This window comes from Streptomyces sp. NPDC087422 (genome assembly GCF_044744145.1).
Taxonomy (GTDB): domain Bacteria; phylum Actinomycetota; class Actinomycetes; order Streptomycetales; family Streptomycetaceae; genus Actinacidiphila.
This window is the reverse complement of record NZ_JBIUXT010000003.1, coordinates 802695-897817: the sequence shown is the minus strand read 5'-3', so window position 1 is coordinate 897817 and position 95123 is coordinate 802695. Positions and strand designations below refer to the sequence as shown.

The 95123-nt window shown below is 71.4% G+C and carries 74 protein-coding genes, 1 tRNA gene, 1 other RNA gene and 3 pseudogenes (1 of these 79 only partly in view); 35 read left to right on the top strand and 44 right to left on the bottom strand.

The features are described from left to right. From ACIO6U_RS13575 to ACIO6U_RS13565, 3 genes are all read right to left on the bottom strand, one after another. Positions 1–526, bottom strand: a 526-nt coding sequence (locus ACIO6U_RS13575; protein WP_401718476.1) for a helix-turn-helix domain-containing protein, incomplete at its 3' end; no start/stop codon positions are given. A gap of 131 nt (positions 527–657) precedes the next feature. Then, positions 658–1275, bottom strand: a complete 618-nt coding sequence (locus ACIO6U_RS13570; protein WP_401718473.1) for a DUF6879 family protein — start codon at positions 1273–1275, stop codon at positions 658–660. Further along, entirely contained in the window at positions 1268–1537 is a 270-nt protein-coding gene (locus ACIO6U_RS13565) for a hypothetical protein (RefSeq protein ID WP_355335978.1), read from the bottom strand. The genes ACIO6U_RS13570 and ACIO6U_RS13565 overlap by 8 nt, the downstream gene beginning before the upstream one ends. 505 nt (positions 1538–2042) lie before the next feature. Here ACIO6U_RS13565 and ACIO6U_RS13560 point away from each other — a divergent pair. Then, entirely contained in the window at positions 2043–4175 is a 2133-nt protein-coding gene (locus ACIO6U_RS13560; RefSeq protein ID WP_401718569.1) for a tetratricopeptide repeat protein, read from the top strand. A gap of 5 nt (positions 4176–4180) precedes the next feature. Here ACIO6U_RS13560 and ACIO6U_RS13555 read toward each other — a convergent pair whose 3' ends face one another. The 3 genes and pseudogenes from ACIO6U_RS13555 to ACIO6U_RS13545 form a co-directional block, all read right to left on the bottom strand. Beyond that, positions 4181–4549: a 3'-5' exonuclease gene (locus ACIO6U_RS13555; protein ID WP_401718575.1), complete on the bottom strand. Its 369-nt coding sequence runs from the start codon at positions 4547–4549 to the stop codon at positions 4181–4183. 25 nt (positions 4550–4574) lie between these two features. Beyond that, a pseudogene (locus ACIO6U_RS13550) lies at positions 4575–4793 on the bottom strand (NERD nuclease); the annotation flags it as partial. Between the two features lie 137 nt (positions 4794–4930). Then, positions 4931–6925 (bottom strand): ATP-binding cassette domain-containing protein, encoded by a 1995-nt coding sequence (locus ACIO6U_RS13545; protein ID WP_401718470.1) that lies wholly within the window; start codon positions 6923–6925, stop codon positions 4931–4933. Between the two features lie 333 nt (positions 6926–7258). Here ACIO6U_RS13545 and ACIO6U_RS13540 point away from each other — a divergent pair, with 333 nt between their 5' ends. Then, positions 7259–8185, top strand: a complete 927-nt coding sequence (locus ACIO6U_RS13540; protein WP_401718467.1) for a patatin-like phospholipase family protein — start codon at positions 7259–7261, stop codon at positions 8183–8185. Beyond that, positions 8182–9384 carry a hypothetical protein gene (locus tag ACIO6U_RS13535; protein WP_401718464.1) on the top strand — a complete coding sequence of 401 codons (1203 nt, stop codon included), beginning with the start codon at positions 8182–8184 and terminating at the stop codon, positions 9382–9384. Before ACIO6U_RS13540 ends, ACIO6U_RS13535 begins: the two co-directional genes overlap by 4 nt. A 163-nt stretch (positions 9385–9547) precedes the next feature. On the opposite strand, the gene htpG is transcribed toward ACIO6U_RS13535, so the two are convergent. Further along, on the bottom strand, positions 9548–11521 hold the full coding sequence (htpG, locus tag ACIO6U_RS13530; RefSeq protein WP_401718462.1) for a molecular chaperone HtpG: 1974 nt from the start codon (positions 11519–11521) through the stop codon (positions 9548–9550). A 196-nt stretch (positions 11522–11717) separates the two neighbouring features. Between htpG and ACIO6U_RS13525 the strand changes: the two genes are divergently transcribed. Further along, positions 11718–11987, top strand: a complete 270-nt coding sequence (locus tag ACIO6U_RS13525; RefSeq protein WP_401718459.1) for a DUF1905 domain-containing protein — start codon at positions 11718–11720, stop codon at positions 11985–11987. A 15-nt stretch (positions 11988–12002) separates the two neighbouring features. Here the strand turns inward: ACIO6U_RS13525 and ACIO6U_RS13520 are convergent. The 4 genes from ACIO6U_RS13520 to ACIO6U_RS13505 all read right to left on the bottom strand — a co-directional run bounded on the left by ACIO6U_RS13520 (position 12003) and on the right by ACIO6U_RS13505 (position 15803). Then, a protein-coding gene (locus ACIO6U_RS13520; RefSeq protein ID WP_401718566.1) for an IS5 family transposase occupies positions 12003–12862 on the bottom strand; the annotation gives its coding sequence in 2 pieces (ribosomal slippage) (positions 12003–12505 and positions 12505–12862; 861 coding nt in all). Between the two features lie 121 nt (positions 12863–12983). Beyond that, positions 12984–13577, bottom strand: a complete 594-nt coding sequence (locus ACIO6U_RS13515) for a hypothetical protein (protein WP_401718456.1) — start codon at positions 13575–13577, stop codon at positions 12984–12986. A gap of 128 nt (positions 13578–13705) precedes the next feature. Further along, positions 13706–14329: a GNAT family N-acetyltransferase gene (locus tag ACIO6U_RS13510; protein WP_355335962.1), complete on the bottom strand. Its 624-nt coding sequence runs from the start codon at positions 14327–14329 to the stop codon at positions 13706–13708. 184 nt (positions 14330–14513) lie between these two features. Beyond that, entirely contained in the window at positions 14514–15803 is a 1290-nt protein-coding gene (locus ACIO6U_RS13505) for a damage-control phosphatase ARMT1 family protein (protein ID WP_401718453.1), read from the bottom strand. A gap of 236 nt (positions 15804–16039) precedes the next feature. Between ACIO6U_RS13505 and ACIO6U_RS13500 the strand changes: the two genes are divergently transcribed. The 4 genes from ACIO6U_RS13500 to ACIO6U_RS13485 all read left to right on the top strand — a co-directional run bounded on the left by ACIO6U_RS13500 (position 16040) and on the right by ACIO6U_RS13485 (position 21216). Further along, positions 16040–16921: a sensor domain-containing protein gene (locus ACIO6U_RS13500; RefSeq protein WP_401718450.1), complete on the top strand. Its 882-nt coding sequence runs from the start codon at positions 16040–16042 to the stop codon at positions 16919–16921. Between the two features lie 100 nt (positions 16922–17021). After that, complete coding sequence (locus ACIO6U_RS13495) at positions 17022–18440, top strand: serine/threonine-protein kinase (RefSeq protein WP_401718447.1); 1419 nt, start codon at positions 17022–17024, stop codon at positions 18438–18440. A gap of 428 nt (positions 18441–18868) precedes the next feature. Next, a complete protein-coding gene (locus ACIO6U_RS13490; protein WP_401718563.1) occupies positions 18869–19315 on the top strand; it encodes a universal stress protein in 447 nt (148 codons plus the stop codon). A 98-nt stretch (positions 19316–19413) separates the two neighbouring features. Next, positions 19414–21216, top strand: coding sequence for a prolyl oligopeptidase family serine peptidase (locus ACIO6U_RS13485; RefSeq protein ID WP_401718444.1), 1803 nt, complete (start codon positions 19414–19416; stop codon positions 21214–21216). Between the two features lie 263 nt (positions 21217–21479). Here ACIO6U_RS13485 and ACIO6U_RS13480 read toward each other — a convergent pair whose 3' ends face one another. The 10 genes from ACIO6U_RS13480 to ffs form a co-directional block, all read right to left on the bottom strand. Then, complete coding sequence (locus ACIO6U_RS13480) at positions 21480–22385, bottom strand: SURF1 family protein (protein ID WP_401718442.1); 906 nt, start codon at positions 22383–22385, stop codon at positions 21480–21482. 208 nt (positions 22386–22593) lie between these two features. Then, a complete protein-coding gene (locus tag ACIO6U_RS13475; protein WP_401718439.1) occupies positions 22594–23997 on the bottom strand; it encodes a hypothetical protein in 1404 nt (467 codons plus the stop codon). After that, complete coding sequence (locus tag ACIO6U_RS13470; protein ID WP_355336423.1) at positions 23994–24623, bottom strand: SigE family RNA polymerase sigma factor; 630 nt, start codon at positions 24621–24623, stop codon at positions 23994–23996. Before ACIO6U_RS13470 ends, ACIO6U_RS13475 begins: the two co-directional genes overlap by 4 nt. 364 nt (positions 24624–24987) lie before the next feature. Then, positions 24988–26049 carry an aspartate-semialdehyde dehydrogenase gene (locus tag ACIO6U_RS13465; RefSeq protein ID WP_401718436.1) on the bottom strand — a complete coding sequence of 354 codons (1062 nt, stop codon included), beginning with the start codon at positions 26047–26049 and terminating at the stop codon, positions 24988–24990. Further along, positions 26046–27368: an aspartate kinase gene (locus ACIO6U_RS13460; RefSeq protein WP_355335948.1), complete on the bottom strand. Its 1323-nt coding sequence runs from the start codon at positions 27366–27368 to the stop codon at positions 26046–26048. Before ACIO6U_RS13460 ends, ACIO6U_RS13465 begins: the two co-directional genes overlap by 4 nt. Before the next feature lie 172 nt (positions 27369–27540). Continuing rightward, on the bottom strand, positions 27541–28206 hold the full coding sequence (locus ACIO6U_RS13455; RefSeq protein ID WP_391043543.1) for a DUF5063 domain-containing protein: 666 nt from the start codon (positions 28204–28206) through the stop codon (positions 27541–27543). A 91-nt stretch (positions 28207–28297) separates the two neighbouring features. Continuing rightward, a complete protein-coding gene (gene recR, locus ACIO6U_RS13450) occupies positions 28298–28897 on the bottom strand; it encodes a recombination mediator RecR (protein ID WP_355335946.1) in 600 nt (199 codons plus the stop codon). Between the two features lie 55 nt (positions 28898–28952). After that, positions 28953–29285 carry a YbaB/EbfC family nucleoid-associated protein gene (locus ACIO6U_RS13445; RefSeq protein ID WP_391042507.1) on the bottom strand — a complete coding sequence of 111 codons (333 nt, stop codon included), beginning with the start codon at positions 29283–29285 and terminating at the stop codon, positions 28953–28955. A gap of 307 nt (positions 29286–29592) precedes the next feature. After that, entirely contained in the window at positions 29593–31977 is a 2385-nt protein-coding gene (locus ACIO6U_RS13440) for a DNA polymerase III subunit gamma and tau (RefSeq protein WP_401718430.1), read from the bottom strand. A 29-nt stretch (positions 31978–32006) separates the two neighbouring features. Continuing rightward, positions 32007–32097: signal recognition particle sRNA small type (gene ffs, locus ACIO6U_RS13435), an RNA gene on the bottom strand. 75 nt (positions 32098–32172) lie between these two features. On the opposite strand from ffs, the gene ACIO6U_RS13430 reads away from it, so the two are divergent. Further along, a tRNA-Ser gene (locus ACIO6U_RS13430) sits at positions 32173–32257 on the top strand. Between the two features lie 84 nt (positions 32258–32341). Here the strand turns inward: ACIO6U_RS13430 and ACIO6U_RS13425 are convergent. The 4 genes and pseudogenes from ACIO6U_RS13425 to ACIO6U_RS13410 form a co-directional block, all read right to left on the bottom strand. After that, complete coding sequence (locus ACIO6U_RS13425; RefSeq protein ID WP_401718427.1) at positions 32342–32596, bottom strand: hypothetical protein; 255 nt, start codon at positions 32594–32596, stop codon at positions 32342–32344. 458 nt (positions 32597–33054) lie between these two features. Then, on the bottom strand, positions 33055–33663 hold the full coding sequence (locus ACIO6U_RS13420; RefSeq protein ID WP_401718424.1) for an SLATT domain-containing protein: 609 nt from the start codon (positions 33661–33663) through the stop codon (positions 33055–33057). 130 nt (positions 33664–33793) lie between these two features. Beyond that, positions 33794–37567, bottom strand: coding sequence for a metallophosphoesterase (locus ACIO6U_RS13415; protein WP_401718561.1), 3774 nt, complete (start codon positions 37565–37567; stop codon positions 33794–33796). 269 nt (positions 37568–37836) lie between these two features. After that, positions 37837–38059: pseudogene (locus ACIO6U_RS13410) on the bottom strand (site-specific integrase); the annotation flags it as partial. Between the two features lie 71 nt (positions 38060–38130). Here ACIO6U_RS13410 and ACIO6U_RS13405 point away from each other — a divergent pair. After that, positions 38131–38454: a hypothetical protein gene (locus ACIO6U_RS13405; protein WP_401718421.1), complete on the top strand. Its 324-nt coding sequence runs from the start codon at positions 38131–38133 to the stop codon at positions 38452–38454. 172 nt (positions 38455–38626) lie between these two features. Here ACIO6U_RS13405 and ACIO6U_RS13400 read toward each other — a convergent pair whose 3' ends face one another. After that, positions 38627–39118, bottom strand: a complete 492-nt coding sequence (locus ACIO6U_RS13400) for a hypothetical protein (protein WP_401718418.1) — start codon at positions 39116–39118, stop codon at positions 38627–38629. A gap of 345 nt (positions 39119–39463) precedes the next feature. Between ACIO6U_RS13400 and ACIO6U_RS13395 the strand changes: the two genes are divergently transcribed. Then, on the top strand, positions 39464–39862 hold the full coding sequence (locus ACIO6U_RS13395) for a hypothetical protein (protein ID WP_401718415.1): 399 nt from the start codon (positions 39464–39466) through the stop codon (positions 39860–39862). Between the two features lie 765 nt (positions 39863–40627). After that, entirely contained in the window at positions 40628–41026 is a 399-nt protein-coding gene (locus ACIO6U_RS13390; protein WP_401718559.1) for a nuclear transport factor 2 family protein, read from the top strand. Positions 41027–41328: 302 nt separating this feature from the next. Here the strand turns inward: ACIO6U_RS13390 and ACIO6U_RS13385 are convergent, their stop codons facing one another. Continuing rightward, positions 41329–41757: a MarR family winged helix-turn-helix transcriptional regulator gene (locus ACIO6U_RS13385; protein WP_355335884.1), complete on the bottom strand. Its 429-nt coding sequence runs from the start codon at positions 41755–41757 to the stop codon at positions 41329–41331. 119 nt (positions 41758–41876) lie between these two features. Between ACIO6U_RS13385 and ACIO6U_RS13380 the strand changes: the two genes are divergently transcribed. Then, positions 41877–42008, top strand: a complete 132-nt coding sequence (locus tag ACIO6U_RS13380) for a hypothetical protein (protein WP_401718412.1) — start codon at positions 41877–41879, stop codon at positions 42006–42008. Positions 42009–42198: 190 nt separating this feature from the next. On the opposite strand, the gene ACIO6U_RS13375 is transcribed toward ACIO6U_RS13380, so the two are convergent. Next, complete coding sequence (locus tag ACIO6U_RS13375; protein WP_401718409.1) at positions 42199–42735, bottom strand: hypothetical protein; 537 nt, start codon at positions 42733–42735, stop codon at positions 42199–42201. A 131-nt stretch (positions 42736–42866) separates the two neighbouring features. On the opposite strand from ACIO6U_RS13375, the gene ACIO6U_RS13370 reads away from it, so the two are divergent. Genes ACIO6U_RS13370 through ACIO6U_RS13355 form a run of 4 tightly spaced genes read left to right on the top strand, consistent with a single transcriptional unit; the run spans position 42867 to position 46235 of the window. Next, a complete protein-coding gene (locus ACIO6U_RS13370; RefSeq protein ID WP_401718406.1) occupies positions 42867–43292 on the top strand; it encodes a hypothetical protein in 426 nt (141 codons plus the stop codon). 23 nt (positions 43293–43315) lie between these two features. Beyond that, positions 43316–44737, top strand: coding sequence for a tetratricopeptide repeat protein (locus ACIO6U_RS13365; protein ID WP_401718403.1), 1422 nt, complete (start codon positions 43316–43318; stop codon positions 44735–44737). 43 nt (positions 44738–44780) lie between these two features. Then, entirely contained in the window at positions 44781–45125 is a 345-nt protein-coding gene (locus tag ACIO6U_RS13360; RefSeq protein WP_401718400.1) for a hypothetical protein, read from the top strand. Next, a complete protein-coding gene (locus ACIO6U_RS13355) occupies positions 45126–46235 on the top strand; it encodes a caspase family protein (RefSeq protein ID WP_401718397.1) in 1110 nt (369 codons plus the stop codon). It abuts the gene before it with no gap. Between the two features lie 261 nt (positions 46236–46496). Here ACIO6U_RS13355 and ACIO6U_RS13350 read toward each other — a convergent pair whose 3' ends face one another. From ACIO6U_RS13350 to ACIO6U_RS13340, 3 genes and pseudogenes are all read right to left on the bottom strand, one after another. Further along, positions 46497–46880, bottom strand: a complete 384-nt coding sequence (locus ACIO6U_RS13350; protein ID WP_401718394.1) for a RidA family protein — start codon at positions 46878–46880, stop codon at positions 46497–46499. Beyond that, the gene (locus tag ACIO6U_RS13345) at positions 46877–48004 is read right to left on the bottom strand and encodes a mandelate racemase/muconate lactonizing enzyme family protein (protein ID WP_401718391.1); all 1128 of its coding nucleotides are present in this window, start codon (positions 48002–48004) and stop codon (positions 46877–46879) included. Before ACIO6U_RS13345 ends, ACIO6U_RS13350 begins: the two co-directional genes overlap by 4 nt. Before the next feature lie 163 nt (positions 48005–48167). Beyond that, a pseudogene (locus ACIO6U_RS13340) lies at positions 48168–48926 on the bottom strand (creatininase family protein); the annotation flags it as partial. A gap of 41 nt (positions 48927–48967) precedes the next feature. On the opposite strand from ACIO6U_RS13340, the gene ACIO6U_RS13335 reads away from it, so the two are divergent. After that, positions 48968–49939, top strand: a complete 972-nt coding sequence (locus ACIO6U_RS13335; protein ID WP_355335832.1) for an ROK family protein — start codon at positions 48968–48970, stop codon at positions 49937–49939. Between the two features lie 74 nt (positions 49940–50013). Here the strand turns inward: ACIO6U_RS13335 and ACIO6U_RS13330 are convergent, their stop codons facing one another. The 5 genes from ACIO6U_RS13330 to ACIO6U_RS13310 are packed head-to-tail and all read right to left on the bottom strand — an operon-like array spanning position 50014 to position 55226. Next, positions 50014–50838 carry an ATP-binding cassette domain-containing protein gene (locus tag ACIO6U_RS13330; RefSeq protein WP_355335829.1) on the bottom strand — a complete coding sequence of 275 codons (825 nt, stop codon included), beginning with the start codon at positions 50836–50838 and terminating at the stop codon, positions 50014–50016. Then, positions 50835–51749 carry an ATP-binding cassette domain-containing protein gene (locus ACIO6U_RS13325; protein ID WP_401718386.1) on the bottom strand — a complete coding sequence of 305 codons (915 nt, stop codon included), beginning with the start codon at positions 51747–51749 and terminating at the stop codon, positions 50835–50837. The genes ACIO6U_RS13330 and ACIO6U_RS13325 overlap by 4 nt, the downstream gene beginning before the upstream one ends. Then, the gene (locus tag ACIO6U_RS13320; protein ID WP_401718383.1) at positions 51746–52654 is read right to left on the bottom strand and encodes an ABC transporter permease; all 909 of its coding nucleotides are present in this window, start codon (positions 52652–52654) and stop codon (positions 51746–51748) included. The genes ACIO6U_RS13325 and ACIO6U_RS13320 overlap by 4 nt, the downstream gene beginning before the upstream one ends. Continuing rightward, entirely contained in the window at positions 52651–53655 is a 1005-nt protein-coding gene (locus tag ACIO6U_RS13315) for an ABC transporter permease (protein WP_355335820.1), read from the bottom strand. The genes ACIO6U_RS13320 and ACIO6U_RS13315 overlap by 4 nt, the downstream gene beginning before the upstream one ends. Further along, positions 53652–55226, bottom strand: coding sequence for an ABC transporter substrate-binding protein (locus ACIO6U_RS13310; RefSeq protein WP_355335818.1), 1575 nt, complete (start codon positions 55224–55226; stop codon positions 53652–53654). Before ACIO6U_RS13310 ends, ACIO6U_RS13315 begins: the two co-directional genes overlap by 4 nt. Positions 55227–55280: 54 nt before the next feature. Here ACIO6U_RS13310 and ACIO6U_RS13305 point away from each other — a divergent pair, with 54 nt between their 5' ends. The 3 genes from ACIO6U_RS13305 to ACIO6U_RS13295 all read left to right on the top strand — a co-directional run bounded on the left by ACIO6U_RS13305 (position 55281) and on the right by ACIO6U_RS13295 (position 57995). After that, a complete protein-coding gene (locus ACIO6U_RS13305) occupies positions 55281–56201 on the top strand; it encodes an IclR family transcriptional regulator (RefSeq protein ID WP_401718379.1) in 921 nt (306 codons plus the stop codon). A gap of 98 nt (positions 56202–56299) precedes the next feature. Next, positions 56300–57310, top strand: a complete 1011-nt coding sequence (locus ACIO6U_RS13300) for a serine hydrolase domain-containing protein (RefSeq protein WP_401718558.1) — start codon at positions 56300–56302, stop codon at positions 57308–57310. Positions 57311–57431: 121 nt separating this feature from the next. Beyond that, positions 57432–57995, top strand: coding sequence for a hypothetical protein (locus ACIO6U_RS13295; RefSeq protein WP_401718376.1), 564 nt, complete (start codon positions 57432–57434; stop codon positions 57993–57995). Between the two features lie 72 nt (positions 57996–58067). On the opposite strand, the gene ACIO6U_RS13290 is transcribed toward ACIO6U_RS13295, so the two are convergent. Then, the gene (locus ACIO6U_RS13290) at positions 58068–58451 is read right to left on the bottom strand and encodes a hypothetical protein (RefSeq protein ID WP_401718373.1); all 384 of its coding nucleotides are present in this window, start codon (positions 58449–58451) and stop codon (positions 58068–58070) included. 177 nt (positions 58452–58628) lie between these two features. On the opposite strand from ACIO6U_RS13290, the gene ACIO6U_RS13285 reads away from it, so the two are divergent. The 11 genes from ACIO6U_RS13285 (at position 58629) to ACIO6U_RS13235 (ending at position 71533) form a co-directional block, all read left to right on the top strand. After that, on the top strand, positions 58629–59570 hold the full coding sequence (locus ACIO6U_RS13285; protein WP_401305142.1) for a LysR family transcriptional regulator: 942 nt from the start codon (positions 58629–58631) through the stop codon (positions 59568–59570). A 121-nt stretch (positions 59571–59691) separates the two neighbouring features. Further along, entirely contained in the window at positions 59692–60261 is a 570-nt protein-coding gene (locus ACIO6U_RS13280; RefSeq protein ID WP_401305979.1) for a SigE family RNA polymerase sigma factor, read from the top strand. Next, positions 60258–60761, top strand: a complete 504-nt coding sequence (locus ACIO6U_RS13275) for a hypothetical protein (RefSeq protein ID WP_401718370.1) — start codon at positions 60258–60260, stop codon at positions 60759–60761. Before ACIO6U_RS13280 ends, ACIO6U_RS13275 begins: the two co-directional genes overlap by 4 nt. A 236-nt stretch (positions 60762–60997) precedes the next feature. Continuing rightward, a complete protein-coding gene (locus ACIO6U_RS13270; RefSeq protein WP_401718367.1) occupies positions 60998–65587 on the top strand; it encodes a DUF6531 domain-containing protein in 4590 nt (1529 codons plus the stop codon). A gap of 13 nt (positions 65588–65600) precedes the next feature. Continuing rightward, entirely contained in the window at positions 65601–65948 is a 348-nt protein-coding gene (locus ACIO6U_RS13265) for a hypothetical protein (RefSeq protein ID WP_355336448.1), read from the top strand. A gap of 592 nt (positions 65949–66540) precedes the next feature. Beyond that, positions 66541–68211 (top strand): choice-of-anchor P family protein, encoded by a 1671-nt coding sequence (locus ACIO6U_RS13260; RefSeq protein WP_401718364.1) that lies wholly within the window; start codon positions 66541–66543, stop codon positions 68209–68211. 197 nt (positions 68212–68408) lie between these two features. Further along, positions 68409–69053: a dihydrofolate reductase family protein gene (locus ACIO6U_RS13255; RefSeq protein WP_355336450.1), complete on the top strand. Its 645-nt coding sequence runs from the start codon at positions 68409–68411 to the stop codon at positions 69051–69053. A gap of 123 nt (positions 69054–69176) precedes the next feature. Further along, positions 69177–69548, top strand: a complete 372-nt coding sequence (locus ACIO6U_RS13250) for a sortase-dependent protein (protein WP_355336451.1) — start codon at positions 69177–69179, stop codon at positions 69546–69548. A 161-nt stretch (positions 69549–69709) separates the two neighbouring features. After that, positions 69710–70321 carry a class F sortase gene (locus ACIO6U_RS13245; protein WP_401718557.1) on the top strand — a complete coding sequence of 204 codons (612 nt, stop codon included), beginning with the start codon at positions 69710–69712 and terminating at the stop codon, positions 70319–70321. Between the two features lie 245 nt (positions 70322–70566). Further along, complete coding sequence (locus ACIO6U_RS13240; protein ID WP_391042400.1) at positions 70567–71058, top strand: sigma-70 family RNA polymerase sigma factor; 492 nt, start codon at positions 70567–70569, stop codon at positions 71056–71058. Next, positions 71042–71533, top strand: a complete 492-nt coding sequence (locus tag ACIO6U_RS13235) for a hypothetical protein (RefSeq protein ID WP_401718360.1) — start codon at positions 71042–71044, stop codon at positions 71531–71533. Before ACIO6U_RS13240 ends, ACIO6U_RS13235 begins: the two co-directional genes overlap by 17 nt. 98 nt (positions 71534–71631) lie before the next feature. Here ACIO6U_RS13235 and ACIO6U_RS13230 read toward each other — a convergent pair whose 3' ends face one another. After that, positions 71632–78549 carry a glycoside hydrolase domain-containing protein gene (locus ACIO6U_RS13230; protein WP_401718357.1) on the bottom strand — a complete coding sequence of 2306 codons (6918 nt, stop codon included), beginning with the start codon at positions 78547–78549 and terminating at the stop codon, positions 71632–71634. 464 nt (positions 78550–79013) lie between these two features. Here ACIO6U_RS13230 and ACIO6U_RS13225 point away from each other — a divergent pair, with 464 nt between their 5' ends. Beyond that, entirely contained in the window at positions 79014–79904 is an 891-nt protein-coding gene (locus ACIO6U_RS13225; RefSeq protein ID WP_401718354.1) for a D-alanyl-D-alanine carboxypeptidase family protein, read from the top strand. Positions 79905–80042: 138 nt separating this feature from the next. Here ACIO6U_RS13225 and ACIO6U_RS13220 read toward each other — a convergent pair whose 3' ends face one another. Both ACIO6U_RS13220 and ACIO6U_RS13215 read right to left on the bottom strand, forming a co-directional pair. Further along, positions 80043–82316, bottom strand: a complete 2274-nt coding sequence (locus ACIO6U_RS13220; protein WP_401718351.1) for a YncE family protein — start codon at positions 82314–82316, stop codon at positions 80043–80045. A gap of 369 nt (positions 82317–82685) precedes the next feature. Continuing rightward, on the bottom strand, positions 82686–83279 hold the full coding sequence (locus ACIO6U_RS13215; protein WP_355336457.1) for a snapalysin family zinc-dependent metalloprotease: 594 nt from the start codon (positions 83277–83279) through the stop codon (positions 82686–82688). A gap of 414 nt (positions 83280–83693) precedes the next feature. Between ACIO6U_RS13215 and ACIO6U_RS13210 the strand changes: the two genes are divergently transcribed. Further along, positions 83694–85133 (top strand): DUF4041 domain-containing protein, encoded by a 1440-nt coding sequence (locus tag ACIO6U_RS13210; protein ID WP_401718348.1) that lies wholly within the window; start codon positions 83694–83696, stop codon positions 85131–85133. Between the two features lie 68 nt (positions 85134–85201). Next, positions 85202–85804 carry a nitroreductase family protein gene (locus tag ACIO6U_RS13205; protein ID WP_401718345.1) on the top strand — a complete coding sequence of 201 codons (603 nt, stop codon included), beginning with the start codon at positions 85202–85204 and terminating at the stop codon, positions 85802–85804. A gap of 87 nt (positions 85805–85891) precedes the next feature. On the opposite strand, the gene ACIO6U_RS13200 is transcribed toward ACIO6U_RS13205, so the two are convergent. The 4 genes from ACIO6U_RS13200 to ACIO6U_RS13185 form a co-directional block, all read right to left on the bottom strand. Next, the gene (locus ACIO6U_RS13200; protein ID WP_401718342.1) at positions 85892–88594 is read right to left on the bottom strand and encodes a PA14 domain-containing protein; all 2703 of its coding nucleotides are present in this window, start codon (positions 88592–88594) and stop codon (positions 85892–85894) included. A 434-nt stretch (positions 88595–89028) separates the two neighbouring features. Further along, positions 89029–91632 (bottom strand): aminopeptidase N, encoded by a 2604-nt coding sequence (pepN, locus tag ACIO6U_RS13195; protein ID WP_401718339.1) that lies wholly within the window; start codon positions 91630–91632, stop codon positions 89029–89031. 196 nt (positions 91633–91828) lie between these two features. Further along, complete coding sequence (locus ACIO6U_RS13190; RefSeq protein WP_401718555.1) at positions 91829–92398, bottom strand: DinB family protein; 570 nt, start codon at positions 92396–92398, stop codon at positions 91829–91831. A 143-nt stretch (positions 92399–92541) separates the two neighbouring features. After that, positions 92542–95123, bottom strand: partial view of a hypothetical protein gene (locus ACIO6U_RS13185; RefSeq protein WP_401718336.1) — the 3' portion only. The gene runs 1438 nt beyond the window's last position; the window shows 2582 of its 4020 coding nt (coding positions 1439–4020); the start codon falls outside the window, past its right edge — the gene reads right to left on this strand; it ends in the stop codon at positions 92542–92544.

Genomic DNA, 95123 nt, shown 5'->3' with positions numbered 1-95123 from the left:
CGGAGTGGATGTAGTCGAAGCCGGCACCCGGTTTCCCGGCCCGGGTGGCCTGGCGGCCGCGGGTGCGCCAGCCGCCGCCGTCGGGGATCCGGCCGGGTTTCTTGACGTCGATGTGGATCAGTTCGCCGGGGCGGTCGCGTTCGTAGCGGCGGATGATGTCGCCGGTGGGCCGGTCGATGTATGCCAGGCGGTTCAGGCCGTGGCGGACCAGGACCCGGTGCACGGTCGAGGCGGGCATGCCCAGGACCGGGCCGATCCGGGCCGGCCCGAGCTTGCGGGCCTGGCGCAGCTCGCACACGCGGGCCTCGACCGCGGCCGGGGTGCGGTGCGGTGTCCTGTGCGGCCGGCTGGAGCGGTCGTGCAGACCGGCTTCGCCCTCGGCCCGCCACCGCCTGACCCACTTATGGGCCGTGGTCCGCGAGATCCCCATCTCGGCTGCGACATGCGCCACCGGGCGGCCCGAGCGGACACGCTCGACAAGGATCCGTCTGCCGTGAACGGTCAGCCGGGCATTACGGTGGGACACGAAGACCTCCGTGCGGTGCAGTCCTAGACAGCTCCACCACACCGGAGGTCTTCGCCATGATCAAGCACCGGCACATGTCAACAACGCTCGTGATCAATACACCTAGGGCCCGCCCGGCGGTCGGTGGTCGGCTAGCCGACGCCGTCGATGACCGGCGGTGAGAGCGTGGCGATCTCGCGGTCGAAGAAGTCGCCGAAGGGCTCGCCCCGCGCGTAGAGCGACGCGAACCCCGCCCTGGTCTCCGCGATCAGGGCGGGTTCCGCGTACCGCCTGGCCCCGTCCGCGTTTCCCTCGTCGTCGTACTGCACCTCGTACATCACCACGTCACCGAGGATCACGACCTCCGGCACCGTGCGCTCGCGCTCGATGTCCGCGATCGTCCGCGCGTCCAGGACCCTGATCCGGTCGCCCACGGCCGCGCGCAGGCGCAGGACGTGCAATTCCCACTGCACGTACGGCGTCACGGGGAATTCGACGACTCGGAGCCGCCGCTGCGCGACGCCCAGATCCTCCGCCTCGGCGAACTGCCGGGCGTAGGCCGGACGCCTTTCCTCGATGAGCGCGAGTGCTTCTTCCCAGCGCCCGGCGGCGAATGCCTCCCAGCTCGCGAAACCGCGTTCCTGGAAATGCTGGCCGCGTTCCAGCTTGTCCTGGCTCCTGACGCCGCTTTTGAGGATCCGGAAGAATTCCTCGTGGTAGGCGGGCCGGGCGAGGCGTTCGAAGGTGCCGTTGGGAAAGGAGTCAAACACTGGGAATGTCCGGTTTCGCCGCGATCAGCATGTTTCTCGGGATGACGACGAGTCGCTCGTCGGAGCCGACCGAGACCCCGGCGGGCAGATTCCGCCCGAGGGAGGCCGTCAGATCCCGGCCGATGACGGCGATGTCGCCGTTCTCCAGCTCCCAGATGTCGGGGCAGTCGGGGGTGTCGGTCGTATTCCCCAGCTCCTGAGGTGATTTACCGAGGCGCTTTAAGAATGTGGTGTCGGGATTTGCTTCCCATGGTCTGGTCATGGTTGCCCCCAGGATCGGCTGCGTACTGTCGTACCGCGTGCGGATCGTACCCGCATCGGCGTCACTACAGCCGGAGCGTACCCGATAACCAGCCGTCTGGCATATGCCACGACGGCGGCGACCGCCTTCGGATGCCTATCGCAATTCGACTCCCGGTGCAATAATGATCCACGCCGGACGTGAACGGTCCTCGAATTGGCTCAAAGCCAATATGATCAGATTATTGAATGGTAGGGGGAGCTGTGGATCCGGAACTCGCGGTGCTCACGCGGACCGCCGGAGCCCCCGTGGTCGCCCCGATGGCGACCGACGCCTGGCGGACCACGCGTCACCGCGTCCTGACACAAGGGCGCCGCGCCCGGACCGGTCGCTTCCGGACCGGCCGTTTCCAGCCCGGCCGCTTCCAGCCCGCTCGCCTCCGGACCGGCCGCTTCCAGCCCGGCCGCGCCCAAACCCGCCGCGACCAGCGCGTCACCGAGCGGTGAGCGGTACGACCGGCGGGTCCATGGACGGCCGCGCCCAGGACGACGGCCGGGTCTACCAGGCGTCGGGAGATCAGCACATCAGCGAGCACCACCACTACGACGGCGGCCCGCAGGCCCCGGCCGGTCCCGACTCGGTGCGCCGCCCCGCTGTCGGCCGCCCGCCCCTGGTCCTGCGGGACCGCACCGAAGTCCTCGACCGGTTGAGGAGCGCCCTCACCGCGCAGAGCGGCGACGACATCTTCGTGCTGTACGGCATGGGTGGCTGCGGCAAGACCGCGGTCGCCCACGCCTTCTTCCAGACCGCCACCGCCGAGTACGGGCGGGTGGGGCTCTGGGTGAACGCCACGGACCGGGCGAGCCTGCGCTCCGGGATGCTCGCGGTCGCCGCGGACCGCGGCGCGGCCGACGGCGAACTGCTGGCCGCCCGCAACGGCTACCGGCCCGCGGCCGACCTCGTCTGGCGGTACCTCGCCGGCTCCCCCGATCCCTGGCTGCTGGTGCTCGACAACGCGGACGACCCCGCGATCCTCAGCGACGGCAGCTGGCTGCGCACCAGCCCGCGGGGCACGGTGCTGGTGACCACCCGCCGAGCCGCACCCCGCTGGTGGCCCGGCGCGGAACTCCAGCACATCGGCGTCCTGCCGCGCGAGGACGCGGCGCGCGTCCTGCGCGACCTCGCCCCGCACACCGGCACGCTCGCCCAGGCCGCCGAGATCGCCGACCGCCTGGGCCGCCTCCCGCTCGCGCTCACCCTCGCGGGCGGCTTCCTCTCCCACCAGGTCATAGAGCCCTGGACGATGGATGTGTACGGACGCCATCTGGAGGAAGAACTCCCAGTCCAGTTGCTCGACCGAGGGGCCGATGCCTTGAGTGATGCGGACCCCCGCCATCTGGTGGGACAGACCTGGCAGTTGACGCTCGACGCCTTCGCGGCGCGCGGACTGCCCGAAGCGGTCGACCTGTTGCGTCTGATCGCCCGGCTGGCCCCCGAGCCGCTGCCGCTGTCGGTCCTCAACGACGACGGCATCAGCGCCGTATTGCCCCGCGGTCGCGCCGAGTCGGCGCTGCGCGCCCTGCTCGACCACTCGCTCGTCGAACGGGTCGACGTCGGCGACAACGCGGGGCTGCGCTGCGTTCTCGGGCACGGCGTACTGCTCGACAGTGTCGTGGCCGCCACCCCGGCGGCGCAGGCCCCTGTGCTGGACGCGACGGCCGGCCGCCTGCTCGGCGCCGCGCTGCCGGAGGTGCCCGACGCGGGCCCGTACGATCCGCGGCTGCGGCTCCTGGCGCCCCACGTACGCGCACTGCTGCGGCGGACGGGCGAACCCGCCGTCGTCGCCGAGGTGTTGGAGGTGGCCACCCGGCTGGCCACCGCGATGCACCGCACCGGCGACTACCCGTCGGCGTGGGAGACCGTCGGCGCGGCGGCGGACATCGCGGCGCGGACGCTCGGCGACGGACACCGGGCCGTACTCGCGGCACGCTCACGCGCCGGACGGGTCCTGTTCCGGCTGGGCCGCTACACCGAGGCCGAGGAGTCGCTGCGGCGCACGCTCACCGCCCAGCGGCAGCGGTTCGGAGCCGACGACCCGGACAGCCTCGACAGCGCGCACGGACTCCAACTCGTCCTGCGCAATCTCGGCCACGCCGAGGAGTCGCTGACGCTCCTGTACGCCACGGCCGCGGGCCGCCAGGCCGCGCTGGGGCCGTGGCATCCGCTGACGCTGCGCTCCCGGTCCAGCATCCTGGCCGCGCTCGGCGCCGCGGAACTGACCGCGGAGGACGGACGCACGGGCCTGCTGTCGCTGCCGGGGCAGTGCGCGGAACACCTCGGCGTCGACCACACCGTCTCCGTGGGGGCCCGCCACAACCACGCTTGGGCGCTCTTCCAGTTGGGCCGCCTCGAGGAAGCCGACAGCGAGATCGGCGAGGTGACCGAGACCTATCTGCACCGCTTCGGACCCGACTACCCCATCGCCCTCGCCGCCCGCCAGCTCCAGGCCCGCACCCTCACCGCGCTCGGTCACACCGGCGAAGGCATCGCGCTCATGGACGACGTCGTCGCGCGCCGCGCCCAGAGCCTCGGCCAGGACCACCCCTTCACCGTCGCGAGCCGTGACCTCCTGCGGAGGCTGCGCGCCGAGCGTCCGTAGACGCGTCACGCCTGGGCGGCGGGAGTGACGCTGCCCAGCCAGAGGGTGTCGCGGGCGCGGGTCATGGCGACGAAGAGCTGGCTGCGGCCGAGTTCGCGGCGCTCGCGCTCGGTCTCGGAGAGCCCTTCGGCGCCGGTCAGCAGGGAGGTGTCGTACCGCGGAAGGTAGACGCGTTTGAACTCAAGTCCCTTGGCGCGCCGGTAGCTTCCGAGCTTGACGCCCTCGACGGCGTGACCGGCGTAGCGCTCCAGCGGGCAGACCGGGAGGCCGGAAGCCGTGAGGAGGTCCCGGTAGCGGCCGATGGCCCGTACGGAGCCGGCCGTCCTCGACCTCCGGGTCGGCGCGCCAGTTCTTGACGTCCACGACGAAGACACCGGCGGGCCCGACCAGCAGCATGTCCACGTTCGCGGACCGCGTACCCGGCCACCGCCGGTCCACCAGAAGCCGCCAGCCGCGCTCGGTCAGCACCAACAACTGTGCGCTGACGCGCTGTTCGCCCTCGCTCGCGCTCTCCCACTGCCGCGCCTGGCGCCGCGCCGCCTGCCACTGCTCCCGCAGCAACCGCTCCTGCCGACGCGCCTCTTGAGCCCGCCGCGAAGCCGATCCCCCCGCCGCCATGGCCCACCCCCTCCCACGTAGCGCGACGATCATAGGACGCTCCGCTACGAAGCGGCAGGGGGCGTCGGCCGGGGCGAAGTGCGGCCGGACCGGCGGCGTGTCGGCAATTCCGGCGCCTCCGTAGTCGTCTCTCGGCCTCAGAGGTCGGCCGTCTGCTGCTGCTCCACGGGGCCGGAGGGCTGGGCGGGGATACCGGGCGCGCGGTCGTTCTGGAGGAGCCAGAGGTCGTGGAAGAGGCCGGGGGTGTCGCGGAGTTGGGCGAAGGTACCGTACTGGACGAGGCGGCCCTGGTCGAGGACAGCGATCTTGTCGGCGACGGTGACATTGGTGAGGCGGTGGGTGACCAGGACGACGGCGCGGTCGGCGGCGAGGGTGCGCAGGCCGGTGAAGATGCGGTGTTCGGCGCGGGGGTCGAGGGCGGCGGTGGGTTCGTCGAGGACGAGGAGACCGGCGTCGCGGTGGAAGGCGCGGGCGAGGGCGACGCGTTGCCACTGGCCGCCGGAGAGTTCCTGGCCGCCCCACCACTCGCGGGCCAGGAGGGTGTCCAGGCCCGAGCGCAGGGACGTGACGACCTCGTCGGCGCCGGAGGCGTGAGCGGCCGTATCAACCGCCTTGTGCGGGTGGTCGGTTCGGGGCTGGCCCAGCGTGATGTTGTCGCGGGCGGTCAGCGGCCACTTCGCGTACTCCTGGGGTACGACGGCCACGCGTGACCAGGCGGCGTGCGCGTCCAGGGTGCGGGTGTCGGCGCCGTCCCAGACGACGGCGCCGCAGTCGGGGAGGTAGAGGGCGGACAGGAGTTTGCTGAGCGTGGTCTTGCCCGAGCCGTTCTCGCCGACCAGGGCGAGGACTTCGCCGCGCCGCACGTCGAGGCTGACATCGAGCAGGGCGGGCCGGTCCGCGTGCGGGTAGGTGTACATGAGGCGGTCGGCGCGTACGACGGCCGGGCCGGTCGGTACGGTCTCGCCGCGGGCGATCCGGTGGCCACCGGCCTCGTCCAGAAAATCTGACCAGTCGTCAAGGTACATCCCCGTACGGAAGATGATGGCGCCGTAGCCGATGACGCCGCGCAGTCCTGAAGCGACCGTGCGCAGCGCGAACGTCGCCGTGCCCGCGGACGCGACGGACACGCGGCCGGTGCTGATCAGGAAGAGCAGCGCCGCCCACACCGCTCCGGCCGCGACACCCCCGGCCAGGCTCCCGACGAGCGACATCTTCGCCGCGCGCCAGGCGGCCCGGTCGGTCGCGGCGTCCACCCGCGCCCCGGCCGCCCGGTACTTGCCGAGCAGGAAGTCGGCCATCGTGCCGGAACGGATCTGGTCGGCGTGCTGCTTGTCGACCAGATTCCACCGCAGGACGCCCAGCAGGCGGCGGTCCTTCATCGTCTCCAGCGACGCGAGGTAGTTCAGCCGCGCCCCCCGTACGCCCGCGATGGCCTGCGGCAGCGCGGCCAGGACGAGCAGCGGCAGCAACACCGGGTGGACGCTGGTCAGTACGGCCGCGGCGGCGATCAACGATGCGGCGGCGGCGAGGATGTTCTGGGACTGGTTGAGCATGTCCTGCGAGACCTCGACGCCCCGGTCGGCCGCGTCCCAGCGGTCGTTGTAGCCGGGGTGGTCGTACGCGGTCAGCTCCGCGTGGGTCGCCGCGTCCAGCAGCCGCAGCTCCGCCTCCCGCGAGATCCGCGGGGCCAGGCGCGTGGATAGACCGGTGACGGCGATGCCCAGCACCGCCCGTACGCCCGCAGCCGACGCCAACAGGGCCAGGGAGGGCGCGGCTTGGCGGAGCCGTTCGTCGATGTGGCCCGACGCGATGACGGCCGTGATCGTGCCGGTCACCGCCAGCAGGCCGAGCGCCTCCAGCACGCCGGACAGGACCTGGCAGGCGAGCAGCGCGGTGACCGCCTTGCGGTCCACGTGCCAGGCCATGCCGAGCGCCCGGCGCACCAGTTGGGGCAGTCGGCGGGCCATGGCGCGCAGCGTGATCGCGTAACCGGCCTCCTCGCTGCGGTCGCCCGGAAACGTCAGGCGCAACTCCTCGTCGGGCACGGCCTTTTCGTCGTCGCCGACAGCAGCGGTGCGCGCCGTGGATGTGGCCGTGGGGGGTTGGCCGGTCGTCGGAGGCTCTTCGGTCATCGGGGGTTCGGTCATCGGTGTACGCCCTTCGCCGTGACGTGGCGGTCGGCACCGGTCCGGCTCGGCGGAAGGAGGACGAAGGCACCGGCTCGGCCCGCCCGGCTCGCCCCGACGCGACGCGGCCCACCAGTCTGCTCCAACCGCCCCGCCGCCACCCCCCGCTCGCCAAGCCCCGGTCGGCGCAAGGACGCAGCCGCCGCCCCGACGGCGTACGCCGGTCCGCTACGGCCCGCGCCGTCCGCCGCGAAAGCGCCCGGCCGCCGAGGCGGCACCGCGCCTGTGGCGAGTTCGGGCGGCTGATTGGGGGGAAGGAGCGGGGGCACGCGTTCTGGCATGGACCACAGTGCGGGTGAATCGGGGGGACCGGCGTTCGTGCTGGGGGGCGGCGGGGCCCTCGGGGCGTACGAAGTGGGCATGCTCAAGGCCCTGTTCGCGCAGGGGGTGAAGCCGGGGATGGTGCTCGGGACCTCCGTCGGGGCGATCAACGGGGCCGCCGTGGCCGCCGAGCCGTCGCAGACCGCCGTCGGCCGGCTGATCGAGCTGTGGACGGGGCTGGGCAAGGCCGGGGTGTTCGCCGGTTCGCTGATGGGCCGCGTGAGCACCGCCGTGCGGAGCCGTACGCACCTCTACACCCCGGCACCGCTGGTCGACCTCCTGCGTGAGCACGTACAGGTCGCGCTCATCGAGGAGTTGGAGGTCCCCTTCCAGTGCGTGGCGGCGAGCATTGAGAACGCCGCCGAGCACTGGTTCGACCGCGGCCCGCTGATCGAGGCGGTGCTCGCCTCGTCGGCCGTGCCCGGACTGCTGCCGCCGGTCGACGTCGACGGCGAGCACTTCGTGGACGGCGGCCTCGTCAACAGCATCCCGGTGGGCAGGGCCGTCGCCCTGGGCGCGCGCGAGATCTACGTCCTCCAGGTCGGCCGCATCGAACGGCCGCTGACGCCACCGAAGTTGCCGTGGGACGTCGCCATGGTCGCCTTCGAGATCGCCCGCAGGCACCGGTTCGCCCGCGACATGGCCGACCTGCCGTCGGACGTGACCGTGCACGTACTGCCCAGCGGGGCGGCGTCCGGTGAAGCGGCCGGGGCGCTGGGCCAGTTGCGGCACCGGGCCTTCGGGCAGACGGCGGACCGTATCGAGCGGGCCTACGCCGCGTCGTCGCGGTATCTGGAGAGCGCGCTCGACGGGGCCGCCCCCAAGTCCCTTGTCCCGGAGGGCTCCGGCGCCGAGGAGCCGCACTCCGCCGAGGGTCCGGCGTGACGGGCCTCGACTCGGGCCTGAACGCGGGGCCGGGTCCGGCGGGTTCAGGCACGGGTCCAGCTACGGGTCCAGCGAGTACGGGCCCGGCGGGTGCAGGTACGGACGCGCTCGCGAGCGCCGACCCGGCCGCGCGGGTCCGGCCGTCGACCCGTACCCGTACCCGTACCGGCACCGCCGCCGCTGCCGCGGGCGCCGCGCTGGTCACGGCCGCCCGGCGTACGGTCACCACCGCGCTCGTGGTCGCGCTGATACCGATGGCCGCGGCGCTCCTCGTCACCGTGACCGTACTCAGCGCGCCCGTGTCGATCCCGTCGCGCGGCGCGTGGCGGCCGACGCGTATGGCCGGATTCCTGCTCGTCTACCTCGTCGTGGACCTCACGGGAGTGCTGGCGGCCTCCGCGCTCTTCCTGCACCACCCCCGGGCGGACCGGGACCGGCGGGCGGCCGAGGCGTTCGCGCTCCTCGCGCGGCTGCTGGCCGTACTGCGCAAGGTGGCGGACCGGCTGTTCCGGCTGGAGGTGGAGATGACGCCCGCGCTGCCCGTGGGCGACCGGCCGCCGGACGTACCGCTCGTGGTGTTCGTCCGGCACGCGGGTGTCGGCGATTCGTTCCTGCTCCTCCAGACGCTGCTCACCGACGTACGCCTGCTGCCGCACACCGTGCTGAAGGGCGTCCTGCGCGCCGATCCGTGCCTCGACGTCCTGCTCGGCCGGGTCCCGCACTGCTTCCTGCCCCCCGCGCACGGCACCGCCGAGGACGCGATCACCGAACTGGCGGCGGGGCTGCGGTCGCGCGACGCGCTCGTGATCTTCCCCGAGGGAGGCAACTTCACCCCGCGCCGCCACCGCCGCGCCATCGCCAGCCTGCGCCGCCTCGGCCAGTACCGGCGCGCGGCCCGCGCGGCCCGGCTGCGGTACGTGCTGCCGCCGCGGGACGCCGGAAGCCTCGCCGTCCTGGCCGCCGCGCCCACCGCCGAGGTGGTCTTCGTCGTGCACTCCGGCCTCGACGTCATCGCGTCCGCGCGCGCCGCCTGGGACTTCCTGCCGTTCCGCCGCCCGGTGCGGGTCCACTGGTGGCGGATACCGGCGGCCGAGGTCCCGGTCGGGGACGCGGCGCGCAGCGAGTGGCTGCTCGGGCAGTGGGAGCGGATGGACCGGTGGACGGCGGAGCAGGCGGTCGCGGCGACGCCGCACGTATAGAGGGCGCGCGTACGGCGGTTCGTGTACGGGGGTCGCGCGTGCGGCGGCTCTCGTACGGGGGTCGCGCGGTGCGGCGGCTCGCGCGCAGGGGCTCACGCGTCGAGCCGGGGGCCGTACGGCGATCCGTACGGCCCCCGGCCCCAACGCCCTCAAGAACCCCGTCTCACAGAGTGCGTTCGAGGCGGTCCGCCACCAGCTTCACGAAGCGGGAGGGGTCGGGGAGTTCGGCGCCCTCGGCCAACAGGGCGAGCTGGTGGACGAGTTCGGTGGTCTCTTCGAGGGCCGGGTCGTCGGGACGCTCGGCGTGGGTGCGGTTGAGGCCGACGACCAGCGGGTGCTTGGGGTTGAGTTCGAGAATCCGCTTGGCGTGCGGGATCTCCTGGCCCATGGCGCGGTAGATGTTCTCCAGCGCCGGTGACACGTCGTTGGTGTCCGAGACGACGCAGGCAGGCGAAACGGTGAGCCGCGAGGAGAGGCGTACGTCCTTGACCTGCTCGCTCAGCAGTTCCGTCATACGGGCGAGCAGGCCCGCGAACTCCTCCTGCTGCTTCTCCCGTTCGGTCCCCGCCTCCTGCTTCTCCTCCTCCGTGCCCAGGTCGACCTCGCCCTTGGCGACGGAGCGGAACTGCTTGCCGCCGAACTCCGGTGCCGTGTCGACCCAGACCTCGTCCACGGGGTCGGTCAGCAGCAGCACCTCGATGCCGCGGGCCTGGAACGCCTCCATGTGCGGGGAGTTCTCGACGGCCTGCCGCGATTCGCCGGTGACGTAGAAGATGTGCTCCTGGCCGTCCTTCATCCGCTCGACGTACTGCGCGAGCGTCGTCGGCGCGTCCTTGTCGTGCGTGCTGGCGAAGGAGCTGACGCCGAGGATCGCGTCACGGTTCTCGAAGTCGCCGAGCAGTCCCTCCTTCAGGACGCGGCCGAACTCCCGCCAGAATGTGGCGTATTGCTCGGGCCGCGCGGCCATCATGTCCTTGACCGTCGACAGCACCTTCTTCGCCAGCCGACGGTGCATCAGCTCGATCTGGCGGTCCTGCTGGAGGATCTCGCGCGACACGTTCAGCGAGAGGTCCTGCGCGTCGACGACTCCCTTGACGAAGCGGAGGTACGGCGGCATCAGCGCTTCGCAGTCGTCCATGATGAAGACGCGCTTCACGTAGAGCTGGACGCCGCGCTTGTAGTCGCGCATGAACAGGTCCTGCGGCGCGTGCGCCGGGATGAACAGCAGCGCCTGGTACTCGAAGGTGCCTTCCGCGTGGAGGCGGATGATCTCCAGCGGGTCGTTCCAGTCGTGGCTGATGTGCTTGTACAGCTCGTGGTAGTCGGCGTCGCTGACCTCCTCGCGGGAGCGGGCCCACAGGGCCTTCATGGAGTTCAGCGTTTCGAGCTGGGGCTCGGGCTTGGGAGCCGCCGCGTCAGTACCGTCCTCGGCGTCGCCTTCGGCGTCGGCGTGGGTGTCGGTGTCGGCGTCGCCTCCGGGCGCGGGCTCCGCGGCCATCCTGATCGGCCAGGTGATGAAGTCCGAGTACCGCTTGACGATTTCCTTGATCTTCCACGGCGAGGTGTAGTCGTACAGCCGGTCCTCGGCGTCCTCCGGCTTCAGCCGCAGCACGATCGCCGTCCCCTGCGGGGCGTCCTCGACGGTCTCCACGGTGTACGTCCCCTCACCGCTGGACGTCCACCGCGTGCCCTCGGTCTCCCCCGCGCGCCGCGTCAGCAGCGTGACCTCGTCCGCCACCATGAAGCTCGCGTAGAACCCGACCCCGAACTGCCCGATCAGGCCCTCGGCGGCGCCCGCGCCCTCGGCCTCCTTCAGCTCCCGCAGGAACTTCGCCGTCCCCGAGTTGGCGATCGTCCCGATGAGCTGAACCACTTCCTCCCGGGACATCCCGATCCCGTTGTCCCGCACGGTGAGCGTACGGGCCTCCCGGTCCACCTCCAGCCCGATGTGCAGGTCCGACACGTCCACGTCCAACTCGCTGTCCCGCAGCGCTTCGAGCCGCAGCTTGTCCAACGCGTCCGAGGCGTTGGACACCAACTCGCGCAGGAACACGTCCTTGTTGGAGTAGATCGAGTGGATCATCATCTGCAGAAGCTGACGCGCTTCCACCTGGAACTCGAACGTCTCGGTCGGCATGGTCCGCTGTTCCTTCTCACATCACCGGCTGACAGGCACTGACCGCAGCACTGTAGATGAGCCCCCGCCGCCCGCACGTCAGCCTTCGCGGCCCGCGATGAGTTTCCGCCTCGCCGCCGGTCCTACCTGGTGAACGCCCGCGGACGTCCCCGGCCGGGGCGCGCCACCGAAAGCTGCTGAACAGGCGGTATCCACGATGGACAAGCGATTCACCGCGACCCTGCGGAAAAGCCCGAACAAGGGCGGCTGGACCTACGTCGTCTGGCCCGAGTCCGCCGCCTTCTTCGGCACCCGCGGCCTCGTCAAGGTCCGCGGCACGATCGACGGCCACCCCTCCCAGAGCTCCTTCATGGCCCTCGGCGACGGCACCCACAAACTCCCCGTCACCGCCGAGCTGCGCAAAGCCATCGGCAAACAAGAGGGCGACACCGTCACGGTCCACCTCCAAGAGCGCCTCCCCTCCTAGGGCGTTTCGTTTGGATCATCGGGCGGACCAGATGAAGATGCCGGCGAGGTGGAGTCCGGCGAGGTAGATGGTCGCGGTCTTGTCGTATCTCGTGGCGAGGCCGCGCCACTGCTTCAAGCGGTTGATGCACCGCTCGACGGTGTTGCGCTGCTTGTAGGCGTCACGGTCGAAGCCCGGCGGTCTGCCGCCGCGGCTGTCCCGGCGGAGTCGGTGGCCGCGCTGGTCGGCCGGGACGGGGATGACTGCCCGGATGCCGCGTCTGCGGAGGTGGTCGCGGATGGCGCGGGAGGAGTACGCCTTGTCGGCCAGGACCACATCGGGTCGGGTGCGGGGCCGCCCGCGCGGGCGGGGGACGCGCAGGCGGGCCATGACGTCGGGGAAGGCGGGTGCGTCACCGGCTTGCCCGGCGGTCAGCACGAAGGCCATCGGCCTGCAGCGGTCGTCGGACGCCAGGTGGATCTTCGTGGTCAGTCCTCCGCGGGATCGGCCGATGGCATGGTCGTGCGGCTCGCCGGCCGGGACCCCTTTTTACGGGCCCCGGCCGCGTGCTGATGCGCGCGCACGATCGTGGAGTCCACCGAGACGGCCCAGGTCAGGTCCTCATCCGCGTCGGCCCGGGCCATCAGCGCGGTGAAGACCCGCTCCCAGGTGCCGTCCACCGCCCACATCCGCAGCCGGTTGTACACCCCGCGCCAGTTGCCGTACTTATCCGGCAGATGGACCCACTGAGACCCCGTCTGAAACTTGAAGGCGATCGCATCGATCACCTCACGGTGATCCCGCCACCGCCCACCCCGCCGAGGCGTCCGGTCCGGCAACAACGGCTCGATCCGCGCCCACTGCGCGTCGCTTAACGGCACACCCGGACCAACGATCAGATGATCCGAACGAAACGGCCTAGGCCCGCCCCGCCCCCTAAAAACCACAAGGCGGGTACCCGAACGGTGCTAGAGGGGTGCCGAGTTGACGGCCCTGCGCGCTCGCGGTCGCGCGCCGTTATGACGTATGCGCGCCGCCCGCGATCGCGGCTCTGACGACGGTGACGGTGTCGAAGGCGTCGCCCAGGGAGCACAGCACGTCGCCGTCTATCGCGTGCAGTTCGAGGCGGTGGACCTGACGCGTCGTGCCGCCCTGGCCGATGGCGACGGAGTCCTCGCGCTCGACGACGCGGATGTCCGGCCAGGGGTGGACGTCGATCCGGGCCGGGCGGGTGATGACGATGCCGCCGTCGAAGACGTGCAGCCGCGGGATGCGGTTGTCGCGGCGCTTCTCGTAACAGAACGCGGTGATCGGCAGCGCGAGGGCGAGGACGAGGAAGGTGACGCCGATCGAGGTGACCACCGGGTTGTACGGGTGGAGGACCAGGCCGATGCCGGGCGCGAGCAGGACGACCGCGAGGCCGAAGGCGACGCAGCCGACGTCACCGCCGCCGAGCGCGTGGACGGCGCGGGACTCGCCGAAGCCGTGCCGTTGGGCGAGTCGGGCGACTTCGCGCAGGGTGGCCGGGCCGTTCGTCCCCGCCGCGTCCCGCGAACCGCCGCCCGTATCCGTACCCGTACCCGTACCGGCTGCCGCTCCCGTGTCCGTCATCGCCCCGCCGCCTCTCCCCCGCGCGCGGCCGCGTACCAACGGCCGTGCCTCTCCTGCTCCTTACCCGCGGGCGGGGGTGCCGTACCTCCACCTAGGAGGTACGGCTGCCTGTACGGCTACGCGTACGCCTATACGGCCGCGGCGCGCGGCTCGCGCCACATCGGCCACATGTGAGGCCCGTCCGGGAGGTCGATCGTGCGGCCGGTGAAGACGAAGCCGAGCCGCTCGTACAGGCCGCGGCTGCGCTCGCTGCTGGCCTCCAGATACGCGGACAGGCCGTCGCGGTCGCAGCGTTCGAGGACGGCGGAGATCAGTTCGGTGCCGCGGCTCTGGCCCTGCAACTCCGCGTCCACGGCGATGAGCAGCAGGTATTCGTGGGCGGGGCCCGTGGGGTGGCCCTCGCCGAGGATGCGGGCGATCTGCTCGACGCGCTCGTTGTCCGGGTCGACCGCCTCGCGGAAGGCGGCGGGGTCGTCGTCGTCCGCGTGCGCCTGGGCGTCCTCGGGCGCGTCGGTGGTCGCGGGTATCGACATCCACAGGGCGACCGCCTTGCCGTCCTCCGTCATGTCGACGTAGCCGTCGGCGAGTACCTGGTCGGCGAAGGCGCCCATCAACGACGCGTGCTTGCGCAGCCGGTGCTCAGGGTCGGGGAAGACCCAGCTACTCACGGGGTCGTTCCTGAACACCTTGTCCAGCACCCCGACCACGACCTCCCGGTCGTCCGCCCCGGCCCTCCGGATCGCCACACCCATCGCCCTGTCCGCCCTTCACGTCGTCGTCCTGTGTCGTCTCACGTTGTCGGTGCGCGCTGCACCGCACGCGTCTGATCAACTGATCATGCGCGTACGGCGGTTGCAGCCTAGAGGGTGCGGCCCGGTGTGTCCGGGCGTGCCGGGGAAGAGGGCGGAGACGGTCCTTCCCCGCGGGGCCGGAGGTTCAGACCGTACGCACCTGGACGACGGCGTACGTCCCGCTCGTACGCCAAGCCCCGCCGTTCGCCGCGCTGTTGGCGTCGAGCGCGGTGACCGTACCGGCGTCGAGGCCGACGATGACATCGGACTTGAGGGTGCGCAGGGCGGCCAGCGGACTCGGGAAGTAGCCGGTGGGCAGGGAGAACTCGGTCGTCGGGGGCCACAGGCGGTCGCCCACCAGGCGGCGGTAGTTGAGGTCGCCCTTGAGCACCGTCAGTGTGGCGCGGCCCAGTTCGGCCCGCAGATCGGCGGGCATGTCGGCGTACGGCAGCGGCGCGCAGGCGAACGGGTGCGCGCGGACGGCGAGTCGGCCGGTGCCCAGCGCCGACCACAGCCGCGCGCCCGTCTCCCGCGCTCTGCGGCCCGGCGCCTGCCCGATCCGGCGCAGGCAGTCGACGACGTCCGAGGTCGTCGCGTCCGAGACGAAATACGGGTACGGCTTCACGTGCAGGACCGCGGTGGCGGCGCGGCCGGTGTGCAGGAGATGGTCGATCAGGATCAGGTCGGGGATCAGCTCGCGGCCCGCGTTGTCGGCGATCACGGTCACCGCCGCGGTGCCGGGCGGGGCGGCGGCGAGGTGCCGCCAGAGGGCGGCGCTGTCGTCGGCGAGGAGGTCGTCGGAGGGGGTGCTTGTGGGGGCGGGGGTGGGGGGCGTGTTCGTAGAGGACGTGTTCGTGGAGGACGCTTCCGCCGTAGACCCGTGCGCCGTAGACGCGTTCGCGGAGATGCGGAAGCCGAGGTCCGCGCGGTTGCCCCACAGGGCGCCTTGGAGGACGGCGCGGTCCCGGTCGTCGGGGGCGAGGTCGTCGAGCGCGTCGAGGGCGGCCAGTTCGTCGGCGACCTCGGGCCCGGTCAACTCGGCCCGCTTGAACGGCCCGAAGGGGTCGACGCCCTGCCACGGCCCCGGCCCGAAGTAGCCGACCGCGTCCAGCAGCCTGCGGTAGAAGTAGCTCTCGGCCCACAGGAAGGGCACCTCGTACCACGACGCACGGCCGACGTACGCCTCCGCGCCCCATTCCGCCCACCGTCGGACGTCGTCGGCGCGGGTGTCGGTGCCGGTGCGGGTCGACAGCGGGCCGATCGGCGGGCCCGAGGTCGCGTCGGCCGAGGCGGGCGCGGCCGTCTCCTCCGCGAGCGCGTCGAGTGCGCGGCGCTGCTCGGGCGGGTACGGGAAGGCGTCCGCTACCTGCCTGATCAGCGCCGGGTGGCGGTCGGCCAGCACGCTCCTGGCGAAGGAGCCGGGCGTACCGCTCATGACGACGGGGGCGGCGGGGGCTGCGGGGGCTGACAGGCCGGCGGGGTCTGACGGGCCGGACGGGCCGGATTCGGGCGGGACGTCTCCTGTTTCGCGCACCGTTCAAGAATGGCAGGGGGTGGGGCTGGCCCCACCCCCGACCGGCCGGGCTGCCGGATGCCGCGAGAGGGGTGCCGAGCGGGATCGTCTAGGTATCAGGACGGAACGGTCCCCACCGCGATGATTCGAGGCCAGCGATGACCGCCAGCACATTCCCCCACGCCACTCAGAGCGCCGCCGCTCAGACCGCCGCCACTCAGGCGTCCGCCGCGCAGGCATCCGCCACTCAGGCCGCCGCCACTCAGGCGTCCACCGCGCAGCCGCACTCCTCTCCTCCCGCCGCCGCGTCGCAGGCCCGGCCCGGCCTGCTGGCGGCTCCGGACGCCGGGCATCCCGCGTACGGTTCGCCCGCGAAGGGTCCAGGACCCGGCCGCGTCCCGCCCGGCTTCTGGCGCGCGCCCTTCTCCGCCGTCACCTTCCGCGAGGTCGGTTACGCGCTCACGTCGCTGCCGATCGCCATCGCCGGATTCGTCTTCGCCGTCACGATGTTCGCCCTCGGCACCAGCCTCGTCCTCACCGCGATCGGGGTGCCCGTCCTGGCCGCGATGCTGACCGGGGCCCGCGCGCTCGGCGGCGCCGAACGCGCCCGCGCCAGGAGCCTGCTCTCCCTCCGCGTCGGCGAGCCCGTCCCCGTACCCGCGCCCCGTACCCCCGGCCGCTGGGCCGCCATGACCGCCAGGCTCCGCGACGCCTCGGCCTGGAAGGCCCTCCTCTTCCAGGTCCTCATGTTCCCCTGGCGCATCGCGAGTTTCGTCCTCACCCTGACCTTCCTCATCACCGGCTGGACCGTCGCCCTCTACCCCGCCTACGCCTGGGTCTTCCCCCGTTACGTCGACTGGCCCGGCTACCGCCTCTTCGAGTACACCTCCGGCGGCGTCCACCACGCCTACTACCTCTCCTCCCCCCTCCAGATCGCCGGCGCCTCCCTCCTCGGCCTCCTCCTCGTCTTCCTCACCCCGCCCCTCGTCCGCGCCCTCACCACCGTCGACCGCGCCGCAATCCGCTCCCTGCTGTCGTAGGGCAGGGCCCGCGCCCGCGCGAAATGAGGGACCGCACCCCGCAGAGGGACCGTCATACTGGGCGCCTGGCCAGACGGGGGACGCGAGGAGGCGGCTGGGCGTGCACGGCCCGAACGACACGAGCGGCACGAGCGATACGAGCGCCTCGAACGGCTCCAACGGCTCCAACGGCACAGCGACAGGCGCCGACGCGAAAGCGACCCGCATCGGAAGCTACGTCGTCGTACGCAAGCTCGGCGAAGGCGGAATGGGCCTGGTGTACCTGGCCCGTTCGCGGGGAGGCCGCCACGTGGCGGTGAAGGTGGCGCGGCCGGAACTGGCCGCGGACCCGTCCTTCAGGGAGCGCTTCCGCGCCGAGGTCGCCGCGGCGCGCATGGTGGGCGGTTTCCACACGGCGCCGGTGGTGGACGCGGACCCGGACGCGGAGGCCCCGTGGCTGGCGACGGCGTACGTGCAAGGTCCGACGCTCGGCCAACTGCTCGCCGCGCGGGGCCCGATGGGCGAGGAACAGCTCAAGGCGCTGGGCGCCGCGCTCGCCGAGGCGCTGGAGGCGATCCACCGCTGCGGTCTGGTGCATCGCGATCTCAAACCAGGCAACATCATCATGGCCGAAGACGGCCCGCGCGTACTGGACTTCGGCATCTCACGCGCCGTCGAGAACACCCGGATCACCACCACGGGCACCTCCTTCGGCACCCCCGGCTTCCTCGCCCCCGAGCAGGCCGAGGGCCGTGACGTGGACGGCGCCGCCGACATCTTCGCGCTCGGCGCGGTCCTGGTGGCCGCCGCGGGCGGCAGCGCCTTCGGCGGCGGCACGCCGGTCGCCCTGATGTACCGCTCCGTGCACCACGAGGCCGACGTCTCCGCCGTCCCGGAGGCGATCCGCCCGATGGTCGCGGCCTGCCTCACGAAGGAGCCGTCCCACCGCCCGAGCACGGACCAACTCCTCGACTGGTTCGGCGATTCGGGTACGGCCGAGGCGGGTACGGGCAACGCCCTGCACCGCACCGGGGACGCGGCCCCCCGTACCTCGGACCCGCGGACTCCCGTACCCCCGCCTCCTCCGGCCGCCGCCAACCCGTACGCCTCAGGGGTCGTTCCGCCGCCTCCCCCGTACGCGCCCGGCGTCCCCGGTCCGTCGATCCCGCCGTCGAACCCGCCGTCGACCTCGCTGGCCACGGCCTACCCGGCGCATTCGCCCGCCCCGGTCCCGGGCGTCCCGGCCTGGTCGCCGGAGGACGACGTCCCCGAATTCCTGGCGATGGACCGGAAGAACGCACTACTTGCGGACGATTACGGCATCTCCCTCGGCGAGAACGGCCAGACCGTCGACCTCCCCTGGCCGATGATCCGTTTCGCCGAGTGCGTCGTGGAGGACCACGAATCCGTCTTCCGGATGGCCGTCGTCCTGACGAACGGCACCATCCGCACCGGCCGCGTGTCCAGCCGCAGCCTGGCCGAACTGACCGAGTGGGCCATGCGGTTCACCCTGGTGCGCGACCGCTACCTCCGCCAGTAGCCGTTTCCCACGGCCGCAGCGGTGAGCCGCGCGGGCGCCAACTCCGTATCCGGCGGAGGCGCGAAGGCCCCGCGCCTCCGCTTCCACGACGGCTCGGAGCCGCGCGCGCCGCCCCGGCCCGGAAGCCGGACGCGTATCCGACGCGGACCGGCGACCGCCCGAAATGCCCCGCCACGCACCGCTTGTCACGCACGCTTGGCGTGTGGGCCGGCCGTTTCCGGGTCGGACGGGCAAGCGAGGCGAGGGAGACGGCCATGGGCGAGGCGGCGCGGAACACGGAGACGGGCACGGCAGCGGGCGCGGGTACGGGCTCCGGCACGGGCTCGGGCGCGGGCTCGGGCTCGGGCTCGGGCTCCGCCGAAGGCTCGGGCACAGGATCAGGCGCCGATTCCGGCACGGGCTCCAGCACGGGCACGGCCGCAGGCAGGATCGTCGTCGGGGTCGACGGCTCGGAACCGTCGCTCAAGGCGCTGCGCTGGGCCGCGCGGCAGGCGGCCCTGACCGGCGCCGCGCTGGAAGCGGTCATCGCGTGGGAGATGCCGTCGGCGTACGGCTGGGCCGGGCTGCCGGGGCTGCCCGACGACGTGGATCTGGAGGCCAACGCGGACCAGATCCTGGCGCGGGCCGTCGAGGCGGCCCTCACGCCGGAACAGGCAGCGACCGTCACCCGCCGTACCGTGCTCGGCAACCCGGCCCAGGCCATCCTCGACAGCGGCGAGGGCGCCGACCTGATCGTGGTGGGCGTGCGCGGCCACGGCACCTTCCGCTCTACCCTCCTCGGCTCGGTCAGCCACACGGTCACCGTGCACGCCTCGTGCCCTGTCGTGGTCGTACGCGGCACGGCGGGCACGGCCCCCGCGGGCGGCGCGTCGTAACGGCGGGGCGATGATCCTCGGCGGTCGGGGCACGGAGTTATCCACAGGCTGTGAAGAGTGGGTGCCCGAATGTGGTCGGGGCGGAGCATCATGGGGGCATGAACGAGATCACCGGATCCCCGGCGGGGTCCATGCCGGAGTGGGAGAAGCGCTTTCGGGCGCCGCGGGTCGGGCTGCCCGAGTGGGCCGAGGACGCCCCGGACCGCAGCCTGTTCGTGTCGAACGTGACAGGGACGTACGAGCTGTACGCCTGGGACCGGACGACGGGCGGGCGACGGCAGGTCACCGACCGGCCGAACGGAACGACGGACGGCACGCTGAGCCGGGACGGCGCGTGGGTGTGGTGGTTCTCGGACACGGACGGGGACGAGTTCGGGATATGGATGCGGCAGCCCTTCGCGGGCGGTGAGGACGTACCGGCGGCGCCCGGCCTGGAGGCGTCCTACCCGGCCGGTCTCGCGCTGGGCCCCGGCGGCCTGGCCGTGGTCGGGCGGTCCACCGACGACGAGGGCACGTCGGTGTACGTGGTGCGGCCGGACAGCGAGCCGGTCGAGGTCTACCGGCACGCGGAGTCGGCGAGCGTCGGCGACCTCTCGGAGGACGGCACGCTGGTCGTGATCGAGCACACCGAGCACGGCGACGCGATGCACAGCGCGCTGCGGGTGCTGTCGGTCGCGGACGGCTCGACGGTCGCGGAGCTGGACGACACCGACGGCGGCCGGGCCGAGCTGGGCCTGGACTGCCTGGGATTCGCCCCCGTCGTCGGCGACACCCGCCTCCTGGTCGGACACCAGCGGTCCGGCCGCTGGCTGCCGATGATCTGGGACACCGCGACCGGCGTGGAGACGCGGCTGGCCATAGACCTGCCCGGTGACGTGCACGCCGAGTGGTATCCGGACGGCTCGGCACTGCTGGTCGTCCACGACTACCAGGCGCGCGGCGAGATGTTCCGGTACGACCTGGCGGCCGGCACCCTGGCGCGGCTCGACACCCCGCCGGGTTCGGTCAGCGGCGCCACCGCCCGGCCCGACGGGACGGTGGAGTACCTGTGGTCGTCGGCGCAGCGCCCGCCCGCGGTGCGGTCCACGACCGGCGCCGTCGTGCTGGAGGCGCCGGGGCTGCGGGCGCCGGAGTCGGTGCCAGTGGAGGACGCGTGGGTGGAGGGTCCCGGCGGCCGGATCCACGCGCTGGTCCAGAAGCCGGTCGGCGAGGGGCCGTTCCCGACCGTGTTCGAGATCCACGGCGGTCCCACCTGGCACGACTCGGACTCCTTCGCGGCGGGTCCCGCGGCCTGGGTCGACCACGGCTTCGCGGTGGTCCGGGTCAACTACCGCGGTTCGACCGGCTACGGCCGGGAGTGGACGGACGCGCTCAAGCACCGCGTCGGCCTGATCGAGCTGGAGGACATCGCGGCGGTCCGCGAGTGGGCCGTGTCCTCGGGCCTCGCCGACCCGCGGCGGCTGGTGCTGTCCGGCGGCTCCTGGGGCGGCTATCTGACCCTGCTGGGCCTCGGCACCCAGCCGGAGGCGTGGACGGTGGGCATAGCGGCGGTCCCGGTCGCCGACTACGTGGCCGCCTACGCCGACGAGATGGAGGCCCTCAAGTCCCTGGACCGCACCTTCTTCGGCGGCTCCCCCGAGGAGGTCCCCGACCGCTTCGAGGCGTCCTCCCCGCTCACCTACGTCGAGCGGGTCGCCGCCCCCGTCTACATCAGCGCGGGCATGAACGACCCGCGCTGCCCGATACGCCAGATCGACAACTACGTCGAGCGGCTGCGGGAGCTGGACAAGCCGCACGAGGTGTACCGGTACGACGCGGGGCACGGTTCGCTGGTCGTGGAGGAGCGGATCAAGCAGGTCCGTCTGGAACTGGCCTTCGCGCTGAAACACGCGGGCGGGTAGGCGGCAGGGCCGGTGGCCGACCGGGGTTGGACCAGCGCGGGTCCGACCCCGGGCCAGCCCCGGGCCTCCGGCCGGGCGGATGCGCGTACGGCCGGACAGCTGGACACGCGCCTCGGCGGACGAAAGGCATCCGGACAGTCAGCCGGGCCAGCGCACGGCTGGACGTGCGGCCAGGGTGCGCCTCGGCGTCCGGCCCTGGGCGTCGGCGGACGCAGACGCGGTGACCACAGCGTCCGCCCGGCCCGCGCCGGAAGCGTCCGGCCCTAGGCGTCGGCGGACGCAGACGCGGTGACCACAGCGTCCGCCCGGTCCGCGCCGGAGGCGTCCGGCTCTGATTCCGCCTTCGGCGCGGACCCCGGCTCGTCGTCACCGTCGTCGGGGACGAGACCCAGCGCGGCGTCGGCGCGTGTCTCGGCCTCGCGGCGGGCCAGTCGGAACCACATGAAGACGACGAAGCCGGCGAAGACGAACCACTCACCGGTGTAGCCGAGATTCTGGAACGCCTTGATGTCCAGACCGCTGTTGGGGGCCGCCGCCGGGGGCACCGCCTTCAGCGGCGCGGCGGGGTCGCTCGCGGTGATCCAGCCGCTGTAGACGGGGTAGGGCAGCACATTGACCAGCGAGGCGGCGCTGATCATGCCGAGCTGTCCGGAGGGCAGCGCGCCGTTGGACTGCACGCCGTCGGTGCCGGTGCTCTCCGGGTACTGGAGGGCGCCGGTCACGGTGACCTCGCCGGTCGGCGCGGCCGGTACGGCACCGGTACGCGCGGCGGCGGAGGCGTCGCCCGGCAGCCAGCCGCGGACGACGGGCAGGGCGGCGCCGTCCGCGCCGACCCGCAGGGGGGTCAGTACGTAGTAGCCGTCGTGGCCGTCGAGGGTGCGGCCGGGGACCAGGAGCTGATGGGAGGAGTCGTAGCGGCCGGTCGCGCTGACCGAACGACCCGAGGCGCCGTCGGGCACCTGGGTGCGCGGCTGCGGCAGCAGTGTCGCCAACGGCACCGCCGCCTCGGCGACGGCCTTGCCCTGGGCGTGCTCGGCGCTCTTGTGGGAGTCGACCCGCAGCTCGAACCGGCTCAACTGCCAACTGCCCATGAAGACGCAGAACGGCACGGCGAGCAGCGACAGCACGCTGACCGCCAGCCAGCGCGGGGTGAGCAGGAACCGGTACACACCACAACGGTACGGGGGGCCGTTCGCGGCCCCGCAACCGGGGACCCGCACCGGCCCGGAGCCGACGCCGGGCGCGCGGCCAGGCGCAGGGCTCGGCCCCCGGTGACCAGGAGCGCCGGTCCTGGTCCCGCGAGGTGCGGGGAGGGGGTCCGGGGAGAGTTCCCCGAAGTACCCGCAGTCGCCGAAGTACCCGCAGTGCCCGAAGGCCCTACGAGCCGGAGCCGGTCGCTCCCGCGTCGGTTCCGGTGCCGCCGCTCGTCCCCGTACCGGGGGTGGTGCTGCCGCTGGTGGTGCCGGGGAGCGCGGCCGTCGTGTAGAGGGTGCCCGCGCAGGCGTTCTGGATGACGGGGCCGTCGACGACGGGGGCGCCCGCGGCCGGGGTGTGGTTGAGGGCGACGCTGCCGGGGGGCGGGCTGGTCGGCGGGTCACCGCTGCCCAGCTGGGTGGAGGCGCCGTTGCTGCCGCTGCCGCTGCCCGTGCCGGTGCCCGGGTCGGAGCCGGTGGGGCCGCCGGTGCTCGCGGGGTCGCTCGACGTCGGCGTGGGTGTCGGGGTGGTCGGCGGCGTGGTGGGCGTCGTGGGGCAACCGCCGGTGCCGTTGCCCGCGGGGATCCACGCGAACTGCACCTCGTAGGTGTCACCCGGTGCGAGCACCACGGGTCCGTCGACGCCGGAGGGCAGCCTGCTCGCCGGGTCGCCCGGGGTGTGGCCGACGACCTGGATACGGGAGGGGTCGGCCGAGCCCTCGGCGAGGACCTGCACCTGCCCGCTGCCGGGGACCGTACAGGGGACGCCGGAGACGTTGGCGACGCGGAACCAGCCGTAGACGCGGCCGGAGGAGTCCGGGGAGTCGGCGGAGCTGGTGCCCTGGCCGAGCTGGACGCTGGAGCAGTCGGGTGCGGAGACCGCCGCCGAGTCCGAGGGGGCGGTGGTCGCGGGCGGCGGATCGTCGGTGGGGCTCTTCGTCGAGGTGCCCGCGCCGCCGGTGCCGGTGGCCGCCTGGCCCGAGGAGGGGCCGCCCGCCCAGTAGTTGGTGTGGCCGTCCTGGCCGGGGGCGGAGGCGTGGGTGCTGGAGACGTTCGCCGGGAGGGCGTTGGTGCTGCTGGAGGTGTCGGCGGCGTGGATCAGCGCGGGCACCGCCATGCCGGCCAGGACCACGGCCGCGGCGGCACCGGCCAGCGCCTGCCGACGGTGCTGCCTGCGGGCCGGGACCGCGCGCCGCAGGTGGTCGAGCGCCTCGGGGGACGCCTCTATGCCCTGGACGGCGTTGTGCAGCAGCGCCCGCAGCGCCGCCTCCTCCGGGGTGTGCTCGACGCCGTCGGCACTGTCGAGGTCGAGTTCGAGACTGGCGAAGTCGAAGCCGCCGTCGAGGCCGAAGAGGCCGTCGGCACCGGAGCCGTAGCCGGACGCACTGTCGGAGCCCGAGGCGGAAGTGCGGTCGGCGCCGGAGCCCGAGGCGGAAGCGCCGTCCGAGCCCGAGGCGTCAGCGGCGTCGGGGGAGCCGAAGCCCAGGTCGCGGCCCCGGCCCTCGCCGTGGTCCGCGCCCTTGCCCTGGTCCTGATCCTGGTTCTTGTTCTGGTCTTCCATACCGTGCGCGTCGTCGGGGGTGGTCATGCCGTCGCCTCCATCGCGACGCGCAGCGCCGCGATGCCTCGCGAACCGTACGCCTTCACCGAGCCCAGGGAGATACCCAGGGTCTCGGCGACCTGCGCCTCGGTCATGTCGGCGAAGTATCGCAGCACCAGCACCTCGCGCTGCCTGCGCTGAAGCGTACGCATCGCGGCCTTGAGCTGGTCGCGCTCCAGGATCTCGTACGCGCCCTCCTCCGCGCTCGCCATGTCGGGCATCGGCTTGGAGAGCAGCTTCAGGCCCAGGATGCGGCGGCGCAGGGCGGAGCGGGAGAGGTTGACGACCGTCTGGCGCAGATAGGCCAGGGTCTTCTCCGGCTCGCGGACCCGGCTGCGGGCGGAGTGCACCCGGATGAACGCCTCCTGGACCACGTCCTCGCAGGAGGCCGTGTCGTCCAGCAGCAGCGCGGCGAGGCCGAGCAGTGAACGGTAGTGCGCGCGGTAGGTCTCGGTGAGGTGGTCGACCGTGGTGCCTACTGCCATCGCCGAGTCAGAGTCCTCGCCTTCCGCGGCCGTGACCCGCACGACCGGCCAGGGCGCGATCACCGGGATGCCACCGGAGAGCGCACCGGACGCCGACGTGCGTGGACGCGGCAGCCGGGGCGGCGTGATCGTCCCGTGCCGTCCGAATGCCGTCTCGATACCCAGTGCCTCCGCCACGACTGTTGGACACGCATCCCCCCCTCAGGGTTGTACGCGCAAGACACGCCGCTCGACGGAGCGTCAAATATCCCCATGCGTACCAGCTCTTCCTCAACGCCCTGTTTGCACCGACGCTTCCCCCCGGACCACGCTCGGTGTGCAGCACCTTAGGGACCAGACCATAGGGCAGTGCGCTGACACAAAGACGCTCCCCCGAGCGAGTCGGTTCCCGCGGGGGAATGCAAAGTCTCCAACGTTCGGGTACGTGAGTTCAAGTGGTCCAGACCAGCAACTTCGTCCCCGGGCACATTGCCGAGGACGCGCCCGAGCGGCCTCAGACGGCGATGTCCGCCGCCACCACCTCGGCGATCTGGACGGCGTTCAGCGCCGCGCCCTTGCGCAGATTGTCGCCGCAGACGAACAGTTCGAGGGCGCACGGGTCGTCGAGCGAGCGCCGTACGCGCCCCACCCACGTGGGATCGGTGCCGACCGCGTCCGCGGGCGTCGGGAACTCACCCTGCCCCGGGTCGTCGGAGACCACGACACCCGGCGCGTTCCGCAGGATCTCGTGCGCCCGCGCGACCGTCACCTCGTTCTCGAACCGCGCGTGCACCGACAGCGAGTGGGTCGTGATCACCGGCACCCGTACGCAGGTCGCCGTGGCCCGCAGACGGGGCAGCCCGAGGATCTTGCGCGACTCGTTGCGTACCTTCATCTCCTCCGACGACCAGCCGTCGTCGCCCGCGAGCGAGCCCGCCCACGGCACCACATTGAGCGCCAGCGGCGCCGCGAACGGCCCGAAGTCGCCCACCGTGCGGCGCAGATCACCCGCCTGCGTGCCCGCCTCCGTCCCCGCGACCTTCGTCATCTGGTCGCGCAGCGCCGTGATCCCGGCCTGCCCGGCGCCCGAGGCCGCCTGGTACGACGAGACGATCAGCTCGGTCAGCCCGAACTCGGCGTGCAGCGCGCCGACCGCCACGATCATCGACAGCGTCGTGCAGTTGGGATTGGCGACGATGCCGCGCGGGCGCATCCGTACCGCGTGCGCGTTGACCTCGGGCACCACCAGCGGCACCTCGTCGTCCATCCGGAAGGCGCCCGAATTGTCCACCACGACCACGCCCTTGGCCGCCGCGATCGGCGCCCACCGCGCTGCCACCTCGTCGGGCACGTCGAAGAGCGCGACATCGATCCCGTCGAAGGCCGCCTCGTCGAGCGCGACGACCTCCGCCTCGGTGCCGCGCACCGGCAGCAGCCGCCCGGCCGAGCGCGCGGACGCGACCAGCCGGATCTCCCCCCACACGTCCTGGCGCGTGCTGAGGAGTTCGCGCACCACCGTGCCGACCGCTCCCGTCGCCCCCACCACGGCGAGCGACGGTCGCGGCGCGGCGCTCATCGCCCGGTCCCTCCGTAGACGACCGCTTCGTCGCTGTCGCTGTCCAGGCCGAACGCCGAGTGCACGGCCTGCACGGCGGGCTTCACGTCGTCGACCCGGGTCACCACCGAGATACGGATCTCGGATGTCGAGATCAGCTCGATGTTGACGCCCGCGTTGGACAGCGCCTCGAAGAAGGTCGCCGTGACACCGGGGTTGGTCTTCATGCCCGCGCCGACCAGCGAGATCTTGCCGATCTGGTCGTCGTAGCGCAGCGAGTCGAAGGCGATGACCGTCTGCGCCTTGGTCAGCGCCGCCATCGCCTTCTGGCCCTCGGCCTTGGGGAGCGTGAAGGAGATGTCGGTGAGCGCGGTGGCCGCGGCCGACACGTTCTGGACGATCATGTCGATGTTGATCTCGGCGTCCGCGATGGCCCGGAAGATCGTCGCCGCCTCGCCCGGCTTGTCCGGCACGCCGACCACCGTGATCTTGGCCTCGGACGTGTCGTGCGAGACGCCGGAGATGATCGCCTGCTCCATCGGACTGTCTCCCTGTGCTGACTCGTACGCGGCACGCGCTTGCTGCGGTCGCGGAAGGTTCGCGGGCCGTTCGCTGCTCACCCAGGTGCCGGGCAGCCCGGAGAACGACGACCGTACGTGGATCGGGATGTTGTAGCGGCGCGCGTACTCCACACACCGGTGCAGCAGCACCTTGGAGCCGGAACTGGCCAGCTCCAGCATGTCCTCGAAGGCGATCCAGTCCATCTTGCGGGCCTTCTTGACCACCCGCGGGTCGGCCGTGAAGACGCCGTCGACGTCCGTGTAGATCTCGCACACCTCGGCGTCCAGCGCCGCCGCCAGCGCCACCGCGGTGGTGTCCGAGCCGCCGCGCCCGAGCGTGGTGATGTCCTTCTTGTCCTGCGAGACGCCCTGGAATCCGGCGACGATCGCGATGTTGCCCTCGTCAAGCGCCGTACGGATACGGCCGGGCGTGACGTCGATGATCCGCGCCTTGTTGTGCACCGAGTCGGTGATCACCCCGGCCTGGCTGCCGGTGAACGACTGCGCCTCGTGCCCGAGGTTCTTGATCGCCATCGCCAGCAGCGCCATCGAGATGCGCTCACCGGCGGTCAGCAGCATGTCGAACTCGCGCCCCGCGGGAATCGGTGACACCTGCTCCGCGAGATCGATCAGCTCGTCCGTCGTGTCGCCCATCGCGGACACCACGACGACCACTTGGTGGCCCGCCTTCTTGGTGTCGACGATCCGTCGGGCGACGCGCTTGATGCCTTCGGCATCGGCGACGGAGGAGCCGCCGTACTTCTGCACGACAAGGCCCACGTGCGCTCCTCGCTCAGGGATTCCCAGGGGGTGCCGGGGGATTTCCAGGGGTTGTTGCGGTCGGCCCAGTTTAACGAGCAGGCACGATCCGCCCCGCGCGTATCGCATGGTGAGATACGTCGCCCGAGGCGTGATCAGCCGCAAGTTTTACGGCCGGAGGCGCGAGAGCGTCCTACGTCGCCGGGCGCAGCCCCAGCGTCCCCAGCTCGGCCTCCATGACCTTGCCCGCCTCCTCGGCCAGCTCCTCCTCGTCGTCCCCGTCGCCGCCGGTGTCCAGGCCGTCCAGCTCGTCCAGCGGGCTGTCCAGCCGTACGTGGGCCACGAGCGACTGGAGCGCGCGCAGGCTGGCACTGGCCGTGGAGCCCCAGTTGGACAGGTACGAGAACTGCCACCACCACAGCGCCTCGGAGATCCTCCCGGCCCTGAAGTGCGCGAGGCCGTGTGTGAGATCGGCCACGACATCGGCCATGTCGTCGGAGATACGGCAGGCCACCGGCGTCGACCGCGGCACGTACGGGTCGAAGACCTCGGAGTAGACGTCGATCGGTTCGAGGAGTGCCGCGAGCCGCTGCCGCAGGTCGTCCTCGTCCGGCTCGGGACCGACGTCCGGCTCGTACCGCTCGTCCGGGACGATGTCCTCGTGCGCGCCGAGCCGGCCGCCGGCCAGCAGGAGCTGCGAGACCTCCAGCAGCAGGTACGGGACCGCGCTGTCCGGATCGTCGCCCTTGGCGACCTCGCGGACCGAGAGGATGAAGCTCTCGATCTGGTCCGCGATCTGTACGGCGAACTCGTCCGGTTCCTGCTCCTTGCCCGCCACGTCCTGTGCCCGACCCCGCATCTGGTCCTGCTTCTGCTTCCGGTCCTGCCTCTGGCCCTGCGCCTGGGCCTGCTTCTGGCCCTGGCCCTGGTCCTGCTTCTTCGTCACGGTCTCAGACATCCAGCAACCGCCTCCCTTCGAAGGCCCGCCCCAGCGTGACCTCGTCCGCGTACTCCAAGTCACCGCCCACAGGGAGGCCGCTGGCCAGTCGCGTGACCCGCAGTCCCATGGGCTTCACCATCCGGGCCAGGTACGTCGCTGTCGCCTCGCCCTCCAGATTCGGGTCCGTCGCGAGGATCAGCTCGGTGACGGTGCCGTCCGCGAGACGGCTCAGCAGCTCCCTTATCCGCAGGTCGTCGGGGCCGACGCCCTCGATCGGGCTGATCGCGCCGCCGAGCACGTGGTACTTCCCGCGGAACTCGCGGGTCCGCTCGACCGCCACCACGTCCTTCGGCTCCTCGACCACACAGATCACCGAGGGGTCGCGGCGCGGGTCACGGCAGACCCGGCACTGCTCGTCCTGCGCGACATTGCCGCACACCCCGCAGAACCGCACCTTCGCCTTCACCTCGGACAGCACGTGCGCGAGGCGCCGTACGTCCGCCGGATCGGCCTGAAGGATGTGGAAGGCGATCCGCTGGGCGCTCTTGGGACCCACGCCGGGCAGCCTGCCCAGTTCGTCGATCAGGTCCTGGACCACGCCTTCGTACACGCCGACGAGCCTTCCTCACGGTTTCTGCGGTTCTCCGGTGGGGTTTCCGGAGGGGTCAGAACGGGAGGCCGGGCATGCCGCCCAGCCCCTGGGCGAGCGGGCCGAGCTTGGCCTGCTGGATCGCCTGCGCCGCCTCGTTCGCGTTGTGCACCGCGGCGACCACCAGATCGGCGAGCGTCTCGGTGTCGTCGGGGTCGACCGCCTTGGGGTCGATGACCAGGCCGCGCAGCTCACCGGCGCCGGTCACCTTCGCGGTGACCAGGCCGCCGCCCGCGGAGCCCTCGACCTCGGTCTCGGCCAGCTCCTGCTGGGCCGTGGCGAGGTCCTGCTGCATCTTCTGGGCCTGCTGGAGCAGCGCCTGCATGTTCGGCTGACCACCGGGAATCACGGTTTCACTCCTGACTGGCGTCTGCGGTGCGGTGCCACCTTTTTCGTGACAGGGCGAGCCTACGTGTTCGTACGGCCCAGCGCCCTACGCCGTACGGAGGATCGGAACCGGGCGGAGACCACCCGACGGGAGTACAACGCGTCCACCAGCGGTGGGGTGCCCGAATCCGGTGGTGAACTCGGCCGGGGACGGGTCGGGTCTTGGGCCGAGAGTCCTGGGCCGCGGACGCGGTCGGGCCCCGCGCCGCGCCCTGTGCGCCGCGCCCTGTGCGCCGCGCCCTGTGCGCCGCGCCCTGTGCGCCGCGCCCTCAGTCGTGCGCGATCTCCTCTATGACCGTGGCGCCCAGCTCCCGTACGAAGAGGTCGTGGCCGCTGAGCGCGGAGTCGACGAGATCCGGGTCGTCGTCCTCGGGGACGTCGTCCTCCAGCGGAGGCGGCATGTCGTCCATGGGGGGCGGCCCGGACTGGTAGGACGCGGACGGTGCCTGGGACGAGGAGTGGGACTGGTACTGGCCTTGGCCCGGCCCCTGGTCGTGCCCGTATCCCTGTCCCTGGCCCTGGGACGAAGGGGGTCCGGCCTGGAAGTCCGGTCTCGGGGCGCCCTGGGGCCGGTCCTGCCCCTGGCGACCGGCCGGCGGCTGCGGCGGGCCCGAGGGACGGGGGGCGCCACCGCCGCCTCCGTAACCGCCGCCTCCGCCCTGCCCGCCCGCGCTCCCGGCGCCGCCGCCCCCGTTCGGGGCCACGATCGCCTCGATCTTCCACTGCACGCCGAGCGCGTCGCTGATGGCGGCCTTGAGTACGTCCTCGCTGCCGCTGTTCGCGAAGCTGTTGCGGGCGCCGGGGTTGTCGAAGCCGACCTGGAGGGTCTCCCCGTCGAAGCCCGCCACCTGGGCGTTGTTGAACAGCAGCATCCAGGTCAGGCGGCGGCGGTTCTTGACCGCCTCCAGGATGTCCGGCCACATCTGGCGCACCCGGCTGGGGTCGCCGAGCGAGGCGGTCGGGGCGGGGGCCTGCGCCTGGGCCTGGGCCTGGGCCTGGGCCGGTGGGGTCTGCGGCGCGGCGGGCGGGGGCGCCTGAGCCGGGGGCTGCGCCGGGGTCCGGTTCTGCGGCTGGCCGGGCGAGGCGGCGGACGGCCAGGCACCGGGGCGCTGGGCGGGGGGTGCCTGGGCGGGCGGCACCTGGGCCGGGGGTGTCTGGGCGGGGGGCGGCGGCACGGGCGGTGCGGCGGGCGCGGCGGCCTCGGCGCCGGGTGCCTCGGAGGGTACGTACGCGGGTACGGCGGGGGCCGGGGGCTGGGCCTGCGGTTGGACCTGGTGCGGGGGCGGTGCCTGGGCGGGGGCGTACGCCGTACCGTTCTCGCCCGAGGTACGGCCGCCGCCGAGTGCGGCCCTGGCGGCGGCGGGTCCGACGGCCTGCGGCGCGCCCGCAGCCGGACCCGTACCCGTGCCCGTACCCGTGCCGCTGGACGGGCCGCCGCCCTGGGCGAATCCGGCGGAGACCCCGGCGGCGACGCCGCGCTCCAGCCGTTCCAGGCGGGCCTGCAACGAGCGCTCGTCCTCGTAGGCGGCGGGCAGCAGCACGCGGGCGCAGATCAGCTCCAGTTGGAGGCGGGGCGAGGTGGCGCCGCGCATCTCCGTCAACCCCGTATTGACCAGGTCGGCGGCGCGGCTCAGCTCGGCGGCGCCCAGCACGGAGGCTTGCGCCTGCATCCGCTCCACCACGTCGCGCGGCGCGTCGATGAGGCCCTTGTCCACGGCGTCCGGGACGGCCGCGATGATCACCAGGTCCCGTAGCCGTTCCAGCAGGTCGGCGACGAAACGGCGCGGGTCGTGCCCGCCCTCGATCACCCGGTCGACGATCTCGAAGACCGCCGCCCCGTCCCCCGCGGCGATCCCGTCCACCACCTCGTCGAGCAGCGCAGCGTCCGTGTAGCCGAGCAGCGCGGTCGCCATGGCGTACGTCACGCCGTCGGCCGCCGCGCCCGCCAGCAACTGGTCCATGACCGACATCGAGTCACGGACCGACCCGGCCCCGGCCCGTACGACCAGCGGATACACCCCGTCCTCCACGGCGATGGCCTCGCGCTCGCACACCTGCGCCAGGTAGTCGCGCAACGTGCCGGGCGGCACCAGCCGGAACGGATAGTGGTGCGTACGCGACCGGATCGTGCCGATGACCTTCTCCGGCTCGGTGGTCGCGAAGATGAACTTCAGGTGCTCCGGGGGCTCCTCGACCACCTTCAGCAGGGCGTTGAAGCCCTGCGGGCTGACCATGTGGGCCTCGTCGATGATGTAGATCTTGTACCGACTGCTGGCCGGGCTGAAGAACGCCTTCTCCCGCAGATCACGGGCGTCGTCCACACCGCCGTGCGACGCCGCGTCGATCTCGATCACGTCGATCGACCCCGCGCCGCCCCGCGCCAGGTCCACGCACGACTGGCACACCCCGCACGGCGTCGGCGTCGGCCCCTGCTCGCAGTTCAGGCACCGCGCCAGGATCCGCGCGCTCGTCGTCTTCCCGCAGCCTCGCGGCCCGCTGAACAGATACGCGTGATTGACCCGGTTGTTCCGCAGCGCCTGCTGCAACGGGTCAGTGACGTGCTCCTGTCCGATGACCTCGGCGAAGGACTCGGGACGGTAGCGGCGGTACAGAGCAAGGGACACGCCTACGAGGTTATCCGGGCCCACCGACATCCGGCCCCGTCATCCCCGCCGGCCCACGCAAAGACCCCCCACGCACCCGCCAGAGCCCACCTACCCTTGCTGCCTTCCGGCCCTGGGGGAGTTCAGCGAGATAGCGCCACGTGAGGGGCTGCCGCCCACCCTACCCGATCCCCCACCCCCCATCGAGTTCGCAACCACCCCCCCACGCCCTGTACTGTTCCTCCCGGAGGATTCGCCTAGTGGCCTAGGGCGCACGCTTGGAAAGCGTGTTGGGGGCAACCCCTCACGAGTTCGAATCTCGTATCCTCCGCACTTGCTCTCACCGGGCAATACGTCGTTGGCCCCCGCTGCTTGCAGCGGGGGCCAACGACGTTCAGGGTTGCAGTTCCCACGATCAGGCGAGGCGGCGGTAGCGGCGGCGCATGCGGGCTGACGAGATGGGTTTGATTTCAGCCCAGGGTGTGGCGGGCGTCATGCAGGCGCCCATCACGAAGCCCAGCAGCCTCAAATAGCTCCTCCACCTGGTGGCGGTCGGTGTCGGGGTTGAGCGGCTCTCCGGTCGGCGCAGTGAAGACGTATCGCCCCACAGGTCCCCGGCGAGCCAGCATTCGTGGTCCAGCTGGTCGCGGTGCTGGGTGAGGAGCTTCATCAGCTCGCTGGGAACACCGATGGACCACCGTCCGGCACAGGACTTGGCTTCCTTCGTCTCATGGCGGATATCGACCTTCTGAGGGCAGTGACCGGGCTTATGGTGGCAGGGGACAACGCAGTCGTGCCGGTACCGGGGCCGCAACCGCCCTCGGTGGACGACCAACACCCCGAGGCCGAAGTCAACGTCCGCCCACTTGAGCCTGAGCGCCAGGGCGACGACCCAACAGGCAATGCTCCGTTGGCTGTGGGCCACCTCCAGGAGACACCGCACCTCCTCAACCGCGTACGGCGCCTCGGGTCCATCCCCGCTCGCGCATGCCTACGCGTTCGAGCGCTGTATCAGCTGCCTAAGCACTGGTTCGACCTGGCCATGCCCACCGACGAGCTGACCATCGCCTACTAGGCTTCGCACTCCACCCCTCGCACGTGGCTCCGCCGATGACCAAAGAGGCAGCGTTAGGGGGCTCCGGTGGCCTGCCCAGGGACGACACCGCGTGAACTACGGTTCACCGCAGTGAAGTTCAGCTCTTCCAACCCCTCAGCGAGGTAGCCGATCCAGCCGGACGTCTCCTCTTGCATGATCTCGTGCACCTTGCTTTGCAGGCGCTTGACCACTGAGAGGAGATCCCGCAGCTCCTCCTTCCCGGGCTGGGCGGGATCGAGCGTCACTAGCACGGATACCCATTCAGATTGAGCCAGGGCCAGCGCGTGCTGGAGGGAGATCCCGGTCCGCGCGAATCGACTCCAGGAGGTCGAGTGGCCGAAGACCCTGTCGAAGAGGACGCACCCGGCGCCGACCGCAAGGAAGACGAATCCCCAGTCGGGAGTGATCAGGCCGGGTGACGCGCTGTGGACTAATGGGATGATGCCACCGACCACGGCAGCGCCGACCGCGATGCTCCGCAGTAGTCGTGACCACTGCGCGGGACGCCTCCGCTTGGTGAGGTACCAGTCGATCGCCTCGATGGTGTAGCGCTCGGCGTGAGCGAACAGGGCCGTGATGGTGGCAAGCCGGTCCTCCGGTCGCGCCGTGCCGACCGTAAGTGGGGGAAGCTTGAGGTCCAAGATCCGGCGTCCGAGGGGCATGGATGGCGCCTCCCATTATTTGGCCGCGTACGCGGCCGGTTCCAGAGACAGTGAGGTGTCGCGCTGGCCTGGGTGAGGCGGCCCCCAGACAGAGCCGCCCCACTGGCGCTCATAGGTCCTCAACAGCCAGGTGAGTGAAGTCGCCGCCGGTGAGCCGCGCCAATTCCTCCTGAGTCATGCGCCACCGGCTCCGCCTCACGGTGATGCGGTCCTCATCGATGACCTGTTCGCAGAGGCTGTCCAGAATCGCGGTGACCGCCCGTTCAGCCGAGGGCTCGCGGTCGCTGCGGCTCACCGACGCTTCCAGTGCTCGGATGACCGGATGGGCCAAGTTGAGAAACACCCGAGGCCGATCGTTCATAGAGGTCGCAGCGCGGCGACGCTCGATGCCCTGGGCCCGGGTGACTGACCTCGCGCCGCGCTGCTGGGGCAGCGGAAGGGAGAGGGACGGGCCGAAAGCCGTGCTCTCGGAGAGCGCGTAGTCCGAACGCAGGAGCCGCCACAGGTTCCCGGTGCGTGACTCGGGTAGGACGGCCTGAAAGTTTTCGGTGAGTTGCGAGGCCGAATCGACGGTCTTCAGTGAAGCGTCGTGCGGCCATGCCTGATTGACCAGGATGATCTCCCTGTTGTCCATCGCGACCAGCCACTGGTCGATCTGCTCGGCTCGGACGAAGGCCGGGAATACCGGGGTCTCCGTGAGCCCTTTCGCCACGACGACCGAGCAGACCCGAGGATCGACCTCGGACAGCGACAGGTGGCGCATGGTCCCATCGGCCGAGGCGACCAGCACCGGGCAGTTCGCGAGATACGCCTGGGTGCAGGCCCGGTCCAGCTCGGGGATGTGATGGAACGTGGTATTCCGCGAGAAGCGATCATTGGGTCGGAAGACATCGCTGAGGGCTTGGACTACCGCCCGGCGCCGGTCCTCCCGCCGACGGGCGCTGGCGACCGCTGCTCGGACCAGATCGGGGACGAGGTTGACGAGTTCCTTGATGAGGAGCTGCTCGATCTCATCCTGGAGCTCATCAGGCGCCCCTAGTTCGTTGCGGGACGCCAGCACCGGCGCGTGGTCGCGAGCGAAGTCGATGGTCAGGTAGAGACCGCTGAGGTTCAGGTCGTGTTCGGTCGCGCGGTATCTGTCCAAATCGCTGGTCTTCGACGGGCGCAGTGTCTTGCGCTCACTGATGCGAACACCGTCGGCGGAAAACGTCAGCGAGGTAAAGCCGATGGCGATGAAATTGGGTTCCTTTGTGTCGCGTCCGCTCCTGCCGCGGTGCGGCTGGGGATCGTGCAGGAGCTCGACCTTGAAACCGGCCTCGTGGGCCCCGACCTGGGCGCGGCCCTCGCGGGTGAGGACGTCCCACCTGCCTAGCTCGCTCCCATGCCGTCTGACGGCCGAGAACGTGGTCAGAGAGTTCGGAATGCCCGGCGCGGGCGAGGCGTGCAGGAAGCCCGGCAGGTAGGCAAAGAGGTCCTGCAGCGCGGCTTTGAACTGGGACGCCTTGATCGGCTCGGTCAACGTGACAGTGATCTCGGTGCCGATGTCACAGGTGGTGAAGTCCGTGTAGAACGGCCGGTCGGGGGCCGTGAACTGGACCAGGACGCCGTCAACAGGGCGGTTGCCCAAGGTGCGGGTGCGGACGTCCACCGCTGCGGCGGCGCTGAAAACAGAGGCGAACCCGATCCCGAAGCGCCCGAAGAACGCCGGCATGTCGGCGGGCTGCTGGGCCTCCGCGGAACTCCGCCAGCCTGAGCGCCCAAGCACGGAGAGCTGGTTCACCACCTGCTGGTAGGTCATCCCGATGCCGTTGTCGCGGATGACCACGACGTGTTCGCTCCGCCGCTCGACGTGGACGGCGGGGGTGTAGCCGGCCTCGCCGCTCTTCGCCCGCATGGCCGTGGCGTCCAAGGCGTTCTGGATGAGCTCCCGGAGCCACACGTGCTGACGGTCGCCGTAGAGCGCCCGACCCATCAGAATCTCCGTCACTGGACGCGGGTCGACCCGGATCTCGTGGTGGTTCACGCTCCGGTCCGCCCAGTTGGGCGTGTCGAGTTCGAACCGCAGCAGCGGGTGGATCAGCTGCCACTTGCGCCAGAGGTCGTCCAGTTCGGTGAAGTAGCGGCGGACAGCGTGCAGGGCCTCTGAGGCCAAGTGGAAGGTTCGGCGCTCAGTGGTCGCGAGGTCGAACACGAGGACGTCGCCACCGTTCGGGGCCTCATGCACGGAGAGCACGTTTCGACCAGCCTGATCGACCGTACCGGTGCCGTCGATCAAGCCGGGGTTATCCAGGAGCTGGGCCAACCGGGCGAGGCCCCAGAGGTAGGCGAATGCCATGGCTACCGGGGCACGGCGCAGGTCGCCGACGGTCCGGATCCGGCTCGGCTCCGCCACACTGACGTGATCGACCACCCGGAGTAACTCTTCCAGGTCGGGCGCCCCGGTCGGCACGGCGCCCAAGAGCCGGGCCGCGTCGTCCTTAAGCCAGGAAGCGACTCTGAAGTCGGCCTGCGCCTGGACGCCGCCAGCGGCGTGGGCCCGGACCACCGACAGCTCAGCGAGGACGTACGCGAACGCGAAGGAGGGACTGTCCAGGAGGTAGGGAGTCAGGCCGTCGTGTCGGTCGACGAGTTCGACGGACGCTTGGAGTATGTCGAGTCCGTGCCGCACGTCGCGGTCGCAGTCGGTAAGTTCTGGCACCCGCTCGCGCAGCCGGGCGATCTCCGGCAGCGCGTCGTTGAACCGGAAGCGAGCGCCCGTCCCCGTCCGTGCTGCGGACTCAGCACCCGCGCGGCGCGGCTTAAGAACGGCCGTCGGCGGCTTCCCGTCATCGGCGTAGACGTCCGTGAACTCCTTGAACGACTGGGAGTAGACGCTGTCGTACTTGAAGTACCGCACGCAGCACTCGCCGGTCGCGACCTCGACGGCGCCGACGCTGTAGCCACGGGGGTAACGAGCAGAGTCGTCCCCGTGCGGCCGCCCGAATAGCAGCATCGAAGGGATACGCAGGACGGTGGAGTGGGGCGAGCTGAGCTGTCCAAGCTCTCGCGGACTGTGGACATGCCCGAAGAGCCCGACCTGGTAGTTCCGGCGCAGGCTCTGTACCGCCGGGTCGCAGATGTCCTCGTTCAACCACTCGAACGGATGGTGCTGCGCGAAGAAGGTGAAGTCGGCATCCTCGGCGGGCTCCGGGGCCTGGTCGATGGAGAGCAGCAGTCGGCCGCGGTCGCTTTCCGTGACAGCGTCCGTTGCGTGATAGAAGCCGGCCCAGGCCGAGTTCAGGCCCAGAACGGTGAGCTTGCGGCCCGCCGCGGTGAAGGTGTGAGTCCAGCGGTAGGCGTCGTCCGTCCCGGCGGGACCCCACTGCGCCACGAAGTCGGAGTAACTGCGGAACGGGTCGGCGAAGTTCGCACGGTTGCGTGGATTCCCGAGGAAGGCGTCGACGGCGGCCGGGTCCGCCAGGTCGGTGACAAGCCGACTCTGCTTGATCAGCGCCTCGTCGCGGTCCATGTCGTGGTTGCCCGGAACGAAGAGCATTGGGACTTCGTCGCCGAGCAGTTCACGCAGCGGCGCCATGAGGCGCTCGCCGACCGAGTCGTACTCCTTCGACTGGCCCGAGTACGCGATGTCGCCGGTGAAGACGGCGAAATTAGGACACCCCGAGGTGGCCACAGACTCGCGGAGGTGCCGTAGCAGGTTGTCAATGTACCGCTGCAACTCCATGGACGGATCGGCTGGCCAATGCAGGTCCGATAACTGCCACCACGTTAACCCACCCCGAACCACTGTTGGCTCCCTGTTCTCTACGGCTTGCGAATGCGCGGCCCCCCGTGCCTTCTCCGGGAGACTACTCGACGGCTCGGACACGAGCGGGTGTTGACGCATGGTTGGCCGTCCGGCGAACGAGCCGGAGGGTTGCAGTTTGGGCTGCATTCAGTGCCGTTCGTCGGGGTCCAAGCACTTTGCCGTTCGGCCCCATACCGCAGGTCAGAACGGATGCGAACCCTGCGGAACTCCCGGACGAAAAGTTGGAAAGCGTGTTGGGGGCAACCCCTCACGAGTTCGAATCTCGTATCCTCCGCCATTGCTCTCACCGGGCAATATGCCGATGGCCCCCACCGTTCGCGGTGGGGGCCATCGGTGTCTTCCCAGCCCCCATTGTCCTGGTTTTTTGCCCACAGTGGGCGCAGCGGGGCGCCCCCAGACTGCTTCAGCGATCTTCCGCGCCACGTCCTTGAGCATGGCTCCGGCACATGCAGGCACCGCGCCCGCATGCTGGCATACGTACCCGGCTCCCACCAAGGGCCGTTTCCAGTCGTGGTAATCCGTGTTCGGGCTCAGCGGGCCGCCCAGCGGTTTGATGAACACGTAAGTTGACCCTCACCCTGGCCAGGGTCAGAGTGTCGGCCCCCGTTGATATCCATGGCGCGGGGACGATGCGACGTCGAGTGCGACCGCCCTCCTGGCCGAGATCTTCCCAGCCCGACGAAGGCGGTCTGCTGCCCCTGGGAGAGAACCCGGACAACTGGTTCGTCTGGGAGGCGGACTGCTGGATGAGCCCCGAGCCGTTCGACAACACCGCCGCACGGGTGCCCGGCATCGCCTTCCCCCTCACCAAGGAGTGGCAATGGGAGTACGACTACTCCGACCACCCCCTCCACTCGCCGCTGCTCCACGAGACCTACCTGCACGGCTCGGCGCTGCTGGGCAAAGGCAGACCAGGGGCGTACTGGACCCTGGTGGTGGCCGGGCCGCAACGCGGCCAGGTCTAGTGGCTCAGAGACAGATGCGCCGCGCCCTACGCCGATGCTCCACATGATCAGCGTGCAGGCGACTTCCTGGCCTGGGCGAGCGACTGGCACACGGGACGAGGCTGGTGGCAGACCGAGTAGCACCGCCACTCGCAACTCGCGTGCTGGGAGCGACAGTAGGGACGCGTTGAGGTCACGCGATACGCCGTGCGGCTCCCGTCGGCCAGATGACGGTGACGGGGATGCCGAGGGCGCGGGCCTCTTCGACGACGTCGGCGGTGCCGCCGCCTTTGGTGCCGGGCGGCATGCCGTTCCAAACGGCGACAAGACGGTCGGCCCGGCGCAGCAATTCGCTGTTGGCGGCTTCGTACGCGTCGCGACCGGCGGTGGCGTGGTCCATCACCACTGCCTCGGTGGCGGCAGCCAAAAGCCGGTCGAATTGGGCGGCGTGCGCATCCTTGACCTTCGTCTCGCGGTAGTCGCGGGAAGGGATCACGGCGACGAGGCTTCCGCCGGCGTCGAGGACGGCTTCGGCGAACAAGGAGTCCGCCCCGGCGGCGATGCAGGAGACGCCGACCAGTTCACCGTCTGCCACGTCACTCATCAACTCGCCGAGGGCTGCGCGAACCAGGGGGACAGAAGCATCGGTGAGGTCCATGTGGCCGGTCACGGCGAGGATGGTCACAGCGTTCCTTGTCAGTCGGCGAGTTGCTCGCGGAGCCTAGCGCGCGCTTCTCGTACGGGTGCCGAAGTTCCGTGACCCACCGTGTAGGCGTACAGCTCGGCCATGCCCTCTCGCACGCGTCCGGAGTGGACGCGCTCGGCGACGTCGCAGGCTGCGTGGGTCTCGGCAACGGCTGCAACCGGGGTCCGGCTTCGTCACGGACACCCTCTGTGCGGAGGGGTGGATCACCACTCCCGAGGTCGAGGCCGTGATGCGCGCCGTCCCCCGGCACGCCTTCACCTCCGAGGTGAGCGTGAGGAAGGCGTACGAGCCGTACGCGGCGGTGCCGACGGCCAGGTCACCACGGTGGACATCGATCCCGTCGTGACCGACCGGGCCCGCCCGCTGCTGGACGCGCACGGCTACGGCCGGGTCACCGTCGTCACGGCCGACGCCGCCCAGCCCATCCCCGACCTGGGGAAGGTCGACGTCCTGATGGTGACCGTCGACGCCTGGGACGTCCCGCCGACGTGGATCGACCAACTCATGCCCGGCGGTCGCCTGGTGGTGCCGCTGCGGATGCGGGGCCTGACCCGTTCCATTGCCTTCACCCGCGTCGGCGACCACCTGGAGAGCGAGTCCGCGAAGATCTGCGGTTTCGTGCCGATGCAGGGCTCCACCGCGCACAACGAGGAGTTGCCGCTGGTCAACGGCACGCCGGAGATCCGGCTGCTCATCCCCGCGGGCGCGGGGAGCGGTATTTGATCACTGCGCTGTGCAGGGAGGTGGCGGGCCCATCCCCGCGGGCGCGGGAGCAGCGTCGCCGTTGCCTGGCGGAAACTCCAGATCGGGGTCCATCCCCGCTCGCGCGGGGAGCAAGCTGTCTGACCTGCAGTCATTGCGTGGACGCAGGCCGCACAGAACCAACTTCAGAGAAAGCCGCAAAACATGTATTTCCGCCCTCGCGCCGACATGCAGTCGCCCAGCCTACGGCCACCGAGAGGGGCCCGGCTACGCGAACCTGCCCGCGCTGGCCGCACCAACGTCCAGACGGCCAACCCACGAGCGCAGCCGGCAGAAGCAGCAGGGATGAGACCCACATCTCCCCCAGACCCAGATTGCTGAACCCAGCCCACCACACGACACACCGGCTTGACAGGGCCGGCGCCCGCACCCCCGAAGGTTGCAGGTCGGGGGCGTTCGCCCCCGTCCACGAGCGTCCAGCAAGCCCTGGAGCCACCACCCCGGCCCAGCTCAGACCATCCACGCCCCGGCGCACACCAAAGCAGAACGTCGGAGAGCGTGTTGAAGGCAACCCCTCACCGGTTCGAAACCCATATCCTCCAGAAGGCTCGCCGGCCACGACGCGAATCGACCGGGATCAGGCTGGGGCGGATCTCGTACGGCGGCGGTGACCGTTCCAGCTGTCTCCGCCAGCCCCTCGATGCTGTGACCGGTGGATCCGGCGAGGTGGGTACCGTCGCGATCGGCGGAGGATTCGCAGGGCGGCAGGTCGGCAGGGCGAGGAGGATGGGGATGGGGATGGATCAGGTGGCTCTTGAAGCCGCTCTTCACGATGCCGAGCAGAGGTTGCAGGCCGCGGTTCGATCAGGTGATGCGCGGGCATTGGACGTGCTCCTGGACGACCGTGTCGTCTACACGGGGCCGGACGGCAGCACCGTGACGAAGGAGGAGGACCTGGGGGCGCACAGGTCCGGGACCTTGGCCGTCGAGGTCTTCGAGCAGCAGGACCTGGACGTGACCGTGGTGGACTCCACCGGGATCACCCGCGTACTGGCCGGGCTTGAAGGCACCGCCGGCGGACATCCGTTCAAGGCGCGCCTTCGCTACACCCGCACCTGGATCCACGTTGACGGCACCTGGCGCGTCCTGGCCGCCCACGCCAGCGCCGTACCGGATCTCGGGTAGAGGCTTACGGATCGGCCACGCACTCGCGGGCGACGCGCCCTCGTCGGACCCCGATGCCGCGTTCGCCGTTGCCGCGGGCGGCCGTCCGCTCGGCAGGTAACGTCTGCTCGGCCGTCGCTCCACCCAACACCCGCCGCAGGTCGGAACCCCCGTGCTTCCTCGTGAACGACGCCGTGGCCCGTGGGAAAGCGTGCGGGGGCAGCACTCCACGAGTTCGGATTTCGTGTCCTCAGCCTCTCACCGGGCAATACGGCGTCGGCCCGTCATGGCGGCGGGGGGCCGCGGAACCGCGCGGCGGGTGGTCAGTCGGTGACGTTCGAGGCGAGGCGGTCGAGGGCCGCGGAGACGGCGGCGAGTTCGGCGGGGGTGAAGCCGAGCCGGAGGCGGCGGTCGAAGTCGACGGCGGCGTCGCGGAGTTGGAGGAAGAGCGCGTGGCCGGTCTCGGTGAGTTCGACGACGTGGACGCGGCGGTTGTCGTCGGCACGTCGACGGGTGAGGAGGCCGTCGCGTTCCATCGCGTTGAGGTGGTGGGTCAGGGTCGCGCCGTGGATGCCGATGGCGGCGGCGAGACCGCGCTGGTTGCCGAACCGTGTCGTCTCCAGCGACATCAGGATCAGCCACACCGGCAGCGACCCACCGGCAGCGGTGAGCGCCGCGTCGAACTGTCCTGAGACGACCTTCGCCACCCGGGTGAGATGCATCCCGAACGGCGGGCCCTGCGGCGCTGGCATGGCCGCGAGTCTACAACGGATCCTTGCTGACCTAATCGTTTGATATCCAACGCTTAGAGATCCTAATCCCGCCCGGCGGCGTCCACGGCTTCCGCAACGACTCCGGCGAGGCCGCCTCGATGCTGCTGCTGTTCTCAGCGGGCGCTCCGCGCGAGGAGTACTCCGAGCGGCTGGCCCCCCTGGCCGAGGACCCGATGGGCGACGCGGAGCGCGACGAGTTCATGCGCCGTCACGACACGTACTGGCTCTGACGGCGTCCGTCACCGACCCGTCGACGCCGCGCCCGCGCCCACGCCCGTACCCGCACCCGTACGAAGAAGAGTGTCATGACGACCGCAACGGGCGACCCCGCCGCGTCGCTCACCGAACTCACCGACCGCTGGGCCGACGCCGAACGTACCGGCGACGCCGACGCCTTGGCCGCGCTCGTCACCGATGACCTCACCACGGTCGGGACCGTTCGGCTTCGTCCTCGACCGCGGGCAGTGCCTCGATCACTACCGCGGCGGCGACCTCGTGACGTACGCGTTCGGCTGGACGCTCGACTCCATCCGCGTCCACGGGGACACCGTGATCGGAATCGGCCACGCCCGCCACGACTGCGCGCACCGTGGCCAACGCGCCAGGGGCGACTCCCGCGTCACCGTCGTCGCCGTCCTCGCCGACCGTGACGCAAGCGGTAACGGCGGGGACAGCCAACTGCGTTTGGCGGCAGTGCAGTTCAGCCCGATCGCCGACCCGCGCGGCGGCGGTGACGGCAAGCGCACGAACCGCACCACGACACCACGGAGGACGCGCCATGAGGGAGTTGCCCCCCACCGGCACGCGCGGCAACACGATCGGTTCGAACGAGCTGCGCCACCCGGTCATCGGTATCCGCGACGGCGCCACCTGGCTGGTCCGCCCACCGACGAGCAGCGAGACCGGATCACCACCGCTGCCGACGATGCGCGACCTGGTCGCCGCGTGCAGCAGCACCGCACGGGACCGGATGACCGGTGCAGGGTCACGGCCGTGAGCCGGTGGAGGTCTTCACCGCCCCTTGCGGCCTCGCACCTGACGTGCTGTCATCAAAAGCAACGCAGTCACCCGGGCCTCAGGGGGAAGCCATGGTGGGACGCCGCCTCAGAGAAGAAATACGTCAGGCCGAGCGAATGGCCCGCGCCGTCCCGAATGCGCGGCAGAGAGCAGCCGCCCTGACCGACTTGGCCGTTCAGGTGGCCATCGGTCCGGGCGACATCGCCGAGGCCGAACGCATCGCGAACTCCGTCACCTACGAAGACCACATCGTGCAGAACGGTCGGGACTTCTCTGTCCGCGTACTGGCCGAGCAGTTGGTCGCCGTCAACGCCCGTGAAGCCGAGCGCATCGCGCTGACCATCAGGACGGATCACGAACGGGACGGCGCGTTCGCCAACATGGCGAGGACGCTGGCGACGACGGACAAGCGCACCGCGAAGCGCCTGATCGAGCGCATCGGCCTGGCACCCGTGAAGGAGAGCATGCTGGACGATCTCGCCAAAGGCCGCCTTTGAGCCGCCGCGACGAACGGGACCCGATGGAAGAGCAGGCGGAACAGCAGTACGAGGAAGCCGCAGAGGGCGGCGATCCGGACGCGATGATCCAGTTGGGCTGGCTGTTCCAGAAGCGGGAGAACCGCTCAGAAGCCGAGCGGTGGTTTCGGCGAGCAGCCGAAGCCGGGCATGCAGAGGGCATGTTCCGCTTCGGAGGGATCCTCCAGGAGCGCGGGGAGTCCGCGGAAGCGGAGCGTTGGAGCCGTCAGGCCGCTGACGCGGGGAACGTGCCCGCGATGGGCAACGTGGGATCCGCGCTGGAGCAGCGCGGTGAACTCGCGGACGCCCAGGAGTGGTACCGCAAGGGGGCGGATCGTGGTGACGTCTTCTCCATGTGGCGCGGTGGGCTGCTGCTGGAGCAGAGCGGCCGTCTCGACGACGCGCGAGAGTGGCTGCGCAGAGCGGCGGGTTCTGACGACGCGGGCCAGGTTCTGGCGCGGTGCGACGCGATGAGGGATCTCGCGCGCATCGCGGTACAGAGCGGTGACTCGGCGGAGGCGGAGCGGCTTCTGCGGGAAGGCGCCGGGGTTTTGGCGAAGGCGGACGACCTGCCCGAGAAGCAGGGGCGCACGCTCATGGCCGATCTGCTCACCCTGCTCGCCTCGCTGCTGTGTGAGCGCGGTGAGTTGGCCGAGGCCGAGAAGTTCCTGCGGTGGGCCGCCGGCGAGGGACACGTCCCCGCGATGCTCAGCCTCGGGAACGTGTTCGATCAGCAGGAACGGCTCGTCGAGGCCGAGGAGTGGTACCGGCGAGGGGCTGAGACCGGTCACCTCCGCTCGGCGCTGATGCTGGCGTCGCTGCTGGCGGAGCAGCAGCGGCCGGCCGAGGCGGAACCGTGGTTCCGGCACGCGGCAGAGGAGGGAGTGCCGACGGCGATGCACTTCCTGGGCACCCTGCTGGAACAGCGAGGCGACGTGGCCGAGGCGGAACAGTGGTACAGGGAGGCGAGCGAAGCCAGGATCGACGATTCGATGCCACGGCTGGCCTATCTGCTCGAAAAGCGCGGTGCCACGGCCGACGCGCTTTTCTGGTACTGGAAGTCCGCTGCCACCGGGAACACCTTGGCCATGGTCAAGGCCGGGTCGCTGGCGAGGCAGCAGGGGGACGTGGACGAGGCCGATCGGTGGTACGAGCGAGCCGCCCAGGCCGGTAACGAATTCGGCATGTACCTCGTGGCCAACCTGCGCATGAATCGAGGCGAGTTGGAGGATGCCGAAATGTGGCTCCGCCGGGGATCCGCCGTCGGCAACGGCAGTTGTATGGCGATGCTCGGTATTCTCCTGGCCACGCAGGGGGACGTGGCCGCCGGGGAGCGGTGGTGCAGAAAAGCGGTCGACGCCGGAGTACCCAATGCCGTGACAGATCTCAAGGCCGTACTGGAAGCACAGCACGGGCCCGGGAATTGAACCGCGGAAGTCCTCAACAGGGGACGCCCTGAAGGGGAGAGCGATGCAGGCGTACATACGGCTGACCGGTGAAACGGCCCGGGCGGATCTGACAGGGCTGGCCGACTGGCTGTCGCGCGAGGACGAGCTCCGCGGCTGCTCCGCCATCGAGCCGCCCGAGCCGAGCCCCGGCCACATGGGCGGGATCTCCGAAGTCCTGATCGTGGCCCTCGGCGCTCAGGGAGCCGGGACTGTCCTGGCGGCGTCGGTGTCCGTGTGGATCAGGCATCGCCGGCCCTCGGCGGACATCGAGGTGACCGGCCCCAGCGGGCAGAACGTCAAGATCTCCTTGCGCGACGTGCCGGCGGCGGATCTGGAACCCTTGCTCCGACGCGTCCTGGAGCGGTGAATGCGCCTGCCCGACCCGCTGCGGTCCCGAGCGGTGCTACTGGGTTTCGACACGTTCACCGATCCCGCGCTGACGGACCTGCCCGCCGTGACACACAACATCGACGACCTGGCCGAGGTGCTCACCAGCCCGTGGGGGACAGCCCTCCCGGACAAGCACTGCGCACGGCGCGGCAAAGCGGAGCCGACCGCCGAGCTCGCTGACGCACCATCCATCGGAGCCCGATTGGCCGCCGCCGCCGATGAGGCCGAGGACCTCCTGCTCGTTTACTACGCCGGTCACGGCCTCATCGGCCCGGACGGCGAGCTGTATCTGTCCCTGCCCGGAACCTCCAGCGAACCGGATCTGGTGGCGTGGACGGGAATACCGTTCGCTCTGATACGCCGTACGCTGGCGAACGCGCGGGCGAACAACAGAGTCCTCATTCTCGACTGCTGCTTCTCCGGCCTGGCCATTGGCGCGATGGCCACGACCAGTTCCGTAGTGGCGGGCCACCTGGAGGTGGCCGGCACCTGCACCCTGACGTCCTCGCCGGCGAATCGCCCTTCCAACGCTCCTGTCGGCGCACGCCACACCGCATACACCGGCGAGTTGCTGGATCTCATGAGGCACGGGACCACCGACGCCGCAGAATTCCTCACTCTGCAGGCCATTCACGAGCACCTCGCCAGGGTTCTGCCCAGCAAGGGGCATCCGCGGCCCGAGCTGCGCAACACCCATACGGTCGGCCGTCTCGCACTGGCCAGGAACCGGGCACACTCGGGCATCTCCGATCCGGCCGCGATGGTCAACGAGGCCACCCGACTCAAGCGGCTCGGTGACAGCGACGGCGCCGTTCACTGGTACCGCGAGGCGGCGCGCGCCGGGCGACCCGACGCGATGAGGGAACTTGGGCGGTTGCTCGAACGGGACGGGAATCGTGTAGAGGCGGGAATATGGCGGCGCAAGGCCGCCGAATCCGGGGATCCCGCCACCATGCGCGAGCTGGGAGTCAGCTCATGGCACACCGGGGATCTCGCTCAGGCCGAGAGCTGGCTCAGGAAAGCCGCGGACGCCGGGCTGCCCGAAGCGGCGGAAGACCTGGAAAGGCTGCTGAGGCGTCGGAAGTAAGAGCCATCCGGTGGCGGCCCCCGCCCGCCGACCGAGCGCCGTGCCGGTCCGTGCTGGGTGACGTACGCCGTTACCCGTACGCGGTGCTGAGCTGCGCTGTCCGGTGGGGAGTCGAACCCCGCGTCGCTCTTCACGCGGACCACCGCTCAGCGCGGCGCGTACGGCTTCGGCCGCCGACGCTCCGGACGGTTCCGCCGCGGCCGGGGGAGGGATCCCCGTATCGGCCGCGACGGACCGCGGAGAACCGTCGGAGCGGGCGGCTCAGGCGGTCGGGAGGAGGGCGACGACGTCGATTTCCACGAGGATGTTCATGAGGTCGGAGCCGACGGTGGTGCGGACGGGGTAGGGGGCGGTGAAGAAGGGGCGGTAGGCGGCGTCGAAGGCGGCGAAGTCGCGGTGGAGGTGCTGGAGGTGGACCGTGACCTTGAGGACGTCGTCGAGGGTGAGGCCGCGCTCGGCGAGGACGGCGGTGAGGTTGCGGAGGACCTGGCGGGTCTGGTCGCCGACGAGTTCGGGGACCTCGCCGGTGAGGGGGTCCTTGGGGCCGAAGCCGGCCGTGTAGAGGAAGCCGCCGGCGACGACGCCCTGGCTGTAGGCGCCCGCGGGCTGGGGCGCGTGGGCGGTGTGTACCGCTTCCTTGGTCATCCGGTCAGATCCCCGTCCCGCTCGTTGGCCTCGGCGAAGTGGCGCAGCTTGTCCTCGTCCACGCTGACTCCCAGGCCGGGCCCTGTGGGTACTCGCAGACGGCCGTCCGCGAGGTGCAGCGGCTCGATGATGTCATCGGCGTGCAGGTAGTACATGCTGTCGATCGCGCGGGAGAGCACGGGGGTGCTGGAGACGACCGCGAGATGCGCGGCCGTGGCGATGCCCAGCTCACCGCCGCTGTGCAGGTTCATGCCGAGCCCGAACGTCTCGCAGTGGGCGGCGAGCGCCTTGGTGGCGGCGATACCGCCCCACTTGTAGACGTCGCCGTGGATGACGTCGACCGCGTTGAGCCGCATCGCGGGGGCGAAGTCCTCGAACCGTACGACGCACATGTTGGTGCACAGCGGTATCCGGACCTTCGCCTTCACCTGGCTCATGCCCTCGATGCCGACGCAGGGGTCCTCCAGGTATTCGAGGTCCAGCTCCTCGAGGGCGATCCCGGCGCGTACCGAGTCCGGTACGGACCAGGCCGCGTTCGGGTCCACCCGCAGATTGATGCCGGGCAGGGCGGTGCGCAGCGCCCGCAGGATGGCCACGTCGCCCGCGACATCGGTGGTGCCCTTGAGTTTGACGGCGCTGAAGCCGCCCTCCTCGACCACCCGCGTCGCGTGCTCGGCGAGCTGTCCCGGCAGGGCGGCGGGGCTCGCGCCGGGCGCGTCGGCGCGGGTCACCAGGGCGGTGATCGGCACCTCGTCGCGTACGGGACCGCCCAGCAGGTCGGTGAGCGACTGGCCGGTGGCCTGGCCCATGGCGTCCCAGCAGGCCACGTCGAGGGCGGCGATCGCCGCGTACCCGAGGTAGCCGTGGAAGAAGGGCACCATGTGCTGCTTGCGGTGGAAGCTCTCCAGGGCGAACGGGCTGGTGCCGATCAGATCGTCGGCCATCGCCCGGACGATCGCCGCGACGGGCCGGCCCCACATCGTCTCGCCCCAGCCCTCGACACCGTCGTCGGTGCGGATCCGCACGACCGTCCTGGTCTCCCCGGTCTTGGTCTCGAAGGAGCTGGTGAACGGGTTGAGCAGGGGCAGATTGACCACCCATACGTCGACGTCAGTGATCTTCATTCTTCTCCTCAGCTCGGATGGTGGCCGCGTCGGGGACAGCGGTGGCCGCGTCGGCCGCGGGGACAGTGGTCACGTCGTCGGCCGCGGGTACGGTGACCGCGTCAAAAGCCCCCGCGGTCGCCGCGTCAAAAGGCCCCGCGGTCGCCTCGTCAAAAACCCCCGCCGTCGCCTCGTCAAAAGCCCTGATCGCCCGCGCGAGCCCCACCGCCCGGTCGGCCAGCAGCCGGCGCCCGGCCCCCGCGTCCGCGCCGGAGGCGTCGTCGGTCGATCCGCCGACCCGCGCCCACTCGCCGTGGCGCTCCACGGTCAGGCCCGGATACGGCGGGTTGTCGAAGAGCGGCGGCGGATCGACCGGGGCGCGGGCGGCGACCGGGGTACGGACGAGCTCCGGGTGGGCGGCGAGCATCAGGGAGGTCTCGAACCAGCCCGCGTGCCCCGGAGTCACCTCGGGCCTGCCCCCGTCGGGCTCGCCGTCACCGGACGTGACCGTCCAGTACGAGCAGGCCGCGACGGTGACGTCGGCGCGCAGCGCGAAGCGCTTCACGGCCAGCCGCATGATCTCGTCGTTGCCGCCGTGCCCGTTGACGACCATGATCCGCCGGTAACCGCTGGTCACCAGGGAGTCCAGGACGTCGTCGAGTACGGCGCCGAGCGTGGCGGCGGACAGCGAGACGGCGGCGGCGAACAGGTGGTGCGGGCTGTGGCCGAACGGGAGGGCGGGCAGCCGTACGAGCTCCGAGGGCGTCGGGTCCCGGTCGAGCAGCGCGGCGGCGGCGTCGAGGACGGCCTCGGCGAGGAGCGTGTCGGTGCCCATCGGCAGGTGGGCGGCGTGCTGCTCCTGCGATCCGATGGGCAGCAGGGCGATTCCGGTCGCCCCGGCCCCGCGGACTTCGCGCCAGGTCAGCCGGGTCAGATCTCTCACAGCGCTACCTCCCGGAAACCGTGTCGTGGCAGAGTCGGCGCATGGTCCATGAAGGTTCTCCGTTGCGGCTGGTGCCCGAGCCCGCGCCGGGGACGGTCGCGCCCCGGCCGCCGCGGACGCTCGGAGCTGTCGAACTGGTGCCCGGACGGGTCCGGGCGGCGGTGCTGACCATGTCCGGCGCGGTGCTGCGCCGGGCCGAGGCGTCGTACGACGCCGCCACGGCCCTGCCCGCCGACATCGACGCGGCGCTCGCGCTGGCCGCCGAGGTCTTCGCCGGGTACGAACCGGTCGGGGTCGGCGTGGCGGCGGCCGGGATCGTCGATCCCGGCGCCGGTCTGATCACCGAGGTCAACGACGTACCGGCGCTGCACGGCTATCCGGTGACCGCCCGGCTCGCGGCGCTGACCGGCGCCCCGGTACGGGTCGAGCACCGGGCCAGGCTCCAGGTGCTCGGCGACCGGTGGTTCGGCGCCGGGCGTGGCCGCCGTACGTTCGCGTCGGTGTCCACCGGTGAGGTGCTGGGCGTCGGCATCCTGTACGACGGCCAGGTGCTGGCCCCGGCCGGCGGGCGCAGCGGCGCCCATATGACGGTGTCGGCCAGCGGCGAGGCGTGCACCTGCGGCGGGCGCGGCTGCTGGAAGACGGTGGCCACCACGCGCTGGCTGCGCGAGCGCGCGCGGGCGGCCGGGCTCGGCGACGGCGCCACCCTCGCCGCGCTGGTGGAGCGCGACGACGAGGCGGCCCGCCGGACGGTCGAGGAGTACGCGGAGAACGTCGCCCTGGGGCTGATCAACGTCCAGCACTTGTTCGCGCCGGGGCTGTTCGTCCTGCACGGCGAGGCGCGCGAGGGCGGTGAACGGTTCCGGACGCTGATCGAGGAACGGCTGCGCTCCGACGTCGCCTCGGCCGGAGCCTCCGCGGGGGCCGAGCTGCCGCAGGTGCTGGTGAGCGGCGCGGCCGTGGACGATGTGGCGCTGCTGGGCGGCGCGGGGCTGGTGCTCTCCCACCTCTAGGCCCGGCCCCGTCGCCGAACCCGCCTCCGGACGCACCACACGCCGCACCTCAGGTCCCGCTTCGGACCCCACCTCTAGACCGCCTCCGTACGGGGGCGGGACCGCGTACGGCGGGCGCGGCGCGGGTCGGGTACGGGCACGGCGTCCAGCAGCTGCCGGGTGTACGGGTGCTGCGGATCGCCGAAGACATCGGCCGCGGCGCCGACCTCCACCAGCTTGCCGTGCCGCATGACGGCGACCCGGTCGGCCACCTGCCGGACGACGGCGAGGTTGTGCGAGACGAAGACATAGGTGAGGCCGAGGCGCTGTTGCAGCTCCGCCAGGAGGTCGAGCACCTGCGCCTGCACGGAGACGTCGAGCGCGCTGGTGGGTTCGTCGAGCACCACGAGCCTCGGTTCGAGGGCGAGCGCGCGGGCGATCGACACGCGCTGGCGCTGGCCGCCGGAGAACTCGTGCGGGTAGCGGTCCTGGATCGTCGCGGGCAGGCCCACCGACTCCAGCAGCTCGCCGACGCGTTCGCGGGTACGTGCCCGGCCGCGTCTGCCGCGGGCGTCCGGATCGTGGGTGATCAGCGGTTCGGCGACGATGTCGGAGATCCGCATGCGCGGGTTCATGCTGGAGTACGGGTCCTGGAGGACGACCTGCATCTGGCGCCGTACGGACCGCAGTTGGGCCGGGGAGAGGGCGGCGAGATCCTGGCCGTCGAACCGGACGCTTCCGGCGGTCGGCTCCATCAGCCGGAGCAGCAGCCGGGTCAGGGTGGTCTTGCCGCAGCCCGACTCGCCCACCAGGGCGAGGGTTTCGCCCTCGGTCACGGTCAAGGACACGTCGTCGACCGCCACATGGACCGGCCTGCCACCGAACTCCTTGCGCAGTCCGTCGAGTTCGAGCAGCGTCATGCCGACTCCAATCGTGGGGTGGCGTCCAGCAGCCGCCGTGTGTAGTCCTCGGCGGGGTGGTCGAAGACGTCCATGACGTCCCCGCTCTCCACGACCCGGCCCGCGTTCATGACCACGACCCGGTCGGCCGTCTCCGCGACGACTCCGAGGTCGTGGGTGATCAGCACGACGGCCATGCCGTGCTGTTCCTGGAGTGCGACGAGCAGGTCGAGGATCTGCCGCTGCACGGTGACGTCGAGCGCGGTGGTCGGCTCGTCGGCGATGAGCACGCGCGGCCGTCCGACCAGCGCCGTCGCGATCATCACGCGCTGGCGCAGGCCGCCGGACATCTCGTGCGGATACTGCCGGTAGCGCCGCTCGGGGTCGGGGATGCCGACCTCGTCCAGCGCGGCGACGGCCGCCTCCTTGGCCTCGGCGCGGGAGACGCCCCTGTGGTGCCTGAGCACTTCGGCGACCTGGGCGCCGACCCGCTGGAGCGGGTCGAGGCTGGTCATCGGGTCCTGGAAGATCATGGCGATGTCGTGGCCGCGGACCGCGCGGAGTTCCTTCTCGCCCACGGCGAGCAGGTCGCGTCCCCCGAAGCGGATCTCGCCGCCCGCGTACACGCACGGCGGCTCGGGGTTGAGGCGGAGCACGGACAGCGCGGTGGCCGTCTTGCCGCTGCCCGACTCCCCCACCACGGCGAGGGTTTCGCCCGCGCCGACCTGGAGGCTGACGCCCTGGACGGCGTGCACGGTGGAGCTGTCGAGCCTGAAGTCGACGCTCAGATCGGTGATGTCGAGTACGGGTTCGGGGCGGGCGGGTGCGGCCCCGGCCCGTGTCGTACGGTCGCTCGGCCTCGTAGGGTCGGTCGGCTTCGTGCGGTCGCTCGGCTTCGTGCGGTCGCTCGGCCTCGTGCGGTCGGTTGTCATCGGCGGTACGCCTTCGGGTCCGCGACGTCGCGCAGGGCGTCGCCGGTGATGTTGACGGCGAGCGAGGTGACCATCAGGGCGATGCCCGGGAACACCGCGACCCACCAGGAGGTGCCGAGGTAGAGCTGGCCGTCGGCGAGCATCGAGCCCCAGGTGACGGTCTCCTTGGGCACGCCGAGTCCGAGATAGCTCAGCGACGCCTCGGCGACGATGGCCGCCGCGATGTGCAGCGTGCCGATGGTGGCCAGCGGCGCCATCACGTTGGGCAGCAAGTGGCGGCGCATGATCGCGCTGTCGGTGACACCGATCGCGCGGGCCTCGGTGATGAAGTCGCGCGAGCGCAGCGACATCACCTCGGAGCGCACGACGCGGGCGTACGAGACCCAGCCGGTGAAGCCGAGCACGAGGATCACGTACCAGAGCCCGGAGCCGAGGAAACCGACGACGGCCAGGGCCAGCAGGATGGAGGGGAAGGCCAGTTGGACGTCGGCGAGCCGCATGAGCACCCGGTCGAGCCAGCCGCCGAAGTAGCCGGAGGCGAGTCCGACGGCGGTGCCGATCACTCCGGCGAGCAGCGCCGCGCCCGCGCCGACCAGCAGCGAGATCCGGGTGCCGTAGATGACGCGGGAGAGCATGTCGCGGCCGAGCTGGTCGGTGCCGAGCAGATGGGCGCCGCTGCCCCCGGACTGCCAGGCGGGCGGCTTCAGCCGGAGCAGCAGGTCCTGGGCGTTGGGGTCGTGCGGGGCGATCAGCGGTGCGAAGACCGCGAAGACCAGCATGACCGTGAGTACGGCGAGTGCGACGACGGCGAGCTTGTTGCGCAGCAGGGTCCGCAGGGCGGCGGCGCGCGGGCCGGGCCCCGCCGTCGTCGCCGGTGCGGCGACGGCCGGTGATGTGACGGTCATCGGGACGTCCTCACCCTCGGGTCGAGGAAGCTGTAGGAGAGGTCGACGAGCAGGTTCACCACGACGAAGGTGGCGGCGAAGAACAGCACGGTGGCCTGGACGAGCGGGAAGTCGCGGTGCGAGATGGCCTCGATCGTCAGCTGTCCGACGCCGGGCCAGGAGAAGACCTGTTCGGTGAGGATCGCGCCGCCCAGCAGGCTGCCGACCTCCAGGCCGACCACGGTCACCACCGGCAGCGACGCGTTGCGCAGGCCGTGGGTGAGCACCACCTTGACCGGGCCGAAGCCCTTGGCGCGGGCGGTGCGGATGTGGTCGGAGGACAGGACGTCGATCAGCGAGGAGCGCAGCAGCCGCGCGACGACGGCGACGGAGTACACGGCGAGGGTGACCGCGGGCAGCACGAGGTTGGCGAACGTGCCGTAGCCGGAGGCGGGCAGCGCGTGCAGTCCGACGGCGAAGACCAGGATCAGCAGGATGCCGACCCAGAACGGCGGGGTCGACTGGCCGAGCAGCACGCCGGTCATCACGGTGCGGTCGGAGGCCCGGCCGCGGCGCATCGCCGCGAAGATGCCCGCGGGGACCGCGACGACGAGCGTCACCACCAGTGCGGCGGCAGCCAGTTGGAGCGTGGCGGGCAGCCGGTCGGCGAGCACGGTGCGTACCGGCTCGTTGTAGAAGAGGGAGTTGCCGAAGTCCAGGCGCGGCAGCCCCCACAGGAAGTCGAGGTACTGGGTGAACAGCGGCCGGTCCAGGCCCAACGACCCGCGCAGCACGGCTTCTTGCTGGGCCGTCGCGTCGGGCGGCAGCAGCAGCTTGACGGGGTCGCCGGAGAGCCGGACGAGGAAGAACGAGACGGTCGCCGTGCAGAGCAGGACCAGCAGCGCGGTGCCGAGCCTGAGCAGGACGGTGCGCAGCAGCCGCAGTCCCGCGCGGTCGCGGGTGCGTTCCCGCGGCTCGCCGTCGGCGGCGGACGGCCGCCGCTGGAGGGAGATGTCGGTCATCGGGAGACCTCCGCGCTCGACATGTCGAGGACGCCTGCGGGGCCCGGCTTCCAACGCGGCCGTCGGTTGCGGGCGTAGATGTTGTCGAGCTGGTAGAGGAAGACGAACGGCGCTTCTTGCTGCATCAGCCGTTGCAGGTCGGCGAACGCCTGGGTGCGCTTGGCGGGATCGACGGAGAGTTCCTCGATGTCGACGAGGCGGTCCGCCTCCTTCGAGTGCCACCTGCTCTGCCTGCGGTCGCTGCGGACGTTCGACTGGATCATGCTCTCGCCGTCCAGCGTCCAGATGGTGCTGGCGGCCAGGTACATCGGGCCGAGCGCCGAGTGGTTGGTGGAGGTGAGCCGGCTGGCGTACGTGCCGGGGTCGAGAAGGCTGACCTTGGCGCGTACACCGGCCTTGGAGAGGAGTCCGGACAGCGCCTCGGCGACGTTGGAGTCGTTGTTGGAGGCGGTGAGCGTGGTGCTGAAGCCGTGCGGGTATCCGGCGTCGGCGAGCAGCGCGCGGGCGGTCTCCACCGAGCGGGTGAACGGCTTGACCGAGGGGTCGAAGCCGAAGGCGCCGTGCGGGATCATCGCGGGCACCTCGCGCGCCTTGCCGCCGAGCACCGCCTTGATCAACAGGGGTACGTCGATGGCGTGGTTGAGGGCCTGGCGCACCCGCCGGTCGCTGAGCGGCCCCTTCTCCAGGGTGTTCAGGGACAGGTACGAGGTGCGGATGCCGGTGTAGGCGTCCAGGGTGACGCCGGGGTAGCCGTCGAGCTGCTGCGCGGCGTCGGGGGTGAGTCCGGCGACGAGGTCGACGCCGCCGCTCTGGAGGGCGGCGAGCGAGGACGAGGCGTTGGGCGCCGGGCGGAAGACCAGTTCGTCCACGTGCGGGCGGCCTGACCAGTGCTTCGGGTAGGCCCGCATGCGCAGTTCGTGGTCGCGCTGCCAACTGACGAACGTGAAGGGCCCGGTGCCGACGGGGTGGGCCGCGAAGCCCCGGTCGCCGACCTCCGCGAGGTAGCGCGGCGGCACGACGACGCCGCCGAACAGGGAGAGTTTGTCGGGCAGGATCGGGTCGTGCAGCGTGGTGTGGACGTCGATGGTGAGCGGGTCGACCACCGAGACGCTCTTCACGTACCGCAGTTCGACGATCGGTGACTTGGTCTTGGGGTCGAGCAGCCGCTCGATGGAGAACTTGACCGCCGCCGCGTCGCACACCTCGCCGTTGTGGAACGTCACGCCGGGGCGGAGCGTGAACCGCCAGGTGCGCTCGTCGCGCGCCGTCCACGTCAGCGCGAGCCGCGGGTGGAGGGTGTTGTCCTGCCCGCGGGTGGTGAGGGTGTCGAACATGTTGATCAGGGCGTTCATCGAGACCATGTCGCCCTGCTTCTGCGGGTCCATGGTCACCGGGTCCCCCGGCTGCGAGACCCGCAGGACGTTGCCCGCGCCGCTCGCCGGGTTGGCGCCGCATCCCGTCAGCAGCCCGGGCGCGGCGATGGCCGGCACGAGCAGGCCGCCGAGGCGCAGGACGTCGCGGCGGCGCGGACGGCTGCGGTCCACGGCCCGCCCTTGACGTATTCGTTCCATTGAACAACACATCCGTTCCGGCAGATGGAATGCGGTTGGGTTAAGCTAAGCGACATGTCGAAAGCGGTCAACACCCGAGCCAGCGAGCAAGAGCCCGCGAAGGGTCCCGTCGACAAGGCGATGGAGGTGCTCGAAGCGCTCGTACAGACCGGTGGCCCGCACCGGTTGGGCGATCTCGCACGACGCACAGGACTGACCAAACCGACCGTCCACCGCCATCTGAGAACGCTGGCCGAGTACGGCTTCGCCCAGCCCGCCGAGGGCGGCAGCTACCGCGCCGGACCCCGGCTGCTCGGGCTCGCCGCCGCCGCGCTGCACGACAGCCGCGACCTCGCGCTCGCCCGCCCGGTCCTGGCCGACCTGCGGCGGCGCACCGGACTGCTCGCGCAGTACGCCGTACGCCACGGCGACGAGGCCGTCCTGCTGGCGGAGTCCGAGCCCGCCAGCGAGTACCGGATGAGCGGGCGGCCGGGCGGCCGGGTCCCGCTGCACAGCAGCGGGGTGGGGCTCGCGATGCTCTCCGCGCTGCCGCCGCACGAGACGGCGGCGCTGCTGGACGCCGGACCGCTGGCCGCGCGCACCCCGCGCACCCTCACCGAGGCCGCGGAGCTGCGCGCGCTGCTGCGGGACGCGGCGAGCACCGGTTACGCCGTGGACGACGAGTACGACGAGCCGGACGTACGGTCGGTGGCCGCGCCGGTCCTCGACGGCGAGGGGCGGGTGGTGGGCGCGATCGGCGTGCGCGGCCTGACCTTCACGCTGGACGAGCGGAGTGCGGAGATGTTCGGTCCGATGGTGCGGGCGGCGGCGCGGACGGTGTCGGGGGGGCTGGGCGGTGTGGGCGGCCCGGGTCGCGTGGGCGGCTCGGGCGGTGTGTCGGGCAGGGGCCCGGTCGGCGCGGCGGGAGGCATCTTGGGCAGCGTGCCCGCGACGCCGTTTCTTGTGGTGGACACCGAGGCGGGTGAGCTGGCGTGAGCGGGGACGAGTTCGGGGCCGGAGCTGACGCCGGAGCCGGGGGCGGGGCTGACGTCGAGGCTGGGGTCGGAGTTGGCGTCGGGAGCGCGCTCGGGGAGATCGTCGCCGCCGGGCGTACGCGCCGCGCGTACTCGGGCGCCGCCTGGTCCGTCGGTACGGCGGCGGGTCCGCTGGACCGCGGCTGGACCGGCACCCGCGCCTGGGACGGACCCGCCCTCACCGGCGACGAATTGTGGGACCTGGCGTCGGTGACGAAACCCGTCGTCGGCCTCGCCGTGATGGCCCTGGTCGACCGCGGGGCGGTGGACCTCGCGGGCACCGTCGGACGGTATCTTCCGGCCTACCGGGGCGGCGACAAGGCGGACCTCACCGTACGGCAACTGCTCACGCACACCTCGGGGTTGCCGGGCCAGGTCCAGCTCTACCGCGAACACCCCACGCGCGAGGCCCTGTTGGAGGCGCTGCGCCTCCTGCCGCCGCGCTCGGCGCCCGACACCCGGGTCGAGTACTCCTCCCAGGGCTTCATCCTGCTCGGCCTCATCGCCGAGAGCGCGGCGGGCGAACCGCTGGACGCACTCGTGGACCAACTGGTCTGCGCGCCGCTCGGGTTGAAGGACACCGGCTTCAACCCGGACGAGGCGGGCCGCGCGCGGGCCGTCGCCACCGAGGACTGCCCCTGGCGCGGACGCGTGGTGGCGGGCGAGGTGCACGACGAGAACGCCGTGGTCATGGGCGGAGTCGGCGGCCACGCCGGGCTGTTCGCCCCTCTCGCGGACGTGGAACGGCTCGGCCGGTCGCTCGCGGGCGGCGCGCGCGAACTGCTGCGCCCCGAGACCTTCGCCGAGATGACGGCCCCCCACACCGACCACCTCGCCCTGCGCCGCGGCCTCGCCTGGCAGGGCCAGGACCCGGTCGGCTCCCCCGTAGGCCCCTCCCCCGGCCCCGACTCCTTCGGCCACACCGGCTTCACCGGCACCAGCCTCTGGATCGACCCCGCCACCGCCCGCTACGCCGTCCTCCTCACCAACCGCGTCCACCCCTCCCGCGCCGCCGACGGCATCACCGCCGTCCGCCACGCCTTCCACACGGCGGCGGCCACTGTGGAGTGACGGGCCGTCAACTCCCTGTACGGCAGGCGCGATACGGACGGCGGCGCGTTACGGACGGCCAACGGGTCCGGTCCCGGCGTCCTCTGGCGCCGCCGTCACGCGATGGCCCAAGGTGGCCCGCATGGACTGGTTGCCACTGCTCTCCACCCTGGCCGGCGCCGCGATCGGCATCGTCGCCACCCTCATAGCCGACCGGAACCGCTGGAAGCGCGAGGACGACAAAGAAGCCCTCCGGCTGCGGCTGGACATCTACACGCAGTACACCAGCACCGTGAAAGTGCTCGGCGAGACCCTGCGGGCCCTGGCCGGACGGGACCACCCCTCCGACGACGCACGGGCGTTCGCGCTGCGCGAAGCCTTCCGGGAGTCAGGCATCGCCACCGCCTCGGAACGCATGTGGCTCATCGCACCCGAACCCGTCGTCAAAGCCTCCAACAACGTCTTCCACTGCCTGCGCCGCATCTGCGACGGCTACGCCGCCGGCACCGCCCTCGGCAGCACCGAAGACCGCGCCGCTGGGAAGCACGCGGCAAAGCCGCCGCCGACATGCGCAAACTCATGCGCGAGGACCTCCGCGTCGGCCCCCTCACCGAACGCCACACCAGCACCCTCGACGCCGACACCCCCACCACGTAGGACCCACACGTGCGGCGGTTGGACGTCAGCACCCCCCCTGCGCCGCTGACGTCCAACCGCGGTCACACGTACACCGGTTCAGACCGAGACGGCCGTGATCGGTCGGTGCCGTCGGGCCGGGTCAGTTGGCCTTCCCGTGCTCGGTGGCGCACCACTTGCGCGCGCCGTTCGCGCCGTCCTTCAGGCAGACGGTGATACTGATGGCGGTTCCGCTGGGGATGTTCGCCGAGTCGTTCTGCGCGCAATTTCCATTGGCGCCGTCCGCGTCCTCGACCGTCACGACATTGCTCTTTCCCGAACCGATCCAGATCATCTCCGCGAAGGCGCGATAGCCGTCCGCCTGGATGTCACAGGCAAGGAGGGTGTCGCCCGCGCCGGTGTAATACGCCTCCCCGCCCGGATTGCCGTCCGTGGTGTAAATGGCGCCGGTACCGGCGCTCGCGGGTCCCGCCGCCACGACAGCCGCGGCGGTGGCGACGACGGCGACACCAGCCGCCTGCGCCAACCGGCCCGCCCGGATCCGCCGCCTTCCGACACGTGCCTCCGAGCGCCCACGCACTTTCATCGTGTCCCCTCCCCGAGGCGCACCATGCGCCCCGCGTGACCCAATCGTTTCAAGGGCCATTCGGGAATTCCAGGACGGGGCGATGACACTCAGGCCCTGATCCATAAACTGACGGTTATGACCGAAGCCGAGGACGGTACCGGCAGGGCGAGCAGGCCGGGTCGGCCCGAACCCACTGTCCACCAGTTACGGCTCCTGCTCGTCATCGCGCAGGAGTTGCATTTCGGGCGAGCGGCGGCGCGGCTGTTCATGTCGCAGCCGGCCCTCAGCAGACAGGTGCGGGCTCTGGAGGAGCGGCTCGGTTTCCCGCTGTTCGAGCGCGGCAGCCGGAAGGTGGAGGCGACCGAGGGCTGTCTGGCGCTGCTTCCCCAAGCGGAGTCCGTGGTACGGGAGATGGACCGTCTGCGGGAGGCCGCGCGGGAACACGCCAGGGGGCCGTCGGGACAACTGGTGGTGGGGGCGATCGGCGCCGAGACGTCAATGCCGCATGCCCGGGCGGTCCTTGACGAACTCCGCCGCCGTTACCCGCGGATCACCGTGGAGATCCGCAACCTCAACTTCGTCGACCACATGACCCGGTTGATCGACGGCGAGGTCGACGTGGTCTTCTCGCGCCCGCCGGTCCCGCCGGGGGTTCAGTCGCTCCACATGGCCAGCGAGGCGCGGGTCGTCTGCCTGCCCGCCGACGACCCGCTCGCGGCCCGCGCCTCGGTAGCGCTCGCCGATCTCGCGGGTCGGCCGGTGGTGGACGTACCTCCCGAAGTACCGCGCCCGTGGTGGGACTTCTGGGTGACCGATCCGCGCCCGGACGGTTCGCCCGTCCGGTACGGCCCGGTCGCGGCCGACCTGGAAGCGCTGCTCCACACCGTTTCGGCCGGTACCGCCGTGGCGTTTCTCCCTGCGGCGGCCCGCGGTTTCTTCCCCCGTCCCGGGGTCGCGTACGTCGATCTGAGCGACGTGGCACCCTGCACCTCCGCCCTGGCCTGGTCGGCCGCCTCCCGAACTCGCCCTGCTGTGGCGGCGATCCGGCAGGCGGCGTCCGCCGTGCTCGCGCGGTAGGCGACCGGCCGTACCCGGCCGGCGAGGCCAGATCCGTGATCCAGGTCACACCGGGGCCGTGCAGCAGACGGGGCCGCTTCCACGTCAAGGAGGGGTGACAGGAAGGGAGGAGCGTGTGGATCTGGAACTGGCAACCGAGCGGATACCGCGTACGGAACTGAGCGGACCCGAGCCGGTGGAGAACGACTTCCACGCCTTCGTCGTCGCCCGGTCGGCCGTACTGTTCCACGGCGCGCTCGTCTTGACGGGAGACCGGCAGACGGCGGAGGACCTGGTCCAGGAGACTCTGGAACGGGCGTGCCGCAAGTGGCGCACCATCGCCGCCAAGGACTCCCCGGACGCGTACGTACGGCGGATCATGGTGAATCTGGCCAACGACAGATGGCGCAGATTCCGCCGTACGGTCCCGTTTCAGGACGGCGTCGACAGGGCCGCTCCGGGGGACCAGTACGGACAGGTGGACACCCGGGACCAGTTGGTCCGCGCTCTTCAGGGTCTGCCGATGCGCATGCGGACGGTCGTGGTGCTGCGGTATTTCCACGACCTGTCGGACGCCCAGATCGCAGCCGATCTGGGGATCTCGCTGAGCACCGTACGGTCCCAGCTCACTCGCGGAATCGACAAGCTCAGAGGCCGGTTCCCCGCGCCCTCCGCCCCTTCGCCGCCGCAGCCCACGGAAGGAACACGATGACGTCACACGGTTCGCGGCCTTCCGGCTGCACGGGTTACACACCCTTCGAGCAGGAACTGGTGAACTCCATGAACGACTTCGTCAACGGCGCCGAGGCGCCGCACTTCGACACCGCGGCCATCGCGCGCGGGGCCCGTCGCAAGCGGGCCACGGCCATCGCCGGTATCGCCACCGCCCTCGTCGTGGCCGGCACCGGCACCGCCCTGGCCATCGGCACCACCGGCGGCTCGCACGACTCGCGGCCCGCCGCCCACACGTCCGCCACGACCGACAAGAACCGCACCACCGTGCAGTACGGCGAGATCCCCATCCAACTGGCGGGCTTCACGCTCGACTTGGCCAGGCCCGTCCTGGTGGACAAGGCCCAGCTCAAGATCGGCCGGGTCATCAAGGTGGCCTCCCCCGGCTGCAAGCCGGGCACCGTCATCGCCGTCTCCCCGCACGCCCCGACCGTCGTCCACAAGGGCGACACCGTCAATCTGACCCTCTGCGCAGGATGATCTGACGGATCGTCATAGGGGTGGTGGCCCCGCCGATACCGGGGCCACCACCCCTGCCCCATGCTACGGAGCGACCGGCTCGGGCCGGGGCGCCGGGAACTATGAGTTGCCCGTGGGACGTCGGAGTGAGCAGGGGCGTCTTTCGAGGGCTGCGGGCCGTTGGAAGGATGGGGGCGTTCGCCGAGGCTGACGATGGGGGTGCTGGCGGGGTGACGGGGCGTCCGACGGATTGGGATGTGCTGGATCTGGACCGGGATCCGGTGCCGGGTGATCCGTTCGAGGTGAAGGAACTCGCGCGGAAGCTGGGGGATTTCGCTGATGATGTCGCCTCGGCGCTGCGGTCGGTGCGGGGTCTGAGCGGTGACACCGTCGTCCAGGAGTGGGCGGGGCTGTCGGGGGACGCGTACCGGCAGCAGTTCGGGGATCTTCCCGGTGAGCTGGACAAGCTGGAGCGGTCCTACCGTCTGGCGTCCGGGGCCCTGGACGACTACTGGCCGAAGCTGGAGACCGCGCAGGGTGACGCGGACCGGGCGCTGGCGCAGGGGCGCACCGCCCGCCAGGAACTGGACACCGCGCAAAGCCAGTTGACGAACGCTGATGCGTGGGTGAAGCGGGCGCAGGACAAGTCGAAGTCGTACCAGGAGGACCCGAAGCCGGACGTGCCGCCGCCGTCGGCGGAGGAGGTGCGGGCGGCGGCCCGTAATGCCACGGACGCTAACAGCGCCCACACCACCGCCTCCACCGCCGTCCACAGCGCGCAGGCCAAGCTGGACGCGGCCAAGCAACTGGCGGCCGACGCGGCCCAGCTCAGGGACGATGCGGCGTCGACGGCCCAGCACGCGCTGCACGAAGCGAGCGACGCGGGGATCAGGAACAAGCACTGGTGGGAGAAGGCGGTCGACTGGGTCGCGGACCACTGGGACGACATCATCGCGGTCTGCAAGGTCATCGTCGCGGTCCTGGGCATCGTCGTCCTGATCATCGGCGGCCCCCTGGCGTGGCTGGTCCTGGCCGCCGCCGTCCTGGTCCTGGCCGACACCGTCATGAAATACCTACAAGGCAAAGCCAGCCTGTGGGACGTCCTGTTCGCGGCCTTGGACTGCATCCCGATGTTCAAGGGCCTCACCACCGCCGGCGGCCTGTTGAAGATGGCCCGCGAACTCCCCGCCCTCCTCAAATCCGGCAAGGCCCTGGAGAACATCGCGAACAGCGTCCGCAAGGGCGCGGGAGCGATACGGGACGCCGGCCGCACCATCAAGGGCCTGTTCACCTCGGGCGACCCCATCGACATGGCCACCGGTGAGATGGTCATGTCCGCCACCGACGTGCATCTGCCCGGCATCCTCCCGCTGTTGCTGGAGCGCGCCCATCGCACCGGGTTCCGCGGCGGCCGGTGGTTCGGGCCGACCTGGGCCTCCACGCTGGACCAGCGGCTGGTCCTGGACGACCAGGGCGTGCGGTTCACCACCGCCGACGGCATGGTCCTGCACTACCCGGTACCTGAGCCCGGCCACCCACTGCTCCCCGTCGAGGGCCCGCGCTGGCCCCTGACCTGGGACGGCACCCCCGGCAGCACCATGACCGTCGCCCAGCCCGACACCGGTCGAACCCTGCGCTTCCGGGCGCAGCCGCGCGGGGGGCTGGCCCTGGCGGAGATCACCGACCGCAACGCCAACAGGATCGTGATCACGTACGACGACCTCGGCGCCCCCGTCGACGTCACCCACAGCGGCGGCTACCGCGTCGCCGTCAGCACCGCGGACGGCCGGATCACCGCCCTCCACCTGGCTTCCGCCGATGACCGGCCCGCCCTGTGCGCGTTCGGCTACACCGACGGCCACCTCACCGCCGTCACCGACTCCTCCGGCGTGCCCCTGACCTTCGGCTACGACGACCGGGGCCGCATCACCCGCTGGCAGGACCGCAACGACACCTGGTACACGTACGCCTACGACGACCGGGGCCGCTGCGTCCGCACCGGAGGAACCGACGGCGTCCTCGCCTACAGCTATGTCTACGACAGCGCGCCGGGGACGACGGTGGCCACCGATTCGGTCGGCGCCACGACGACCTACGAGTTCAACGTCGCTCGCCAACTGATCCGGCAGACCGATCACTTCGGGCACAGCACGACGTCGGCGTGGGACCGCTACGACCGGCTGCTGAGCCGTACGGATCCGCTGGGACGCACGACGCGCTACACGTACGACGGCCTGGGCCACTGCACCGGCATCACCTATCCGGACGGCGCCGTCGCACGGATCGAGTACGACGACCTCGGATTTCCCGTACGGGCCGTCGATCCGGACGGGGCACGGGTCGGCCAGCGGTTCGACGCGCACGGGAATCTGCTGGACACCACGGACGCGGCCGGTGCGACGACCGCGTACACGTACGACGACCGCGGCGCGCTCACGTCGGTCACCGACGCTCTCGGTGCGACCCGGCGCATACGGACCGACGCGGCCGGGCTGCCCGTGGCGGTCGTGGACCCCGACGGCGGGGAATCCGCGTACGTCCGTGACGCCTTCGGCCGTGTCGCGGAGGTCACCGATCACACGGGACAGTCCGTCAGGACCGGCTGGTCGTCCGAGGGTCGGCCGCTGTGGCGGAGGCGGCCGGACGGTTCGGCCGAGGAGTGGGAGTACGACGCCGAGGGCGACCTTGTCGCCTACCGCGATCCGGCGGGCGGTGTGCACCGCTTCACGATGACGCACTTCGGTCTCCCGGCCGAGCGGATCGCACCCGACGGATCAGGTCTGCGCTACACCTACGACACCGAGCTGCGACTGACCGAGGTGCGCGACGACGACGGTCTGACCTGGTCGTACACCTACGACGCCGTGGGCAACCTGGTCAGTGAGACCGACTTCAACGGGCGTACGCGCACGCACCGTTACGACGCCGCGCGGCAGCTCATCGGCAGTGTCGACGCCCACGGGGGGACGACCGGCTACGAGCGGGACTCGGGCGGACGAGTGACCAGGATGGTCACGCCCGACGGCGACGCGGTCTTCGCCTACTCGGCCACCGGTCGCATGCTGCGCGCCGAAAACGCCTCCGCCGTCGTGGAGTTCACCTACGACGAGGGCGGTCGGCTCGTCGCCGAGAGCTGCGACGGGCTGGTCATGACCAGCCGCTACGACGCGATGGGACGCCGGATCGGCCGCCGGACTCCCTCGGGTGTCGAGAGTGCGTGGACCTACGACGAGGGCAACCGACCGGTGGGCCTGCGGATGGGTGACCAGTCGCTTCGGTTCACCTACGACCGTGACGGCCGGGAGACCGAGCGGCGGTTGGGGCAGGCGGCCCGGCTGCGGCAGAGCTGGGACCCGGTCGGCCGTCTGACGGTCCAGTCCCTTGTGGACGAGGCGAGCGGGCGCCCGGTCCAGGAGCGCGGGTACCGCTACCGGCCCGACGGATATCCGACGGAGATAGCCGAACTCGTCGGCGGCACGCACCGGTTCACGCTCGATGCCGCCGGGCGGATCACTGACGTCGACACCGGTGATCCCCGCGGTGCCGGGCCGGACGACCGGCGTCCGCCGCTTCCTGAGGTGTCGGGATCGCGGGTGCTGCGTTCCGGCCGCGTCCGCTACACGTACGACGAGCGGGGCCGCGTCGCCGTCAAGACCCGCATGCTGCTGTCCGGCGGTCGGCTGCGCTGGACCTTCGGGTGGGACGCGGAGGACCGGCTCCGGTCGGTCACCAACCCGGACGGCAGTGTCGCCGCGTACGCCTACGACGCGCTGGGACGCCGTACGTCCAAGAAGCTGGTGACGGCGGACGGCAGTGCGGCCGGGGAAGTCCGGTTCGCCTGGGACGGAGAGGTCCTCGCGGAGCAGGTGCGCGTCCCGGCCGCGGCGGCGGACACCGTGGTCACCGGGTCCCACGAAGCGGTCACCACCTGGGAGTGCCTGCTGGGAGAGGGCCCGCGCGCGGTCGCGCAGGTGCACAGCAGGCGTACGGCCGAGGCGGTGGCGGACCTGCCGCAGGAAGAGATCGACCGCCGGTTCCTCGCCGTCATCACGGACCTGGCCGGTGCTCCCACCGAACTCGTCGGTCCTGAAGGCACCGTCGCCTGGCGGCGACGCGGTCATCCGTGGCTGCCGGAGACCACGCGGACGGCGGAAGAGGAAACCGCGGCTGCCGCGTCGGAGACGGCCGCCGGGGACCCGGTCGACTGCCCGCTGCGCAGTCCGGGCCGCTACCACGACCCCGAGACCGGCCTCGACTACAACTACCACCGCTACTTCGACCCCGAGACCGGACGCTACCTGAGCCCCGATCCGCTCGGTCTGGCTCCGGGGCCCGACGACTACGCCGATGTCATCAACCCCACGGTGCTGGCCGATCCGCTCGGCCTCTCACCCTGTTCCTCGTTGATCAACGTGTTCCGGGGCCCGTCGCAGGGCCTTCCCGGCGGCCAGCTCGGTGCGCCCATCAGCATCCGGCAGTTGCGCATGGCGCTGGGCAAGGCGGACCTGTCCGTGAGCCACTACGACATCGTGCACGTTCCCGAGATCCACACGCCGACCGGACTCGGTTTCGGCAACAGCCCGCACCTGGTGTCCGGCACGCCCCAACTCGGGCCCCGGGGGCTGCCGTTGATCCAGATCTCCGACCTGGGTCTGCGCAGCATGGACGAGGGCGTCGCCACCGTCTTCCACGAGATCTACCACCATCAGCAGTTCCGGCTGTCGCTCAATTCGAAGCCGCTGTGGGGCGAGACTGTCGCGCCCAGTCATATCTGGGGCGGCACCGAGGACGCGGCGGAGGAATACGGCCAACGTATGCTGTCGCTGTTCAAGTCCAGGACAGGCTGACGAGGGGCGAGCGGTGCGGGAATTCGATGCGGAGCAGGTCCAGCAGCTACTGGCCGGCCCGAGATTCGTCGATGAACCCGGTGAGCGCGCCTGCCCGGCATGCGGAGCCGTCGCGGTGCGGACGTACGTCTACCGGAGGGTGGGACCCCACCGCACCGTACGCATCACCTACATGTGGTGCGCGTCCTGTCGGCGCCACAAGGGATGGACGGGCCCCGACGCCGGGCCGAGCTTCGATGACCCGCTCCTCCAACTCCCCGAAGCGGCGCGCGACATCCTCCTGAAGGACTTGGAATCGCTCTTCGCCAAGCTCGACGCGCTCTGGGATGCCGGAGACCTGCCCCAGCACTTCGGCGACTGACCGCTCGCGGAACACGGGGCCGGGCGTTGGAGAGGCCGATCCACGGGGGCGACCGGCGTCGGCCGGTGCCGGGCGGCGGCCCGGTCCCGCCGCGCTGGTCCGCGCTGACCGAGCGTGTCGCACGGTCAGCCGGCTGGTATCCGGGACGCGCGGTGCCGGTCGGGCGGATTGGCGGAGGTGCTGCGCCCGCCTGTGCCGTCCGGCGGACCGCGTGATCGCCGGGAAACGGCTCGGCAAACCTCCTGAATCGGTCGGCCGGGCACAGACCGGGGGCTTGCGGCAGTACGCACCGGCTTGTGCGGCGTACGGGACCTCGTGTGCATCAAGCGGGGCGGCGCGCGCCGATGTGCGCAGGGGCGGGGGGCGGGGAGGGTGACCGCAGACGCGCAACGCGTCGGCACGGCGGGCCTGTTGACGAGCGATCGGACGGCGCACCGGCGTGCCCGTACGAAGGAGATTGTCGATGAGAGGCTTCGGCCTGGCAGATACCGGTATCGACGGAAGACGGCGCGGCGAAGGGAACGGCGGGGCCAGTGGCCGGGCGGACCGGCGGTGGCGCAGGCGGGTGGCCACGGCGCTGTTAGGGGTGACTGTGCTGGCCACGGGATCGCTGGTCGGGGGCGGCCCGGCGCAGGCGAACACGCCCGGTCAGCCCGGTACGCCGAGCGCGCCGACGAGCGTGTTCACGGAGGACTTCGAGAACGGTCAGGGCCCGGCGGTGACGACGCTGCCGGACTACACGGGCGCGGCGCCGCTGGCGGAGACGTACACCGCCGATCCGGCGTGGCTGACCTCCTGCAACGGTCTGCTCGTCTCGCAGCAGGGCCCCGCGAGTCCCCCGCCGGGCGTCAACTGCGGCGGCTTCTGGAACGCGAACAAGCAGATGGCCGTCGCGCTGGGCACGTGGGCGGGCGGCAACGCGTCCACCAACCACTCGCTCACCGCCTACACCTCGGGCGATCCGGGCGCCGGGCGCACCGAGTTGGAGACCGTACGGCCGATCCCGCTGAGCGCGAACCACCGGTTCCTGACCTTCTCGGTGGACGCGGCGGCCCAGAACTGCTTCGCCAGCCACCCCCTGCTCGCCTTCTACCTGCTCGACGGCGGCACCGCGCGCGCCGCGTTCACCTCCCCCATCGACCCGTGCCAGAACCCCGGTTCGGTGATCGGCGGCACCTCGGTGGGTACGTACGCCAGCAACGGCTCGGTGCTGTTCAGCGGCGACTCGGCCGGTATCCGGCTGGTCAACGAGCAGGCCAGCGGCAACGGCAACGACGGCGCGATCGACAACGTCCGTCTGCTGGACGCCACTCCGCAGCTCGACCAGGGCTTCGCACCGGCGCACCTGCCCGTGGGCGCGCCCACCACCCTGACCTTCACCGTCACCAACACCAGTGAGCTGGCCGCCAAGAACGGCTGGTCCTTCGGCGCCCAACTCCCGGACGGGCTGCGGCTGGACGGCAGCAGCGCGACCACCGACTGCGGTACGGGAACGGCCACCGCGAACGCGGCGGACGGCACGGTGACCGTGAGCGGTGACCTCGCCGCCGGTCAGCAGTCCTGCACCGCCACCGTCAAGCTCACCTCCAACGACGGTGGCACGTACCAGATCTGCGGCTCGTCGATCACCGCCCCGGTCGGCGTCGACCTGCCGGGCTGCGCCTCGGTGACCTTCACCGCGCCCGTCTTCGACGCCCGCGCGCACGGCGTACGGCTCACCTCGCCGCTGCTCGACATCGGGCCGCTGGCACCGTCCGCCCACTCCTGCACGCCGCTGCCCGGCAGCGACAGCCACTCCGTGGTGAGCGCCGGGCTCGGCACCGTCGGCAACCTCGGTGTCCTGACCACCGACGCCTCGGGGACCGTCGACAGCGACGGGACCCGTACGGCCGCGGCCCACGCCCAGACCACCGGCGTCAATCTCCTCGGCGGCCTGATCACCGCCGACCTCGTCGGCACCTCGGCCCGGGCACGGCAGTCCCTCACCGACACCGGGCCAGGACCGGTCTCCTCGACCGGCTCGACCGTCCTGACCAACCTCCGCGTCGCCGGTGTCACCGTCGCCGCCAACGCCGCGCCCAACACCACCATCGCCCTGCCGCTCGTCGGCTCCCTCGTCATCAATCAGCAGACGACCGTCGCCGGAGGCAAGGGCATCACCGTCACCGCCCTCTCCCTGACCCTCCTCACCGGCGTCCACGTCACGATCGCCCAGAGCACCGCCGCCCTCCTCACCTCCACCGACCCCTGCCCCGCCACCTGACCCGACCCAACCCGACCCGACCCACCCGCCCTGCCCGGGGCCGCGCGGACACCCCCGGGCAGGGCGGCTCCGCGCCGAGAGAAGGCCCCCGGACCGGACCCGGTCAGCCGACAGCGGCCCGACGCCGGGCGATGAGTTCGGGGGGTGGTGGGGGTCTACCTCTTGGACGGGGAAAAGACACCGATCGGGAGTACGTCATGGGTCTCATTCACATCGAGCTGTTCACGACGCTGGACCTGGTGGGGCAGGCGCCCGGGGGGCCGGAGGAGGATCCGGAGGGGTTCTCGTACGGGGGGTGGCAGGTGCCGATGCTGGACGAGGTGGCCGGGGCGCAGGTGGACGCGGCGTACGAGGGGACGGACGCGCTGCTGCTCGGACGGCGGACGTACGACATCTTCGCCGGGTACTGGCCGCATCAGAAGGACGGGGACAACGGGGGGTTCGCCACGCTCTTCAACAGCGTGCCGAAGTACGTGGCCTCGCGGGGTACGCCCGATCTGTCGTGGGCGGGGTCGACGCACCTGGGGCCGGACCTGGTGGCGGCGGTGCGCGAGGTGCGGGAGCGGCACGAGCACATCAAGGTGGTCGGGAGCCTGAACCTGGTGCAGACGCTGCTGCGCGAGAAGCTGTTCGACCGGCTGGACCTCTGGGTGCACCCGATCATGCTGGGCGTCGGGAAGAAGGTGTTCGACGGCGGCGCGGTCCCCACGAACGTCACCCTGCTCGCACCGCCCGTGGCCAGCCCGAAGGGCACCGTGCACCTGCGGTACGCGCGCGCCGACGGCGTCCCCGGCACCGGCGACATGAGCGCGGTCGACCGCGACGCCGGGCAGGGCGCCTGAAGCACCGTTCGGCGGCTTTGCCAGCTCTTTACAATCCGTTCCGCCCGCGTCTCGTCTTTTCAGTCGATCCGCACCTCAGCCCGCGCGTGACCGCGCGGGCGGGCCGACGAAAGAGAGCGATTCATGCGCCGAACTGTTCTGAGCGCCGTGGCACTCGCGTGCACTGCCGTGCTGGCGAGCGGTGTGCCCGCGTTCGCCGACGGGGCGTCCCCGACCCCCACCCCGACCAGCGTGAAGACGCAGTCGGCCGCGCCGTCGACCGGGCCTTCGGACGCCACCTCGTCCGCGCGGCCCTCCGCGTCCCCCGCGCCGACCAAGGCGACGTCGGGCCAGGTCCCCGCGGTGCCGAAGGGAGCGCCGAACACCGGTGAGGCGCCGGTGGCCTCGCACGGCGGAAACGACGGCGGCCTGATCGGCGGAGGCGCGGCCGCGGTGCTCGCGCTCGGCGGCGGGGCGGTCCTCCTCGTACGCCGCCGGCGGGCGACCGGGGCGTGACCTCCGGCCGCGCGGGCGACCGGAGCGCGGGCGACCGCGGCGCGGGATTCCGAGACACGGGCTTCCGAGACGTGAGCGACCGGAGCGCGGGCGACCGGAGCGCGCACGACCGCACCGCGGGCTTCCGACTCACCGGCCCCCGGCGCGCCTTCGTCACCGCGGTGACGGCCGCCCTCCTGCTCACCGGCTGCGGCGGCCATCACGCCGCGGGCCACGCAGCGGGCGACGCCTCGGGTGACACCTCGCGCCGTACCGCCGTGACCGAACGTCCCACCGGCGCACCGCCCTCTTCGCGGCCCGCCGCGAAGTCGGCACGCGCGCTGGCGCGTTCGGTCCCGGTGCGGCTGGAGGTCCCGGCCATCGGGGTCAACACCCCGGTCATGAAACTGGGGTTGGCTCCGGACGGCACCGTGGAGGTCCCGCCGATCACGGCGCACGACCGCGCGGGCTGGTACCGGGGCTCACCGACACCGGGTCAGACCGGCCCCTCGGTGATCCTCGCCCACGTCACGGTCGGCGCGTACGGGGACGGGGTCTTCCGTCACCTCGCGCGGCTGCGCCCGGGCGACCGGATCGTGGCACGCCTGAAGAACGGCGAGGCGGCGCGGTTCGCCGTCACCGACGTCCGTACGGTCGCCAAGTCGGACTTCCCGACGGACGCGGTCTACGGCGACGTGAACCGTCCCGAGCTGCGGCTCATCACGTGCGGCGGCCCGCGCGAAGGCACCGGCTACCGCGACAACGTCATCGTCTTCGCCTCGCTGATCCCGTAGCGGGCGCGTCACGACGAACCATGGCCAAGGCGGTCTCCTGACGCCTTCCCCGAGTCCCGGGCCGCCGCCGATCCCCGTACGTCGGCGGCCCGGGACCCTCCCCGGAGCGACCGCACAAGGCCGCGAGGAACCGTAAGAAACCATAAGGAACCGTAAGAAACCAAACGACCGCGAGAGTCGGCGACGACCCGCACGACCCGCAAGAAGTCCGCGACAGCACCACCCTGCCCCCGACATGGAGAGCGTTGAAACGGTCCCGCGAGAAGGCAGCGTCCGAGCTGTTCGCCGCCTTCTATCCGCGCCTCGCCGGCTGGTGCCGCCGCCTGGTCGACGACGACGAGACGGCCCACGAGATCGCCTCGGAGGCGTTCACCCGGCTCTGGGCGCGCTGGACGGCGGTGGCCGAGCCGCGCGGCTTCCTGTACGTCACCGCGACCAATCTCGTACGGGATCATTGGCGCAAGCTGGAGCGCGAGCGCAGGGCCGTACGCCGGGCCACCGTGGAAGCCGCGGTACGGCCGCCGGCCGAGCAGACCGACCCGTCGCTGCGCATGCTGGTGCAGTCGCTGCCGGAACGCCTGCGCGTGCCGATCCTGCTGCACTACTACGCCGACCTCCCGATCCGGGAGATAGCCCTGCTCACCGGCCGCAAGGAGGGGACGGTCATGTCCGACCTCCACACCGCCAGGGAACTGCTGCGCGCCCACTTGAGGAGAAGCCTTGATCACACAGTCTGACGACGGTCAGGACTTTGACCCCGAGGACCCGCTGACGGTCATCCTGCGGCCCGCCCCCGACCATCTCGGGCTGCCGCCCGGCCGGTACGAGAAGATCCGCCGGGGCGCGGCCCGCCGCCGCCTGCTCCGGATCGCCGTCGGGGTCGGCCTGTCCGGTGCCGTCGCCGTCCTCGTCGCGCTGCCGCTGCGCATGGCGGGACCGCAGTCGCCCGGCGCGCCCGCGATCCCGCTCGGCACGCCGCCCGCGAGCGGCCCCGCGGCCAGGCCCGCCGCCACCACCCCGACGCCGCGCCCCGCGCCGACCGACGCCCCCGCCACGGCGAAGACCCGGCCCACGGCCCAGGCCCCGTCCCCGAGCGCCGCCACGCGGACCGGACCGCCCTCCAAATCCGCCTCCGCCTCGCCCACTCCGACCCCCACCACGGCCCGCCCGACGGACCGTTCCTCGGACGGTCCCGCCACCTCGAACCGGTAGGCCGCGCAGGGGTGTTGCGCCCGCAAGCCCCGCAACACACCGCGGGGCCCGGCCAGGATGCGGTCGGGCCCCGCGGGGCTACGCGGATCGGGGCGCGGTCAGTGCCCGTTGCCCCGCGCGGACCGGTGGAAGGCGACGGTGTAGGTACGGGTCACCGAGCCGTTGGGTGAGGTCAGGGTGACGGTGCGGGTGGTGGAGCGCGGCGCGGTCGAGGAGACGACCGCGCTTCCGTCAGTGACCTTGACCCGGGTGCCGGGCTGGGCCGGGACGGCGGTGACGGCCGGGACCTTGCCGTTGGCGGGGAGGTCGACGACATACGTGGAGACCTCGGGGTCGAAGCCGTCGACGGCGACTCCCCCGACCTTGAGGGCACTCGCGTCGGCGACGCTCGCCTTCGTGGCGTCAGCGTGGTTGGTGACGGTGACCGAGCCGTCGTGGTTGACCACGACGCGCGCGGCCATCGCGGCGGCCAGATTGATCCGCTCCCAGCTCGGTGCGCCGTCCGCCGTGAGGTCGAGCGGGTAGCCCGAGTCGGTGGCGGTCTGCTGGAGGATCTGGGTGCGCTGCCCGGCGGTGAGGTCGGGGAACGCGGTGATCAGCAGGGCCGCCGCGTCGGCCGGCGCCGTGAGGGGCTGACCGGCCTTGCCCGTACGGGAGAAGCCGTAGCTCAGGCGCTGCGTGTAGAGATCGATGTCCTGCGCCGTGGTGAGGCCGCCGTAGGAATCACCCGCGCAGGCGGCGAGCGTGTCGCCGTATCCCCGCTGCTCGCACTGCGCGAGCAGCACGTTCTCGATCTCGGTGTGGGCCTGCGTCAGCAGGTGCGCGAAGTCGGGGTCGGCCCACCGGTGGGCCACGGTGGCCTGTCCGGTGATGCGCCCGCCCATGACGTCGAGCGGGTAGTGGAAGCCGAGGATGACCCGGTTGTCGCCGTACTCCGAGGTGCGGGCGAGGATCGACGGCGCCAACTCCGGCAGGAGCGTGGCCAGTACGGTCCCGGCCTCGTATCCGCCGTACGTGTGACCGCTCGGGTACGAGCCGCTGGTCGCGAGGCCGCTGTACGAGCCGTCCTGCGACTCGTAGACGTCCCCGCCGTCGCCGACGAAGCCGAGCCGGACGTACGGGCGCAGGTAGCCGTAGTGGTCCTTGGCCGCGTCGTGGGTGTCGAGACCCTGGGTGACCCGGCCGAACAGGGCGTTGGTCTTGGGCAGTTGGCCGCCGCTCAGTGCGTCGCTGTAGATCGCGCCGAGCCGGGACCCGAGGCCGTCCGCCAGGGTGACGGTGGCGCTGTGCGTCGCGTCGACCTCGGCCCTGTCGACCTCCTTCTGGGTGGCCGCGTTGTTGACGCGCACCGCGATCTCGTCGTTCTCCGCGGTGAGCGACGCGCCCTTAGCGACCTTGGAGTTGGCGCCGAGGACGCTGGAGGGGAGGTGGTCGAAACCGCTGAGGAGATTGGTGAAGTAGTCGGAACCGTCGCCGGTCGCGGGCCACTTGTCCGACGCGTAGCTCGCCTTCAGCGTCTCGTCGGGGAACGGGGACGGGGTGTACGCCGGGGCCGCCGCGTCCTGGGCGGCGGCCGGGTCGTCCGAGGTCCCGGCCAGCGTCACCGCGGTGACGGTCGCCGAGTGGGCCTTGGCCTTGGCCGCCGAATTGCCCTCGGACTTGCCCGCCGTCGTGCCCTCGGACTTGCCCGCCGAATTGCCCTCCGTGTTGCCCTCGGACTTGCCCGAGACCGTGAGCAGCGCCGTGCCGGTCGTGGCGGGAAGGTGCGCGGTGGAACCGTCGTCGAGGGTCACGGTGTAGCCGATGACCGGGAATCCGCCGTCTCCGGCCGCCCGCCAGGTCACCCGGACGTGGCTGCCGTCCGTGGTCACCCCCGTCACGTGCGGCTTCTGCGGCTTGCCGCCACCGGTCACCACGGGCGCGGTCGCGGCGCTCTGCCGCGAGGCGCCGACGGCGTTCAGCGCCTGGACGCGCGCGGTGTACGAGCGGCCCGCGGGCAGTGAGGTGAACACCGTGCCGCGGCTGTTCGGGTCGCGGATCTCGACCTGGTGGCCGTCGCCGAGGCTGATCCGGTAGCCGGTGACGGGCGAGCCGCCGGTGTCCTGCGGCGCGGCCCAGGCGACGGTCACACTCACGCCGGACGAGGTCGCCGACACCGCGCCGGGCGCGGCCGGAACGGTCATGGGCTTCGTCCTGAGCGCGGACATCGCACGGTCGAGGGCCTGGTAGCGCGCGGTGAGCGTCGTGTCCGTCGCCTTGTCGTCCGCGACGGCCGCCTTGGCCGCGGCGAACGCGGTGGTGAACGCCTTCCACGACGCGTCCGTGTAGCGCGCGTTGTCGAGGGCCGACGCCGTGCCGACCAGGTTCTCAAGTCGCAGCCGGGGCAGCGGAATCAGCTGGTCGGCGGCGAGGGTGAGGCTGCGGGTCTGCGTGTCGACTTCGAGCTGGGCCGCGTCGGCGGCGGCCAACAGAGCTTGCGCGGAGGCGAGTTCACGCCGGAACACGCCGAAGTCGATCGTGTCGTAGCGCGCCGCGTCACCGGACAGTCCCGCGTACCGGTCGATCGCCTCGCGCAGCGCGGTCTTGTCCGTCGCGGCGGGCGTGTCGACGTGGCCAAAGGTGATCCGGCCCAGATTCGCGACGTACGGGTGCGAGGAGTCCGGCGTCGTCAGCAGCCGCAGGTGGACGGTGTGGGTGCCGGTGACCGGCGTGGGCAGCGTCAGGCTCGTCGTGCCTCCCGACGACCACGCGCTTCCGGTGACCGGCAGCGGGACGGTCGCGTACGGCGTCCCCGGATCGGCCACGTCGAAGGAGTCCAGGTAGAGCTGGACGGCGGAACCGGTGCCGCAGCGCGCGGAGTTGTTGACGTAGGTGAAGGTGACGGTGTTCTTCGGGGCGGACCCGAAGTCGACGGCGCCGTAGCCGGCCCAGGCGCCGTTGTACGTACCGCCGAGGTCGGTGGTGGAGCCGGAGCCGGTCCAGCCGACCGGCTCGCTCTTGAGGCCGCCGCCGCTGTTGGAGTCGAACGCGGTGGCGTCGAAGCCCACCGGGGCGTCGGCGGTGCGCGTCAGGGTCAGCGAGTAGACGTTGGCCACGTACGGCTGCGAGGACGACTGGGTGCTGGAGACGAAGTCGGCGTACACGTCCTGGACGCCGGTGAAGACCGCCGGGTCGAGCTGGACGGTCGCGGTGGCGAGGGTTCCCCAGCCGGAGCCGGTGTAGTCGAGCGGGATGTCGACGGCCTTCTCGCCGTCCTTCGAGCCGAGGTGCAGTTCGAGGTGCGAGTCGGACGCGGCGCGCGACTGCGGCTTGTCGTAGCTGACGGTGACGGTGTCGGCGCCGTCCTTGAGGTCGGTGGCCTTCCACTGGGCCCACGCGCCGTTCGTGGTGTTCTCGAAGATGCCGTTGCCGAGACTGAGCGGCAGCGAACCGCCGCCGGTCGTGGTGCTGTTGGCCGCCGTCAGCGTGGCGAGCGTGGTCGAGGGAGACGAGGAGACCGCCTCGGGCGAGAACTGGTACCAGTCGAAGTTCGACACCCACTGCTGGCCGGACGGCGCGTGGAAGACGAACGTCGCACCGGACGCGGCCAGCAGCGCGTCCGGGTCGGTGACGGCCGCCCGCACGGTGGTGTAGGTCTGCCAACTGCCCGTGCCGGGCAGGGAGACGGTGGCGACGACGGGACCGTCCGCGGCGCCCGCGTGCACGTCCACGCTGCTCGGCTTCGCGCTCGTGGCCTGCGAGTTGGCGTAGCGGACCGCGACGCTGCGCGGGGCGACCCCGCCGAAGTCCAGCTTGTTGTACCGCTCCCAGGCGCCCTCGGTGACCCCGCCGAGGTCGCCGTCGGAGTAGTACGCCTCCTTCACGAGGCTGGGGCCCTCCATCTGGTCGGGGGCCTCGGCCTGGAGTACGGCGTAGCCGCCCTCGTCGATGGTGAGCGCGTCGGCGGCCGAACGCAGCGCGTCCTGCGCCGCCATGAGCGTGCCCGTCCTGGCGGCGGTGTCCGCGAGGACGGTCCGCGCGCGCTCCAGCGCCGAACGGAACAGCGTCCAGGAGCCGTCGGAGTAGTTGCCGCCGCGCACCAGGGACGCCTGGTCGACGAGCGCGCCGAGCGAGGCGCGGTACACCGCGGCGGCGGAGACGGTCAGCGGGTCGGTCGCCGAGATGCCCGTGCCGCTCACCGTGGAGGCGCGCACGCCGTGCGCGAAGGCCGCGTCGCGGAAGGTGATGCCGTAGCGCGCGTCGACCTTCGCGGTGCCGGTGAGCGACAGCGTCGCCGTACGCGAGCCGGTCACGCGGAGGTCGGCCGTCACGCCGCCGGGCAGGCCGGTCACGCTCGCCGCGCCGGACTTGGTGAGGCTGGTACCGCTGCGGGCGGCGAAGGACGCCGGTCCCGACAGGGTGAGCTTCACGCTGCCGTGGACGGAGCCGTCTGCGGCGGTGGCGACGGTGTCCGGGCGGGCGGACATGACGGTGCCGGTGCTGCCCGCTCCGGTGCCGCCGTGGCCGGTGTCGGTGTCCAGCGAATACGCGGGCTTGGTGTCGACGCCCCACCGGGAGGGCTTGGCGCCCATGGTGAAGTCGAGGGTCCCGCCGGCGATGATCTGCGAGTAGTCCAGCCAAGTGTCGCCGAAACGCTTGCCGTTGAGGGTCGCGCTCTGCACGTAGTAGTTCATCGGCGAGACGCCGCCGGCCTTCACCGTGAAGCGCGAGCCGTTGGCGTACGTGATCGTCGTGGAGTCGAAGAACGGGCTGCCGATCTGGAACTGGCTGGAGCCCGCGGTCACCGGGAACAGGCCGAGGGCCGCCGCGACGAACATGGTCGACATGGTGCCCGCGTCGTTGTCCATGGTCGGCAGGAAGCCGTTCGGGGCGAGCTTGTAGACCTGCGTCTTGACCGGCGGGGTGAACTCGCCGCCGCCGCTGGGGGCTTCGTTGGTGGAGCCCGTGGCGATGTACCGGTTCCAGGTCGAGCCGGTGTAGATGGCGCGCACCCACTTCTGCGTCAGGCTGGGCTCGCCGACGTAGTTGAAGAGGTACGGGGCCTGGAGGTCGATCTCGTTCGCGTTGGAGTGCAGCATGGTCGAGCCGTTGTCGAGGGCGGAGTCCTCGCCGAACATGTGGTCGACGGCCGCCTTTCCGGCCTTGGCGCCGCCCATGGCTTTGATGAGGCCGCCCATGTCGTAGGCGTCGTACCAGTGGTACTGCCAGAGCGTGCCCTGGTAGAGACCGGCCGCCTCGAACTTCTCGTAGTCGGCGCTCTGCCAGTCGCCGCCGGACGCGCGCGGGGTCAGCAGACCGACCTTGGTGCCGTCACCGGCCGTCCAGGCACCGGACTTCACCAGGTTGTCGATCGCCATCGTCGACTGCGTGCGCAGCTTGGCGGCGTCCGCGTCCTTGCCGAGCGCGCCCGCGATGACGGACAACGCCCACTGGTCGTAACCGCGTTGGACCGTCGTACCGGGATCACCGGTGACGTATCCCTGGCGCAACTGCGCGCCCGTGTAGAACCCGGAGTACGACAGCAGCGCCGGATACGCCTCCTCCAGCCGGTCGAAGTTCTTGTACCCCTTCGACAGCGCGTCGGCGATCACCACCGCCGAGCGCTCCCACCGCACGGTCGGCACCGAGTGGGTGAGGCTGCCGAGGCTCTTGCCCGAGGCATGCGCGTCGGCGAAGAGCACGATGAGCGACTGCACCAGGTCCCGGTACGTGGCCGGGTCGATGTACGCCTCGACCGAGTACTTCCTGAAGTCGTCCCAGGTGGACCAGCCGTCGTAGTACGTGAAGCCGTTCGCGGTGTGCACCGCGCCGTCCGCGCCGCGGTAGGTCCCGCTGGTGCTGGTGGCGTTCACCGGCAGCCCGTACATCCGGTACAGGTGCGTGTAGAACTCCTTGGTGAGCGTCGACCCAGGGTCGGACGTCGCGGAGGCGCTGACGGCGACCGCGCCGAGCGTGCTGTTCCACTCCGCCTTCGTCCGCGCGCGCGCCTGGTCGAAGGTGAGGCCGCCGACCTCGTTGCGCTGGTCGGTCACGGCCTGTTCCGCGCTGATCGGCGAGAGCGTGACGCGCAGTTCGACGTCGCGCCCGTTCGCCGTGTCGAATCCGAGGACCGCTCCGGCGTCGGAGCCGTCCCGCGTGGTCGCGTCGCCCAGCGTGCCGTCGTTGCCCCAGCTCTTCAGCGAGGTCACCGGGACATTGGTCGTGGCGGCGTAATAGAGCTGGTACGAGGCGCCGTTGAACGAACCCGCGATGAGGCCGGTGATCGAGGTCGTCCCGTTCGGGAGCGTCGTCGCCTTCATCGTCGTGCGGGTGCGGCTGGTGAAGTTGTTCGCGAGGTCGAGGACGAGTTGGGGCTCGGCGCCGTCCGGGAAGCTGTAGCGCTCCAGGGCCGTACGCGTCGTCGCCGTCATCTCGGCCTTGACGGTCCCGGCGTCCCGCGTCACCGCCGAGGCGGTCCCGGAGACCGACCCGAGCCCCACCTGGTAGTAACCGGGCGTCGCCGTCTCGTCGTTGTGGCTGTACGGGTGCGCGTACGTGCTGGGCGCCGGGCGCTTGTCGTAGCGCACGGACGTCGGGACGACCAGCAGGTCACCGCCGCCGCCCGAGCCGCCGACGCCGTCGAGATTCGTCGCGGTGAACCCGGCGATGCGGCTCTCGTTGTAGTCGTACCCGGTGTGGTTGCGGCCCGGTGTGGTCAGCGGGTTGACCTTGGCGAGGCTGTGCGGCGCCTCGGCGCCCGGCAGGTCGTTGCCGTCGTCACCCGCGGTGGAGACGAAGGGGTCGACGAGCTTGGTGTAGTCGGTGCCGCTCGACGCGCCGGACGTGCCGGACGTGTGCGACGTGTTGGACGCTTCGGCCGAGGGTGCCGCCGTGGCCGTACCGGCGCCCGCCAGCGCGGCGAAGGCGAGCGACCCGGTGAGCAGCGCCGCGACCGTGGCGCGCAGGCGGCCGTGGTGCCCGCGGGCGGCTCCCGGTGGCGTCACGCGCGGCGTCGGGGCGTGGGATCTGATGGGCATGTGGCCTCTCCGGAGTCGCGGAACGCACGCACGACCCCGGGACGACAACGTTGTCAACCCAACACTGGAGCGTGCAGAGTGAGATGGCGGTGGACACGCCGGAGTATTCCCGCAAGCGCCCACGGACGTCCACCATCAGACACGGGAAAGGCGTACGGGGGACAAACGGAATCCGCACAGAAGGTGCGCTCCGGGCGCACGGGCCGGGGCGTGGCCTCGCCTCATGCGGCCGGTGGCCCGTCGGCCGGAGCGGACCGGCCCCATGACCGGCCGATACCAAGGGGTGTGGGACGGGAGTTGGAGGGGAGCCGTGAGGGGAGTCGGACCGGGCGCCACATCTCCGGTGGATAACGACTCGGTGAGAACCGGCCGGGCACCACATCCATCCGGCCGGGTGGCGCGTCTCACCTTCGAGCCGCACACTCTCGTGTGACCGCGCCGCAGGGGCATTTGGAGCAATCAACGTGATAACCGGCAGCAAGGCCATTCGTCGTACGTCCGTGGTGGCCGTCACCGCGGGCGCCGTACTGACCGTCGGAGCGCTCGGCTCCACGGCCCAGGCGGCGACGCCCGCGCCGCCATCGATCGTGGCCAAGGGCGGCTACGTGATGAACAACTCGACGGGCACGACCTACTACACCAAGACCGCCGACACCAAGCGGTCCACCGGCTCCACCACGAAGATCATGACCTTCGAGGTGGTGCTGCGGCAGAAGAAGCTCAACCTGAACGCCAAGGTCACCGTCCAGAAGGCGTACAGCGACTACATCGTCAGCAAGAACGCCTCCTCGGCGCGCCTGATCGTCGGCGACAAGGTCACCGTGCGGCAGCTCCTGTACGGGATGATGCTGCCGTCCGGCTGCGACGCGGCGTACGCGCTGGCCGACAAGTACGGCGTGGGCTCCACGCGCGCCGCGCGGGTCAAGCAGTTCGTCGGCCAGATGAACTCCACCGCCAAGGCGCTGGGCCTGAAGAACACCCACTTCGACTCCTTCGACGGAATCGGCAACGGGAACAACTACTCGACGCCGCGCGACCTGACGAAGCTCGCGAGCACCGCCATGAAGAGCGCCGACTTCCGCTCGGTGGTGAAGACCCGCTCCATCAAGACCAAGGCCACCACCAAGAGCAACGGCTACCGCTACTACACCTGGACCAACACCAATACGCTGCTGGGCAGTTACAGCGGCGCGATCGGCCTCAAGACGGGCTCGGGCCCGCAGGCCGGCTACTGCCTCGTCTTCGCCGCCACCCGCGGCAACCGCACCGTGATCGGGACCGTCCTGTCGTCCAGCTCGGTGAACCAGCGGGCGACAGACGCCAAGAAGCTGATGGACTACGCCTTCAAGCGCTGACGCGCCAGTTCGGCGAGAGCCCTTGACGAAAGGGCCCGCTGATCAAGAGGCCCCCTGACGAAGGGGCGCTGACGAAAAGGCCCCGCTCGCCGTCTCCGGTGAGCGGGGCCTTCGGCCGTACGGCGCGGGCGGGCGCCGTCAGTTGGTGTAGTACAGGTACTTCCACCCCGTGGATGTCGTGGTGTTCAGGCGGTCGCCCGAGGAGCCCTTGACGTACACCGCGCGGACGCGGGCCCGGATGCCGGACTCGCCCGGTCCCGCGAGCCCCACCCGCGAGGTGCCGGTGATCGCCAGCCGGAAGTACTCGCTGCCCGAGGAGTACCAGCGGCCCTTGTAGTAGACCTGGAGGTCCAGGCGCTGCGAGCGGCCGTTGGCGTACGTCATGTGCGTGGTGAACAGCGCGGACTTCTTCTTGTGGAACCAGTAGTACGAGGTCGAACCGACCTTGCCCTTGCGGTAGTTGCCGGACACGGCCAGCGAGACACTGACCTGCGTGCCGACCGAGCGGGTCACCGACTTCGGCGCGGAGACGGCGTCACCGGCGAACGAGGCCCAGAAGGTGGTGTTGCGGCTGAGCCGGTAGGTCACCTTCAGGTCGCCCGCCGCGTTGACCTTCGCGGACTTGACCAACTTCTTCTGCCCGCCCGCCGGTTGGGCCCAGATCGAGAGCACGCGGCTCTTTCCTGTCTTGCCCAGGTGCCCGGTGACGGTGGCGGTGGACCCGTAGGCGTACGTGGCGCGGTTGGTCTTCACGCTCGCCGCGGTGGCCAGGCGCGAGACCTGGACGACGCGCTTGCCGGAGCCCGCGGTGTGCGTGGCGTCGCCCGCGTACGTGGCGGTGTACGTGACGCCGCCGCCGGTGGTCGGGGTGTCGGTGAAGCTGAACGTGCCGTTGGCCGCGACCGACTTGGCGCCGAGGGACGTGCCCTTGGGGGAGGTGAGGTCGGTACGCGTCACCGTGACCTTGGCGCCCGCGGGGAACGCCGTGGTGGCGGTCAGCTTGCCGCTGACCGTGATCTTCGTGGCGCGCTTGGCGGTCGACGGGGCGCTGACCGTGACGGCGGTGACCGACTTGGTGGGGTCGGTCAGCACGCGCAGGGTCGGGTGCTGGCCGTAGACGTCGGCCGTGACCGCGAACAGGCGGCTGCTGTCGGGCGCCCACGCGAGGCCGCCCGCCACCAGGGCGGAGGCGGTGCCGGGGTTTCCGACGACGCCGAAGTCGTAGGTGCGGACCCGGTGGTCGGAGCGCGGGCGGAAGATGTAGACGTCCGGCTCGTAGGCGCCGTCGATGCCCGCCGCGATCGTCCCGTCGGGGGCGACCGCCACCGCGTTCGGGTACGCGTCGGTGGTGTAGCGGCCGTCGTCGGCCAAGTCGGACGTCCGGTACGCCTGTTGGAAGTACGGGGCACCGCTGGCGACCAGCACCTGCTTGCCGTCCGCGGACAGCGCGATGTCCTGCATGTTCCCCGCGTTGTTGGCGTTCCACCGGTACGCCTGGGGCTCGGCGTGCCCCGACGACACGTTGTAGACCTGGAGCTCCATCGGGCTCTGGACGGGCGTCCCGGCCGCCACCACGTCCGGGTTACCGGGCGAGGAGGCGAGCATCGGGGCGGTGCTCCAGGTGTGGGGGCCGCCCTGGCCGAGGGTGACGACGGCGCCGTTGGTGGTCCGGGTGGGGGTGTCGGCGGCGAAGGGGGCGGGGGGTGCCGGGGTGGTGGCGTCCGGGGTCGGGGAGGTGGTGACCGGCGGGTCCGAGGGTGAGTCCGTTGGCGTGTCGGTCGGCGTGTCCGACGGTGTGTCCGACGGGCTGGGGCTCGGGGCCGTGGTGTCCGTCGGGGTGGGGGTCGGCGTCGACTCGGGGTCCGTCGGGGTCGGAGTCGGGGTGTCCGTCGGAGGAGTCGTGGGCGGGGTCGTCGGCGGCGGAGTCGTCGGCGGGGTCGTCGGGTCGGTCTCCGGGTCGAGGTCCAGGGAGCCGAGGTCGGCGGACCCGTCCGCCGCGTATCCGAACCAGATCGTGTGCCTGGTCATCGCCAGGTGGCGCGGGGCGACACCGAGCGGGTAGCGGGCCGTCTCGCGCAGGGTGGCCGTGTCGATCGCCGAGATCGCGTCGGCCTTCGGGAGCGCCACGTACACCGTCGAGGAGTCCGCGGACAGCACGAGCCCGGCGGCGCCCGGCTCGGAGGTGATCTGAGCGACCGTCTTGCCGTTGTAGTCGGCGACGACGACCTTGTTGTCGGTCGTGCTGATGAAGACGCGCCGGTGCGCGCCGTCGACCACCATGTCGGAGTACGAGGTGATCGGCAGGGTGGCCGCGCTGTCGGCGGCGGCCGGTTCGGCCGCGACCCCGAGCAGGGACGCGGTCGCGAGCAGGACGGACAGAGCCGTCCCGCCCGCCACATGACGGGTGAGCAAAGTGGGTTCCCCCCAGGAACACGTGCGGGGCCGGACGTCCTCCGGCACGATGCGGGCGCGCCGCCGAGCGCGGGTTCCGATGCGGACCCGGCCTGCTCGCGGCGCTGACCATGAGCACGATAGGGCACGGCTGTGACAGCGGGCCATCGCATTGGGGCGGGCCGCCGATCCGTCACGGCGCCTTGTCCCCGCGGTGGCCGTACCGTGCCCGATTCGGTCCATGGGCTCCTACAACCTTCCGGCCGCGCGTGCCATGGCGCCGGACGTGCCTTCCGGCCGGACGCGCCTCCCGACCCGATACGCCTCCCGGCCGGACATGCCGGACGCGCGGTACGGAGCCCGTGCCCGTACCGCGCGTCCGGTGGCGGGTCAGCGCTGAGCGGTGGACGCCGAGGGGGACCAGATGTCGATCACGATCTGCTGCCGCTCGGGGCGGACCGCCGCCGCGCGGCCCGCGTAGTTGCGGTCGACCTGGGCCGCCTCCGCCGCGTTCGGCTTGGCGTTGAGGCACGCCGTGCCGGGGCCGTGCCCCGACATCAACTCCGAGCACGGGCCGCTGTAGTGGTCGAGCAGCCCGAGGATGTGCCCCGTCTCGTGCGCGGCGATCCGGGTCACGTCGTACCCCTCGTTGACCGCCTCCTGCCCCAACTGCACCTGCCCCCTGCTGCCTCCCGGCACGATCGGCCCCAACGTCGTCTGCGGCCACCCGCTGGTCGCCTTGTACACGAAGTTCGCCGAGCCCGCCGAACTGGCCGCTTGCAGCCGCACGTTGTGCACCGCGCTGTTCCAGTTCTGCACCCCCTGCGTGATCGCCGCCGCCCACTGCCCCGCCTGGCTGGCGTCATAGGTCAAGGTGACGACCGCCGTCGCCGCCTTAGGTTCGGCCTGCGCCGAAGCGACCCCGGACGCGGTGCCCACCATGGCCGGAATCAGCGCCGCCACAGCGACTATTCGCGTGATCATGAGACTCACCCACCTCCTCAGAACCAGTTGCCCCGCAGTCCCCCAGGGCACCACGCCCCCATCCCCCACCACAAGTAGCCGTTTCCCGCCCTTTCTCCGGCATCCCACCCCAAGCCCCGGACGTGCCCGCGTGGCTCCGCCCTCGGCCGCGGTGCGCGCCCGGGCTTCGGGGCGGGCTCATCCCCACCAATTACGACAAGGTCACAATGCCGGGACTTTTCCGGTATCGGGGGGTGGCCGGCCGGGAAGATACCCCTCTCCGCAGCCGTCGCGTGACGGTACGTATCAGCGGTGCGTGACCGTACGTATCAGCGGTGCGTGCCGGTACGTGTCGGCGGTGCCGGTACGTGTCGGCGGTGTGGAGATCGTCAAGGGTGAGCGCCTCGGCGCGCAGCGGGGTCGGAGGGGCTTGTGGTGGATCGATCTGTCAACCAGCCGGAGAACAGGAGACCTTCGTGGGCTCAGGCGGACGCGGACGTCACGCGGAGCGGTGAGGGGCTGCCGCAGCAGCGCGGCGGTCTGTTCGGCCGCCGCCGACGTGACGAGTCCTCCGAGGTCGCGGAGTTACGTGCGTGGATCGCCAGGTCGCAAGGGGCGAACGCGGAGCAGGTGGCCGGGCTCATCCACCAAGTGCGCACCGAAGTCGCGGAGTTGAGGGCGCGGGCCGAGGCGGAGGCCGAGGGCGTTCACCGCGACGCCCGGGACGTGGCGAAGGAGGTCCTGGACGACGCCCGCAGGCAGGCGAAGGAGACCCAGCGTCTCCAGAAGGACGCGGAGAGGTACCGCCGCGAGACGTACGAGGCGCAGGCGCACCTCGCCGCGACGCAGGCCAGGATCGTCACCACCGACGAGACGGCGCTGCTCCAGGAGGTGGGGATCTACTCCTACCGGCACCAGTTGCACGACGCCGTCGCGTATCGCAGCCGTCTCGACTCCTTGCAGGCGGAGATCAAGAACCTCGCGCGGACGAACCGGGCGGTCCTCGCCGCCACCGACTGGACCGTCAACGGCTCCAAGCGCGAGGGCCAGAAGATGGTCCGCGACTTCTCCAAGCTCATGCTGCGCGCCTACAACGCGGAGGCGGACTACGCCGTGCGGACCATGCGTCCGCACCGCCTGAACTCGCTGGTCGACCGGCTCTACAAGAGCCGCGAGACCATCGCGAAGCTCGGCGCGACGATGCACATCCGCATCTCGGACGGCTACCACAACGCCCGCGTTCGGGAGTTGGAGCTCGCCTCGGACTTCCTGCAGAAGAAGGAGGAGGAGAAGGAGGCCCAGCGCGAACTGCGCGCCCGCGAGAAGGAGGAGGCCGCGGCACAGCGGGAGTTCGACCGCGAGCGGGAGAAGCTGCGCAAGGAGCAGGGCCATTACGAGGCCGCGCTCCAGCGGCTGCGGGAGCGCGGCGACCACGCGGCGGTCCGCGAGATGGAGACCAAGCTGGCCGAGATCGAGGCCGCGCTGCGCGACGTGGAGAGCCGGGCCGCCAACATCCGCACGGGCTACGTCTACGTGATCTCCAACATCGGAGCCTTCGGCGACCGCATGGTCAAGATCGGCCTGACCCGGCGGCTTGAACCGCTCGAACGCGTACAGGAACTCAGCGGCGCCTCCGTCCCGTTCCGCTTCGACGTCCACGCGCTGATCTTCAGCAAGGACGCCGTCGGCCTCGAGGCCCAGCTCCACCAGACCTTCGCCTCGCGCAGGGTCAACCAGGTCAACGGCCGCAAGGAGTTCTTCTACGTCACCCCCGCCGAGGTGCGGGACGCCCTCCAACGCTACGCGGGACAGCACCTGGTGGAGTTCACCGAGGAGCCCGAGGCGCTGGAATGGCGGGCCAGCTCCTCGCGGTGACCACGGCCGGGGGCGGACGGGCGCCGCGGGTGCCGCGGGGCCGGGGCCGCGTGGCAGCATCTGGGGGTATGGAATTCTCCGAGGTCGTCCGCCGTCGACGCATGATCCGGCACTACTCCGACAAGCCGTTGGCCCCCGAGGTGACCGAGCGGATTCTGGCGTCGGCGCTGCGGGCGCCTTCGGCCGGTTTCTCGCAGGGGTGGGCGTTCCTCGCGCTGACCGACGCGGCCGACCGCGCGCGGTTCTGGCCCTTCGTGCCCACGCGGGTCGAGAACACGCCGACCATGCAGGACGCGCCCCTGGTCGTGGTGCCCCTCGCTCACAAGGCGACGTACCTCGAACGGTACGCGGAGCCGGACAAGGGCTGGGAGGACCGCGCCGAGGCGCGCTGGCCCGCGCCGTACTGGTACATCGACACGGGGATGGCCTCGCTGCTCATGCTGCTGAGCGCCGTGGACGAGGGCCTGGGCGCCTGCTTCTTCGGCATCATGCCCGAGCATCTCCAGCCGTTCCGGGGCGAGTTCGGCGTCCCCGACGCGTACGCGCCGCTCGGCGGCATCACCATCGGCTACCGCGCCGACGACCTTCCCCCGCAGAGCCCCCGCACCCGCGACCGCCGCCGCGACCCCCGAGAGGTCGTCCACCGCGGCCAGTGGGGCCGCCACGCCTGAGGTCGCGGAAGCGGCCAGCCGCCTGTGGAGCCCTCGCGGGCGACCCGGCGTGCGGGCCGCCCGCGAGGGCTCGGGGAGGGAGGGGGGTCAGCCGGTGGTGCCTGCCGCGGCGCCGGCGGCGATGAGCCTGCGGTTGATGTCGCGGACCGGGCCCGGTTGGACCTTGAGGACTTCGCGGTCGTAGGTGATGAGGCCGTTCAACTCGCCCTCGACGTCGCTGATCTGGGTGTACACCGAGCCGGAGAGGTCGGTGGAGGCGTCGGGGACGAGAAGAGCGGTGTTGGCGACGTACGCCTTGGTGAGCTCCTCGATGGTGGGGACGTCACCGTAGTTCTGGCCGCCGGAGACACCGAGGATGTGGCCGGGGACGGTGAGGGAGTAGCCGCCGTGCTCGCCGTCGACGGCGGCGCGGGTGGCGTCGGGGGCCGGGGAGGCGGGACCGTGGTAGAGGTGGTAGTCGATCAGGTCACCTCGGCCCGAATCACCCTTGGAGGCGCAGCAGTTGACGCCGGAGGCGGGGTCGACCAGGCGGCTCGGGTCCTGTTGCTTGACCGAGTCGGCGAGGGCTCCGGTGGCTTCCTTGGTCTTCTCGCCCCAACCCTCGTTCGTCATGGTCCAGATGACGATGGACGGGCTGCTGATGTGCTGGTCGACGATCTCGTGGACCTGGCTGGTGAAGGCCGCGTCGCTGGCCGGGGTGGAGTCCGGGCCGGTGTTGCGGCTCGGCATGTCCTGCCAGACCATCAGGCCGAGCTTGTCCGCCCAGTAGTACCAGCGGGCGGGTTCGACCTTGATGTGCTTGCGCACCGCGTTGAAGCCGAGCTGCTTGTGCAGTTCGAGGTCGGACTTGAGGGCCGCGTCGGTCGGCGCGGTGTAGATGCCGTCGGGCCAGAACCCCTGGTCGAGGGTGGCCAGGACGAACGTCGGCTTCCCGTTGAGCTCGATCTTGTTCACGCCGCCGACCTTGCCGACCGAGATCGACCGCATGCCGAAGTAGGAGCCGACGGTGTCGATCGAGCGGCCGTTGGTGAGCGTGACCTGGAGGTTGTACAGGTACGGGTGGTCGGGGCTCCACAGCTCCGGGTGCGGTATGCGCAGCCGCAGTTCGGCGCCCGCGCGGCCGACGGCCGCGCCGACGGGCTTGTGGCCCGCGTACGCGACGGCGGCCACCAGCGAGGAGGACGACGTACCGGCCGCGGGACGCACCGTGACGGACAGCGTGCCGTCCTTCACATCCGGCGTCAGGACGAGGGAGTCGATGCTCGCGGCGGCCACCGGCTCCAGCCACACCGTCTGCCAGATTCCGGAGGTCGGGGTGTACCAGATGCCGCTGGGGCTGCGCGACTGCTTGCCGACGGGCGTGCCGTCGTCGGTGGTGTCCTTCACCTTCAGCAGGACGGTCTGCGGCCCGCCGCGGGTGAGCGCGTCGGTGACGTCGGCGGTGAACGCCTCGTATCCGCCCACGTGGTGGGCGACCTGGCGGCCGTTGACGTACACCCACGTCTCGTAGTCGACCGCGCCGAAGTTCAGGTGCAGGCGCTGGCCCGAGCCGATCCGCCAGTTGGCGGGTACGGAGAAGGTGCGCTGGTACAGCGACCAGTCGTGGTGCTCGGCGACGCCGGACAGCGGCGCCTCCATCGGGTACGGCACCAGGATCTTGCCGCTCAGCTTCGATGTGGGCAGCGGCGCGCTCTCCGAGGTGCCCTGGAACTGCCACGTCCCGTTGAGGTTCTGCCACTTGTCCCGCGTCAACTGCGGCCGGGGGTAGTCCGGGAGCACGTGGGACGGGTCGACGTCCTTGGCGTACTTGCTGGCGAAGTACCAGGTGGAGTTGTTGGTCGCCAGACCCGAGAAGAGCGGTACGGGACCGGCGGACGTCGTCAGGCCGCCGAGGCCGTCGTAGCTGATCCGCACATCGGAGTGCAGGGAGACCGGCGTGTCCGACTCCCCCGCCGTGAGCAGGAGTTGGGAGCTGTTCGCCGGGTTCACGGAGACGCCCGGCGTCCACCGGCCCGCGCCCGCGATCACCGCGAGGTGCTTGGTGATGTCGGACGGCACCGCGGTGACCGGGCCCGCCAACTGCACCGTGGCGGTCTTCCCCGAGGGGGCGACCACGGCGTTCACGTCGGACGGCGTGTAGCCGACCGGCAGATGCAGCGCCGCGTCCGGGATCGCCTGGCGGGCGATGCCGGGACCCGACCACTCCGTCTTGATGTACGCGCCGCCGTTGCCCTGGTTGTAGTCGAACGCCAACTGATGGGCGCCGGCGGTCAAGGTGACCGGCTCGGACGTCGTCTGCACGTCCCAGTCGGTCGTCCAGTGGTCGATCACGCTCGACCCGTCGAGCGACATCCGGAAGCCGTTGTCACCCTTGATGTAGAAGGTGTACGTGCCGTCGGCCGGGACGTCGAGCTGGCCCGTCCAGTGCACGGCGACGTTCTCCGTCGAGCCCGCGTAGCCGCGCAGCGTGGGGATCAGGTCGGGCACGTTCAAGGACGGCTCGACCGCGGTGCTGCTGTACTGCGCGAAGTCGAGCGAGGTGGCGTCGGTACTCAGGTAGTAGTCGCCGCGCAGACCTTGAGCGGTGTCGGCCGGAGCGGCGGACGCCACGGCGGTGGACGAGGCCGGTGCGGCGGCCGGGGCCGCGCCCGCCGCGGCCGGGGTCAGCAGCGCCGCGCCCAGTATCAGCGGCACCAGTGCGGTCAGCCGGGCCGTCCGGGACAGCCGGGACGACCCCGTGCTGCCCGCCGCTCGGCGGCTGTTCGTTGTGCGGGATATGCCTGATCTCACTGCGGATACACCTCTCCGTAAGAGAACTCGGCGTCCAGGAAGCGGGTGAGGACGTGCGGCTCCACGACAGCGCCTTGGGGGCCCTGCCGACTTTCCAACGTTAGAAACCTGGACCGGGAGCATGAAACCAGCAGGCTTCAGCGCCGTCCACCCTCCGCGCAAAGTTTGTGAAAAATCGAGCGGCCCGATCACACCAGGCACGGCTCACCACATGGGGCACAGGGGAGGCACGGGCGGTGCGGACTGCGAAGGCGCGCGGGCATACGAGGGCCGCACCGGGGTCCTCCGGCCCGGCACCTTCGCCGCCGGAGGCCGTCCCCGCGCACCTCGCGGCTCTTTGCATCGTTAGAAAAAATGAGAAAAAGGCGCCGTTAAAGGGGGAAGCGGAACGCCGCCCTCAGGTCAGGGGCGGGCCGCGCTCGGCATAACCGCGCTCAGACCCGGTGCGCGAGGGCGCGGCGGAGGTCGTCCAGGCCGTCTGCGAGCTGGCGGCGCATGGACGGGACCAGATCGGTACGGGCGAGGCATTCCTCGGCCGCGCGTACGGTGTCGGCGTCGGCCGCACCGACCGGGAACAGCGCCCGGCTCAGCGCCTGGACCACCGCGCCGCCGCGCTCACCGGCCGCCGGAAGCCGCTCGAAGTACGCCTGTACGTAGGCCCGTTGGACCTCCGGCGCGCCCGAGCGCCAGAAGCCCTCGGCGGTCGCGACGAGCTGATGAATGGTCAGCTCGCCCGGGGCGAAGAGCAGGTGCCAGGCGCGCTCCTTGGCGGCGTCGTCCGGGAGCGCGGCGCGGGCCCGGGCCGCGCCCACCTCGCTGACGTTGCCCGGGTCGGCCGCCAGCTCGGCCGCGATCCGCTCCTCGTCGGCCGCCCCGGCCGCCGCCAGCCGGGCCAGCGCCGACCAGCGCAGATCGGCGTCGAAGGCGATGCCGTCCGGCACGTCGTCACCCGCCAACCAGCCCTCAAGCTGCACGAGTTGCGCGTCACCGGACGCGGTGGCGACGGCGGTGCGCAGGGCGGCCAGCCGCAGACCCCTGCCCGTGGCCGCGGCCGGGCGGGCCAGGACGGCACGGGCGGTGTCGCCGAGCCGGGCGAGCGCGGCGGGCCGGTCGGCGGGGGCGAGATAGCGGCCGATGACGTGGTCGGCGGCGAAGGCCAGCACCGCCTCGACGACGCAGTCCGAGGTCTCGCCCGGCAGGTGCGCGGCGACCAGGTCCAGATACGCGGCGGCCGATGTCTCGGCGCCGCGCGTCAGGTCGCGGAGGTGTTCCCACAGGACCGCGCGGGCCAGTTCGTCCGTGACGGCCGACAGCGAGGCGGCGACGGTGGCCGCGGAGTGCGCGTCCAGGCGCAGCCGCGCCCAGGTGAAGTCGCCGTCGTTGGGCAGCAGCAGGGCGGGGCGCGGGGCGCCTGCCAGTTCGGACAGCGGCGTACGGCCGCCCGGCGCGACCTCGACGTCCAACTGTCGGCGCGGGACGACCGCCGCGCCGTCCCGGTCGTACACGCCGACGCGTACGCGGTGCGGGCGGGTGCCGTCGTTGACGAGGACGGCGGAGGTCAGAACGCCGGGCACCGCGCCGGGCACCGTATCCACGTCGGCCTCAGCCTCAGGCTCGACGTCGGCCTCGGCCTTGACATCGGCCTCGGCCTCGACCTCGACCTCGACCTCGACCTCGACCTCGATGCGCAGCGTGTCCACGCCGGTCGTCCGCAGCCAGTCGTCGGCCCAGCCGGACACGTCCGGTCCCTGTGCGCCCGCCGGGCCGGCGGGGAGGGCGAGCGCGGCGAGGAAGTCCCGGAGATCCGCGTTGCCCCAACGGTGCGCGGCGAAGTACCTGTTGAGCCCGGCGAAGAACGCCTCATCGCCCATCCAGTGCACGAGTTGGTGCAGTGCGGAGGCGCCCTTGGCGTACGAGATGCCGTCGAAGGCGGACAGCGCCTCGGCCGCGGACTCCGCTCCGGTGGCGGCGACCGGGTGGGTGGTGGGGCGCTCGTCGGCGTCGTAACCCCAGCTCTTGCGGCGGGAGAAGAGCGTCCAGGCGCTGTCGTAGCGGGTGGACTCCGCGGCGATGCGGTAGCCGAGCACCTCGGCGAAGGACTCGTTGAGCCATACGTCCTCCCACCAGGCCAGGGTGACGAGGTTGCCGAACCACATGTGGGACATCTCGTGGCACACCACGACGGCCCGCAGCGCGCGCTGCGTGTCGGTCGGCGCGGACCGGAACAGCATCTCGTCCTGGAAGAGGACACAGGCCGGATTCTCCATCGCGGCCCAGTTGAGCTCGGGCATGAACACCTGGTCGTAGCCGCCGAAGGGGTAGCGCTCCTCGAAGAGCCCGTGCAGCCGGTCGAAGCTCGCTCGGGTCACCGCGAACAAGTCCGGTGCCTCGCGGTCGAGTTCGGCGGCGAGCGAGCGGCGCGCGTACAAGCCGAGCGGGATGCCGTCGTGTTCGGCGCGGACCGCGTACAGCGGCCCGGCGGCCACGGCGACCAGGTAGCAGGAGATCGGGCCGACCGGCGCGATCTCCCAGCGGCCGTCGTCGAGTTGGGACGACGCGCCGTTGCCGACCACCGTCCAGCCCTCGGGCGCGGTGACGGTGAAGGTGAACGGCGCCTTCAGGTCCGGCTGGTCGAAGCAGGCGAAGAGCTTCGAGGCCAGGTCGGGCGCGCACGCCGAGTACACGTAGACGGCACCGTCCGCCGGGTCGGTGAAGCGGTGCAGCCCTTCCGCCGTACGCGAGTACGCCATGTCGGCCTCGACCAGCAGCTCGTTGTCCGCCGCCAGGTCCGCCAACTCCAGCCGGTTGTCGACGTGTCGCGCGAGGTCGAGCGGCCTGCCGTTCAACTCGGCGCGCAGCAGCGTCTCCGGCTGGATCTCCACGAAGGTCGACGCGCCCGGCTCCGCGCAGCCGAACCGGATCGTGGTCGTACTGCGGAAGAGACGGTCGCCGCGCGTGACGTCCAGGGCCACGGCGTACGACCGTACGTCGAGCAGGGCGGCGCGGGCTGCGGCTTCGGTGCGGAGGAGGGATCCCATCTACGGCATGCTGTCCCAGGTCCGCACGGCGGACAACAGATGTGGGGGCGGTGCGGTTGCGCCGAGCGCGAAGCCGGGGCGGCCCCGAGGCAGACCCCCACGGCCCGAACCCCCGTACCGCGCGCGGCCCCGTACTCCCGTTGTCCGCGTACTCCCGTTGTCCCCGTACCCCCGTGTCCCGTACCGCGTACGCCGCTCAGCCCATGGTCTTGGCGCCGTCCAACGACTCGCGGATGATGTCCGCGTGACCGGCGTGCTGCGCGGTCTCGGCGATGAGATGCAGCAGCACCCGCCGCGCCGACCAGAGAGCGCCCGGCTCGAACCAGGGTGCCTTCGGGAGCGGTTGGGAGGCGTCCAAGTCGGGCAGTGCCGCGACCAGTTCGTCGGTCATGCGGGCCTGCTCCTCGTACTCCTCCAGCACCCCGGCCAGTGTCTCGCCGGGCAGCAGACGGAATTCGTCGGTCCGCCGCTGCCAGTCGGCCTCGGTCATCGCCGTCGCGTCCCCGATCGCCGACGGGCCCGCCACGATGAAGTCCGTCCAGGCCCGTTCGCCTCCGGTCAGGTGCTTGATCAGGCCGCCCAGACACAGCTCGCTGACGGTCGTCCGCTGCCGCGCCTGCTCGTCCGTGAGGCCCCGCGTGGTGACGCGCAGGAAGTACCGGTGCTGGGCGAGCATCGCCAGCAGGTCCGCCCGCTCATCGGTGACGGCCCCGGCGGCCTCCTCCGTAGCCTTCGCCGCCGTGCTCTCCGCCGCGTTCACCGTCATGGTCTCGCTCATGATCCACGCCCTTCGCAGTGCTGCTCGGTCCCCCGTTGATCACCACCCTAGGAGCCGTTGCGGTCAGCTTCTGTCCGCGATGACGCGTCTCCGTCCGTTCGGTGTTTGCGCTGGTCAGAGCCCATTCGGCGCTAGATCATGCCGGGGCGGGGCCGGGCGCCGAGGGTGTGGGCGAGGCGGAGGAGGTCGCGGTGGCGGGGGTCGGCGGCGGTCGCGCGGGCGAGGACGTCGAGCTGCGGGGTGTCGAGGGCGGCGAGGGGGCGCTGGAGGAGCGCGCCGGGGTGCTGGAGGTCGTGGACCCTGCTGATCCAGTCGAAGGAGCGGCGGCGTGCCGGGGCCGTGACGTCGAGCTGGCCGTAGTAGACGACGTGGCGCCCGCCGGGTGAGGTGATCACGGCCTTGAGGTGGCCGGGGTCGCCGACGAAGGCGGCCGGGGCGGCGACCGGTGCGAGACCGTCGGCCGGGTCGAAGAAGTGCACGCGGTCCTCGGAGCCCGCCTGGCCGCCGGCCACGCCCCACTGCGGCACGGCGAAGAGTCCGGACAGCCGTACGGTGTCGCGGTGGGCGACCGGCGTCAGCTCGGTGCCGTCCAACTGCCAGAGCATCAGCCCGCCTTGGTGGGCCGCCGTCATGAGCAGGTCGTCGTCGGCGAAGACCAGCTCCGACACCGGCGCGTGGTACCGGGGTACGGCGCCCACGGCCAACACCCTGCTGAGCGTGGCGTCGGTGGCGATGATCCGGCCGCCGTCGGACAGGACGAGGCGGTCGCCGCGGGGCGTCACCGCCATCCGGTTGTCGTAACCGAGGCCCCACGCCTCCAGGTTGACCTGTTCGAGCCGACCGTTGGGGCCGAGCGTGAGCGCCGCGGGATAGAGCGCGAGGGTGGCCACGCAGCCGCGGGCGGTGGAAGCCAGCCGCGTTCCCAGGAGTTGGGCGCCCTGCGCGAGGACCGTCGTGCCGTCCGGGCCGTGGCGGACGAGCTCCGTGCCCGCGTCGCGTCCGGCCCGCCGCCGGACCGCGATCACCTCGGTGGCGCTCAGGCAGGCCAGGGTGCTGTGGCAGGCGGGGCCTTCGTACAGGACGGTCCGCCGGGCGCGGTCGAGTCCCGCCTCCGGGCCGGACTCCGGCCCTGAGGCGAGGTGCTTCCGTCCTGAGCCGAGGTGCTTCCGTCCCGAGCCGAGGTGCTTCGGGCCCGAGCCGAGGTGCTTCGGGCCCGAGCCGAGGTCGAGGGTCTCGATCCGCTCGGTCGCCTCCGCGTCCCCCCGCTCCGGCACGTAGTCGATCGGGACCAGGGCCAGCACGTCGCCGCCGTGGGAGAAGGCGGAGAACGAGGGCGAGAAGAAGGTCAGATCGGCGGACAGCGGGCGGGTGGCGGCCTTCGCGGCCTCGGCGATCAGCGCCTCGGCCTTGCGGGGCGAGGTCTCGCGCAGCCAGGCCAGCAGTTCCTGGTCCGAGCGGGACGCGGGCAGCCAGCCGCGCCGGGGAACGCGGCGCGCGAGCCGTACCGCCTCGGCCAGGGGCGCGGCGCAGATCCGTTCCCAGTACGCGGGCCAGTCCCGCGCGTCCGCGAGCCGCGCCGCCTCCGCGCCGAATGCGGCGGCTGGCGGGGACGGCCGGGGCAGGAACTCCGGCTGCCAGCCGTGGACGGTGACGGTGGCGGCCGGGACCGTGTACGTATCCCTCAGCTCGACGCGCCGGGAGCGGGCGTCGGCCTCCGGGTCCTGCGCCAGGCCCGCCGACCGCCGCGCGTCGTTCTGCGCGTGCAACGCGCCCACCAGCTCCATCTCGTACGTGGCGGGCGCCTTTTCGACGAGCCGCCGCAGGATCGCGATCGCCTCCTCGCCCACCTCCATGGCCTCGCGGGGGCGGCGCGCGTCGAGGAGGGCGGAGTGCAGCAGCCTCAGCGAGGTGACACAAGCCTCCTCGTAGTGCCGGGAGTTGGCTCGGGCGAGGCGGCGGTTGATCGCGGCCACCTCCTCCGCCACCTCGACGGCCTCGTCGTGCCGTCCCTCGGCGGTCAGTTGCCGTCCCAGCAGGGACAGCGACCTGCCGAGCGGCGTGTCCTCGACCTGCTCGCCCCCGGCCACCAACTCCCGGCTCAGGGCGACCCCTTCGCGCAGCGCGTCGGCGCCCGCCGGGGGACGGAAGGTCAGCGTCGCGCCGTTGACCAGGGCGATGGCCAGCCCTCTGCGGTACGACGGATCGCGCGCGGCGACGGTCCGATACGTGCGCGTGGCCCGCTCGTTGGCGCGGTACGCGTCCTCCCAGCGACCGGCCGCCTCCAGCCGCGTACTGAGATTGGCCAGCGCGGTGGCCAGGTGGGGGGTGTACGCGGACACATAGTCCGTCACCGGACCGGACGACGCGTCGTCGGGCCGGTCCTCGGCGACCAGCCGCTCGAAGAGGTCCACGACCCGCTGCTGGGTGCTCAGCGACTCCTCCAACCGGCCCAGCGAGACGAGGTGGTTGGCGACATTGGTCAGGGCGCGGCCGACGTGCTCCTCGTACCGCCGGGGGTCGGTCGCGGCCAGCTCGGCGAAGAGGTCCGCGCCGCGCCGCGTGGCCCGCAGCGCCTCCTCCGTACGGCCCAGGTCGTCCAGGTTGTTGCCGTGGTTGACGTGCAGCCTGGCTCGCGCGTCCACGTCGTCCGCCGCCGCCAGCCGGTGCTCGAACAGCCGTACCAGCAGCGCCGCCCGACCCACCGTCAGGTCCG

What these genes read in the sequence shown, in the direction of transcription:
- ACIO6U_RS13565 (WP_355335978.1), bottom strand. Translation starts at nt 1,537, where the DNA reads ATGACCAGACCATGGGAAGCAAATCCCGACACCACATTCTTAAAGCGC.
- ACIO6U_RS13560 (WP_401718569.1), top strand. Translation starts at nt 2,043, where the DNA reads ATGGACGGCCGCGCCCAGGACGACGGCCGGGTCTACCAGGCGTCGGGA.
- ACIO6U_RS13545 (WP_401718470.1), bottom strand. Translation starts at nt 6,925, where the DNA reads ATGACCGAAGAGCCTCCGACGACCGGCCAACCCCCCACGGCCACATCC.
- ACIO6U_RS13540 (WP_401718467.1), top strand. Translation starts at nt 7,259, where the DNA reads ATGGACCACAGTGCGGGTGAATCGGGGGGACCGGCGTTCGTGCTGGGG.
- htpG (WP_401718462.1), bottom strand. Translation starts at nt 11,521, where the DNA reads ATGCCGACCGAGACGTTCGAGTTCCAGGTGGAAGCGCGTCAGCTTCTG.
- ACIO6U_RS13525 (WP_401718459.1), top strand. Translation starts at nt 11,718, where the DNA reads ATGGACAAGCGATTCACCGCGACCCTGCGGAAAAGCCCGAACAAGGGC.
- ACIO6U_RS13515 (WP_401718456.1), bottom strand. Translation starts at nt 13,577, where the DNA reads ATGACGGACACGGGAGCGGCAGCCGGTACGGGTACGGGTACGGATACG.
- ACIO6U_RS13510 (WP_355335962.1), bottom strand. Translation starts at nt 14,329, where the DNA reads ATGGGTGTGGCGATCCGGAGGGCCGGGGCGGACGACCGGGAGGTCGTG.
- ACIO6U_RS13505 (WP_401718453.1), bottom strand. Translation starts at nt 15,803, where the DNA reads ATGAGCGGTACGCCCGGCTCCTTCGCCAGGAGCGTGCTGGCCGACCGC.
- ACIO6U_RS13500 (WP_401718450.1), top strand. Translation starts at nt 16,040, where the DNA reads ATGACCGCCAGCACATTCCCCCACGCCACTCAGAGCGCCGCCGCTCAG.
- ACIO6U_RS13485 (WP_401718444.1), top strand. Translation starts at nt 19,414, where the DNA reads ATGAACGAGATCACCGGATCCCCGGCGGGGTCCATGCCGGAGTGGGAG.
- ACIO6U_RS13475 (WP_401718439.1), bottom strand. Translation starts at nt 23,997, where the DNA reads ATGACCACCCCCGACGACGCGCACGGTATGGAAGACCAGAACAAGAAC.
- ACIO6U_RS13465 (WP_401718436.1), bottom strand. Translation starts at nt 26,049, where the DNA reads ATGAGCGCCGCGCCGCGACCGTCGCTCGCCGTGGTGGGGGCGACGGGA.
- ACIO6U_RS13455 (WP_391043543.1), bottom strand. Translation starts at nt 28,206, where the DNA reads ATGCGGGGTCGGGCACAGGACGTGGCGGGCAAGGAGCAGGAACCGGAC.
- ACIO6U_RS13440 (WP_401718430.1), bottom strand. Translation starts at nt 31,977, where the DNA reads ATGTCGGTGGGCCCGGATAACCTCGTAGGCGTGTCCCTTGCTCTGTAC.
- ACIO6U_RS13425 (WP_401718427.1), bottom strand. Translation starts at nt 32,596, where the DNA reads ATGAAGCTCCTCACCCAGCACCGCGACCAGCTGGACCACGAATGCTGG.
- ACIO6U_RS13415 (WP_401718561.1), bottom strand. Translation starts at nt 37,567, where the DNA reads ATGCGTCAACACCCGCTCGTGTCCGAGCCGTCGAGTAGTCTCCCGGAG.
- ACIO6U_RS13390 (WP_401718559.1), top strand. Translation starts at nt 40,628, where the DNA reads ATGGGGATGGGGATGGATCAGGTGGCTCTTGAAGCCGCTCTTCACGAT.
- ACIO6U_RS13385 (WP_355335884.1), bottom strand. Translation starts at nt 41,757, where the DNA reads ATGCCAGCGCCGCAGGGCCCGCCGTTCGGGATGCATCTCACCCGGGTG.
- ACIO6U_RS13380 (WP_401718412.1), top strand. Translation starts at nt 41,877, where the DNA reads ATGCTGCTGCTGTTCTCAGCGGGCGCTCCGCGCGAGGAGTACTCCGAG.
- ACIO6U_RS13370 (WP_401718406.1), top strand. Translation starts at nt 42,867, where the DNA reads ATGGTGGGACGCCGCCTCAGAGAAGAAATACGTCAGGCCGAGCGAATG.
- ACIO6U_RS13365 (WP_401718403.1), top strand. Translation starts at nt 43,316, where the DNA reads ATGGAAGAGCAGGCGGAACAGCAGTACGAGGAAGCCGCAGAGGGCGGC.
- ACIO6U_RS13360 (WP_401718400.1), top strand. Translation starts at nt 44,781, where the DNA reads ATGCAGGCGTACATACGGCTGACCGGTGAAACGGCCCGGGCGGATCTG.
- ACIO6U_RS13355 (WP_401718397.1), top strand. Translation starts at nt 45,126, where the DNA reads ATGCGCCTGCCCGACCCGCTGCGGTCCCGAGCGGTGCTACTGGGTTTC.
- ACIO6U_RS13350 (WP_401718394.1), bottom strand. Translation starts at nt 46,880, where the DNA reads ATGACCAAGGAAGCGGTACACACCGCCCACGCGCCCCAGCCCGCGGGC.
- ACIO6U_RS13345 (WP_401718391.1), bottom strand. Translation starts at nt 48,004, where the DNA reads ATGAAGATCACTGACGTCGACGTATGGGTGGTCAATCTGCCCCTGCTC.
- ACIO6U_RS13335 (WP_355335832.1), top strand. Translation starts at nt 48,968, where the DNA reads ATGGTCCATGAAGGTTCTCCGTTGCGGCTGGTGCCCGAGCCCGCGCCG.
- ACIO6U_RS13330 (WP_355335829.1), bottom strand. Translation starts at nt 50,838, where the DNA reads ATGACGCTGCTCGAACTCGACGGACTGCGCAAGGAGTTCGGTGGCAGG.
- ACIO6U_RS13325 (WP_401718386.1), bottom strand. Translation starts at nt 51,749, where the DNA reads ATGACAACCGACCGCACGAGGCCGAGCGACCGCACGAAGCCGAGCGAC.
- ACIO6U_RS13320 (WP_401718383.1), bottom strand. Translation starts at nt 52,654, where the DNA reads ATGACCGTCACATCACCGGCCGTCGCCGCACCGGCGACGACGGCGGGG.
- ACIO6U_RS13315 (WP_355335820.1), bottom strand. Translation starts at nt 53,655, where the DNA reads ATGACCGACATCTCCCTCCAGCGGCGGCCGTCCGCCGCCGACGGCGAG.
- ACIO6U_RS13310 (WP_355335818.1), bottom strand. Translation starts at nt 55,226, where the DNA reads ATGGAACGAATACGTCAAGGGCGGGCCGTGGACCGCAGCCGTCCGCGC.
- ACIO6U_RS13305 (WP_401718379.1), top strand. Translation starts at nt 55,281, where the DNA reads ATGTCGAAAGCGGTCAACACCCGAGCCAGCGAGCAAGAGCCCGCGAAG.
- ACIO6U_RS13295 (WP_401718376.1), top strand. Translation starts at nt 57,432, where the DNA reads ATGGACTGGTTGCCACTGCTCTCCACCCTGGCCGGCGCCGCGATCGGC.
- ACIO6U_RS13285 (WP_401305142.1), top strand. Translation starts at nt 58,629, where the DNA reads ATGACCGAAGCCGAGGACGGTACCGGCAGGGCGAGCAGGCCGGGTCGG.
- ACIO6U_RS13275 (WP_401718370.1), top strand. Translation starts at nt 60,258, where the DNA reads ATGACGTCACACGGTTCGCGGCCTTCCGGCTGCACGGGTTACACACCC.
- ACIO6U_RS13255 (WP_355336450.1), top strand. Translation starts at nt 68,409, where the DNA reads ATGGGTCTCATTCACATCGAGCTGTTCACGACGCTGGACCTGGTGGGG.
- ACIO6U_RS13250 (WP_355336451.1), top strand. Translation starts at nt 69,177, where the DNA reads ATGCGCCGAACTGTTCTGAGCGCCGTGGCACTCGCGTGCACTGCCGTG.
- ACIO6U_RS13230 (WP_401718357.1), bottom strand. Translation starts at nt 78,549, where the DNA reads ATGCCCATCAGATCCCACGCCCCGACGCCGCGCGTGACGCCACCGGGA.
- ACIO6U_RS13215 (WP_355336457.1), bottom strand. Translation starts at nt 83,279, where the DNA reads ATGATCACGCGAATAGTCGCTGTGGCGGCGCTGATTCCGGCCATGGTG.
- ACIO6U_RS13205 (WP_401718345.1), top strand. Translation starts at nt 85,202, where the DNA reads ATGGAATTCTCCGAGGTCGTCCGCCGTCGACGCATGATCCGGCACTAC.
- pepN (WP_401718339.1), bottom strand. Translation starts at nt 91,632, where the DNA reads ATGGGATCCCTCCTCCGCACCGAAGCCGCAGCCCGCGCCGCCCTGCTC.
- ACIO6U_RS13190 (WP_401718555.1), bottom strand. Translation starts at nt 92,398, where the DNA reads ATGACGGTGAACGCGGCGGAGAGCACGGCGGCGAAGGCTACGGAGGAG.